Here is a 106749-nt window from a genome sequence, read left to right on the forward strand (position 1 = left end):
GTTGACTTTTGGCACGCTGTTGAGTTCTCAAGGAACGGACACTTCCTTCGGACCGCCTTCCAGCGGGCCCTCCGGGCGCTTCGTTCTTTCGTGTTCCCAGCTTACCAGATGTTTTCCGCTCCGTTTCCGGCGCTTCGTTCATCCAACTCGCTGGTGTCTTCTGCGGCTTGACGCCCCGTCCGACGTTTCAAACTCTAGCCGATCCCTACTCCGAAAAGCGAATCGACCGCAATCCAATAAAACGAACACGCCGAATAGGAACCAAGCCGCGACAAGACGCGACCCAGCCCGAACCGGGAAATGGTGTTTCAAAAGGATTGGCTGTCCCGGGACCGTCCGCGCGGAGATGCGTGTCCGGTGCTCCCAGCCAGGCAGCTCGAAGAACTCTACGCGTGATCGCGACCGGATGCAAACGGGGTGCAAAGGGCCGGCCGGACCCCGGGGAGAGGGGTCCGGCCGGCACGACGGCGGGGCGGGGGATCAGCTGTTGGTGGGGAAGCCGAGGTTGATACCGCCGTGCGAGGGGTCCAGCCAGCGCTGGGTCACGGCCTTGCCGCGGGTGAAGAACTGCACGCCGTCCGGACCGTACGCGTGGGCGTCGCCGAACAGGGAGGCCTTCCAGCCGCCGAAGGAGTAGTAGGCGACCGGGACCGGGATCGGCACGTTGATGCCGACCATGCCGACCTCCACCTCGAACTGGAAGCGCCGGGCCGCGCCGCCGTCGTTGGTGAAGAGGGCGGTGCCGTTGCCGTACGGGTTGGCGTTGATCAGTGCCAGGCCCTCGTCGTAGGAGGCGACGCGCACGACGGAGAGGATCGGGCCGAAGATCTCGTCGTTGTAGACGGACATGCCCGGCTTCACGTGGTCGAACAGGGTGGGGCCGAGCCAGAAGCCATCCGAGGTCGGGGCGCCGTTCTCGTCCTCGGCGGTGACCGGGTGCTTGCGGCCGTCCACGGCGAGCTCGGCGCCGTCGGCGACCCCGGACTCGACGTAGGAGGTGACCTTGTCGCGGTGCTGGCCGGTGACCAGCGGGCCCATCTCGGAGTCGCCGTTGCAGCCGGGGCCGACCTTCAGGGTGGCGATCCGCTGCTTGATCTTGTCGACCAGCTCGTCGCCGATCGGGTCGACCGCGACCAGGACGGACACGGCCATGCAGCGCTCGCCGGCCGCGCCGAAGCCCGCATTGACGGCGGCGTCGGCGGCCAGGTCGAGGTCGGCGTCGGGCAGGACCAGCATGTGGTTCTTGGCGCCGCCCAGGGCCTGCACGCGCTTGCCGTAGCGCGTACCGGTCTCGTAGACGTAGCGGGCGATCGGGGTGGAGCCGACGAAGCTGACGGACTTGACGTCCGGGTGCTCCAGCAGGCGGTCCACGGCGGCCTTGTCGCCGTGCACGACGTTGAAGACGCCGTCCGGCAGGCCGGCCTCCTTCCACAGCCCGGCGAGGAAGTTGGCGGCGGACGGGTCCTTCTCCGAGGGCTTCAGGACGACGGTGTTGCCGGCCGCGATGGCGAGCGGGAAGAACCACATCGGCACCATGGCCGGGAAGTTGAACGGCGAGATGATCGCGACCGGGCCGAGCGGCTGGCGGATCGAGTAGACGTCGACGCCGGTGGACGCCTGCTCGGTGAAGCCGCCCTTGACGAGCTGCGGGATGCCGCAGGCGTACTCGACGACCTCCAGGCCGCGGGCGATCTCGCCGAGCGCGTCGGAGTGGACCTTGCCGTGCTCGGACACGATGATCGCGGCCAGCTCGTCGCGGCGGGCGTTCAGCAGCTCGCGGAAGGCGAACAGCACGGTGGTGCGCTTGGCGACCGAGGCGGTGCGCCACTCGGCGAAGGCCGAGGCGGCGGCGGCCACGGCCTGGTCGACCTCGGCGATCCCGGCGAAGTCGACCTGGCCGGCGACCTGGCCGGTGGCCGGGTCGAAGATGTCACCGCGGCGGGGCGCCGCGCCGGCGGTGGCGACGGGCTCGCCGCCGATCCAGTGAGTGATGTGCTTGCTCAAGTCCGTCTGCCTCCGAAGTCCCGGGCGGCGTCCTGCCGCCGGTCCTGTCTGGCGCCGCCCGCGAGTGGGCCGGGCGACGGGATTCACGGGGCTACCGCGCTCGTCTCCAGTCTGGTGGCCGCCGCGCCAGGCCTCAACGAACAGGCTGACGGGGATCGCGGATTCAGCCTTACAGGTCGTCCGGTTGCTCGGCCGAACGCGTGAGAGAGCACGAACGTGTGAAGCCGGACCCGCAAGGACGAACGCGCGAGGACGAACACGCGAGGACGGACGCGCAGCAACGAACCCGCAAGACGAGCGCGCAAGGACGAAGCGCCGCCACCCCGCGTTCAGGACTCCTCGTCCTCCAGGTACGGGTCGTGCAGACCGTCGGCCGCCTCCTGGGTCTCCAGCAGGTCCAGCCGCAGGTCCTGGGCCCAGGCGAGCGCCCACCGCTTCAGCCCGCCGACCGCTCGTGCCGCGACACCCCGGGCCCGGAACCGGCCGTCCGCCGCCTCGGCCAGCGTCTCCAGCCGGTCGGCGAGCGCCGCGGGCTGGAAGTCTGCGTCCAATTCGGCTGCCAGTGCGAGGAGTTCGCCCTCCCGGTAGCAGTCGGTGAGGGCGTGCACATCGACCAGGTCCCGCGGCATGCCGCGGTCCACCAGCAGCGCGGTGGTGAGCGCGGCGGCGTCCTCCAGGGCGACGACCGGCAGGACCACCGGCAGGACGACTGGCAGCGCCACCGGCGGGACCGCCGACAGCGCCACCGCCGGCTCGCCGGGCGGGGGCGCGGCAAGGTCGAAGCGCACCGGCCGGTGGGCCAGCGGCTCCTTCCGCAGCTCCACCGAGTGCGACCGCCCGCCGAGCGCGAGCCGGACGGTGAGCTGCTCCAGTCGCGGCGTGCCCGGGCGTTCGGCGACCCCGCCGCCGGCCGCGCGGTAGGCCTCGCCCAGCGCGGCGGCCACCTCCGGCAGGTCGGCCCTGCCGGTCACCAGGGTGAGGCCGTCCTGCGGGCAGGCCGCGACGCCGTGGGCGCGCAGCGCGTGCCCGCCGGCCAGGGCGAGCCCGTACCGGTCGCAGACTGGGGCCGCCAGTGCGGCGAGGCGCAGCTGGGCCGGGCCCGGTCGAAGGGGCGCGTCGACGGCGTCCGGGGCGGTGGTCACGTTTCCAGTCTGACGCGACCGCCCGCCCCGCGCGCCACCGCCGGCCGGGGCCGGAGCCCGGACCGCGGGATCACCAGCCGCTGAGCCCGGCCGCGGCCTCGTGCAGGGCGAGTTCCAGCAGCACCGGGTCGTTGAGCCGTCCGGAGCCGTCGGGCGGGACCAGCCAGCGCACCCCGCGGCTGCGGCGCTCGGGGTGCGGGACGACGATCCAGGTGCCCTCCCCCGCGCTGCGCACGCCCGTGCCGATCCAGCGGGCGGCGGTGCCGACGGGGACCAGGAAGCTGACGTGCTCGTCCCCGAAGTCGGTGAGGACGGGGCCGCAGGAGCCGGTGTCCAGGATCTCCAGGGCCGGGCGCCCGAGCCGTCCGGGGACGGAGAGGACGTCCCAGCGGCGGCCGGCCGGTAGCAGCATCAGCCCCAGTCCGGTGCGCTCCCATTGCTCCCGGAAGGCCTCCGGGTCCGGTGCCACCTGGGCGAGCCAGTGCAGTCCGGTGCTCTCCATGTCTGTCCCCGCTTCTTGCCGCTGGTTCCGGTCGGGTCGTCCCGGTCGGGACGCGGCGGGGAGACCGAGACCCGCCGTCACCAAGGAGAGGCGGACGGCGGGTCTCTCTTACACGGATAACACGGATGACACGGATAACGCGGACAACGGGGTCAGCTGTCGAAGCCGAGCCCCATGCGGTCGAGCGTGCGCAGCCAGAGGTTGCGGTGGCCGCCGTTGCGGTCCGCGCGCTCCAGCGAGCGGGTGGTGATCTCGATCCCGGCCCAGCGCACCGGCTCGGGCGGGAACGGCAGCGGCTTGCTGCGCACCATGTCCAGCGAGGTGCGCTCGGTGCGCTCGCCGGACAGCAGGTCGAGCATCACCTCGGCGCCGAAGCGCGTCGCGCCGACGCCGAGCCCGGTGTACCCGGCCGCGTACGCGACCTTGCCCCGGTAGGCGGTGTCGAAGAACGCCGAGAACCGGCTGCAGGTGTCGATGGCGCCGCCCCAGGCGTGGGTGAACCGCAGGCCCTCCAGCTGCGGGAAGCAGCGGAAGAAGTGGTTCGCCAGCGTGCGGAAGGTCTCCGGCCGCTGGTCGTACTCGTGCCGGACGTGGCCGCCGTAGTGGTAGACGGCGTCGTAGCCGCCCCACAGGATCCGGTTGTCGGCGGAGAGCCGGAAGTAGTGGAACTTGTTGGCGCTGTCGCCGAGTCCCTGCCGGCCGCGCCAGCCGATCGCGGCGAGCTGTTCGTCGCTGAGCGGCTCGGTCATCAGCGCGTAGTCGTACACCGGCACGACGTACGGCCGGACCCTCTTGACCAGCGACGGGAACACGTTGGTACCGAGTGCGACGCGCCGGGCGAAGACCCGTCCGTACGGGGTGCGGACGGCCATGCCGCTGCCGTACTCCCGCAGGTCGGTGGCCCGGGTGTGCTCGAAGATCCGCACGCCCTGGCCGAGGCAGGCGTCCCGCAGGCCCCAGGCGAGCTTGGCGGGGTGGACCATCGCCACGCCCTCCTTGTCCCAGAGGCCGCCGAGGAAGGTCGGCGAGTCGACCTCGGCGCGCAACTCGTCGGCGTCCAGGACGGTGATGTCGAAGCCGTACCGGGCGACGGCCTCGGCGATCTCGTGGAGTTCCTCGACCTGGTGCGGCTGGGTGGCGACGTCGATCTCGCCGGTGCGCTCCCACTCGGCGTCGATGCCGTAGCGCTTGAGGGTGGCCTCGATGCCGTCCAGGTTGGCGGCACCGAGGCGTTCCAGCTGGGCGAGTTCGGCGGGCCAGCGTTGCAGGCCGTTGCCGAAGCCGTGGGTGAGGCTGGCCGCGCAGAATCCGCCGTTGCGCCCGGACGCGGCCCACCCGACCTCGTTGCCCTCAACCAGCACGACGTCCAGCGAGGGGTCGCGTTCCTTGGCGATGAGGGCGGTCCAGAGGCCGGAGTAGCCGCCGCCGACGACCAGCAGGTCGCAGGTGGTGTCGCCGACCAGGGCGGGCAGCGCCGCCGGCCGGCCCGGGTCCTCCAGCCAGAAGGGGGTGGGCCTGGCGTCACTGAGTGCGCGGGCGGAGTCCATGCATTATCAGCCACTTTCTGTACTTAGGCGATGATTTGTTCGGCCACCACACCCGACCGTACGTCAGGCGGTGGCCTTCCGGCGGTTGCCCAGCCACTGGCCGCCGACGGTCAGCGCGACGGCGGCGATGAACATCGCGGTGCCGATGACGTTCACCTGCACCGGGATGCCGCGCTGCGACGCGCCCCAGACGAACATCGGGAAGGTGACCGTGGTCGGGCCCGAGTTGAACTGGGTGATGATGAAGTCGTCGAAGGAGAGCGCGAAGCTGAGCAGCGCTCCCGCCGCGATGCCGGGGGAGGCCAGCGGCAGGGTGACCCGCAGGAAGGTCTGGGTGGGGGTCGCGTAGAGGTCCTGGGCGGCCTGTTCGAGCCTCGGGTCCATGCTCATCACGCGGGCCTTGACGGCCGTCACCACGAAGCTGAGGCAGAACATGATGTGCGCGATGAGGATGGTGGTGAAGCCGAACGGGATGCGCATGTTGAGGAACAGCGTCCCGAGCGAGGCGGCCATGACCACCTCGGGCATGGCCATCGGCAGGAAGATCATCGCGGTGGTGGCCGAGCGGCCGCGGAAGCGGTAGCGGGCCAGCGCGAAGGCGACCATGGTGCCGAGCACGGTGGCGCCGATGGTGGCGAGCACCGCGATCTGCAGGCTGAGCGAGAGCGACTGGCACATGTCGGCCACGCCGCAGGGGTTGGTCCAGGCGTCGGTGGAGAACTCGTTCCACTCGTAGTTGAACTTGCCGACCGGCTTGTTGAACGAGAAGGCGAGCACGACCAGGTTGGGCAGCACCAGGTAGGCGAGGGCCAGCAGGCCGGCCAGCACCACCAGGTGGGCGCGTATCCACTTGGTAATCCGGGACATCAGACCAGTTCCTCCGTCCCGGCCTTGCGCATGTAGACCGTCACCATGCCCAGGATCAGGGCCATCAGGATGAAGCTCAGTGCGGCAGCCGTGGGGTAGTCGAGCACGTTCAGGAACTGCTTCTGGATGCCGTTGCCGACCATCTGCTCGCTCGGCGAGCCCAGCAGCTGGGCGTTGATGTAGTCGCCGGAGGCCGGGATGAAGGTGAGCAGGGTGCCGGCGACCACCCCGGGCAGCGAGATCGGGAAGGTGACCTTGCGGAAGGTGGTGAACGGCCGGGCGTACAGGTCGCCGGCCGCCTCGTGCAGGCGGGGGTCGATCCGCTCCAGCGAGGTGTACAGCGGCAGGATCATGAACGGCAGGAAGTTGTAGGTGAGACCGCAGACCACGGCGAGCGGCGTGGCGAGCACCCGGTCGCCGGAGGTGAGGCCGAGCGCGTTGGTGACGTCCAGGACGTGCAGGGTGTTGAGCACCCCGACCACCGGCCCGCCGTCGGACAGGATGGTCTTCCAGGCCAGCGTGCGGATCAGGAAGCTGGTGAAGAACGGCGCGATGACCAGGATCAGGATGACGTTGCGCCAGCGCTTGCTGGCCTTGAAGGCGATCGTGTACGCGAGCGGGTAGCCGACGGCCAGGCAGAGCACGGTGGCGATGCCCGCGTAGGAGAACGAGCGGACGAAGTGCCACTTGTACTCGACCAGGGCGTCCCAGTAGGTCGCGAGGTGCCAGGTGACCTTGAAGCCCGCTTCGAGCGAGCCGGTCTGCAGCGAGGTGGACGCCTGGTAGACCATCGGGACGGCGAAGAAGACGACGAGCCAGGCGATGCCGGGCAGCAGCAGCCAGTACGCGGTGAGCTTGCGCTTCGGCTTCCGCGCCGGTTCCGCGAGCGGTATGACCTGTGACGGGGCGGCCGGGGTGGTGGTGGTCATGCGGCCTCCTCCGCGGTGCCCGCGTCGATCGCCTGCGCGGCGTCCAGGGCGAAGGAGTGCGCCGGGTTCCAGTGCAGCAGGACGGGCGCGCCGGGGACGATCCGGGCGTCGCGCTCCATGTTCTGCTCGAAGACGGTGACCTCCTGGCCGCCGTCGGTGCGCACCACGTACTGGGTGGAGACGCCGATGAAGCTGGAGTCGAGGACGGTGCCGGCCAGCCGGTTGCGGCCGTCGGCGACCTCGGCGGAGGCGTGCGCGATGGTGATCTTCTCCGGGCGCACGCCCAGGTGGACCTGCCTGGCCTCGGTGGCGCAGCGCGCCTTGGGCACGGCGAGGCGGACGCCGGCCGCGCTGAGCAGCAGGTCGCCGCCGTCGGTGCCGGTGACCTCGGCGGGCAGCAGGTTGGACTGGCCGAGGAAGTTGGCCACGAAGGTGGTGGCGGGGTTCTCGTACAGCTCGGCGGGGGCGCCCAGTTGCTCGACCCGGCCGCCGTTCATCACCGCGATGGTGTCGGCCATCGTCATGGCCTCCTCCTGGTCGTGGGTGACGTGCACGAAGGTGATGCCGACCTCGGTCTGGATCCGCTTGAGCTCCAGCTGCATCTGGCGACGCAGCTTGAGGTCGAGCGCGCCGAGCGGCTCGTCGAGGAGCAGCACCTGGGGGTGGTTGATCAGGGCGCGGGCGACGGCGACGCGCTGCTGCTGGCCGCCGGAGAGCTGGTGCGGCTTGCGCCGGGCGTACTGGCCGAGTTCGACCAGCTCCAGCATCTCCTCGACCTGCTTCTTGACGTCCTTGCGGCCGCGGCGGCGCAGGCCGAAGGCGACGTTCTCGAAGATGTCGAGGTGCGGGAAGAGCGCGTAGCTCTGGAAGACGGTGTTCACCGGCCGCTTGTACGGGGGCAGGGCGGTGACGTCCTGGCCGCCGATCAGGACGGTGCCGCTGGTGGGCTCCTCCAGGCCCGCGATCATGCGCAGGGTGGTGGTCTTGCCGCAGCCGGAGGCGCCGAGCAGGGCGAAGAAGGAGCCCTGCGGGACGGTGAGGTCGAGCGGGTGGACGGCGGTGAAGGCGCCGTAGGTCTTGCCGATGCCGGTGAGGCGGACGTCGCCGCCGGCGGCCGCGTCGCGCTGCTGGTCTGTCATGGGTGTCTTCCTGGGTTCTCTGCCGGGAGTGGGCCGCGCGTGGGGGTCAGGCGCCGATGAGCTTGGAGAACTTCTGCTCGAAGTCGCTCTCCTCGGTCTCGGTGAGGGTGCGGAACACGTGCGACTTGGCCGCCATCTCGGGGGTGGGTACGACCAGCGGGTTGGCCGCGCTGTCCGGGGCGAGGGTGGCGAGTTCGTCCTTCATCCCGGTCACGGCGGAGACGAAGCCGATGCCCGCGACCAGCTGCGCCGCGATCTTCGGCTGATAGTAGAAGTCGATGAGCTTTTCCGCGTTCGCCTTGTGCTGCGCCCGGGCCGGGATCAGCATGTTGTCCGTCGAGGAGACGTAGCCCTTCTCCGGGATGACGAACTCGATGTCCGGGTTGTCGGCGCGCAGTTGGATCAGGTCGCCGCCCCAGGCGACGCAGGCCGCGATGTCGCCGGAGGACAGCTCCTGGCCGTAGTCGTTGCCGGTGAAGCGGCGGATCTGCTTGCTGTCGACGCCCTTCTGCAGCCGGGCAACGGCGGCGTCGTAGTCGTCGGCGGTGAACTTCGCCGGGTCCTTGCCCAGGTCCAGCAGGGTGATCCCGATGCTGTCGCGCATCTCGGAGAGGAAGGTGACCCGGCCCTTGAGGTCGGGGTCGTCCAGCAGTTGGGAGACGCTGGTGACCTCCTTCCCCTTGGTCGCCTTCTTGTTGTAGGCGATGACGACCTGGATGCCGGCCCACGGGTAGGAGTACAGCCGGCCCGGGTCCCAGTCGGGGGCGCGGAAGCGGGAGTCGATGGTGGTGATCGCGGTGGTGACGTTCGCCGGGTTGAGCTTCTGCGCCCAGCCGAGCCGGATCAGCCGGGCGGCCATCCAGTCGGTGAGGACCATCAGGTCGCGTCCGGTGTCCTGGCCGGCCGCGAGCTGCGGCTTGACCTTGCCGAAGAACTCGACGTTGTCGTTGACGTCCTCGTTGTACCTGACCTTGACGCCGGTGGCCGCGGTGAAGGCGTCCAGGGTGCCGTGCTTCTGCTTGTCCTTCTCGTCGGTGTCGATGTACAGCGGCCAGTTGGAGAAGTTGACCACCTTCTCGCTGTCCGAGAGGTCCTTGGCGGCGTTGGCGGTCGAGTCGCCGCCGACGGTCCTGGCCGCCGGGATCCCGCAGGCGGCCAGCGTGCCCGCACCGGCGGTCAGCGCGGCGGCCCGCAGCAGGGTGCGGCGGCCGATCGCGGCCCGGCCGCTGGTCAGGCTGCGTTCCCAGGCCTTGCGGACCGGTTCGGGCAGACCGTCGGTGAACTCGTTGAACGCCATGGAACGGGCCTCCTGGGGGTAAGAGGTCGAATCGGGGCGCCCTGGGGGCGGCGCCCCTGGGCAGGGGTTATCTGTCTCCGAAGACGGTGCGGTGCCAGTCCTTGCGGGCGACCGCGGTGGTGTCGAACATGACGTGCTTGACCTGGGTGTACTCGTCCAGCGAGTACTGGGACATGTCCTTGCCGTAGCCGGACGCCTTGTAGCCGCCGTGCGGCATCTCGCTGATGATCGGGATGTGGTCGTTGACCCAGACGCACCCGGCCGCGATCTCCCGGGTGGCGCGCAGCGAGCGGTGCACGTTGCCCGTCCAGGCGGAGGCGGCCAGGCCGTAGGGGGTGTCGTTGGCCAGCCGCAGGCCCTCGTCGTCGGTGTCGAAGGGCAGCACGACCAGCACCGGGCCGAAGATCTCGCCCTGGACCACCTCGCTGTCCTGGGCGGCGCCGGTGATCAGGGTGGGCGCGTAGTACGCGCCGCGGGTGAGGTCGGTGCCGTCGTGGCCCTTCTCCGGCGCGCGGCCGCCGGTGACCACGGTGGCGTAGGAGCGGGCGCGTTCGACGAAGCCGGCCACCCGGTCCCGGTGGGTGTACGAGACCAGCGGGCCGAGGTCGGTGTGCGGGTTGAGCGGGTCGCCGATCCGGATCGCGGCGTACAGCTCGGCCACGCCGGCCACGAACGCGTCGTACAGCGGGCGCTGGACGTACGCGCGGGTGGCGGCGGTGCAGTCCTGGCCGCCGTTGATCAGCGAGGCGGCGACCGCGCCGTGCACGGCGGCGTCGAGGTCGGCGTCGTCGAAGACCACGAACGGGGCCTTGCCGCCGAGCTCCAGGTGGGTGCGCTTGACGCTCGCGGTGGCGAGTTCGGCGACCCTGCGGCCGACCGGGGTGGAGCCGGTGAAGGACACCATGGCGACGTCCGGGTGCGCGACCAAGTGCTCGCCGGTGGTGCGTCCGGCGCCGGTGACCACGTTGACCACGCCGTCCGGGATGCCCGCCTCGGTGCAGGCCCGGGCGAACATCAGCGAGGTGAGCGGGGTCAGCTCGGACGGCTTGAGCACGATGGTGTTGCCCGCCGCGATCGCCGGCAGGACCTTCCAGGCGGCCATCTGCAGCGGGTAGTTCCACGGCGAGATCGAGCCGACCACGCCGATCGCCTCGCGGCGCACGTAGGAGGTGTGGTCGCCGGAGTACTCGCCGGCCGCCTTGCCCTCCAGGTTGCGGGCGGCGCCGGCGAAGAACGCCACGTTGTCGATGGTGCCGGGGACGTCGAACTCGGTGGCCAGCTTGACCGGCTTGCCGGTCTGCGCGGTCTCCACCCGGGCGAGGTCGGCGCTCGCCGATGCCAGGACGGCGGCCAGTGCGGTCAGCGCCTCGGAGCGGGCACCGGGGGTGGCGCGGGACCAGCCGGGCAGGGCCGCCTTCGCGGCGGCCACGGCCGCGTCGACCTCGCCGGTGGTGGCCAGGGCGACCTGCTCGACCACGCTGCCGTCCGCGGGGTTGACGACCTGGAAGGGCTCGCCGCTCCCCCGGGTCTGACGGCCCGCGATGTACTGCGCGCCCGCGCCGAAGTCGGTCAGGTCCATCTGGTTCCTCCAAGTGCCGGTGGGTCGACTGCCACGGCGATTCTCACGGTTGTGCCGTGGGGGAATCCGACCGGCTGATCACCGGGGTTGCGCGATCCTGGCAGTCCGGCGGACTCCGAACAAGGGATTCCGCTGTTGCATTCCGGCAACGCGATGGATTCCGGCGTGAGGTCTGTTTTTCGCCACAGCCGACCCGCTGACCATGCCCGCTACCGCCCCGGCGTGACAAGGGTCACTGCGACAACCTCGGCGGGTAGGGCCTTACAGGGTGCAAGGGTTCACCGAGGGCGACAGGTCGTCGCCGCGATGGATGATTTTCCTGACACTCTGGTCCCTCAAGGCCCTGGAGGCCCGCGATGCTCCCCACCGTCGCCCGCGTGCTCGACCTGGAGGTGATGCGGCGCGGCCTGCCCCAGGTCGTCGCCGGCGCCGACCACCTGGAGCGGCCCGTCCGCTGGGTCCACGTGAGCGAACTGCCCGACGTCGCCGGGATGCTCCAGGGCGGCGAACTGGTGCTCACCACCGGCATCGCGCTGCCCGACGACCGCGAGGGCCTGGCCCGCTACGTCCGCGAACTGGACGAGGTGGGGGTCGCCGGCCTGGTCGTCGAGTACGGCCGGCGCTACTTCGACTCGCTGCCCCGCGCCCTGGTGCACGCCGCCGAACAGCGCGGCCTGCCGCTCATCACGCTCCGCCGCGAGCTGCGCTTCGTCGCCGTCACCGAGGCCGTGCACGCGCTGGTGGTCAACGCCCAGCTGGAGCAGCTGCGCGTCTCCGAGGCCGTCCACCAGGTGTTCAACGAGCTGGTGGTGGAGGGCGCCGAGCCGCCCGAGGTGATCCGCCAGGTGGCCCGGATGGCGGGCGCGCCGGTCGTCCTGGAGAACCTCGCGCACCAGGTGCTCGCCCACGACACCGCCGGCCGCCCGGAGGTCGAACTGCTGGAGGACTGGGAGCGCCGCTCCCGCGGGGTCCGCCCGCCCGGCCGCACCGGGCACGACCCGCGCAGCGGCTGGCTGGTGACCACGGTCGGCGCCCGCGGCCAGGACTGGGGCCGGCTGGTACTGGTGCAGGATCCGGGCCCGCTGCCCGAGAACGAGGCCCACCCGCACACCATGCTGCTGGAGCGCGGCGCCTCCGGGCTGGCACTCAACCGGCTGGTGGTGCGCGACCGGGAGAGCCTGGAACGGCAGACCCACCGCACCCTGCTGTCCGGCATCCTCACCCACGCGCTGACCGTCTCCGAGGTGGCCCTGCGCGCCCAGGCGCTCGGCGTCCCGCTGGAGGGCCGCCGGCTGGTCGGGGTGGTGCTGCGGCAGCGGCGCGGCCCGATCCCGGCCGCCCTGGAGGCGCAGGCCCGGCTGCGCGACTTCACCGAGCTCGCCGCAGGAGCCGTCCGGGCCTGCCGGCTCTCCGCCCTGGTCGGCGCGCTGGACGACGAGGGCGTCGGCGTGCTGATCACGCTCGGCACCCAGCAGGACGAGCACGCCGCCCTGGACGCCTTCTCGGCCACGCTGCGCCGGATGTCGGCCGAGGCCGGCCGGGACGACGCCGCCGCCGCACCGGCCCCGGTGGTCGCGGTCGGCTCCTCGGTCGGCTCCGTCCGGGACGCCCGGCGCACCCTGCTGGAGGCCACCCAGGTCGCCGACGCGGCCCTGCACGACGCGCCCGGCGGCCGGGCCGCCTCGTACTACCGGCTGCCGGACGTCCGGCTGCGCGGCCTGCTCCACCTGCTGCGCGACGACGCCCGGCTGCAGACCTACGTGGAGCGGGAGCTCGGCCCGCTGCTGGCCCACGACGCCGAGCACAACGGCCAGTTGGTGCAGATGCTGCGGATCTACCTGGAGCAGGGCCGGAACAAGTCGGCGGCGGCCGACGCCGCGCACCTGTCCCGGCCGTCCTTCTACGACCGCCTGCACAAGGTCGAGCGGATCCTCGGCGTCGACCTCGACCAGGTGGAGTCCTGCCTCTCCCTGCACGTGGCACTGCTCGCCCTGGACGCCGTCCGCCGCTGACCGCTGCACGCCGGTGGCCTACACGCCGGTGATGCGCCCCCAGACCTTGTGCAGTTCGGGCCGCTCCGCCGAGGTGACGTCGCGCATGGTGTGCAGCCGGGCGCGCATCTCGTCGGTCGGGAAGAGCAGCGGGTTCTCCGCCAGTTCGGCCTTGTCCTTGTCACCGCTGGCCGCCAGCACCTCGCGGGCGGCCGGCACCGGGCAGATGTACTGGACGAACGCGGCGAGTTCGGCGGCCACCTCGGGCTGGTAGTAGTGGTCGATCAGCAGCTCGGCGTTGCGCTTGTGCCGGGCCCGGTTGGGGATCATCAGGCTCTCCGCCCACAGCTCGCCGCCCTCCTGCGGCACCACGAACTCGATGTCCGGGTTCTGGGCGGTCAGTTGGACGGCGTCGCCGGAGTAGGCCTGGCAGGCGACGGCGGCGCCGGAGGCGAGGTCGCTGGTGTAGTCGTTGCCGGTGAAGCGGCGGATGTGGCCGGTGTCGACCATCTTCTGCACGGTGTCCATCGCCCGGTGCGCGTCGTCCTCACCGAACCGGGAGACGTCCGCGCCCTGGGCGAGCATCAGCAGCCCGAGCGCCTCGTCCAGCCCGGCGAACAGGGTGACCCGGCCCTTGAGGTCGGGCGCCCAGAGGTCCGCGGTCGACTTCAGCTCCCGGCCGAGCGCCTTGCGGTTGTACGCGATGCCGGTGATCCCGGACTGCCAGGGCACGCTGCGCCGGCGCCCGGGGTCGAAGGCCGGGTCGGCGAGCTGCGGGTCCAGGTTGGCGGTGACGTTGGGCAGGTTGGCCCGGTCCATGGCCTGCACCCAGCCGAGCGAGACGTACCGGCCGGCCATCCAGTCGCTGACCACCATGAGGTCCCGGCCGGGGTCGGCGCCCTGGGTGAGCACCGGGCTGATCTTGCCGAAGAACTCGTCGTTGTCGTTGATGTCCTCGGTGTAGGTGACCGCGATGCCGGTCCGCTCGGTGAAGGCGTCCAGGGTCGGCCGGTGCCCCTGGTCGTCGGTGTCGATGTACTGGGTCCAGTTGGAGAAGGCGAGCCGCTGCTCGCGGTCCGAACGGTCCTGGACCGAGCGGCGGTCCTCGGCGACGTACGCGGACGGGATGCCGCAGCCGGTCAGCGTGCCGACGCCGAGCAGCGCGGCCCCGCCGAGCACCGAACGCCGGCGGATCGTACGGGAGTTGTGGGGGCGGGTCGGGGTGGTGCTGCTGGGCATGGGGAAGGCCTCCGGAGCGTGGGACGGCCCCGGGCGTGCGCGACACCCGGGGCCGTCCGGTCGGTACGTCAGACGGTGTGCGCGTCGGCGAGCGACAGCACCTCGTCGAGCACCGCGAGACCGGTCTTGGCCTCTTCCTCGGTGACGGTGCACGGCGGGACGACGTGGAGGCGGTTCATGTTGACGAACGGCCAGAGCCCGCGCTGCTTGCAGGCGGCGGCCAGCTCGGCCATCGGCGCGTTGGCGGCGCCGGCCGCGTTGTACGGGACCAGCGGCTCGCGGGTCCCGCGGTCCTTCACCAGGTCGAGCGCCCAGAACACGCCGAGGCCGCGGACCTCGCCGATCGAGGGGTGCCGCTCGGCCAGCTCCCGCAGGCCGGGGCCGAGCACGGTCTCGCCGATGTGCTTGGCGTTCTCGACGATGCCCTCCTCCGCCATGGCGGTGATGGTGGCGACGGCCGAGGCGCAGGCCAGCGGGTGGCCGGAGTAGGTGAGCCCGCCCGGGAACGCCCGCTCGGCGAAGGTGGCGGCGATCTCGGCGCTGATCGCCACGCCGCCCAGCGGGACGTAGCCCGAGTTGACGCCCTTGGCGAAGGTCAGCAGGTCCGGGGTGACACCCCAGTGGTCGGCCGCGAACCACTCGCCGGTGCGGCCGAAGCCGGCCATCACCTCGTCGAGGATGAACACGATGCCGAAGCGGTCGCAGATCTCCCGGACCCCGGCCAGGTAGCCCGCCGGCGGGATCAGGATGCCCGCGGTGCCGACCACGGTCTCCAGGATGATCGCCGCGATCGTCCCGGGGCCCTCGAAGGCGATCACCTGCTCCAGGTGCTCCAGCGCGCGCTCGCACTCCTGTGCCTCGTTCTCGGCGTGGAAGTTGGAGCGGTAGGCGTACGGGCCCCAGAAGTGCACCACGCCGGAGACGCCGGTCTCGTTGGCCCAGCGGCGCGGGTCGCCGGTGAGGGCGATCGCGTTGGCGGTGGCGCCGTGGTACGAGCGGTAGGCGGACATGACCTTCTGCCGGCCGGTGTGCAGCCGGGCCAGCCGGACGGCGTTCTCGACCGCCTCGGCGCCGCCGTTGGTGAAGAAGATCTTGTCGAGGTCGCCGGGGGTGCGCTCGGCGATCAGCCGGGCGGCCTCGCTGCGCGCCTCGACCGCGAAACCGGGGGCGATGGTGCAGAGCTTCGCCGCCTGCTCCTGGATCGCGGCGACCACCTTCGGGTGCTGGTGACCGATGTTGGTGTTGACCAGCTGCGAGGAGAAGTCGAGGTAGCGGTTGCCGTCGTAGTCCCAGAAGTACGAGCCCTCGGCGCCGGCCACCGCGAGGGGGTCGATCAGCGCCTGGGCGGACCACGAGTGGAAGACGTGCGCGCGGTCGGCGGCCTTGACCGCCTGGCCGGCGGCTGAGTCAGCGGTGGGGATGCTCATGCCGGTAAGGCTAGGGAGTCGCGGCCCCGAAGTGCAGTTTCATCTTGTCAGCCGGTCACGCGAACGGCCGACAGGATGCAAAGACACCGGGCCCGGGTCGAAAGGACCCGGGCCCATTGTCCGTTCACACGATGGACGCGCGATCAGATCGCGGTCATACAGCGCCCGACCGTCACGACCCGCTGGATCGCGGTCATACAGCGCCGACCGTCACGACCCGCTAGATCGCGGTCATGACGTGCTTCACCCGGGTGTAGTCCTCGAAGCCGTACGCGGAGAGGTCCTTGCCGTAGCCGGACTTCTTGAAGCCGCCGTGCGGCATCTCGGCGACCAGCGGGATGTGGGTGTTGATCCAGACGCAGCCGAAGTCCAGCCGGCGCGACATCCGCATGGCGCGGGCGTGGTCCTTGGTCCACACCGAGGAGGCCAGCGCGAAGTCGACGCCGTTGGCGTAGTCGACGGCCTGGTCCTCGTCGGTGAACTTCTGCACGGTGATGACCGGGCCGAAGACCTCGTTCTGGATGATCTCGTCGTCCTGCCGCAGGCCGGAGACGACGGTCGGGGCGTAGAAGTAGCCCTTCTCGCCGACCTGGTGGCCACCGGCCTCGACCTTGGCGTGGGCGGGCAGCCGCTCGATGAAGCCGGCCACCTGCTTCAGCTGGTTGGCGTTGTTCAGCGGGCCGTACAGCACGTCCTCGTCGTCCACGCCGCCGGTCTTGGTCTCGGCCGCGGCCTTGGCCAGCGCCTCGACGAAGGCGTCGTGGATCGACTCGTGCACGAGCACGCGGGTGGCCGCGGTGCAGTCCTGGCCGGCGTTGAAGTAGCCCGCGACCGAGATGCCCTCGACGGCCTCGGCGATGTCGGCGTCCTCGAAGACCACGACCGGGGCCTTGCCGCCCAGCTCCAGGTGGACGCGCTTGACGTCCTTGGAGGCGGACTCGGCGACCTGGATGCCGGCCCGGACCGAACCGGTGATGGAGGCCATCGCCGGGGTCTTGTGCTCGACCATCAGCCGGCCGGTCTCGCGGTCGCCGCAGATCACGTTGAAGACGCCGGCCGGCAGCTCCAGGTCCTTGAGGACGCCGCCGATGATCTCGGCGAGCAGGACGGTGGAGGCCGGGGTGGTGTCCGAGGGCTTCAGGACGACGGTGTTGCCCGCGGCGATGGCCGGGGCGAACTTCCAGACGGCCATCATCATCGGGTAGTTCCACGGCGCGACCTGGGCACAGACGCCGACCGGCTCGCGGCGGACGATCGAGGTCATCCCGTCCATGTACTCCCCGGCGGCCTTGCCCTCCAGCATGCGGGCGGCACCGGCGAAGAAGCGGATCTGGTCCACCATCGGACCGATCTCCTCCGAGAGGGTCAGCCCGCGCGGCTTGCCCGTGTTGCGGACCTCCGCCTCGACGAGCTCGTCGGCCCGGGCCTCGACCGCGTCGGCGATCTTGAGCAGCAGCTTCTGGCGGGTGCTCGGGGTGGCGTCGCGCCAGACCGGGAAGGCGGCGGCGGCCGAGGCCATGGCGGCGTCCACATCGGAGGCACCGGACAGCGGGGACGTCGCGTAGACCTCACCGGTGGTGGGGTCGACGATGTCGAGCGTGCGGCCGTCCGCCGCGTCGACGAACTCACCGTTGATGTAGTTGCGCAGCGTGCGAAGGTCGCTCACGGGGTCTCTCCTCGGTCTGGGCCTGCGGCGTTGCAGTTTCCGGCGCCATGGTACGTCGGCGGGTCCGGCGCACGAAGGGTGTCGGGTGGCCGGGCCCTGGACGGCGCGGTCCACTGGTTTGGGGGAACGCGCGCTGCGCTGCGGGGCTGCGCGCGTACCGTGCCAGGGTAGCCGCATGACTGCTGGTATCGACAGGTGCAGTGCACGTAGGCGATGAAATCCGTACGCGGATTCCAAGATCACGACGAAATCAGCAGATTCCTCGCTTGCGAACAGGAGAACGATCAGGCACAGTGGCGGCGTGGCCAACCGCGACCGGAACGCGAGCGTTCCCCTCGATGCCGCCTCCAAGGCGATCATCGAGCAGCTCCAGGAGGACGGACGCCGCCCGTACGCCGCCATCGGCAAGGCCGTCGGCCTGTCCGAAGCGGCCGTGCGCCAGCGCGTCCAGAAGCTGCTCGACCAGGGCGTGATGCAGATCGTCGCCGTCACGGACCCGCTCACCGTCGGCTTCACCCGCCAGGCGATGGTCGGCATCCGGGTCGAGGGCGACATCGAGCCCGTCGCCGACGCGCTGGCCGCCCTCGACGAGGTCGACTACGTCGTCTGCACCGCAGGCTCGTTCGATCTCCTGGCCGAACTGGTCTGCGAGGACGACGAGCACCTGCTCGAACTGATCAACAAGCGCATCCGCGCGCTTCCCGGCGTGCGGAGCACCGAGAGCTTCGTCTACCTGAAGCTCCGGAAACAGACCTACACCTGGGGCACCCGATGACAGCCGACCCGGCGCAGAAGGACCTTTCCAAGACCGCCTACGACCACCTGTGGATGCACTTCACCCGCATGTCGTCGTACGAGAACTCCCCCGTGCCGACGATCGTCAAGGGCGAAGGCACCTACGTCTGGGACGACAAGGGACGCAAGTACCTCGACGGCCTCGCCGGCCTGTTCGTCGTCCAGGCCGGCCACGGCCGCGAGGAGCTGGCCGAGGCCGCCGCCAAGCAGGCCAAGGAGCTCGCCTTCTTCCCGGTGTGGAGCTACGCCCACCCGAAGGCCGTCGAGCTGGCCGAGCGCCTGGCCAACTACGCCCCGGGCGACCTGAACAAGGTCTTCTTCTCCACCGGTGGCGGCGAGGCCGTCGAGACCGCCTGGAAGCTCGCCAAGCAGTACTTCAAGCTGACCGGCAAGCCGACCAAGTACAAGGTCATCTCGCGCGCCGTCGCCTACCACGGCACCCCGCAGGGCGCCCTGTCGATCACCGGCCTGCCGGGCCTGAAGGCCCCGTTCGAGCCGCTGGTGCCGGGCACCCACAAGGCCCCGAACACCAACATCTACCGCGCCCCCGCCTTCCTCGAAGGCCCGGACGGCACGGTCGACCCCGAGGCCTACGGCCGCTGGTGCGCCGACGAGATCGAGGTGGCCATCCTCAACGAGGGCGCCGAGACCGTCGCCGCCGTCTTCGTCGAGCCGGTGCAGAACGCCGGTGGCTGCTTCCCGCCGCCGCCCGGGTACTTCCAGCGCCTGCGCGAGATCTGCGACCGCCACGACGTGCTGCTGGTCTCGGACGAGGTCATCTGCGCCTTCGGCCGCCTGGGCACCATGTTCGGCGCCGACAAGTTCGGCTACCAGCCCGACATGATCACCTGCGCCAAGGGCATGACCTCGGGCTACTCCCCGATCGGCGCCACGATCATCTCGGACCGCCTCGCCGAGCCGTTCTACAAGGGCGACAACACCTTCCTGCACGGCTACACCTTCGGCGGCCACCCGGTCTCCTCCGCGGTGGCGCTGGCCAACCTCGACATCTTCGAGCGCGAGGGCCTGAACCAGAACGTCCTCGACAACGAGGCCGCGTTCCTGGGCACCCTGAACAAGCTGCGCGACCTGCCGATCGTCGGCGACGTCCGCGGCAACGGGTACTTCTACGGCATCGAGCTCGTGAAGGACAAGGTCACCAAGGAGTCGTTCAACGACGACGAGGTCGAGCGCGTCCTCTACGGCTTCCTGTCGAAGGCCCTCTTCGACAACGGCCTGTACTGCCGCGCCGACGACCGTGGCGACCCGGTCATCCAGCTGGCCCCGCCGCTGATCTCCAACCAGTCGACCTTCGACGAGATCGAGCAGATCCTGCGGACCAGCCTCACCGACGCGTGGGCGAAGATCTGACCCCTGATCCTCCTTCCCCACCCTCCGCCGAAGGGCGGTCCCACTCCCCCGGGACCGCCCTTCGGCGTTTTCCGGCGCGGACAGCCGATCAAACATGCCTGATTGCGGGTGATTTGCCCGCGATGGACCAGAGCGCCGCAACCGCACCAGGCCCCAGTCGTTCTAATCTGACGACTGTCATATCCCTGCGGCCACCCAGGATGGAACCTCATGTCAGCGGCACCGCCTGACAACGACGTGCTGTGGGCCCGGGGGATCGTCAAGTCCCATCACGGCACCCCCGCCCTGCGGGGCATCTCGATCGGCGTCCGCGAGGGCGAAGTGCTCGCCGTCACCGGACCGCGCGGCTCCGGCAAGAGCACCCTCCTCGGCTGCCTCTCCGCCCTCCTCACCGTCGACGAGGGCGAGGTCTGGTTCAACAGCGCGCCCGTCCACACCCTCGGCCGGGCCGGGCGCGAACGGCTGCGCCGCGACCGCTTCGGCTTCGTCGGCTCCGAACCCCACCTGGTGCCCGAACTGACCGCCCGGGAGAACGTCGCCCTGCCGCTGCTGCTCGCCGGCGCCGGCAACAAGGCCGCCTACACCGCCGCCGACGAATGGCTGGAACGCCTCGACGTCGGCGAGGTCGCCCGGCAGCGCCCCGACCAGCTGCTCCAGAGCCAGCGCCAGCGGATCGCCGTCGCCCGCGCCCTCGCCCCGCTGCCGCCCGTCGTCTTCGCCGACGACCCCACCGCCCCGCTCCACCGCGAGGCCGCCGACCAGGTCCTGCGGATACTGACCAGCGCGGCCCGGTCGCACCAGCTCACCCTCGTCCTGGCCACTCACGACCCCGAGCTCGTCCGGTTCGCGGACCGCGCCGTCGCCCTCGTCGACGGACGGCTCACCGCCCCCGCCGCCCCCGTCCCGCGCGGCCCCGCCGTCCCGGGGGCGGCCGGCGCGTCCGCCGTCTCGGCCACCCGCCGCTGACGATGCCGAGCCGCTGAAAGAGTCGACGTGTTCTATCTCCGTCTGGCCCGGGGCTACCGGGTGCCCGACCTCGGCCGCTGGCTGCTCACCGTGCTGGCCGCCGCCGTGGTCTCCGCCTTCCTGCTGCGCTCCCTCGGCCGGGCGATGAGCGACCCGCTCGGCGGCGAGGACGCGCTGGTGCGACTGCTCTGGTGCCTGCCCCCGCTCGCCGCCGTCGCCTGGTTCGCGGCCGTCACCGCCCGCGCCGTACCCGCCCAGCGGCCCGAACGGATCACCGGCCTGCGCGCCGCCGGAGCCGGCACCGGCCGGATCCGCACCCTGATCGCCGGTGAGGTCGTGCTCGCCTGCACCCTCGGCAGCGTGCTCACCCTGCTGGTCTTCCTGGTCCTGCGCAACGACATCGCCGGGCCCGCGCTCGCCCCCGATCTCGGCATGGGCGTACCGCTGCCGGCCGTCGCGCCGGTCGCCCTGCTCGCCCTGGTCCCGCTCACCGCCGGGATCGCCGCCGCCTGCGCCGTCCCGCCCACCGAGTACCTGCCCGGCAGCCGCACCCACCGCGGCACCGGCTTCGGCGCGCTGCGGGTCGCCCTGCCGGTCGGGCTCGCCGTGATCGGCCTCGCCCTCGAACTCATCGCCCTGCGGCCCGGCGCCGCCGCCGACGGCCGGCCGATCCACCTGCCCGCCGGGCTCGGCAGCACCAGCACCGCCGCACTCGGCGGCTGGGCCGCCAGCGCGGTCGGACTCGCCCTGCTCACCGGCCCGTTGCTGTCCTGGACGGGACGGCTGCTCGCGCTCGGCCGGCCCACCCCGCTGCGGCTGCTGGCCGGCCGCGGACTCACCGCCCAGGCCCGCCGCCTCGGCCCTCCGCTGGCCGTGCTCACCCTCGCCCTCGCGCTGGTGCTCACCACCATCCGCTACTGGATCGGCACGCCCGACAGCGCCGACGTGCTGCCCGCCGTCGAGGCCTGCCTGGTGCTCGGCTGCGCGGCCGCCGCCGTGGCCGCCCGGCTGGCCGAGGTCCGCACCGACCGCCGGGACGTCACCGACGTGCTGCTGCGCCTCGGCACCTCGCCCCGGCTGCTGTTCGGCGCGGTCGCGCTGCGCACCCTGGCGGTGGGCACCACGCTGCTGGTGACCGGCGGGGCGACCGCCGCACTGGCAGCCGCCGGCCTGCGCTGACTTCCCAGCCTGCGGTGATTGCCCGGCCTGCGGTGACCCGCCGGCTCAGCCCGCCGGCTCAGCCCGCCGCGGCGAGCTGGCCGCAGGCGCCGTCGATCTCCTGGCCACGGGTGTCGCGGACGGTCGTCGGCACCCCGTGCGACTGGAGCCGGCGGACGAACTCGCGCTCGTCCTCGGGCCGGGAGGCGGTCCACTTGGAGCCCGGCGTCGGGTTCAGCGGGATCAGGTTGACGTGCACCCGGTGGTTCTTGATCAGCCGGCCGAGCAGGTCCGCCCGCCACGCCTGGTCGTTGATGTCCTTGATCAGCGCGTACTCGATGGAGATCCGCCGGCCGGACTTCTCCGCGTAGTTCCACGCGGCGTCCAGCACCTCGGCGACCTTCCAGCGGGTGTTCACCGGCACCAGCTCGTCGCGCAGCTCGTCGTCCGGGGCGTGCAGCGACAGCGCCAGGCGGCAGCTGAGGCCCTCGTCGGCCAGCCGGTTCATCGCCGGGACCAGGCCGACGGTGGAGACCGTGACACCACGCTGGGACAGGCCGAAACCGTCCGGCGCCGGGTCGGTCAGCCGGCGGATCGCGGCCAGCACCCGGTTGTAGTTGGCCAGCGGCTCGCCCATGCCCATGAAGACCACGTTCGACAGCCGCGCCTCGCCGCCGGGGATCTCGCCGGCCTTGAGCGCGCGCATCCCGGCGGCGATCTGCTCGACGATCTCGGCGGTGGACAGGTTGCGGGTCAGCCCGGCCTGGCCGGTCGCGCAGAAGGGGCAGTTCATGCCGCAGCCCGCCTGCGAGCTGATGCACATGGTGACCCGGTCCGGGTAGCGCATCAGCACCGACTCGACGAGCGTACCGTCGAAGAGCTTCCAGAGCGTCTTGCGGGTGCTGTCGTCGTCGCAGGACACGTGCCGCACGACCGACATCAGCTCCGGCAGCAGGCTCCCGGTGAGCTTCTCCCGGCTGGCGGCGGGGATGTCCGTCCAGCCCGCCGGGTCGTTCGACATCCGGCCGAAGTAGTGGTTGGAGAGCTGCTTGGCGCGGAACGGCTGCTCGCCCAGCTCGGCGACGGCCTCCTTGCGCTCGGCGGGGCTCAGGTCGGCGAGGTGTCGCGGGGGCTTGGCGCCGCGCGGCGCGACAAAGGTGAGTTCTCCGGGCTTAGGCATGGTTCATCCAGTGTCGCAGACGCCGGGAGCGGGCCGGGACGTGCGAGGGCCCCGGACGCGCAGACGTCCGGGGCCCTTCCGCCGCTCGGGCCGGAGGCCGGGGCGAGGACCTGTCCGAGGGCCGGACAGGCCCTAACTGCCGACGAAGGCCGCCAGCAGCAGCCAGACCACCGGGGCGGTCGGCAGGAGCGAGTCCAGCCGGTCCATGATGCCGCCGTGGCCGGGCAGCAGCGTGCCCATGTCCTTGATGCCGAGGTCGCGCTTGATCATCGACTCGCCCAGGTCGCCCAGGGTCGCGGTGACCGCCGCGCAGCCGCCCAGGATCAGGCCCTGCCACCAGCTGCCGCCGTCGATGATCAGCTCCATCAGCACGGCGCCCGCCAGCATCGACAGGCCGATGCCGCCGGCCAGGCCCTCACGGGTCTTGCCGGGGCTGATCGTCGGGGCGAGCTTGGTCTTGCCGAACTTGTAGCCCACCGCGTAGGCGCCCGTGTCGCTGCAGATCGTGACGATCAGGAACAGCACGATCCGCTGCGGGCCGTCGTCGGCCGCCAGCATCAACGCCACGAAGGTGGCCAGGAACGGCACGTAGAAGGCGGTGAACACCCCGGCCGTTATGTCCCGCAGGTAGTCCTCCGGCGGCTCGGCCATCCGCCAGACCATCACCGCCAGCCCGGTCAGCGCGAGCGAGGCCGCGGCCCACTGCACCCCGGCCCAGTAGCCGGTGGCGATCATGGCGATGCCGCCCGCGACCAGCGGCACCAGCGGCGCCTTGATCTGCTTGCGCTCGGCGAGCCGACTGGTCAGCTCCCAGACGCCGACCGACACCGCGGCCATCACGACGAACAGGAACAGCGCCTTCACCACGAACAGCGAGGCGATGATCACCGCACCGAGACCGATCCCCACGCCTATCGCGGCCTGGAGGTTACGGCCACCGCGCTGCTTGCGCGGCTGCGGCTGCGGGGCGGACTGGGCGGCCACGGGTGTCTCCTGCCCTGGATGGGACGACGGCACGAAGTGGGGCTGCCCGGCCGCCGGGTAACTCGACGGCGGCGCGGGAGGCACCGAGGCCCCGGGGCGCGGCGGGGCGCCGCGGCCGGGGGTGGCGTCATCGGTTATCGCGCGCAGCACGACCGTCTCCGTCACGCCCGGCGCCGCCGCCTCGGACCGGTCGTCCCGGAACAGTGGGCCGCTCAGCCGACCGGCCTCCCGGGACTGACCGGCGGCGGGGTCACCCGGCCGGCCGGAGCCCGCCGACGGGCCCTGGTCCGGCACGCCGGGGAACGGGCCGGGGCCCGCCGGTACGGGAGGCATGACCTGAGTCTCCTCCGCGTCGCCGCCCCAGTACACCGGAGGCTGCTGCGAGTGATCCGAACGGTGGCCGGGGTCACCCGGCGCGCCGCCCGGCGCACCCGGGTGGGCGGCCCCGCCGCCCGGGTGACCGGGGTAGCCCTGGGCCTGCGGCGGCGCCGGGTACTCGCCGTACCCCGGCGCCGGGTGCGCCTGCTGCAGAGGAGCCTGCGGCCGGGGCTGCGGCGCCGGGCGGTAGGGCTGGAACTGCTGGTCGGACGGGCCCCAGTAGCCAGGGGCGTCAGGGGCGTCGTTCATCAGACTTCGAGCAGCTCGGCTTCCTTGTGCTTCAGCAGCTCGTCGACGGCGGCCACGTACTTGGCCGTGGTGTCGTCGAGCTCCTTCTCGGCGCGGCGGCCGTCGTCCTCGCCGACCTCGCCGTCCTTGACCAGCTTGTCGATGGCGTCCTTGGCCTTGCGGCGCACCGCGCGGATCGAGACCTTCGCGTCCTCGCCCTTGCCCCGGGCCACCTTGATGAACTCCCGGCGGCGCTCCTCGGTCAGCTCGGGCAGCACCACCCGGATGAGGGAACCGTCGTTGGACGGGTTGACGCCCAGGTCGGAGTCGCGGATCGCCTGCTCGATCGCCTTCAGCGCGGTCTTGTCGAACGGCGAGACGACCGCCATCCGGGGCTCCGGCACCGAGAACGAGGCCAGCTGGTTGATCGGCGTCACGGTGCCGTAGTACTCGGCGACGATCTTGGCGAACATCGCCGGGTGGGCACGGCCGGTGCGGATGGCGGCGAAGTCGTCCTTGGCGACGGCGACGGCCTTCTCCATCTTCTCCTCGGCTTCGAGGAGGGTCTCTTCGATCACTGTGATCTCCCTGTCCGGTTCATCTGCGATTGTCCCGACCGGTGTCGGCGTCGAGGCCGGTCACGGCGACGGCGCCGTCCCGTACGGCTGATTGCTGCTCAGGCCCGGACAGAATCCTGGCTGATGAGTGTGCCGATCTTCTCACTCTTCACCGCGCGCGCGATATTGCCCTCCGCCAGCAGCTCGAAGACCAGCATCGGGAGGTTGTTGTCCTTGCACAGCGTGATCGCGGTGAGGTCGGCGACCTTGAGGTCGCGCGCGATGACCTCGGAGTACTCCAGCGCGTCGAACTTCACCGCGTCCGGGTTGGTCCGGGGGTCCGAGTCGTAGACGCCGTCCACGCCGTTCTTGCCCATCAGCAGGACGTCGGCGTGGATCTCCAGGGCCCGCTGGACGGCGGTGGTGTCGGTCGAGAAGTACGGCATGCCCATACCGGCGCCGAAGATCACCACACGGCCCTTCTCCAGGTGCCGGACGGCCCGCAGCGGCAGGTACGGCTCAGCGACCTGGCCCATGGTGATCGCGGTCTGGACCCGGGTCTCGATGCCTTCCTTGACCAGGAAGTCCTGCAGCGCCAGGCAGTTCATCACGGTGCCGAGCATGCCCATGTAGTCGGAGCGCGCCCGGTCCATGCCGCGGACCTGCAGCTCGGCGCCCCGGAAGAAGTTGCCGCCGCCGATGACCACCGCGACCTCGGTACCGGCACGGACGACGGTGGCGATCTCCCGGGCGATCGCGTGCACGACGTCCGGGTCGACGCCGAGTCCGCCACCACCGGCAAAGGCTTCACCGGACAGCTTGAGCAGCACCCGGCGGCGCGAGCCGGCCTTGGGGTCCTGCGCGGTCTCCTGCGTCTCCTGCATGGACTTCTCCTTTTTGCACCTACTGGCTCACAGGCGCGGGTGTGCGGATGCCCGGCCTGCGCGTACGCGAGAGGAGGCCACTGCCGCGGGAACCGGTTCGGTGTCCTGCACGGCAATGGCCTCCTCGTCGTTCATGGTGCCGACGCGGCCCGCCCATGGACGGTTGGCACTGGGTGAGCCCGTTCGGCGTTCCGCCCGCCCCGGTCAACGGGCGGGGGCGGTTCCCAGCGTAAGGGCGCCGGGGACCAGGTGGAACGTGGCTCAGGCGCCGACGCGGAAGCGGGCGAAGCGCTTGAGGGCGACGCCGTTCTCCTCGAGGACCTTGGCGACGGTCTTCTTGTTGTCCTTCGCGAAGGCCTGCTCCAGGACGGAGTTCTCCTTGACGAAGCCGGTGACGCGACCCTCGACGATCTTCGGCAGGGCGGCCTCGGGCTTGCCCTCCTCGCGCGCGGTGGCCTCGGCGACGCGACGCTCGTTCTCGAGGTCCTCGGCCGGGATCTCCGCGCGGGACAGGAACTTCGGCGCGAACGCGGCGATGTGCTGCGCGACGTCCTTCGCGACCTCGGCGTTCTCCTTGTCCAGCTCGACCAGGACGCCGACGGCCGGCGGCAGGTCGGGGCTGGTCTTGTGCAGGTAGACCGCGACGAAGCCGTCACCGTCGAACTGGGCGAAGCGACGGAAGACGATCTTCTCGCCCAGGGTCGCGTTGGCCTCGTCGACGAACTGCTGGACGGTCTTGCCGGCCTCGATCTCGGACGCCAGGGCGGCGTCCAGGTCGGCCGGGGCGGTCTTGGCCACGTGAGCGGCGATCGCGTCGGCGACCTTGACGAAGTTGTCACCCTTGGCGACGAAGTCGGTCTCGCAGTTCAGCTCGACCAGAACGCCGGACTTCTTGTCCTCGGCGATCAGCGCGGCGACGGCGCCGTTGGAGGCGTCACGGCCCTCGCGCTTGGCAACGCCCTTCTGGCCCTTGATGCGCAGGAACTCGACGGCCTTCTCGACGTTGCCCTCGGCCTCGTCCAGGGCCTTCTTGCAGTCCATCATGCCGGCGCCGGTGAGCTCACGGAGCTTCTTGACGTCCGCGGCGGTGAAGTTCGCCATGGTGTGAATCTCTTCTCGCGTCTCGCGTGTCTGCGTGGGGAGACGCCGGGACCGATGGTTCGGTCCCGGCGCGGGAGAGAGGGGCACCTACCGGTGTCGTACCGGCGGGTGCCCCTCACCCTTGGTACGTCAGGCCTGCTCGGCCGGCGCCTCGGTGGCCGCAGCCTCGGTGGCCGCTGCCTCGGTGGCGGGGGCCTCGACGGCGGGGGCCTCGACGGCCGAAGCCTCGGCGGCGGGGGCCTCAGCGGCCGGAGCCTCGGCGGCGGCGGGGGCCTCCTCGGCCTTCTTCTCGCCCTCGATGAGGTCCTTCTCCCAGTCGGCCAGCGGCTGGTCGGCGCCCGGCTCGGCCTTGACGTCGCCCTTGGCGACACCGGCGCGGGCCTTCAGACCCTCGGCCACGGCGTCGGCGATCACGCGGGTCAGCAGGGTGACGGAGCGGATCGCGTCGTCGTTGCCCGGGATCTTGTAGTCGACCTCGTCGGGGTCACAGTTGGTGTCGAGGATGGCGACGACCGGGATGTTGAGCTTCCGGGCCTCGCCGACCGCGATGTGCTCCTTCTTGGTGTCCACGATCCACACGGCGCTGGGAACGCGCTGCATGTCACGGATACCGCCGAGGGTCTTCTCCAGCTTGTCGTGCTCGCGCTGGAGGACCAGGAGCTCCTTCTTGGTGAGGCCGGAACCGGCCACGTCCGAGAAGTCCAGCTCGCCGAGCTCCTTCAGGCGCTGCAGGCGCTTGTAGACGGTCGAGAAGTTGGTCAGCATGCCGCCGAGCCAGCGCTGGTTCACGTAGGGCATGCCCACGCGGGTGGCCTGCTCGGCGATGGCCTCCTGGGCCTGCTTCTTCGTGCCGACGAAGAGGACGCTGCCGCCGTGGGCAACGGTCTCCTTGATGAACTCGAAGGCGCGGTCGATGTAGTTCAGCGACTGCAGGAGGTCGATGATGTAGATGCCGTTGCGCTCCGTGATGATGAAGCGCTTCATCTTCGGGTTCCAACGGCGGGTCTGGTGACCGAAGTGGACGCCGCTCTCCAGCAGCTCCCGCATCGTGACGACGGCCATAGCCGTGCTCCTCAGGTGTTACGGCCCGGCGGTCGCGCAACGGACGGCGGGTTCGCGCGGTGGCGCTCCCCGCTCGCGCGGTGCGTCCGGCCGGGTCAGGCTCGGTTTGTCCGTGGCAGCCAGGTGACAGCCACGCCTGACGCCCCGAACGTGCCGAGCCGCTTGAACCCACACGGTCCGGGGACCAGGCGGGCTCGGCGGACCGAGCGGCACTCGCACCTGGCGGGGGCAGCGGCCGGGCCGCGTCCGTCCACCGGTGGCGGGGCGTGCGAAGTCGACCCGGCGGACCGGGTCGCGTGTGAAGTGTACGGGAAGCGCTGCGGGGCGGGCGACTCCGCGACCGGCGGGGGCCCTGGGCGGGCGGATCAGCGCTGGCGGGAGCTGGGCGGAGGCGGGCCGGAGACGGACCGGAGGCGGGCCGGCCGGGCCCTGGGAGCGCCGCTGCTGCGGTGCTTGTACACCGGATGGCGGCATCCGTACACCCGCTGGAGGGACGGGATCCGGCCACGAGGGCGGTTTGTCCACAGGAGTCCGGAAGTGGGTGGCACCGGGGCGGCGGCGCAGCAAGCCTCGGGGCATGACTGCTCGCGCTGGGTACCCGGTTCTGTCCGCCGTCGGTCCGGCCCGCTTGGGGCCGGACCGGTTGGGGCCGCGCTCGTTTGGTGTGCTGCGGGGGGTGGTCGCCGTGCTGGTGACACTGGTGCTGCTGGTCTCGGGCGGCGCGGCGCGGGGCGCCGCTCTCAGTGGGGGTGTCGGCTCAGGTCCGGGCGGGGGTGCCGGAGGTGCTGGCGGGGGCGGCGAGACCGGCCGGACCGGTTCGGGCGGTGCGCGGGCCTGGCCGGTGGGCGGGCCCGGCGGGGTGCTCGGGCGATTCGAACCACCGGCCGCGCCGTGGGCCGCCGGACACCGGGGAGTGGACCTCGCCGCCGCACCCGGGGCGGAGGTACGGGCGGCTGCCGCCGGGGTGGTCACCTTCTCCGGGCTGGTGGCGGGGCGCCCGGTGGTGACCGTCACCCACCCCGGCTCGGGGTCACCCCCCTTGCGGACCACCTACCTGCCCGTCGCCGGCACCGCCCCGGTCGGCACCGAGGTACCCGCCGGACAGGTGATCGGGCGGCTCGCCCCCGACGGGCGGCACTGCCCAGCGCGGCACTGCCTGCACTGGGGGCTGCTGCGCGGCGGACGCTACCTCGACCCGCTGGCCCTGTTCGGCGCGGGAGCGGCGCGGCTGCTGCCGCTGGGCGGCGCTGGGCGCACCTGATGAATCAGCTGAACCGGATGAACCAGACGAACCGGGCCGAATGGCGGTTCAGGCCCGGTCGAGGCCGTGCAGGGCCATGGCCACCGCGGCGTCCGCGATCAGCTCGGGGCGCTCGGCCGCACACCCGGCGCGGCCCCCCGCCGACACTTGCTCGGCCCGGCGCACGGCCGCCTCCACGACCCCTTGGAGCAGCGCCGCAGCGAGCCGGGGCTGCGCGTGACCGAGATCCTCCAGGGCCCGGACGACCAGGCCGACCAGCTTGCCGTGCGCCGCCCGGATGCGCTCGCGCGCGGCCTCGTCGAGTTCGAGCGCGGAGATCGCCACCACCGCCCGGTGGCGCGGGTCCGCGGCCAACGCCAGCTGGCCGCGGACATACGCCTCGATCCGGTCGGCCGCGCTGTCACAGCTCTCCATCCCGGCCTCGATCTCGGCCGCCCAGAGCGGGAAGTCCACCTCGCAGAGCGCCTCGACCACGGCGGCCCGGGAGCGGAAGTACTCGTAGACCGAGGAGCGCGCCAGGGAGGTGCGCGCAGCGAGCGCGGGGAAGGTCAGCGCCTCCATGCCGCCCTCCGTGAGCAGGGTGCGGGCAGCGTCAAGGAGGGCTGCGCGCTGCAGCTGGCGATGCTCGGCCACCGTGGCCGCTCGGATCTTCGGCACGCTCCCACTGTACGGAGCCCTACCTTCGGCCGGTACGGCGCCGCGCATCTGGCCGGGGAGCGAGGGCGCGCAGGCGCGCGGCGAGGCGTGCGAGTGGGCGCGCAACCCGGGGTCCGGCCCGGAGTAACGGCCCAGGGTTCCGGCCAGGCAGGTGCGGACCGGGCACGCGGCCGGGCGGGTGCGGACCGGCGGCGTGGTCGGGGTCGCGACCCGGAGGTCGGCCGGGCCGGGACGGGCCCCGGCCCTCGCTACCGGATGTCCGACAGCTTGGCGCGCAGTTGGAGGACGGACTTGGTGTGGATCTGGCTCACCCTGCTCTCCGTCACCCCCAGCACCTGGCCGATCTCGGCGAGGGTGAGGCCCTCGTAGTAGTAGAGCGTCACCACGGTCTTCTCCCGCTCGGGGAGGGTGTTGACCGCATGGGCCAGCAGCCTGCGCAGCTCGCGGTCCTCGGCCACCTCGACCGGGTTGTCGGCACCGTGGTCCACCAGGGTGTCCATCAGGCTCAGCCGGTCGCCGCCCTCCCCCACCGGGTGCAGCAGTTCGTCCAAGGCCACCACGTTGGCCAGGGACAGCTGGCTGAAGATCGCGTGCAGATCCTCGATCGCGATGCCCATCTCGGCCGCGACCTCGGGCTCGTGCGGCGTACGGCGCAGCCGGGCCTCCAGCGTCGCGTACGTCCGCTCGACGGCCTTCGCCTTCTGCCGCACCGAGCGCGGGATCCAGTCCAGGGCACGCAGTTCGTCGATGATCGCGCCGCGGATCCGGCTGATCGCGTAGGTCTCGAACTTGATCGCGCGGTCGACGTCGAACTTCTCGATCGCGTCGATCAGCCCGAAGACCCCCGAGGAGACGAAGTCGGCCTGCTCGACGTTGGAGGGCAGGCCGACCCCGACCCGCCCCGCCACGTACTTGACGAGCGGTGAGTAGTGCAGGATCAGCTGCTCGCGCAGCCGCTGGTCGCCGGTCTCCTTGTAGGAGCGCCAGAGCTCTTCGAGCGCGGTGCGCCCCTGGGCTCCGGGGCCCTGACCGCTCGGCCCCTGCTCCGGGCCTGGCGGGGGGGTGCCGTCCGGTGGCAGGGCACCGGCAGCGATCGGGCGGGCTGCGCCGTCGCCGGTGGCGGCGGCGGCGACCGCGTCGGTGGGCTGGCCCGGCACCGCCGTCGGCCGGCCGCCCTGGCGCGACAGGCCCCCCATCGTCCCCGTCGCCTTGGGCGGGAACTCAGTCACGGGGCGCCGCTCGGTCCGCGGCCCTCCCGAGGACCGGGCGCCACCGGTCACTCTGTGTCCGGGAATGTGTGTGGGCATGCGTTGGTCTGCGCCGTTCTGCCGAGTCATGTGCTGATAGGGAAGGCATGTGGAGCGTAGCGTGACCGACTCGCTGCAATGCGCTACCGCCACTCGGTCGTCCCCCGATCCGGTGGCGTTCGCGCCACCGGATCCGGGCACGCGAACGGACGAACCGGAGCAGCAGGTCAGCCAGGCGATTCCGACACTCCCTCTCCACGGCACGGATGTGCGCTTCGTTCCGACCGTCACCTCCTCCGCACCAGGCGCCAGTGCGCGCCGTGCCGCTCGACGTAACCGAGCGAGCCCAACTCGTAGAGCCGCTGCAGTACTTCGTCCGGAGGGAGTCCGGACTGTCGGGCCAACCGCTCGATCGGCGCGCCCTCCGCCGTCGCCGGGACGGCCTCCAGCACCCGGGCCACCGCCGGCTCCAGCAGATCCCTGGGCAGGACCGGGCCGCTGCGCTGCGGCGCCAGGTCGTCCCCGATCGCCCCGATCAGTTCGGCGATCTCGGCGGAGTCGGTGACCAGCGTGGCGCCGCCGCTGCGGATCAGGGCGTGCACCCCGGCCGAGAGTTCCGAGGTCACCGGGCCGGCGACGCCCATGGTGTGGCGGTTGAGGTCCCGCGCCCGTCTGGCCGTGCTCAGCGCGCCGCTGCGCATCGCCGCCTCGACCACCACCGTGCCCCGGGTGAGCGCCGCGATGACCCGGTTGCGGAGCACGAAGCGGAAGCGGTTCGGGTGCTCCCCGGGCGGGAGTTCGCTGACCAGCAGCCCCTGGGCGCCGATCCGCCGGATCAGTTCGGCGTTCCCCTTCGGGTAGGCCACGTCGACCCCGCAGGCGAGCACCGCGATGGTCATCCCGCCGACGGAGAGCGCCCCTCGGTGGGCGGCCGCGTCGATCCCGTAGGCGGCTCCGGACACCACGACCCAACCTCGCTCGGCCAGTTGGGCCGACAGTTCCCCAGCGACGTGGGCGCCGTAGGCCGTGCAGGCCCGGGAGCCGACCATCGCCACCGAGCGGAGCGCGAGCAGCCGCAGCGAACCCGTGCCGGTCGTCCAGAGCCCGATCGGGCGCCCGTCGCCCAGATCGTCCAGTTGGCTGGGCCATTCCGTGTCCCCCGGAATGATGAAGCGTCCACCGACGGCTCGTACCCGTTCCAGGTCCTCGGCCGGGTCCAGACCGGGGAGCCTCGCCTGGTAGCCGGCCAGCCGGGGGCCGTCCAGTCCGGGGTGCGCGGGCACCGTCCCGTCGCGGATCGCCCGGACGACGTCGGCTGCGGAGAGCTGACCGAGCCACCGGCCGACCACCGCGTCCCCGGGCTCGCTCAGCCGGCTGAGTACGGCGCGGGCGAGGCGCTCCGGTTCGGGACCGGACTCGGGCTCTGCCCGACCGGGAGGCTGAAGGTGCGTCATCATCGGGTTCATGCCTCACCGCCCTCGTTCGCCGGATGCTGGTCGCGTTTCCCGGACCGCTTGGCGGAGCCGGACCGGATGGATCGGCCAGGGGCATCGGGGCGGTCCGACGGACCAGGACTCTCCGGGCCAGGGCAGTCGGGACGATCGGGCTTCTCGAACCGGCCCGACCGGCTCTGCCCTTCGGGCGGCTCGTCGACCGGCCCGCTGCGCTGGGCCGGGATGCCACCGAGTCGGCCGTAGACCCGCTCGCCCAGCGGCAGCCCCTGCTCGACGCCGGTACGCAGGACCAGTGCGGTGCGGACGTCCCGCTGGTCCGGCCGATCGCGACCGGCGAGGTCGGCGACCGTCCAGGCGACCCGGAGCACCCGGTCCAGGCCGCGGGCGGTCAGCACCCCTCGCTCCAACTGGCGGGCGACATCGTTCAGTGCGCCGGGGGCGAGCTGCCAGCGGGTCCGCAGTTCGTGGCCCGGGACTTCCGCGTTGGTCCGCCACGGGGTGGCCGCCAACCGGGCCGCCGCCCGTTCCCGCGCGGCCAGCACCCGGGCCGCGACGGTCTCGGTGTTCTCCGCCGTGGCGTCCCGTTCCATGAGTTCGATCCTCGTCACCGGGGCGACCTGAACCTGGAGGTCGACCCGGTCCAGCAGCGGCCCTGAGAGCCGCCCCTGGTAGCGGCTGACCATCGTAGGAGTGCACTCGCAGCCCTCACCCCGCCGTGAATGCCGACCGCACGGGCAGGGGTTGGCGGCCAGACAGAGGAGGAACCTGGCCGGGAGCCGGAGTGAGCCGGCCGAGCGGGCGATCACCACCTCGCCCGACTCCAGCGGCTGGCGCAGTGAGTCGAGCACCCGGACCGGAAACTCCGGCGCCTCGTCCAGGAACAGCACGCCCCGGTGGGCCAGCGAGACCGCCCCCGGTCTCGGCAGGCCGCTGCCGCCGCCGACGATCGCCGGCATCGTCGTGGAGTGGTGCGGGGCGCAGTACGGCGCCGTGTCGATGAGCGGGCGCCCTGCCGGGAGCAGCCCGGCCACCGAGTGCACGGCGGTGACCTCCAGAGCCTCCTTCTGGGTCAGTGGCGGGAGCAGCGAGGGCAGCCGCTCCGCCAGCATCGTCTTGCCCGCGCCCGGTGGGCCCTTGAGGTACAGGTGGTGACCTCCGGCGGCGGCGATCTCCAGGGCGCGCCGGGCCTCGTACTGTCCGGCCACGTCGGCCAGGTCGAGGCGCGCCGACTTGTCGTCGGACAGTCCCCGGACGCCGGCGCTGGGCAGCATCAGGCCGGCCATCAGCGGATCCGGCCGGCCGCCGATCGGGTCGGGCGGCTCCTCCGGCGCGGGCGCGCCGGTCAGGACGGCGATCAGCTGCCGCAGGCTGCGGACGCCGATCACGGTCACGCCCGGGACGAGCGAGGCCTCGGGCGCGGTCTGCTCCGCGACCACGACCCGCTGGTATCCCGCGTCGGCTGCGGCCAGCACAGACGGCAGCACCCCGCGGACCGGCCGCACCCGGCCGTCCAGCCCCAGTTCGCCGATGATCAGCAGCTCGGCGATGGAGGAAGGGTCGAGCCGCTCGGCCGCGGCCAGGACGGCACAGGCCACCGCGAGGTCGAAGCCACTGCCGCTCTTGGGCACCGAGGCCGGACTGAGCCCGACGGTCAGTTTGCGCTGCGGCCAGGCCTCACCGCTGTTGACCACGGCCGCGCGCACCCGGTCACGGGCCTCGGACAGCGCCTTGTCGGGCAGGCCGACCAGGGTGAACGCGGCCACCCCGGGCTCCAGGTCGGCCTGGACCTCGACGATCACTCCGTCGACGCCGACCAGCGCGACGGAACAGGTACGGGCGAAGGCCATCTCAGACCACCCCCCGCAGGTGGTCGACCAGGGCCGCACCCCGGGCCCGGTTGACCACGGCCACCAGGTCGATCCGCACGCCCCCGGGCGGAGCGGGCGGCCAGTGCGGGTCCGTGGGCCCGGGGTCGTACCCGGGACCGGCCAACCGCGCGAAGTGGCCCGGCCAGCGTTCGGCCATCCAGCGCTCCGCCAGGCGTTGCAACCGGGCGGCCTTGGCCTGGCCGATGGCCTCGCTGGGTTGTTGGAAGCCCCGCTCGGAGCGGGTCTTCACCTCGCAGACCGCCACGGTGTCGCCGTCGAGGGCGACGATGTCCAACTCACCCTCGACACAGCGCCAGTTGCGGTCCAGGATGCGGAGCCCGGCCTCCGTGAGACGGCGGGCGGCGACCCGCTCGCCGTAGCGGCCGAGCCCGTTGTTGGTACTGCGGCCCGGGCCCGGTCCGGTTCCGTCCCTCGTGTCGTCTTTCGTGCCGTCCCGCACGGCTGCGGCCGCTGCGGCCTGGTCCAGTACGGCCGCACCCGGTACGGCCTGGTCCTGCGTGATCGTGTTCTGCACGGTGACCACCTCCGCCGTGGAGGTTGCACCGTCGCGCACGGCGGGGCCGGGGATTTCCGGTTCCCTGTGGATAACTCGAGCCTGTGGATAACTTTTGTCACCCGCAGGAGTGAGACGCCCCGATCGCGCGAAATTCCGCTGGACAACGCCGGTCCGAGCAGTCCAACGTCAGTTCCCGAAGCCGGACTCGTCCGAGGGCAGCTCCAGATCGCTCTTCGCGAGTTCCTCGATGTTCACGTCCTTGAAGGTCAGCACCCGGACCTTACGGACGAACCGGGCCGGCCGGTACATGTCCCAGACCCACGCATCCGCCATCGACACCTCGAAGAAGACCTCGCCCTGCACCGAGTGCACCTGCAGCTCGTAGTCATTGGTGAGGTAGAACCGTCGCTCGGTCTCGATCACGTACTTGAACAGGCCGACGACGTCCCGGTACTCCCGGTAGAGCTTGAGCTCCATCTCGGTCTCGTACTTCTCGAGATCTTCGGCACTCATCCAGGCGTCCCCTCAACTTGTCACGTCCACCCATTGTGGACCACCGCACCCACGCTCAGAGCCGTACCGGGGCGACCGGCGGGCCCTCGGCCAGCAGTCGCTCCAGGAAGTCCGCCAATCCGGCCGGGTAGACCGTCTCGGCGGTCCCCCTCAGCTCCTCGACCGTCCACCAGCGCGCCGCGAGCAGTTGGGCGTGTTCCTCCTCGCCCATCCCCGAGTGGTCGAGCCCCGTCTCCGTGGTCCGGGCCAGATGGAACCACTGATCCTGCTCGTAACGCCGTCCCTGAAAGGAGAACGACACCGTGCCGTACGCCACCAAGGGCCCCAGGTCCACACCCCGCAGGCCGGTCTCCTCCGCGAGTTCCCGCGCGGCGGCCTCCCGCACGTCCTCCCCGGGCTCCAAGCCGCCGCCGGGCGTGAACCACCACGCCTCCCCCGGCGTCGCCGGGTCGGAGCCCAGGAAGAGAAGGATGCGGTCCTGCCCGTCCAGCAGCAGGATCCGCGCCGCCCTGCGCCGTTGTGCCGTCATGGCAGCGCTCCACGCTCCTTCCGTTCGCATCGGTGGCGCTACCGATCCTGCCACCCGGCGCCGCCGTCCGGGGCGATGTTCGGCAGAGCGGCCCGGGCCGCGACGACCGCGATCAGGAGCTGCGCCCCCGGCTGAGCCGGCGGGCCAGGCCCGCCACCCCGCCCACCGCCGAAGTCACGAGGATCAGCGCCGCGCCCGCAACGGTCGCGAAGGCGGCCGGTTGCAGCGGCCCGGGCGCACCGGCCTTCGGTCCGGGAAGCCCGTCGAAGGCCGCGGTCCGGCCGAGGTCGCCCACCCGGCCGAACGGCATCATGGTGGCCTCGACCCTGGCCTCCACCGCGCCGGCCGGGACGGTCCCGCCGTCGACCTCCAGGTGGGTGCGGGAGTCGAGCGAGCCCAACCGGTTGTCGCCGAGCAGGAACAGCCGCCCCGGCGGCACCGTGACGCTGAACGAGGAGCCCTGCGGGCCCTGCGCCGCGAGGTACGGCTCCTCCACCGTCTGTCCGTCGACCGTCAGCCGGTGGTCGTTGCCGGTGGCCGCGACGGTGTCCCCGCCGACCGCGACCACGCGCTTGACCATGAGCTCGCCACCCCAGTCCTGGTCCCGGAAGACCACGACGTCCCCCCGGCCGACGGCCCCGCCGTCGATCTTCCGGGCGAGCACGGTGTCCCCGATCCGAAGCGTGGGGGACATCGAGGCGGTCGGGATGCTGTACGGCCGGTAGTCGATCGCGATCAAGGCGAAGCCGCCGATCATCAGCACCAGCCCGAGCGCGATCGCGACGCCCTGCAGCACCGCCGCGGGCCGGCGGCCCGGACGGGCGGGCGAAGCCGGGTGGTCGGCCGTCTGATCAACGACACCGCTCATCGAATCCGTCCACCTCTGGCCGACCGGAGAACACCACTGGCACGCCGGGGGCACCGGCGGAAAAGCCGACGGGCCGTGGCACGTCCGAGCAGATTACTCGTCGGTACCACGGCCCGCGCAAGGGCTGGGGAGAACCCGGTGGAGCTCAGGAGTCCTTCCGGCCGTCCCTCCGCTCCCGCACCCGACGCACCAGCGGAAGCAGCGCGACCGCGCCCACCGCGCCGGCCACGGGAGGCGCCAGAGGCGCGGCCACCGCCAGACCCTTCTGGTCAAAGGTGTTCGGCACCGAGAGCGTCGACCAGTGGCCGACCGGCCAGGCCACGACGAAGGCCCGCCCGATCACGTTGCCCACCGGAACGGTGCCGCCACCCGGCTGGTCCATGTGGAAGCGGGAGTCCAGCGAGTCGGCGCGGTGGTCGCCCATCACCCAGATCCGGCCGTTGGGCACCTTCACCGGGTCGAACGGGTGGTCACCGCAGGGGGTGTTGCCCTGGTAGACGTACGGCTCGTTGAGCGCGACACCGTTGACCTTCACCGGCCCGGTGCCCTGGCACTCGACGGTGTCCCCGCCGACCGCGATGACCCGCTTGATCAGGTCCTTCTCGTTGGCCGACGGCATCAGACCGACGAAGCTGAGCACGTCCTGGACGCCCCGGACGAAGGAGTTGCTGCTCTGCGGGGTCGGCTCGTCGTTCAGCCAGCCGCCCGGGTCGTGGAACACCACGACCTCACCGCGCTCGGGCTCCGCTCCGAACCAGGGGGTCAGCTTGTCCACCAGGACACGGTCACCGACCTGCAACGTGTTCTGCATCGACTCCGACGGAATGGAGAAGGCCTGGACGAAGAAGGTCTTGATCACCAGCGCCAGGACCAGCGCGATGCCGACCAGGATCGGCAGTTCCTTCCAGAAGGAACGCTGCTTGCGCTGCTTGCCGGGGGCCTGCGACTCCGACTGGTCCGCCGACTCGGCGTCGGGCCGGTGGGACTCCGAAGAGCCCCCGGTGGGGCCCTCCGTCCCGTCGCCATGCTCGTCGGCGGTCTGGGCCGCCGCGTCCTCGACCGAGGCCGAGGACGCACCGGACTCGGCGGACCGGGCCGCTCGACCGCCAGAGCCCTCGGGCTCGCCGGCACCTGAGCGGGCGCCGATCACCACATCCCCCACAACGTCTCCTCCCTGCTGTGCGGACGCCCGCGCGCCCGCGCTCACAGTGCCGCACAGCGGGCACCACGCTCACCACGACCATGGACGCTTCGGGACTGCCCATCGCGGGCTCCCCTGACACCAGCACAGCCTCGACGCACGACCGGGACCTCCCGGCCGCACCTGCACTTCTCTATCACTCCAAGGCATCCGGCTCGCGGTCCCACGCGCGCGGCCCGGCCGCGAGACGCCCGGCCCGGCTCACTCGGGCGGCCGCCCTGGCCGGCGAACGACGGCCGGAAGGATGCCCAACACACCCATAACGAGCGGAGGTTCCATCGGAACCGGCCCAACGCCCACGGATTCCGGCGCAGTTCCGCGCGCCTGCGGAGCCCGGGCCAACGAGGAGAGTGAACTCGGCACGCCAAGTTGATGGAGGCGGTCCAGCGGCCAGGCGTTCATGAAGGCCCGGCCGACCACACCGCTCAGCGGGATGGTCCCCTGCCCCGGGTTCCCCATGTGGAAGCGGGAGTCGGCGGACACGTCCCGGTGGTCGCCCATGACCCAGAGCCGGCCCTGCGGCACCCGCACCTTGAAGGGCTGCCGGGACGGCGGGTTGGCGGGCGCGAGGTACGGCTCGTCCACCGGCGTGCCGTTGACGCTCAACCGGCCCTGCGTATCGCAGCACTCCACGGTGTCCCCGCCGACGCCGATGACCCGTTTGATCAAGTCCTGCTCGCTGTCCGACGGCAGCAGCCCGACGTAGGTGAGGACCTGCTTGGCCGCCCCCAGCACCGGACCGTCGCCGGACGGTTTGTGGTCGCCCTCCAACCAACCGCCCGGATCCTTGAACACCACCACGTCGCCGCGCTGCGGCTCGCTGCCGAACCAGGGGGTCAGCTTGTCCACCAGCACCCGGTCCCCGACCTGGATGGTCTGCTCCATCGAGCCGGAGGGAATCACGAACACCTGGAGCAGGAAGGTCTTCATCACCAGCGCGACCAGCAACGCCACCACGATGATCAGCGGGAACTCCCTCAGCAGCGACCGCTTGCGCCGCCGGGCCGCGCGTCGGGCGCTGCGGCGGCGATCGGCCCGGCCCCGGACCGGCAACACCACGGCTGGGCCCGCACCCCCGGGGGAGGCGTCTCCTGGTCCGGCACCGTCAGATCCGCCACTCGCGGGGTCGGCCTCCACACGCCCGGCATCCACACGCCCGGCATCCACACGCCCGGCATCCGCAGGTCCGGCACCTGCGGATCCGGCGCCGACCGGTCCGCCGGCGCCAGGCTCCGGGGCCGGGCGGTCCGCCACCCGGCCCCTGCCCCTGCTACCTCTGCTCCCCATGACCGCCCGTCCCCGCAGTCGCGGCGAAGGCTGCGGGCCGGTCCAGGCCGGTCAAGCGCGAGAACGGGTAGACCACCCAGTCCGCCCGGCCGATCACCCTGCTCTCGGGCACGAAGCCGCCGCCGGGCTCGCCGAGGTGGTCGCGGGAGTCACGGGAGGCGCTGCGGTGGTCCCCCATCACCCAGAGCTTGCCGGTCGGCACCACCACGTCGAAGGCCACGCTCGACGGCTGGTCCCCCGGGGCCAGGTAGGAGGACTCGTCGATCGGCACCCCGTTGACGGTGATCGGCCCGCCCGGGCCGGTGCTGGTCACCCGGTCCCCGCCGACGCCGATCACCCGTTTGACGTAGACCGTGTTCCCGGCCGGGGCCAGCCCGAGGTCCCGGCCGAGCGAGCTGAGCCCGTCCCAGAAGCCGGTCGGCCCGCCCGACCCCGGCAGGAAGGAGCCCGTCCCGTCGAAGACCACGACGTCGCCCCGCTGGGGGTGGCCGCCGAAGGCATAAGCGAGCTGGTTCGCGATCAACCGGTCGCCCGGTCGCAGGGTCTCCTCCATCGAACCGGACGGCACCGAGAACGGGCGCGCGACGAAGGCGTTCACCAGCAGCAGGGCCAGCAGGCAGATCCCCACGAGCAGCAACAGGTCCCGCGAGCGCGAGTGGCCCGGCTCCTCATCCCCCGGTGCACGCTCACCTTCCGGCACGCCCCCACCTTCCGGTGCACGCTCGCCTTCCGGCGCGTTCTCACCCTCTGGTGCGTCCTCGTCCTCGGAAGCGGCCTCGCCCTCCGGCGCACCCCCGGCGTCCGCCCGCGGGTCCCCACCGGGGCCGGATCCCTCCCCACCGGGCCCCGGGACGGCCCCCGAAACGACCGCGGACCGCGACAGCGAGTCCGCACCGGTGGGTGCGGGACTGCCGTCGCGGTCCGCGGGTGGTTCGTGCGTGCTCATCGGGGGCTGAGCTTACCGTGCGGCGGCCCGGCCCCTCAGAGCGATCCGATCCCCCGGCGAGGCCGGGGGACGGTGGATCAGCGGTCGCGCTTCTCCTTGATCTTCGCGGCCTTGCCGCGGAGGTCACGCAGGTAGTACAGCTTGGCGCGGCGAACCGCACCGCGGGTCACGACCTCGATCTTCTCGACGACCGGGGTGTGCACCGGGAAGGTGCGCTCCACGCCGACGTTGAAGCTGACCTTGCGAACGGTGAAGGTCTCACCGACGCCGGCGCCGTGGCGGCGGATGACGACGCCCTGGAAGACCTGGACGCGGGAGCGGTTGCCCTCGATGACCCGGACGTGGACCTTCAGGGTGTCACCGGCGCGGAAGGCCGGAATGTCGCTACGCAGCGAGGCCGCGTCGACAGCAGCGAGCTTGTTGCTCATGTTGCTCTCCATCGCAGGCGCCACGGGCCGCCCACGGAAGTTCGTCACAATGGGGTTTGCTGCGGGCCGCATCGGCTGACGACGATCCCCCCGTGGCGAGGGCGCCGGTCCACGTGGCCCCTACGAAGGGGGCCCAGCAACAGACAGCAGCGGCCTATTCTTCCACACCGACGGCCACGGACCGAAATCGGCCGAGCTCCTCGTCCCAGGCCAGGCCGAGGATGCTGAGCGCCTCCCGGTCCTTCTTGTCGAAGGCGCCGTAGCGCCAGCGCTCGACCAGGTCGGTGCGGTTCGCCAGGGTCCGGGCGAAGGCCTGTTCCCGCCGCCAGCGGGCGATCCGACCGTGGTTTCCGCTGAGCAGCACATCCGGCACGGTCCGGCCGCGCCATTCGGCGGGCTTGGTGTAGACCGGGCCCTCCAGCAGGTCGGCCATCGCACCGGGCGCGAAGGAGTCGTCCCGGTGGGACTCGGCGTTGCCGAGCACCCCGGGCAGCAGCCGGGCGATCGCCTCGACCATCACCAGCACGGCGACCTCGCCACCGGCCAGCACATAGTCGCCGATCGAGGCCTCGACCACCGGCATCCGGGTGGCCGCCTCCTCGATGACCCGCCGGTCGATGCCCTCGTACCGGGCGGGGGTGAACGCCAGCCAGGGGCGGCTCGCCAGTTCCTGGGCGAGTTCCTGCGTGAACGGCCGCCCGCTGGGGGTGGGCACGACGAGCGTCGGCAGCTGACCCTCGGGCCCGCCGGCGACCACCGCGTCCAGCGCCTCGCCCCACGGCTCGGGCTTCATCACCATGCCGGGGCCGCCGCCGTACGGGCTGTCGTCCACGGTCCGGTGCACGTCGTGGGTCCACTCGCGCAGGTCGTGGACGTGCACGTCCAGCTGGCCGCGGGAGCGGGCCTTGCCGACCAGCGAGATGTTCAACGGTTCCAGGTACTCGGGGAAGATCGAGACGACGTCGATCCGCATCCCGTCCTGGACCTGCGCGACGCCCTCCTCCACCGTCACTCCGACCCCTCCGCGCCCTTGGCGCCGGCCGCACCCTCGGCGCCCTCGACACCCTCAGCGTCCTCGACACCCTCAGCATCCTCGGCGTCCTCGCCCTCGGCGGAGGCACCACGGGCGACCTCGGCCTGCTCGGGTTCGATCAGGCCGACCGGCGGGGTGATCACGGCACGCTGGTTCTCCAGGTCGATGGTCGGCACGATCTGGCGGACGAAGGGCACCAGCACCTCCGTCCCGTCGGCCTTCTCCACCGTAAGCAGGTCCTGGTACGGCAGGTGGACGACCTCGGTCAGCTCGCCGACGAGGGTGCCGTCGAGCAGCACCACGTCCAGGCCGATCAGCTGGTGGTCGTAGTACTCCTCCGGGTCCTCGGGGCTCTCCTCCGGGTCGACCTCGGAGATGAGCAGCGTGCCCCGCAGCGCCTCCGCCGCGTTGCGGTCCTTGACGCCGGCGAAGCGCAGCAGCAGCCGGCCGCTGTGCACCTTGCCGGACTCGATGGTCAGCGGGCCCACCGACGCGGGGTCGGTGAACAGGACGGCACCGGGGCCGAGCCGGAGCTCCGGCTCGTCGGTACGGACCTCGACGCTGACGTCCCCCCTGATGCCGTGGGCGCGGCCGATCTTGCCGACGACGAGCTGCACGGTGATCGTTCTCCTGGAGTTCCTGAAGCGGGACGGAATGCGGGAAGCGCGAGAAACGCGAAAGGCCGACCGGGACGACATGCGTCCCGGCCGGCCTCACAAGCCCTGACGGCTGAACGAGCAGCTGCGTCAGCGAATGTTGTCCACGTCGACCAGGTCGACCCGGACGTTGCGACCGCCGAGGGCGCCGACCACGGTGCGCAGTGCGCGCGCCGTGCGGCCACCCCGGCCGATCACCTTGCCGAGGTCATCGGGGTGCACTCGCACCTCGATGGTGTTGCCCCGACGCAGGTTGCGCGAGCGCACCTGCACCTCGTCGGGGTGCTCGACGATGCCCTTCACCAAGTGGTCGAGGGCGTCCTCGATCACGCTCAGGCCTCGGCGGCGGCGTCGGCCTCAGCCTCGACCTTGTCCGACTTCTTGGCCTTCGGGGTGATGGCAACACCGGTGGTGGCGTCCTCGAAGCCGGCGACGGCCTTCGCGAACAGGTGCGAGAAGTCCTCGACCTTGGGCTCGGCGACCAGCAGCGGCGCCGGGGCCGGGAGGCCCTTGAACTTCTGCCAGTCGCCGGTCAGCTTGAGGATGGCGAGCACCGGCTCGGTCGGCTGGGCGCCGACGGACAGCCAGTACTGGGCCCGGTCGGTGTCGACCTCGATCTTCGAGGGGTTGTAGGTCGGCTGGTAGATGCCGATCTCCTCGATCGCGCGGCCGTCACGCTTGGTGCGCGAGTCGGCGACGACGATGCGGTAGTGCGGGGAGCGAATCTTGCCGAGACGCTTGAGCTTGATCTTGACTGCCACGGGAGTGGATTCTCCTGGTGTTGACGTGGGTGAGCGGCCGCGCCGTCGCGTGGGGTTGCGCCGTGGGCCGTTCAAGGGACACGCCAGCCGTAGGAGAGAGGGGTCCTGCTCGGCTGCCGAGTACTCAGCTGTCCATTCTGCCATACCGGCGCGAACCGCCTTCGCTCGGCCATCCGCAGGAGGCATCCCGGCTGCATCCCAGCCGTACCCCGGCCGCGCACCCAGCCGTGCCCCAGCGGCGCGCCCGGCCGTCCGCGGGCCGCGCACGACCCTCCGGAGGCCGCCCCCCGACCGCCTCCGCAGGCCCGTCCACAAGGCGCGACCGGGAGCCCTCGCTCCCGGTCCGCCCACGAACTCACCGATGTACCGCTCGCTCCGGCCGGATCCGCTGCCCGCACAGCCGTCCGCCGGCCTTCCCCGTCTTCTGGTGTTCCGGTCTAACGATCTCCCGGTCCGGTGGACCGATCGGTCACGAGATCTTGAACGGCTGCTGGCACGCGCCGCAGACGATGGACGCCTGGGCGAGCACCGACGGCACGACCCGGACGTTCCGTCCGCAGCCGCACACCGCCTTGACCCGGACGCCGCCCCCGGAGGAGCCGTGCCGGGCGGCCGGGCCGCGGAAGGCCCGCGTCGTACCGTCGCCGGCCACCGCCTCCTGGTGCGCGCCGAGGGCGCGGTCCAGTCGCTCGATGGTCTCCGCGTAGCGCTCCTGGGTCTCCTTGAGCATGGTCACCTGGGAGAAGCCGCTGCTCGCGTGCGGTTCGACCGGGTGCGCCAGTCCGAGCTCGGAGGCGAGCAGCAGGAAGCGCCGGTTGTGGTAGCGGCCGGCTCGCGAGGTGTCCCGGATGTCCCGGGCCGCGGCCAGACCGTGGGCAGCCTCGTGGAGGAGCCGCTCGAAACCGAGCCGGGTGCCACAGGCCGAGGAGGATTCGCCGATCAGGGCCTCGGGCGAGGCCAGGTCGGGGAGGTCCTGGTGGTGGGCCTGGATGTCACTCCAGGCGGCGGCCAGTTCGGCCGCGAGGACGAGGGGCTGTGTCGTGCTCACGCTAGACCAACGATGGAGTGCGAGCCGATGTTCCGCATGTTCTCGTTCTTCGGGAATTCCCAGGAAACTCCCAGGAATGCATGGTCGCGCGCGAATTGCGCGTTCCGGATCTGACGCAAGACCAACCCCCTGCCGGTTTCGGCTCGCCGCAGCTCGGCGGGCCTCGTGAATTCCGTCCGGGGGCGGGCTGTCGCCCCCTGGACGTACGGCCCGTGGACCCGTCGAGTTGACAGGGCCACGGGCCGTACACCGTACCGCTATTGCGTTAATACCGGCAGTTGACCGGCCAGTAGGGATGTCCGCGGTCGGGGCGCCCCTCGGACAGTTACCGGATTCTTACTCATCCGCATTCCGGGCAAATGTCGCCGGCAACGGTCATTACCTGCTGGTAACAGGCATCAGTACGCGCGGGCGACGATCGCGATATTGCCGTCCTGGTCGTCCGCCAGCGGCACCGAGCCGTCGGCCGCGACAATGCAGCGCACCGAAACGCCCTGCTCGGCCAGCTTGGCCTCGCCCTCCGGGCCGAGGTCGGCCCAGGAGATCCGGCCCCAACCGGTCGCGGCGGCCTCGGCGGCCTCCTCGATGGTCTTGACGTCGACGGTACGGGCCTCGCGGCGCTCGCGGGACTGGCGCAGCAGCAGCGCCTGGTCCTCCTCCAGGATGCCCGGGACCAGCGCGGCCAGGGAGTCGATGGAGACGGGCTCCTTGCCGCCGGGGATCCGGCGGGCCAGCATCGCGGTGCCGTTCTCGAGGTCGCGCGGGCCGACCTCGATGCGCAGCGGCACGCCCTTGAGCTCCCAGTCCACCGCGCGGCGGCCGAACGGGGTGTCGGTGCGGTCGTCGACGACCACCCGGACACCGGCGGCCTCCAGCGTGGCGCCGATCTCGCGCACCTTGGCGATGACCGCGTCGTCGCCCTTGATGGCGAGCACGACGGCCTGGACGGCGGCCAGTCGCGGGGGCACCCGCAGGCCGTTGTCGTCGCCGTGGGACATGATCAGGCCGCCGACCATGCGGGTCGAGACGCCCCACGAGGTCTGCCAGACGTGCTCGCGCTCGCCGCCCTGGAGCTGGTAGGTCGTGTTGAACGCCTTGGCGAAGTTCTGGCCCAGCTCGTGGCTGGTGCCCATCTGCAGCGCCTTGCCGTCGCCCATCATGCCCTCCAGGGTGAGGGTGTTGATGGCGCCGGCGAACCGCTCCTTGGCCGTCTTGCGACCGAGCACGACGTCGATGCCGAGCACGTTCGTCATGAAGTCGCCGTAGACCTGGGTGTGGATCATCGACGCGTACGCGCGGGCGTCCTCGTAGGTGGCGTGGGCGGTGTGGCCCTCCTGCCAGAGGAACTCGGTGGTGCGCAGGAAGACGCGCGGGCGCAGCTCCCAACGGACCACGTTGGCCCACTGGTTGATCAGCAGGGGCAGGTCGCGGTGGCTCTGCACCCACTTCGAGAAGTACTCGTTGATGATCGTCTCGGAGGTGGGCCGGACGACGACCGGCTCGTCGAGCTGCTTGCCGCCGCCGTGGGTGACCACCGCGAGCTCGGGGGCGAAGCCTTCGACGTGCTCGGCCTCCCTGGTCAGGTAGGACTGCGGGATGAACATCGGGAAGTAGGCGTTCTGCGCGCCGGCCTTCTTGATCCGCGCGTCCATCTCCTGCTGCATCCGCTCCCACAGGCCGTAGCCGTACGGTCGGATGACCATGGTGCCGCGCACCGGACCGTTGTCGGCCAGCTCGGCCTTGTTGATGAGGTCCTGGTACCAGCGCGGGAAGTCTTCCGCCTGAGGGGTGAGAACGGGTGCCTTAGCCATGGCCCGAATGGTACGGGGCGCGGCCCCCTGACTTCGAATCGATAACACGCCCGCGGCCGCCGGACGGACGACCGCCGCACCCGCCGGACGGGCGACCGCGCACCCGCCGGCGGCAGGAGGCGGCACCCGCCGACCGCAGGGGGCGCACGACCGCGACACGCGCGCACCACCCTGCACCCCTCTGGACGCCGGGCCCGACCCGCTGTTCGCTGGAGTGGGGCGGGACTTTGGGGGAGCCGTAGCAGCACACCGAAGGACCGGATGGGAGGCCGCGATGGCTTCAGCTCGGACGACCGGCACGACCGTACGACCGACAGGCGCACGACCGCACCACCCGCAGCCCGGGGCGGCGCGGCCCGCGCGGGCGCGCGACTGGGCGGAGATCCAGGAGCGCATGCTCGTGCCGCTCTACGAGGCGGTCCACGACCGGCTGGAGGTCGGCCCGGCGACCAGCGTGCTGGGCCTGGGCTGCCGGTCCGGACTGGCGCTGCTGCTCGCCGCCGGGCGCGGTGCCCAGGTCACCGGCCAGGAGCCGCGGGACGAGCTGCGCGAGCTGGCCCATGACCGTCGGCTGCGGGTGTGCGCGGGGGCCCGGCCGACCGCTGCCGTCCCCCGCTCGGCCCATTCGCTGGTGACGGTGTTCGAGCAGTTGCCCGGTTGCGCCGAGCCGGGTGCGGTGGTCGTCGAGGCCGCCCGGCTGACCCTCCCGGGCGGGCACGTGGTGCTGGCCGCCTGGGGCCCTCCGGAGCGCTGCCAGAGCGCCCCGGTGCTGGACGTGGCGCGTCGGCGGGCGGGCCGGACCACCGCGCGCGACCCGTTCGAGCTGAGCACGCCCGGCACGCTGGAGGACCTGCTCGCCCCGGCCGGCCTGCGCCCGGCCGGCAGCGGGCGGGTGAGCTGCCCGTTCGCCTACGCGGACCTGGACAGCGCGGTGCGCGGTCTGCTCTCCACCGGTCTGTTCGAGGCGGCCGAGGAGTTCTCCGGCGCGTCGCTGGTCGCCAAGGAGCTGGAGGAGGCGCTGCAGCCGTACCTGCGCGCGGACGGCTCGGTCCGGATGGAGAACGTCTTCCGCTACCTGATCGCCGAACGGCCCCGGTAGCGGCTGGCGGCGGCCGACCCCGACGGCGTTGGGAACGGGGCCCACGGCGACGCCCGGAACGAGACCCCGACGGCACTGGGAACGAGACCCCCGGCGGCGATCGGAACGGCCCCGGGCGACAACAGATCCGGCAACGACGAAACCGGGGGCGCCCGCCAGCGCGGCGAGCGCCCCCGGCCCGCCGGTTCACGCCTGGTCGAGCGACTTCTGGTCGGAGCCGGAGCCCTTCCGCGGCACCCCGGCCGCCCGGTACGCCTGCTCCTCGTCCAGCGTCTCCCCCTCCAGCAGCGCCGCCGCCAGCGCGTCCAGCCGGGCCCGCTGCTCGGTCAGCAGCCGCACCGCGTCCTCGTAGCACTCGGCGACGATCCGCCGGGCCTCCTCGTCCACCGCGTCGAGGGTGGTCGGCGCGGCGGAGAGCCCGTAGGCGCCCTGCGGGTCGGCGGGCACCGCGGTCAGCCGCCCGACCCGCTCGCTCATCCCCCACCGGCCGGCCATCCCGCGGGCGATGTTGGTGACCTGCTCCAGGTCGCTCTCCGCCCCGGTGGTGATCACCCCGTAGACCACCTGCTCGGCCGCCATCCCGCCGAGCGCGCCGATGATCCGGCCGCGCAGGTAGGGCTCGGTGTACGAGTAGCGGTCGTTCTCCGGAGTGGACAGGGTCACGCCGAGCGCCCGGCCGCGCGGCACGATGGTGATCTTGCGGACGGGGTCGGCGCCGGGCTGCAGCATGCCCAGCAGCGCGTGCCCGCTCTCGTGGTAGGCCGTGCGCTCGCGCTCCTCCTGCGGCATCACCAGCGGCCGGACGGCGCCGAGCTGGACCTTCTCCAGGGCGTCCGAGAGGTCCCGCTCGTTCACCGCGTCCTGCTTGCGCTTGACGGCCAGCAGGGCGGCCTCGTTGACCAGGTTGGCGAGTTCGGCGCCGGTCATCCCGGGGGTGACCTTGGCCAGCCGGGTGAGGTCGGCGTCGCCGGCCAGCGGGACGGTCCGGGTGTGGATGCGCAGGATGGCGGCGCGGCCGTCCCGGTCGGGCGGGCTGACGGTGATCCGCCGGTCGAACCGGCCGGGGCGCAGCAGCGCCGGGTCGAGCACGTCCGCGCGGTTGGTCGCGGCGATCACGATGACGCCCTCGGAGCCGGTGAAGCCGTCCATCTCGGTGAGGATCTGGTTGAGCGTCTGCTCGCGCTCGTCGTGCCCGCCCATGCCGCCGCCCGCGCCGCGCTGGCGGCCGATGGTGTCGATCTCGTCGATGAAGATGATCGCCGGGGCGACCTTGCGGGCCTCGGCGAACAGTTCACGGACCCGGCTGGCGCCGACGCCGACGATCATCTCGATGAACTCGGAGGCGGAGGCGGAGAAGAACGGCACGTCCGCCTCGCCGGCGACGGCCCTGGCGAGCAGGGTCTTGCCCGTCCCGGGCGGGCCGCTCAGCAGCACGCCGCGCGGCATCTTGGCGCCGAGCCTGCGGTACTGCTGCGGGTTCTTCAGGAAGTCGACCACCTCGGTGAGTTCGGCCTCGACCTCGTCGATGCCGGCCACGTCGGCGAAGGTGGTGCGCTTGCCCTGGTCGGCGGTGACCGGCTTGGGCGGGGCCTTGCGGCCGAGCGCGCCGGCGCCCAGCCCGCTGGCCATCCGGCGGGCGAGCAGCACCCAGATCAGGATCAGCAGCACCATGGGGGCCAGCGAGATCAGCAGGTTGGCGAGGAAGCTGCGCTGCTGGACCACCGGGGAGGTGGCGGTGACCTCGACGCCCTGCTGCTGCAGCGTGGTCCACAGGTTGTCGTTGGCGAAGGACGGCCGCTGGGTGGCGAAGTCGGTGTAGTCGCCCTTGCCGCCGTCCGGTTTGGGCTGGGCGCTCTTGAGGGTGCCCTCGATCGCGTCGCCCTTGGAGTAGATCTTGGTGATGTTGCCCTTGTTCAGCTGGTTGTTGAACTCGGTGTAGGAGATCGTGGTGGCGCCGGCGTTGCCGAAGAAGGACAGCAGCAGGTCGGAGATCAGGAACACCACGAGCGCGGTGAGGGCGAGTCCCATCCAGCCGCCGGGCATCCGGCGGCGGGGCGGCGGCGGGGGCGGGGCGCCCTCGGACCGCCAGGGCTGGTCGGGGGTCTGGCGCGGCGGCACGGGTTCGGTCACCCATCGGACGATACGGACGCGGGCTCGGGCGAGCCACCCGAAACGCCGCGCCGAGCATGCCCCTGACCAGCCGCGACGGGGCCCCGCCCGTGGCTACGCCTCCGCGCCCGGCCACTCCTCGGCGGTCAGCGCGAACCGCTCGTGGTCCCGCCAGTCGCCCTGGAGGAACAGCATCCGGGGGGTGAAGCCCTCGTGCCGGAAGCCCAGCCGCTTGGCCATCGCGACCGACCGCTCGTTGTCCGGCTGCACGTTGATCTCCAGCCGGTGCAGGCCCAGCCCGCCGGCCGACTGCGGGGCGAAGCAGCGGTCCAGGACCAGCCGCAGCCCCTCCGTCATCCGCCCGGTGCCGGCGAACGGCAGGTACGCGTCGTAGCCCAGCGCGCCGTTGCAGAACCGGCCCATCACGATGTTGGCGACGTTCACCTTGCCGACCAGCCCGCCGGTGTCCCGGTCGACGATCAGGAAGGTGCGCAGGCCCGGCCCCTGGCGGTCCAGCAGTTCGGCCAGGCCGTCCGGCTCGACCGGGTTCCACCGCCCGATGTGGTCGGCGGACCGTCGGACCGCCTCGGCGTACACGTCCTTGTCCTCGGCCCGCGGGGCCCTGATCGTCACTCGCACACCACCATCATCGGGCATGCGAGCGGCCCGCCGCCCGGAAGGTCCCGGACGGCGGGCCGCTCGAACGACGGACCGGTCTACAGCAGGTCCTTGAACTCCTTGGGCAGCTCGAAGTCGGCCGGGCCCTTGCCCGCACCGAGGCCGAACGCGCCGCCGCCGGCCGGGTCCTGGTCGCCGCCCGGGCCGAGCGCGCGGCGCTGGGCGGCCGCGGCCTCCTCCTGCGCCCGCTTGAGCGGGTTGCCGCTCTTGCGCTTGCCCTTGGCCTGCGGGGCCTTCTTGCCGGACTTCTTGGCGCCGCCGCCCATGCCCGGGATCCCCGGCATGCCGGGCACGCCCTTGCCGGAGGCCATCGCGGACATCATCTTGCGGGCGTCGAAGAACCGCTCGACCAGGTTCTTCACCTCGCCGACCTGGACACCCGAGCCCTTGGCGATGCGGGCCCGGCGGGAGCCGTTGATCAGCTCCGGCTCGGCGCGCTCGGCCGGGGTCATCGACTTGATGATCGCGCCGACCCGGTTGACGTCCTTGTCGTCGATGTTGTTGATCTGGTCGCGGATCTGGCCCATCCCGGGCAGCATCCCCAGCAGCTTGGAGATCGAGCCCATCTTCTGGACCTGCTCCAGCTGCGACAGGAAGTCGTCCAGGGTGAACGCCTTCGGACCGCCGCGCAGCTTGGCGGCGATCTTCTCGGCCTCCTCCTGCGAGAAGGTCTGCTCGGCCTTCTCGATCAGCGAGAGGACGTCACCCATGCCGAGGATGCGCGAGGCCATCCGGTCGGGGTGGAAGGCGTCGAAGTCGTCGACCTTCTCGCCGTTGGAGGCGAACATGATCTGCTGGCCGGTGACGTGGGCGACCGACAGGGCGGCACCGCCGCGGGCGTCGCCGTCGAGCTTGGAGAGCACGACACCGGTGAAGTCGACGCCGTCGAGGAAGGCCTGCGCGGTGGTGACCGCGTCCTGGCCGATCATCGCGTCGACGACGAACAGGACCTCGTCCGGGTTGACCGCGGCGCGGATGTCCGCGGCCTGCTGCATCAGCTCGGCGTCGATGCCCAGGCGTCCGGCGGTGTCGACGACGACGACGTCGTACTGCTTCTGCTTGGCGTACTCGATCGAGTCCTTGGCCACCTGCACCGGGTCGCCGACGCCGTTGCCCGGCTGCGGGCCGTAGAAGGCCACGCCGGCGCGGTCGGCGACCACCTGGAGCTGGTTGACGGCGTTGGGCCGCTGGAGGTCGCAGGCGACCAGCAGCGGGGTGTGCTTCTGGCTCTTCAGCCAGTGGCCGAGCTTGCCCGCGAGGGTGGTCTTACCGGCACCCTGCAGACCGGCGAGCATGATCACCGTCGGGCCGTTCTTGGCGAACCGGACCCGGCGGGTCTCGCCACCGAGGATCGCGATGAGCTCCTCGTTGACGATCTTGATGATCTGCTGCGCGGGGTTGAGCGCGCCCGAGACCTCGGCGCCGGCCGCCCGCTCCTTGACCTGCTTGATGAAGGCCCGCACGACCGGCAGCGCGACGTCCGCCTCCAGCAGCGCGATGCGGATCTCGCGGGCGGTGGCGTCGATGTCCGCCTCGCTCAGGCGGCCCTTGCCCCGGAGGTTCTTGAACGTCGCTGCGAGGCGATCGGAAAGAGTGTCGAACACGTCGTCGCGGGTCCTCTGCGGCATCGGTATCGGTACGGTCGTCGCCCCCCAGGGTATCCGGCCGCCCCGGGTACGGTCTCCACCCGGGTTGCCACGACCTCGGAACGGACCTCGGCAGGCGCCGGCGGGCCCCGGCGGAACCCGGCGGAACCGCACCCCGGCGAGCCCCGAAGGCCCCCGGTACGGCTCAGCCCAGCGCCGCCCGAACCGCCGCCGCCACCTCCCCGGCCCGCCCGGCGGAGAGCGACCGCCCCTCCCCGTCGGTCAGGTAGAAGGAGTCGACGGCCTCCGCGCCCAGCGTCGAGACGTGCGCCGTCCGCACCCGCACGCCCGCCCCGTCCAGCGCCCGGCCGATCCGGTGCAGCAGCCCCGGCGCGTCGTGCGCGCGGACCTCCAGGACGGTCGCGGTCGCCGAGGCCACCGCAGGCGCCACCGCGACCACCGGCGGCGGGGTGGGGATGCCCCGGCGGCGCGGGGCGGCGGCGTCCCGCTCGGCCAGCCGGCGCGCGACGTCCAGCGAGCCGTCCAGCGCCCGGCGCAGGTCGGCCCGCAGCCGGGCGGCCTCCGGCAGCTCGCCGAACTCGGCGGCCACCCGCCAGGACAGCAGCAGCACCGGGCCGGCGCCGATCGGGTCCAGCTCGCGCAGACCGGCCGAGCGGACGGCCAGCCGGTGCAGCGCGAGCACCCCGGCGACGGTGCCGAGCAGTCCGGGCCGGTCCGGGACGGCCAGGGTCAGCTCGACGCCCATCGGCTCGGCGCCCGGCTCCGCCCCCTCGGACCGCGCCAGCAGCGACAGGGCGGGTCCGCCGGTCCGGGCGGCCTCCACCGCGAGCCGTTCCTGCGCGGCGGTCGGCGCGGTCTCCACGGGCGCGGCGTAGGCGCCGGCCAGCCGGGCGGCGACCCGGGCCGCCAGGCCGTCCACCAGCGAGGCCCGCCAGCCGCTCCACGCGGCCGGGCCGGTGGCCAGCGCGTCCGCCTCGGTGAGCACGTGCAGCAGCTCCAGCTGGGCCGCGGTGCCGACCACCTTGGTGATCGCCTCGACGGTGGCCGGGTCGTCCGGGTCCCGTCGGGTCGCGGTGTCGACCAGGGTCAGGTGGTGGCGGACCAGCACCGCCAGGGTCTCGGTGTCCTCGGGGCCGAAGCCCATCCGGGCGGCGACGTCCCGGACGATGACCTCGCCGGCCTCGCTGTGGTCGCCGGGCCAGCCCTTGCCGATGTCGTGCAGCAGCGCGGCGACCAGCAGGAGGTCCGGCCGGGCCACCCGGCGGGTCATCGCCGCGGCCCGCACCGCCGTCTCCACCAGGTGCCGGTCCACCGTCCAGCGGTGCACGGCGTTGCGCTGCGGACGGCAGCGCACCCGCTCCCAGTCCGGCAGCAGCCGGGTGACCAGTCCCTCCGCCTCCAGCGCCTCCCACACCGGGACGGCCGCCTCGCCCGCGCCCAGCAGGGTGACCAGTTGCTCGCGCGCCTCGTCCGGCCAGGGCACCGGCAGCGGGCGGCACTCGGCAGCCAGCCGGCGCACCGTCGCGTACGAGACGGTGAGCCCGTTCTGCGCGGCGGCGGCCGCGGCGCGCAGCGGCAGCACCGGGTCGGCGGCCGGGCGGGCACCCTGGGCGAGCACCGCCTCGCCGTCCTGCTCGACCACGCCCTCGGCGAGCGGCCGGCGCGCGACCGCGCCCCGGGCCACCGCGCCCGCGCCGCGCCCGGCGCCGGTGAACGGGAAGGCCAGCCGGGCGGCCCGGCGGCCCCGGCCGGACCGGGCGGCGAGCACCCGCTCCACCGCCCGCCAGGTGACGTCACTCGCGTAGGCGACGGTGCGGGCGGCCTCGTAGACCTGGCGCAGCAGGGTGTCGGCGTCCAGCACGCCGAGCCGTTCGGCGACCTGGTCCTGGTCCTGGAGGCCGAGCCGCTCGGTGGCCCGGCCGGTGGCCAGGTGCAGCGCGTCGCGGACGTCGGCGAGCCGCAGCGCGGCGGCGTCCAGGCCGTCCCGGGGGGCGTCGGCGAGCCAGGTGGCGGCGACGGCCTTGAGCGCGACGGCGTCGCGCAGGCCGCCGCGGGCCTCCTTGAGGTCGGGCTCCAGCAGGAACGACAGCTCGCCGTGCCGCTCGGCCCGCTCCCGCCCGAGGTCGCGCAGTTCCGGCAGGCGCGCGGGGGCGCTCGCGCGCCAGTCGGTGAGCACGGCGGAGCGCAGGGCGGCGGTGAGCTCCTGGTCCCCGGCAAGGTGGCGGGCGTCCAGCAGGCCGAGCTGGGCCTTGAGGTCTGCGGCGGCGACGGACCGGGCCTCGGCGACGGTGCGCACCGAGTGGTCGAGCGCGGCGCCCGCGTCCCAGACCGGGTACCAGATCCGCTCGGGCAGGTCGGGGTCGAGCCGGCCGTCGTGCAGCAGCAGGACGTCGAGGTCGCTGCGCGGGGACAGCTCGCCGCGCCCGTAGCCGCCGACCGCGACCAGCGCGACGCCGGGCGGGCCGCCGGCGGCCGCGAGCAGACCGGCCAGCCAGTCGTCGGTGAGCCGGGCGAGAGCCGCGCGGCGGGGCCGCCCGGCCGGGCCGGGGCCGGCGAGCAGCGCGGCCCGGGCGGCGCCGTAGTCGGGAGGGCTGGTCTCGGTGGTCATGGCGTTTTGGTCCCGTCCGTCGTGCGGTTGAGCGGGCGGCGCCGGACGGCCTGCGGGCGGCCGATGGGAGATCTGCGGACGGCCCGGGCGGCCTGGCGCCGATGCGCCGTCGGCGGACCCGCGACCCCTCGGGGACGGCGGGCCCGCCTGCGGCGCGTCCTACGGTTCAGGGCCCTCGACGAAGGGCCCTCGGCGAAGAGCCCTCAGAGGGCGTCCGGCCCGCGCTCTCCGGTCCGGACCCGGACGGCGGTGTCGACCGGGACGCTCCAGACCTTGCCGTCGCCGATCTTGCCGGTCCGGGCGGCCTTCACCAGGACCTCGATCAGCTCGTCGGCGTCCTCGTCCTCGACCAGCACCTCGATTCTGACCTTGGGGACCAGGTCCACGGTGTACTCGGCGCCCCGGTAGACCTCGGTGTGGCCGCGCTGGCGGCCGTAGCCGCTGGCCTCGGTGACGGTCAGCCCGTGCACCCCGAAGGCCTGTAGGGCGGCCTTCACCTCGTCCAGGCGGTACGGCTTGATCACGGCGGTGATGAGCTTCATCGGGCGTCGACCTCGGTCTTCTCGGTGGGCTCGGCGGTGGTCGTGTCGGCGGCCTTCCCGGCGGCCGTGGCGGCTGGCTCGACGGAGGGCTCGGCGGCGGCCTTCCCGGCGGCGGCCCTCTCCGCGGACCTCGCGGCCGCCGCGGCGCCGACCAGGCCCGGCAGGGCCCGCGCCAGGCCCGCGCCCACCGCGCTGAAATCGTAGGCGGACTCGGCGTGTTCGGCCTGGTCGATGCCGCCCACCTCGATCTCCTCGGCGACCCGGAAGCCGACCGTCCTGTCGATCGCCTTCGCCAGCAGCCAGGAGAGGACGAAGGAGTACGCGGCGACCACGGCCACGCCCATCGCCTGCTTGCCGAGCTGCGCCGGCCCGCCGCCGTAGAACAGGCCCTTGGCGGTCTGGCCGACCCCGCCGGTGGCGAACAGGCCGATCAGCAGCGAGCCGATCGCGCCGCCCACCGCGTGCACGCCGACCACGTCGAGCGAGTCGTCGAAGCCGAGGCGGTACTTGAGGCTGACCGCGGCGGCGCAGACCGCGCCGGCGATCAGGCCGATCGCCACCGCGCCCAGCGGGCTGACCGAGCCGCAGGCCGGGGTGATCGCGACCAGGCCGGACACCGCGCCGGAGGCGGCGCCCAGCGTGGTGAACGCGCCGTGCCTGAGCTTCTCGTAGACCAGCCAGCCGACCAGCGCCGCACCGGTGGCGACCTGGGTGTTGACCATCGCCATCGCGGCGACGCCGTTGGCGGCCAGCGCCGAGCCCGCGTTGAAGCCGAACCAGCCGAACCACAGCAGCCCGGAGCCGAGCATCACCAGCGGCAGGCTGTGCGGGCGCATCGGGTCCTTCTTGAAGCCGACCCGCTTGCCCAGCACCAGGCAGAGCGCGAGGCCGGCCACGCCCGCGTTGATGTGCACGGCCGTGCCGCCGGCGAAGTCGATCACGCCGTTGCGGTCGCCCAGCCAGCCGCCGTGGCCGCCGTCGAAGAAGAACACCCAGTGCGCGACCGGGAAGTAGACGACGGTCACCCAGAGTGCGATGAACAGGCCCCAGGCGCCGAACTTGGCCCGGTCCGCGATCGCGCCGCTGATCAGCGCCGGGGTGATGATCGCGAACATCAGCTGGAAGGTGGCGAACGCGGTGACCGGGATGGTCCCGGTGAGGTCGTTCAGGCCGATGCCGCGCATCCCGAGGAAGTCCAGGTTGCCGATGAGGCCGGCGAAGGAGTCGGGTCCGAAGCTGAGCGAGTACCCGTAGAGGACCCAGAGCACGCTGACTATGCCGAGCGAGAGGAAGCTCATCGCCAGCATGTTCAGGGTGCTCTTGGCCCTGACCATGCCCCCGTAGAAGAAGGCCAGGCCCGGGGTCATCACCATGACCAGGGCCGCACTGATGAGCACGAAGGCGGTGTCGCCCGCGCTGAAGCCGTCCGGCATCGGCGTCTCCTCTGCGTGGAAGCCGATCCAAACCCGGATTACCCGTCCCGTGCCACCCGGGGTGTCGGCGATGAAGAGGAGAGTGCCGAAGGCTGGTTTCGGCCAGTGCGGCCCGTTGTTTCGCGGCCGTGACGCGTACGACGCGCGGGTTACACCTTCGTGAACGACGGCCGTGCCACAGGGCCGAACGGGTTACCGTGCCGCCGAACGGGACGGCCGGTGGCACGACGGCCACCGACCGTGGCGGCGGCGGCCGTCACGGTCGGCGGGGTCCTCGGGCCGGATCCGCGGCCCACGGGCTCGGGGTGCTCAGACCACCGAGACGTACTCGGGGATGTCCTGGACGACGCGCTCCTTGAGCCGGCTCACCGCGTCCACGCCCTTGAACCGGGCGGCCGCGGCCTCGGTGGTCTTGCGGACCCGGGAGTTCAGCCGCTCCGAGCGCACCTTGGTGGCGATGTCCACCGCCTGCTCGGCCATCACCGCGGCCTGCTCGGCCTCCCGCTGCAACAGGTGGACGCTGGCCATGCCGATCAGGTTGAAGGCGTACGAGCGCACGTGGTCGCCGTCCTGGCGGAACAGGTCGACCGCGCGCTCCATCACCGGCGCGGACATCGAGGCGTACAGCTGGGCGTTGTCGGAGTGGTACGCGAGGTCGCGGAAGGAGTGCGCGTTCTCGGCGTTCAGCTCGGCCGGCGAGAAGAACTTCAGCCAGTCCGGCTCCTCCTCCCCCTCGCGGATGTCGGTGAAGGTGTCCTCGGCCAGCCGGACGGCCCGGGCGCAGCGGTTCACCTCGCCGATGGTGGCGTAGGCGCGCGCCTCCATCGCGTACAGCAGGGACTGCTGGCGCGCGCTGGCGGTGTCCCGGCTGCCGTACTGCGCCAGGTGGATCAGCTCCAGGGCGTCCTCGCCCCGGTTGAGGTGGATCATCTGGCGGCTCATGTCGGTGAGGATGAGTGCGCCGAACGGGCGGTCCCCGGCCTCCTTGGCGGCGTGCAGGGCCAGCACGTAGTACTTCTGCGCGCTCGGGTGCATCCCGACGTCGTACGACATCCACCCGGCCAGGTGGGCGAGCTCGGCGGTGAGCCGGAACAGCCGCCGGGTGGTGTTCTCGTTGTACGTCTCCTGGAGCAGGTCGGTGACCTCGTGGAGCTGGCCGACGACGGCCTTGCGGCGCAGCCCGCCGCCGTTCTGCGCGTCCCACTGCCGGAACATGACCGTGGTCTGCTCCAGCAGTTCGAGCTCGGGCTCGGACAGCCGGCCGGTGAACGGATCTCCGCCGTTGGCCGCGGCGAGGATCGGGGTGGGGGCGCCGGTCGGGCCGGGGGTGAGCCAGCGCTGCATCGGCTCGATCAGCGCGGCGCCGGCGGTCAGCGCGAGCGAGGTGCCGAGGAAGCCCCGGCGGTTGAGCATCAGGTCGCTGCGGGAGTAGTCGCTGATCAGCTGGACGGTCTGCGGCGCGCTCCACGGCAGGTCGACGCCGCCGCCCACGGTGGAGACCGGGATCGCGGCGCGCAGGCCGAGGTCCTCGATCGAGACCACCGAGCCGAAGCGCTCGGAGAAGAGCTCCGACATGATCTTGGGAATCGGCTCGCGGGGCTGTTCGCCGTCGAGCCATCGGCGCACCCGCGAGGTGTCGGTGGACACGTGGTGGGCACCGATCTGCCGGGCCCGTCGGTTGACCTGACGGGCCAACTCGCCCTTGGACCAGCCGCTGCGGGCGAACCAGGTGGTCAGCTTCTCGTTGGGTTGCTTCTCTGCCATGGGAACGTCCCCATCCCGCCCGGCCCCCTCGGGGCCCCGATCGTGACGCCCGACGGTTTCGGGCCCTTGCCAGACGTACCGTGCCTGAGGTGTCGCCGTACCACGCTCTCGCACTGGTGTGCCATCGTTACGGACGGACCGTCAGATTCCCAACTCCCGCGCCCTGGCGGACCGGAGTCGATTCCACGATGACGTCCGTGTGCTGAACGTAATGCCCCGCGCGGCGCCCACGGGAGCGGCCCTGGCGAAACGCCACCTTTCGCCACCCCCACGAGTGAACCGAAGCCACGGCCCACGCGCTTCACTAGGAAGTCCGACGGCCCGGCATATGCGGGCCGCCAAGGCCTCCGGCGAAACCCGGCAGCCCCGGCAACCCACCGCAGTCACAGGCGAGTTCGACGCCCACCCTGATCGGCGGCCGCCTCGCCCACCCCACGATCCGGCATCGGTGCCGCCAGCCACAAGGCGGCGCCCGAGGCGCACCACCACGACAGGCGCACACCGGGCGCTGCACGCCGCCACCGCACAACGCACCACGCAACGGACAATCAACACACAGTCACCATCCCGTAACCATCGGCGACGGGAACCTGTTGGGGGAGGCATGGACAACCTGTTCGGCGAACTTCGACTGGGACACCTGCGGTTGACGCCGCTGGGCGCGCGCCGCCGCACCAAGGTCACCGCGTCCCAAGCCGCCGCGGAGTACACCGGCCGCTGGGGCTGGACGGTCGCCACCGGCGCCCCGGCCGGCTCCGCCACCGCCCCGACCCGCTGTCCCTGCGGCTCCGACCGCTGCGCCGCGCCCGGCCTGCATCCCGTACCGGGCGGCGAGGACCGGTCCCGGGAAGCGGGCGCCGGGGGCTCGGTGCTGTTCCCCACCGGCCGCGCCTTCGACGTCCTGGACGTCCCCGAGCAGGCCGGACTACAGGCGCTGGTCCGGCTGGAGCGGATGGGCACCCAGGTCGGCCCGGTGCTCGCCCCGCCCACCGGCCGGCTGCAGTTCCTGGTCGCCGTCGGCGCCGCCCGCCGACTGCCCGACCTGCTCTACCGGATGGGCTGGGACGACGCCGCGCTCGACCTCACCTGCCACGGCGAGGGCAGCTACGTCGCCGCCCCGCCCACCGTGCTCGGCGCGCTCGGCCCGGTCCGCTGGCTGCGCCGCCCCACCCGCGACAACGCCGGCTGCCCGCCCGAGGCCCGGCTGCTGCTCGGCACCCTCGCCTACGCCTGCCACCGCGGCCGCGAGCGCACCGCCGAACCTGCCTGGCTCGCCTCGTAGGCCTCCGCGCGCCCCGCACGTCTCGGCGTGCGCCCCTCCAGCTCGGCGCGCTCCTCCGCCTCGGCACGCTCCTCCGGTCCCGGGCACCCCGCCGGCCCCCGGGCGGCAACGCGAAAGGGCCCGCCCCTCGCGGAGCGGACCCTTCGTGCGTACGGGGCCTCAGTCCCCGATCAGCGCGTCCACGAACGCGCCCGGCTCGAACGGCGCCAGGTCGTCCGCACCCTCGCCCAGGCCGACCAGCTTGACCGGCACGCCCAGGTCGCGCTGGACCGCGACCACGATGCCGCCCTTGGCGGTGCCGTCCAGCTTGGTCAGCACGATGCCGGTGATGTCGACCACCTCGGCGAACACCCGGGCCTGGATCAGGCCGTTCTGGCCGGTGGTGGCGTCCAGCACCAGCAGCACCTCGTCCACCGGGCCGTGCTTCTCGACGACCCGCTTGACCTTGCCCAGCTCGTCCATCAGGCCGGTCTTGGTGTGCAGCCGGCCGGCGGTGTCCACCAGCACGGTGTCGGCGCCCTCGGCGATGCCCTCCTTGACCGCGTCGAACGCGATCGAGGCCGGGTCACCGCCCTCCGGGCCGCGCACGGTGCGCGCACCGACCCGCTCGCCCCAGGTCTGCAGCTGGTCGGCGGCGGCGGCCCGGAAGGTGTCGGCGGCGCCGAGCACCACCTTGCGGCCGTCGGCGACCAGGACGCGGGCGAGCTTGCCGGTGGTGGTGGTCTTGCCGACGCCGTTGACGCCGACCACCAGGACCACGGCCGGCCCCTCCGCGTGCTTGGTGGAGCGGACGGTGCGGTCGGAGTCCTTGCCGATCAGCTCGACGAGCTCCTCGCGCAGCAGCGCGCGCAGTTCGTCGGGCGTGCGGGTGCCGAGCACCTTCACCCGGGTGCGCAGCCGCTCGACCAGCTCCTGGGTGGGGGCCACGCCGACGTCGGCGGTCAGCAGGGTCTCCTCGATCTCCTCCCAGGTGTCCTCGTCCAGGTGCTCGCGGGAGAGCAGCGAGAGCAGGCCCTTGCCGAGCGAGTTCTGCGAGCGGGAGAGCCGGGAGCGCAGCCGGACCAGTCGGCCCGCGGTGGGCTCGGGGACCTCGACGGCGGGTGCCGTCTCGGCCTCGGCGGCCTCGACCTCGACCTCGGTCGGGGCCGTCGCCGGGGCTCCGGTCGAGGCTTCGGTCGGAGCCTCGGTCTCGGGGAGCTGCACCTCCTCGACGGTGCGGCGGGGCTCCTCGGTCGGCGGCGCGGCCTCCTCGCCGACCTGGGGCTCCTGCGGGGTGGTCGGCGGCGCCGTGATGACCGGCGACTGCGACTTCGGGGGCAGTTGCTGGCGTCGTCTGCCGGAAACGACGAGGCCGGCGATCGCGCCGATGGCGACCACGGCGATGACTACGGCAAGGATCACGTATTCCACATAAATCTCCTTCTCGGGATCCCACGACAGAGTGATCCTTCGGTCACCGACGCACGGAGCGTCGCCGCCTCCCTTACGCTGACCGCTGTGCCGTGCGGCACCGGTCAGGGCTTGGCCGTCATGAGGTCGTCAAACGGCTGAACGAGAAGCCCCCTCGCGAGCGAGGGGGAGGAGTCACAACCGCTCCAGTATCCGTGATCGGAGCGTCCGGGAGCATCTGCCCGGGCCAGGCCGGTGGATCAGTCTGTCGACCCGGAGACAACAGCCTCGTCGCGCCGCCGAGGAGGCATCGGGCGCGCCCTTCGCTCCCGGCGCCCCTCGCGCAGCCGCTGGCTGATCACCTGCGAGATGCCGTCGCCCTTCATGGTCACGCCGTAGAGGGCGTCCGCGGACTCCATGGTCAGCTTCTGGTGGGTGATCACGATCAGCTGGGAGCTCTCCCGCAGCTCCTCCATGATCCCGACCAGCCGGCGCAGGTTGGTCTCGTCGAGCGCCGCCTCCACCTCGTCCATCACGTAGAACGGACTGGGCCTGGCCTTGAAGATCGCCACCAGCAGTGCCACCGCGGTCAGCGAGCGCTCGCCGCCGGACAGCAGCGACAGCCGCTTGACCTTCTTGCCCGGCGGGCGGGCCTCCACCTCGACGCCGGTGGTGAGCATGTGGTCGGGGTCGGTCAGCACCAGCCGCCCCTCGCCGCCGGGGAACAGCCGGGCGAAGACGCCCTCGAACTGGGCGGCGGTGTCGTGGTACGCCGAGGCGAACAGCTGCTCGACCCGCTCGTCCACCTCCCGGACGATGTCCAGCAGGTCGCGCCGGCTGCGCTTGAGGTCGTCCAGTTGCTCCCCGAGGAACTGGTGGCGCTCCTCCAGCGCCGCGAACTCCTCCAGCGCCAGCGGGTTGACCTTGCCCAGTTGCTGGTACGCCTTCTCGGCCGCCCTGAGCCGCTTCTCCTGCTCGGCCCGGTCGTACGGGCGCGGCTCGCCCGGCTCCCGTCCTTCTTCCGGGGTCGACGGCGGGACGGGCTGGTCCGGCCCGTAGGTGGCGAGCAGTTCGCCGCCGTCGATGCCGAACTCCTCCAGCGCCCGGGCCTCCAGCTGCTCGATCCGCAGCCGCTTCTCGGCCCGCAGCACCTCGTCCCGGTGGCCGGCGTCGACCAGTTTGTCCAGTTCCTCCTTGAGACCGCGGCCGTGCTCGCGGTGCGCCCGCAGTTCGGTCTCGCGCTCGGCGCGCGCCTGCTCGACCGCCGCCCGCCCGGCGTCCGCGCGGGACAGCGACACCTCCAGGCAGGCCAGCAGCTGTCGGGCGCCCGCCGCGACGGCGTTCGCCACCCCGGCGTCGTGCTCGGCGCGTCGGCGGCGCTCGGCGGCCCGGGCACGCGCCTCGCGCTCGGCGCGGGCGGCCCGGTCCAGCTGGTCCGCCCGGCCGGCGAGCGCGCGGACCCGCTCCTCGTGGGTGCGCACCGCGAGCCTGGCCTCCAGCTCGGCCTGCCGGGAGCCGGTGGCGGCCTCGGCCAGCCGCTGCTGCTCGGCGGTGTCCGGCTCGTCCTCTCCGGAGTCCTGCGAGTCCTCGGCCGCGGCCAGGCGTTCGGCCAACTCCTCCGCGGTGGCGAGGAGTTCCGCCAGGCCCTGGTCGGCCCGCGCGGCGGCGGCGGACAGCCGATCGGCCTCGCCGGCGGCGGCCCTGGCCTGCCCGCCGAGGCGGCCGAGCGTGCCCGCCACCTGGGCGCGCTCCTTCTCCTGCCGCCGCCGCTGCTCGGCGAGTTGCTCCACGGCGGCGTCCGACTCCCGCCGCTGCTCGGCGAGTTCGGCCAGGCGTGCGGCCGACTCGGTGCAACGGAGGGCGAGTTCGGCGATCGCCCGGGCGGTCTCCTCGACCGCCGCCCGGATCTCCAGCAGGCTCGGCACACCGTCGGAGCCGCCCTGCGCGAAGTCGGCGCCGAGCCGGTCCCCGGCGGCGGTGACGGCGGTCAGCCCGGGGTGGTCGGCGACCAGCCGCAGCGCCTCGTCGAGGGTGCCGACGACCGCCACCCGGGCCAGCAGGCCCCGCACGGCACCGACCAACCCGGCCGGCCCGTCGACGAGTTCGGCGGCCCAGCGGGCTCCTTCCGGCAACTCTCCGACGCCGGCGAGCGGTTCACCGGCACCCCCGATCGGCAGCGCGGCCCGGCCGGCACCCTCGATCAGCAGCGCGGCCCGGCCGGCGTCCTCGGCACGCAGCAGCCGCAGCGCCTCGGCGGCGGTGCCGGGCGAGTCGACGGCGATCGCGTCGGCGGCCGCGCCGAGCGCCGCCGCCACCGGCACCTCGTACCCGGGGGCGATCCGCAGCAGCGCGGCCGCGGGGCCCCGCAGTCCGCTCAGCCGCTCCCCCGCGTCGAGCAGGGCGCCGGTGCCGTCCTTGCGGCGCAGTCCGAGGGAGAGCGCCTCGTGCCGCGCGGTGAGCCCGGCCCGTTCGCGCTCGGCGGCGCCGGCCGACTCCCGGGCGGCGGCGAGGTCGCGTTCGACGGCGGCGAGCCGCTCCCGGGCCTCCTGGTGGGCGGCCTCGGCCCGCTCGTCGTCCCCGGCGGGGCCGCCGACCTGCCGCTGGAGCTCCTCGTACTCGGCCTGCGCGGCCTCGGCCCGCAGCAGTGCCTCGCCGCCGGCCTCGGTCAGCCGGCCGATCTCGGCTTCGGCGGAGGCCGCCTTGGAGCGGGCGGCGGCGGCCTGCCCCTGCAACCGGGCCAGGCCCTCCCGGCGGTCCGCGATGGCCCGGGCGGCGTCCCGCAGCCGACGTTCCTCGGTGGCCAGCCCGCGCTCCAGTCCACTCCTGCGTTCGACCGCCTCGGCCAGCGCGTACTGCGCCTCCTCCAGCGCCTCGGCCAGCGCGGCCTCGTCCTCGCGGACCCGCGCGGCCTCCCGCTCCAGTTCCTCGGGATCGCGGCCGCGCCGCTCCTCGGCCTGCCCGCCCGCGGCGGCGTGCCGGGCGCGGGCCTCGGCCAGCCCGATGGTGCCGCGGGTGCGCTCGGCGAGCGCGGAGAGCCGGTACCAGGTCTGCCGGGCGGCCTCCAGGCTCGGGCCGAGCTGCTGGACCTGCGCCTCCAGCACGGCCTCGCGCTGGACGACACCGGCCAGCTCCTGCTCGACGGTGGTGCGGCGCAGCCGCAGTGCCAGCTCGTCGGCGATCTCGGCCTCGACGGCCTGCCGGAGGGCCAGCAGGTCGTCGGCGAGCAGCCGCAGCCGGGCGTCGCGCAGGTCGGCCTGGATGCCGGCGGCGCGGCGGGCGATCCTGGCCTGCCGGCCGAGCGGTCCCAGCTGGCGGCGCAGTTCGGCCACCAGGTCCTGGACGCGGTTGAGATTGACCTGCATCGCGTCCAGTTTCCGCAACGCCTTCTCCTTGCGCTTGCGGTGCTTGAGGACGCCGGCCGCCTCCTCGATGAAGGCGCGGCGGCCCATCGGGTCGGCGTGCAGGACGGAATCCAGCTGGCCCTGGCCGACGATGACGTGCATCTCGCGGCCGATGCCGGAGTCGGAGAGGAGCTCCTGGATGTCCAGCAGGCGGCAGGTCTCGCCGTTGAGCGCGTACTCGCTGCCGCCGTTGCGGAACATGGTCCGAGTGATGGTCACCTCGGAGTAGTCGATCGGCAGGGCGCCGTCGGCGTTGTCGATGGTGAGGCTGACCTCGGCCCGGCCGAGCGGGGCGCGCCCGCTGGTCCCGGCGAAGATGACGTCCTCCATCTTGCCGCCGCGCAGCGACTTGGCGCCCTGCTCCCCCATCACCCAGGACAGCGCGTCGACGACGTTCGACTTGCCGGAGCCGTTCGGGCCGACCACGCAGGTGATGCCGGGCTCGAAGCGCAGGGTGGTGCTGGAGGCGAAGGACTTGAACCCGCGCAGCGTCAGACTCTTCAGGTGCACGCGGCCGGTCTCCTCGTCGCTCGCCAGGGCCCAGGGCCTGTCGTCAACGGCGACTGTATCCCCGGCGGGCCGCGAGCCCCGGGCCCGGACACGACGAAGGGACGCCACAACCGGGCGTCCCTTGCAAGCTGCGTCCCTTTCGGAGCGGCTCAGTGCACAGCGGCGTCGATCTGCGAGGACCGGGCGGGACTCAGGTGAGAGCCGGCTCCCGCTGATCCAGATCGATGCTGTTGAGCAGCGAGTGCCCGTCAGCGACAGCGGCGAGCGCGTCGTTCTCGGCCTGCATCCGAAGGAGCTCGGATTCAAGGTCCTGGACGCGCTGCTGAAGCCGTCGCATCTCGGAGAGCATTCGCGGGTCGGGGCCGCCGACGTACCCGAGAAGCGCCTTTGCCATGATGAATGGTCCTCCACGCTGAGTGACCGAACCGGAACGGTACAGGTCTAGGGGGAAGGGGGACGCACGCGCGGCGCGTCACCGGTAGTGCTGGCTGGGCACTTACGGCACAACCATCGTGAGCTGGGCTCACGAGGGCAGGCGCCTGCCGGGAAAACGCGGTCGTGTGCGCGGGTTTCCAGCGTCTCACCAAAGACGGAAAGGGTCAACACGATCACCGCACGCTACCGCGACCCTGTCACCTGCCTGGCGGTGTCGTCACGCCTGGGGGCCTCGGGCCGGGTCCACCAGCTGCTCGTGGATCATCGTTCGATGCGGAGTCAACCACGAGTCTGCCCGAATGGCAACCGCATGACACCGGCAGTTGCGGATCAGTTCCGGCCCGCGCGGGTGTGGCCGGGCTCAGCGGATCTCGAAGCCCTCGTAGCCGGGGCCCACGGCCGTCCAGATCTCGGTGACGCCGCTGACCTCGCCCGGGGTGTCCGGGCCGCGCAGCAGGTCCAGCAGCAGTTCGCAGTCGGCGGCCAGGCCCTCGGCGACCACCTGCACCCGGCCGTCCCCGAGGTTGCTCGCGTAGCCGGTCAGGCCGGTCTCCAGCGCCCGTGCCCTGGTCCACCAGCGGAACCCGACCTGCTGGACCTTCCCCCGGACCCAGGCGGTCACCCGGACCGGTTCCTCACTGTGGGCGTCGCGACCGTGCATGCCCCGAGCCTAACCAACGCGACGGACGGTCACAGGTCCACGGGGCCGTCGACCACGCGGAGCGGCCCCGCCGGAGGAGGTCCGGCGGGGCCGCAGGGGTGTCGCGGTGGGGCTCAGCGGGTCACCAGTCGCCGCCGCCGAAGTCGCCGCCGCCACCGAAGTCCCCGCCACCGAATCCGCCGCCGTCGCCGAAGCCGCCGCTGAAGTCGGAGGAGTTGAAGTCGGCGCCGGTGAAGTCGCCGCCCTCGTGCTGGTCCTGGTAGCCCTGGTCCATCATCGGCGCCGCGGCGTAGGCCGGGCTGCTGATCATCGAGCCGAGCATGGTGCCGACCAGCAGGCCCGGCAGCAGGCCGCCGCCGAATCCGCCGAAGTAGCCGCCCGCCCAGGGGGCGTAGGCCGGGCCGGCGTTCCAGTACGGCTGCGGGCCGTGCTCGGTCTCGACGGTACGGATGGCCGGGTCGAGGCCGGAGGCCAGCCGGTCCGCGTCGGACCGGCAGACCGGGACGGTGCGGGCGGCGCCGTCGGCCGGGGCCCAGTCGACGTCCTTGACCGACGGGCCGTGGCGCGGGTCGAAGAAGCACGGGGGACGGCGCTCGGGCACCGGGCGCTTCTCCCGCCGGGCGGCCAGGGTGGCCAGCGCGAACCGGCCGTCCTCCAGCGCCTCGGTGACCGGCTTGACGTCGTCCGGCCGCTTGGCCTCGTCCATCAGCCGCTTGGCCTTCTCGTACGAGTCCAGGGCGTGGGTGTAGTCGGTGCGCTGGGTGTCGTCGGCGCCGGTCGCGGCCGGGTTGAAGTCGAGCCGGTCCAGTTCCTCGCCGAAGGCGGTGATGTCCTCGTCGACCACCCGGCGCAGTTGCTCCAGCTCGGCCCGGGCCTGCTCCTCCTTGCGCGTCTTGGCGCGGCGGAAGAGGAGGAAGACGCCGGCGCCGGCCAGCGCGAGCAGCACGACCGGGATGACCACCCAGGCGATCGAGGTGCTGTGGTTCACCCCGGTGCCCTTGGCCTGCGGGGCGGCGCTGTCGACGAACTCGTTCAGGGTGGCGTCGATGTCGCCGTTGTGGGAGCGGAAGGCGGCGCCGGCGATCCGCTCGGCACTGCCCTGCGACATCGCGCCGCGGTCTGCCTTGGCCGCGAACTGGTCACCGCGCCAGATCGCGTAGGCACCGTCGATGCCGACCTTGGTGCGCAGGTCGTTGAAGACGGTCCGCTCGCCGTAGGGGGCGCTGGCCGGGACGACCGCGACGAAGATCGGCTTGTCGGCCTTCTTGATCTTCTCGGTCAGGGCGTCGGCCTGGCTCTGGCTGAATCGGCTGGTCATCGCCGGGTCGACGTAGACCCGACCCTGCTTCAGGGTGGAGGCCGCGTCGTCCAGCCCGCCCGCGGCCGAGGCCGTCGGTGCGAGCAGGAGCAGCAGCCCCAGCAGCGCCGCCACCAGGGCAAGCGGCCCGGCGCCCCGGGAACGTCGTGCAAGGGTTCTCATGCCCTCGACGCTACCCCGACGGGCGTCAAGGCACGGCATACCCTTCGCATACTGGTAGTGACAAGATTCCCCGCCGACCGCCGGGGCCGCACCCCTCCTCGGGGATGATGTTTCCCCCACTCGCCCCTGACGCGGGTGGTGCGCGGGAACCGCGGCCGGCGCCCGGACGTACGTCCCGGCGGGCCCAGGGTGTTCCGGGCGGTGCGCCGACCGTACCGCGCGGACGGGCATAGTGGTCCCGGACCACTGGTCCCATTACCTGTTCTTGACCCATCTCCCGATCGGAGCACCCGGTGATCATCGGCCTCGTCACCGCCGTGGCGGCATCCGCCTGCTACGGCACCGGCTCAGTCCTCCAGGCCGTCGGATCCCGCCGTTCCGCGCGCGAGGAGGCCGCCAAGGGCGCCGCCGGCGCCACCACCGAGCACGGCGGGCCGAGCCTGTCCTCCACCGCGAAGGCTGCCGTCACCTGGGAGTTCATCGTCGGCACGGTGCTCGACCTGATCGGCTTCGGGCTGGGCGCGCTGGCCGCGCGGCTGCTGCCGCTGTTCCTCTCGCAGACCATCATCAGCGCCAACCTGGTGATCACCGCGGTGCTGAGCATCAAGCTGCTCGGCATCCGGCTCAAGCAACTGGAGTGGGCCTCGATCGGCGTGCTCTGCTCGGCGCTGGTGCTGCTGGCCGTCTCGGCCGGCCCGGAGGGCGGCCACCACGCGTCGATGTCCTTCCACTGGGGCCTGCTGCTGGTCACCACCGTGCTGCTGGTCGGCGGCGGCCTGCTGGTGCGGCGGATGGGCTCCAAGGGCGCGATCGTCGCCGGCCTGCTCTCCGGCCTGGGCTTCGGCGCGCTGGGCGTCGGCGTGCGCATCCTGAACGGCATCGACCCGTTCGACGTCGCCAAGCTGCTCTCCGACCCGGCGCTGTACGCGATCCTGGTCGGCGGCCTCGGCGGCATGTACGTGCACACCGTGGCGCTGCAGATCGGCTCGGTGAACGGCGCGACGGCGGCGCTGGTGGTCGGCGAGACGGTGCTGCCCGGCGCGATCGGCGTGCTCTGGCTCGGCGACTCCTCCAAGTCCGGCCTGGGCTGGCTCGGCGTGGTCGGCTTCCTGCTCGCGGTGGTGTCCGCGGTCGGGGTCGCCTACTTCGGCCAGGACACCCACGGCTCCCCCGGCGAGGCGGCCGCCGACCAGCCGGAACTCGCCAAGCACTGAGCTCCCCGGCCCCCGCTTCCAGCCCTCGCTGTCAGCCCCCGCTGCGGGCCCGCGGCACCCGCTGGCAGCGGGGGCAGAAGTAGCTGGAGCGGTTCATCCAGGCGGCCCGCCGGATCGGGGTGCCGCAGCGGCGGCAGGGCTCGTGCTCGCGGCCGTACGCGTCGAGGTCGCGGGAGAAGTAGCCGCTCTCGCCGTTCACGTTGACGTACAGGCTGTCGAAGCTGGTGCCGCCGACGGCGAGCGCCGCCGTCATCACCTCGCGGGCGTTCGCCAGCAGTTCGGCGGCCTGCGGGCGGGTGAGCGTCGCGGTCGGGCGGTCGTAGTGCAGCCGGGAGCGCCAGAGCGCCTCGTCGGCGTAGATGTTGCCGACCCCGCTGATCAGCGTCTGGTCGAGCAGCGCCCGCTTCACGGTGGTGCGCTTGGCCCGCAGCGCGGCCGCGAAGGCGGTGTCGTCGAAGCGCGGGTCGAGCGGGTCGCGGGCGATGTGCGCGATGGAGAGCGGCGTGCCCTCCGGGTCGCCGTCCTCGGCCTCCTCGACCGCGAGGCCGCCGAAGGTCCGCTGGTCGACGAAGCGCAGTTCGCGCCCGCCGTCGGTGAACCGCAGCCGCACCCGCAGGTGCGTCTCGTCGGGTACGGACGGGTCCTGGACGAGGAGTTGGCCGCTCATGCCGAGGTGGCCGATCAGCGAGAAGCCCGCGCCGGACCCCGCCAGCGGCACCCACAGGTACTTGCCGCGCCGCTGCGCGGTGCCGAGGGTGGTGCCGGTCAGCCGGGCGGCGAAGTCGGCGGCGCCGGCGGGCTGGCGGCGCACCGCGCGCGGGTGCAGCACCTGGACGTCGGCGACGGTCCGCCCGGCGACCCAGTTCGCCAGACCGCGGCGGACGACCTCGACCTCGGGAAGTTCGGGCACGGGAACAGGCCTCCTGCGGAAGGGATCAGCAGGAGGAAGGCTACTGCTCCCTCACGCCCCGGCGGGCAGCCGGTCGGCGTACTTCTCCTTGATCGCCCGCCAGGCGCTCTCGGCGGCCTTCTGCTCGGCCTCCTTCTTCGAGCGGCCGACGCCGCTGCCGAAGTCCTCGCCGGCCACCCGGGCCGCCGCGGTGAAGGTCTTCTCGTGGTCCGGACCGGATTCCATGACCACGTACTCGGGCACCCCGATGCCCACCGAGGCGGTGAGCTCCTGGAGGCTGGTCTTCCAGTCCAGGCCGGCGCCCAGCTGGGAGGACTCCTCGATCAGCGGGTCGAACAGCCGGTGGACGAACTCGGTGGCCGCGTCCAGACCCTGGTCCAGGTAGACGGCCCCGATCACGGCCTCGACCGTGTCGGCGAGGATCGACGACTTGTCGCGGCCGCCGGTGCCCTCCTCGCCCTTGCCGAGCCGGATGAACGTGCCGAGTTCCAGGCCCCGGCCGACGTCCGCGAGCGCGCGGGAGTTCACCACCGCGGCGCGCAGCTTGGCGAGCGTGCCCTCCGGCACGTCCGGGTGGACGCGGTAGAGGGTGTCGGTCACCACGAGGCCCAGCACCGAGTCGCCGAGGAACTCCAGGCGCTCGTTGGTGGGCAGACCCCCGTTCTCGTACGCGTACGAGCGGTGGGTCAGGGCACGCACCAGAAGGGCGCGCTCGAGCGTGTACCCGAGGCGCCCTTCCAGGACGTCGTATTCGGTCGAAGCCGGCCCACCGGCCTTGCCACCGCCCGAAGAGGAACCCTTCGGGGCGGAGGACGCCTTGCGGGTGGAGTTACCGTCCGACATCGATCCGTGCACCCCGCCGATCAGACCGAGAGGACCTGGCGACGGTTGTACGTGCCGCAGCTCGGGCACGCGATGTGACCCAGCTTCGGCTCGTGGCAGCGGTCGCACGCCACGAGGGCCGGAACAACGGCCTTCCAGTTGGACCGACGGTGGCGCGTGTTGCTGCGCGACATCTTCCGCTTCGGAACAGCCACGGCTACTTCTCCTGGTTCTCGGCGAGACCCTCACGGGTGTCGCTGTTCTTGATCCCGTCACCCTCGTCGCCGGGGGCGGCGGAGAGTCCCTGCAGAGCCGCCCACCGGGGGTCGGCGGCGTCGTGGTGGTGCGTCGGGTCGTCGCTCAGGCGCGCTCCGCACTCGGAGCACAGACCCAGGCAGTCTTCCTGGCACACCGGCTGCAGCGGCAGTGCGAGCACCACCGCGTCACGCAGCACCGGCTGGAGGTCGAAGAAGTCGCCCTCCAGGCGGTAAGTATCTTCTTCCGAGTCCTCGTCGAGGTCCTCGGCCCCGGCGGTCCGGGCGCGGTGACGCTCGTCGGACTCCGGGTAGTAGTACAGCTCCTGGAAGTCGACGTCGAGGTCGTCCTCGACGGGCTCCAGGCACCGGGCGCACTCGCCCTCGACCTGGGCCTCGGCGGTGCCGGTGACCAGCACGCCCTCGACCACGGACTCCAGGCGGAGCTCCAGCCGGAGCTCGCTCTTCTCGGGGACGCCGATCACGTCGATAATCCCCAGGCCCGCGGGGGCCTCCAGAGTGCGGGACACCTTGCGCAGCGAGCCCGGGCGACGTCCCAGCTCGTGCGTGTCGAACACGAGGGGGTCGCGGTGGTCGAGGCGGTTCAAGGTGTCCTGACTTCCATGGGGAATCTTCGATCGCGGTGCCACCGCACCAACGGTGCGCGGGCAAGCCGACAGTCCGACACGAAAAGGCCGGAGTGGTCAGCCTACCGGAGTCTCCCGCCAGGCCCAACTTCGCTCCCGTCAGGAGCTTCCGCCGGGCCCGCGCAGGGCCGGCTCAGCGACCGCCCAGCTCCCGGAGCCGGGTCATGTCGATCATGCTGGTGTCGAAGAAGCTGGTCTCGTCCAGACCCGGCTGCTGCTGCTGTTGCGGCACCGCCGGCGGGGCGGCGGGCTGCTGCGGGTAGGTGTAGGCGTCGTACTGCTGCGCGCCGTAACCCGGCTGCTGCTGTTGCGGATAGCCGTAGTCCCCGTGCTGCTGCTGGGCCGCGTAGTCCGGGTGCTGCTGCTGTGGGTAGCCGTCCGCGGCGCCCTGCTGCTGGTGCCCCCACTGGGCACCGTACGGGTCGCCCTGGCCGGCCGGGTCGTAGCCGCCGGCATACACCTCGGCGTACTGCCCCTGCTGCTGCCCGCCCTGCTGCTGGGCGGCCGCGTACTGGTCGACGCCGGGGGCCTGCCAGCCCGCCGCGGCCGGAGTCTGCTCCGGCCAGGTCTGCTGCTGCGGGACGTCCTCGCGGTACCAGGCGATGTCGTCGCCGTTGGCTTCGGCGTCGGTGGCGAAGCCGGCGGCCACCGCCTCGGCGCGCTCCTTGGCCTGCTGCGCCTCGTCGGCGGCGGCCAGGTAGGCGCCCAGCTCGTCGATCGGCCGCTTGCCGAGCAGCTTGTCGCGGCCCTTGCCGACGGCCTCCAGGGTGGCGCTGAGGACGTTCTCCAGCGTGGCGAGCTTCACATCGACGTACTCGTCGACCTCGGGGCTGGGGGTGATCCGCTGCGGCTGGAACTCCTCGCCGTCCGTCTCGCCGTCGAACTCGGTCTCGAAGACGCTGGAGTCACCGCGCAGCTTGGTCCGGCCGCGGCCGACGGCGCCGAGCGTCTTGGTCAGCACGACCTCGAAGTTGGCGAGCTTGCTGTCCACGTAGTCGTCGGCCTCGGCACGCTTGGCCTCGGTCTCGCCACGGGCCTCGGCGAGGATCCGGTCGGCCTCGGCCTGGGCCCGGCGGACCACCTCGGTGTCCGAGATCAGCGAGCCGCGCTCGGCGTGCGCACCCTGGATGATCCGGTCGGCCTCGGCCTGGGCCCCGGCCACCACCTGCTCGTGGTCGGCCATCATCGACTGGGCCTGGGCGAGTTCGGCGGGCAGCTCCGCCTTGAGGGCGTTGAGCAGGCCGATCAGTTCGGCCCGGTTCACCACGCAGGAGGCCGACATCGGCATCGAGCGGGCGTTCTCGACCGCCGCGACGATCTCGTCGACCTTGTTCTGCACGTCCACGGGGCTTCGTCTTTCCGTGTGCCGCCGACGGTCCGGCGGAGGCAGGCCCGACGCGGTGAACCTCACCGCAGGGGCAGGAATACAGACTGTACGGCCACCGCGCGGCGTGGTCACAACGCCCGAGCCGAACCGGTCGACCGGGCATCGGACAAGTCATGACGAACCAGCAGAAACGGACGCCCGCCCCGCGATGCCGACGCTCCCGCCTACTGCTGGGCCCTGCGCTCCGCGATCCGCTCGACCAGCCGCCGGTGCACCGTCTCCGGCAGCAGGTGGGAGACGTCCCCGCCGTACGAGGCGACCTCCTTGACCAGCGTCGAGGAGAGGAAGCTGTACGTCGGGGAGGTCGGCACGAACAGCGTCTCCACCCCGGACAGGCCGTGGTTCATCTGGGCCATCTGCAACTCGTAGTCGAAGTCGCTGACCGCGCGCAGGCCCTTGATGATCGCGGGGATCCCGCGCTCCCGGCAGAAGTCCACCAGCAGGCCGTGGTACGACTCGACCACCACGTTCCCGAAGTCCGCGGTGACCTCCTCGATCAGGCCCATCCGCTCCTCGACGCTGAACATGCCCTGCTTGTTGCGGTTGATCAGGACCGTGACATGCACGACGTCGTACAGCTTCGAGGCCCGCCCGATGATGTCGAGATGACCGTTGGTGATCGGGTCGAACGAACCGGGACAGACGGCGCGGCGCATGGCGTGGGTGCTCCCTCGTGGGGTGACGGCTGCTGCGGGCCTCGGCCCGCTACTCGTGCTGACTGGTCTCGGCGGCGGCGCGACCGTACCAGAGCGTGCCCTCGCCGTAGCGGCGCGAGCGCAGCACCTCGAAGCCCTCGGGCCAGCCGAAGTCGCCGCCACGGGTGCTGCGCTCCACGGTGACGAGTGCGTCCTCCGCGAGCCAGCCCCCGGCCAGGAGTGTGATCAGCATCTCGCGCAGCTCGTCGTCCGTCACGGCGTACGGCGGGTCGAGGAAGACCAGGTCGTACGGGGTCTGCGGGGGCGGGCCCGCGATCACCTGCTCGGCCCTGGCGGCCTTCACCTCCACGCCCGGCAGGCCGATCGTGCGGACGTTCTCCCGGATCACCCGGGCCGCCTGGCCGTCCGCCTCGACCAGCAGGACGTGCTCGGCGCCGCGCGACAGCGCTTCCAGGCCGACCGCGCCCGATCCACCGAACAGGTCGAGCATCCGGATCCCGTGCAGGGTGCCGCGCAGCGCCTCCAGGGTGGAGAACATCGCCTCACGGGCCTTGTCGGAGGTCGGGCGGGTGCCCCGGCCTGGCGGTACGGCCAGCCGGCGGCCGCCGGCCAGCCCGGCGATCACGCGGGTCATGGTGGGGGAAGGTCCTTTCGTCGCTGCCCGACCACGCTATACGGGTCGAGGCCCCACCGACGGATCGGTGGGGCCCCCGGGTCACGGCTCAGCCCGCCCCGGAGCCCGCCTCAGCCGGCCCCGGGGCGCGTCTCAGCTCGCCTCGGAGCCCGCCGGCGGGGTCGGGACGGCCGCGCCGAGCAGCGCCGGCGAGGCGTAGCGGGACCAGGACAGGCAGCCGTCGGGCGGGCAGAACTCGGGGCGACGCGGGTCGTGCCCGAGCTCGCGCAGCTTGGTGCGGACGGAGTCGGGGGTGCGGCCGAAGCGGGCGGCGATCCGGGCGACGGTCTCGCCGTCGTGGAAGCGCCGGACCAGCTCCTCCTCGTGCTGCGGGACCCAGGGGGCGCCGTGGCCGGGGTACAGCTCGCGCAGCACGTCACGGTCGGGGATGGGCTCGGAGACGTCGGCGACGATCGCCAGCGCCCGCAGCGCGCGGTTGAGCGCGATCCGCAGCGAGGCGACGTCCTCGACCGGCAGGCGGAGCTTGCCCGAGGCGAGCGGCTGGGCGGCCGCCCCCTCGCGCCAGCCGGTCAGGGTGAGGGTGACCTCGCGGTCGTCGTCGCTGGCGAGTTCGATCCGGAAGACCTTGTCGCCCAGCGGGAGCTCGTTGAGATGACGGAATGCCATGGCAGGACCCCCAAATGTCGTGCCAGGTACGCACCTTGGGGGTGCGCCCTGAACACCTTCATTCTCTCGCGGGGGTCTGACAATTCCGGGGCCGGCGGCGGCCGCTCAGCCCTTCTCCATGTAGGCCGCGCGGTCCTCGTCGAGCAGGCTCTCCAGCGCGGTGCGCAGCTCCGGGTGGGCGGTCAGCTCGCGGTCCTCGGCGACCAGCCGGGTGGCCTCCGTCCTGGCGGTGAGGATGACCTCCTCGTCCTCCAGCACCGAGAGCACCTTGAGCGAGGACTTCACCCCGGACTGCGCCTGGCCCAGCACGTCGCCCTCGCGGCGCTGTTCGAGGTCGATCCGGGACAGCTCGAAGCCGTCCAGGGTGCCGGCCACCGCGTCCAGCCGGGCCCGGGCGGCGCTGCCCGCGGGCATGTCGCTGACCAGCAGGCACAGGCCCGCGGCGCTGCCGCGGCCGACCCGGCCGCGCAGCTGGTGGAGCTGGGAGACACCGAAGCGGTCGGCGTCCATGATGACCATCGCGGTGGAGTTGGGGACGTTGACGCCGACCTCGATGACGGTGGTGGCGACCAGCACGTCCACCTCGCCGGCCGTGAAGCGGCGCATCACCTCGTCCTTGGCCTCCGGGGCCAGCCGGCCGTGCAGGATCTCCACCCGCAGGCCCTGCAACGGCCCCCCGACCAGCTTCCCGGCGGTCTCCACCACCGAGAGCGGGGGCCGCCGTTCGTCGCTCCCGGCACCGGCGTCGGCGACGTCCTCCAGGTCCTCCTCGGCCGCCTTCCGCTTCTTCTTCGGCTCGGCGGCGGGCTCCTCGTCCCCGATCCGGGGGCAGACCACGTACGCCTGGTGGCCCTTGGCGACCTCCTCGCGCACGCGCTCCCAGGCCCGGGCGAGGAAGTTGGGCTTCTCCAGCGCGGGGACGACGTGGGTGGAGATCGGCGAGCGGCCGGCCGGAAGCTGGTCGAGGACGGAGGTCTCCAAGTCCCCGAAGACGGTCATCGCGACGGTGCGCGGGATCGGGGTGGCGGTCATCACCAGCAGGTGCGGCGGCTGTTCGCCCTTGGCGCGTAGGGCGTCCCGCTGTTCGACGCCGAAGCGGTGCTGCTCGTCGACCACGACCAGGCCGAGGTCCTGGAACTGGACCTTGTCCTCGATCAGCGCGTGGGTGCCGATGGCGATGCCCGCGTCGCCGCAGGCCATGTCGAGCAGCGCCTGGCGGCGGGCCGGGACGCCCATGGAGCCGGTCAGCAGCACCACCCGGGTGCCGAGGTCGGAGCCGCCGAGCATGCCGCCCTCCGCCAGGTCTCCCATCATCTCGACGATCGAGCGGTGGTGCTGCTGGGCCAGCACCTCGGTGGGCGCGAGCAGCACGGCCTGGCCACCCGCGTCGACCACGGCGAGCATGGCGCGCAGCGCGACCAGGGTCTTGCCGGAGCCGACCTCGCCCTGGAGCAGCCGGTGCATCGGATGCTCGCTCGCGAGATCGGCGGCGATCTCGGCGGACACCTTCTGCTGGCCCTCGGTGAGGGTGAACGGCAGCCGGGCGTCGAAGGCGTCCAGCAGGCCGCCCGCGCGGGCCCTGCGCGGGACGGCGGGCAGCGCGGACTCGGCGGCCCGGCGCTGGGCCAGGGCGACCTGGAGGACGAAGGCCTCGTCCCAGCGCAACCGGCTCTGGGCGAGCTCGCGGTCGGCCTGGCCGCGCGGGCGGTGGATCAGCTCCAGCGCCTCGGGCAGCGGGATCAGCCCGTGCCGCTCGCGCAGTTCGGCGGGCAGTGGCTCGCCGACGTCGCCCAGGTGCTTGGTGAGGGCCGTCTCGACGCAGATCGACAGCTTCCAGCTGGGCATCTGCGCGCTGGCGCCGTAGACCGGGATCAGCCGGCCGGCGAACTGCCGGGCGGCGTCCGACCCGGCCTCCTCGTCGAGCAGCTGGTAGTCCGGCGAGACCAGCTGGCGGCTGCGGTTGAAGACCCCGACCTTGCCCGCGAACAGGCCCTGGGCGCCGGACTTGAGCTCCTTCTGCCGCCAGCCCTGGTTGAAGAAGACCAGCGAGAGCCGGCTGCGGCCGTCGGTGACGACGACCTCCAGCCGGTCGCCCTTGCGGCCGCGGAACGGGATCAGGGTGACCTTCTCGATCCGGGCCAGCACGGTGACGTGCTCGTCGATCTCCAGCTCGTCCAGGCTGGTGAGCTGGCCGCGCTCGACGTAGCGGCGCGGATAGTGGTGCAGCAGGTCCCCGACCGTGCGCAGCTTGAGGCTGTCGGCGAGCACCTTCGCGGTGCGGTCGCCGACGAGTTTGGTCAGTGGTTCATCGAGAGCGCCCATCAGGCCCCTGTTTACACCACGGGGCCGACATTCCGGGCTCCGCGGCGTGCCCTACTCCACCCCGATGAGCAGCGGCGCGGACTCCTGGCCGCCGTGGAAGACCACCGCGTCGACCTCGGGCCGCCGGTGCCGGGCGTGTGCCACCAGGCGGTCGGCGAGCGCCTCGTCGGCGCCCTCGCCGAGGACCAGGGTGACGAGTTCGCCGCCTGCGCCGAGCATCCGGTCCAGCACGCTCGCCCCGACCTCGGCCAGCCCGGTGCCGATCACCGCGACGTCGCCGTCGATCAGGCCGAGCACGTCCCCGGCCTGGCAGACCCCGGCCATCGTCCAGGACTCCCCCTCGGCCACGGCGAGTTCGGCGTACCGGGTGGCACCTGCCGCGGAGGTCATGGCGACCACGTCCTCGTCGAAGCGGCGCCCGCCCTCGTGCACCGCGAGCGCCGCCAGGCCCTGCACCGGCGAGCGGGTCGGCAGCACGGCGATCCGCACGCCCTCCTCGCGCAGCTGGTCGGCGGCGGCCCCGGCGGCGGCGCGCAGTTCGGGGTCGTTGAGCAGCAGGACGACCTCGCGGGCGGCCGAGCGGCGCACGGCGGCGGCGAGTTCGGCACTGGCCGGCGGGCGGTCCGGGTCGGCGTGCAGGGCGACGGCGCCGGCCTGCTCGCACAACTCGGCCAGTCCCCCGCCGGACACCACGCAGAGCACCGCGCGGGCCCGGTCCCGGCGTTCGCCGCGCTCGGCGGCGCTGCCGGCCCGGGCGGCGGCCTCGGCGAAGTGCGTGATCCGGATCTGGTGCGGCCGCCCGGCCTCGACCCCGGCCTCGACGGCGGCGCCCGCGTCGTCCACGTGGACGTGCACGTTCCACAGGCCGTCGCCGCCGCCGACCACCAGGGAGTCGCCGAGCGCGCCGAGCCGCTCGCGCAGCGCGGGCAGGGCCTCGTCGGGCGCGTCGAGCAGGTAGATCACCTCGAACGCGGGGTGGCCGGGGCCCGGCGGCCTCAGGTGCACCGCGCAGCTGTCGACCTCCCGGACGTCCCCGCGCAGCGCGACCGGGCCCATCGGCTGCTGCCCGGCGACGGCGTCGGCGAGCGCGCCGAGCACGGCGACCAGGCCGCGTCCGCCGGCGTCCACGACCCCGTTCTCGGCCAGCACGGCGAGCTGTTCGGGGGTGTGCCGCAGCGCGTCCCGGGCGGCCCGGTAGGCGGTGTCGGCGACCTGCGCGAGCCCGTCCCCGGCCCGGACGGCCTCCCGGGCGGCGACCCGGGCGACGGTCAGCAGGGTGCCCTCGACGGGCTCCGCGACGGCCTGGTAGGCGGAGTCGGCGGCCCGTTGCAGGGCGGCCCGCAGCTGGTCGGCGCCGCCGCCCTCGGCGAGCGTCTCGGCGGTGCCGCGCAGCCACTGGGCGAGGATCACCCCGGAATTGCCGCGGGCGCCGACCAGCGCGCCGCGGGCCATCGCCCGTGCGGTGTCGGCCAGGCCGGGGGCCGGGTCGGCGGCGGGGTCGGCGAAGCGGCTCTCCACCTCGGCGGCGGCGGACTCGACGGTCAGGTAGAGGTTGGTGCCGGTGTCACCGTCCGGGACGGGATAGACGTTGAGCGCGTCGATCTCCTCGCGGGCCTGGCCGAGCGCACGCAGGGCGAGCTGGCACCAGGTGCGCACGGCCGGGGCGTCGAGCGTGTGCAGCACCAGGTCTCCTCCGGGTGGGACGCCGCGACGGCCTGCGGGGCAGCAGCACGGCCAAGGCCGCGGCGAGGGGTGATACCGGCAGGTTATCGGGGGCCGGGGAGGGTCGCCCGGACCGGCGACCGGAGCGATCACCCTGCCGGACATGGTAGTTTCGTTGAACCGGAACAGGCGTTGTATGCTCTTCCGGTTGCCTGGAACAATCCAGGCTCACCCCTCGGTCCGGTCAGGTTCACGCGAGTGCTCCGCTGGTCCAGCGGGGTTGTCGAACGTAAATGATCTGAAGTCTTGGAGTGACTCCTGTGGCTGCCAACTGCGACGTCTGCGGCAAGGGGCCGGGCTTCGGCAACAGCATCTCCCACTCGCACCGCCGTACCCCCCGTCGTTGGAACCCCAACATTCAGACGGTGCGCGCTGTGATTGGGCGGACGCCGAAGCGGCTCAACGTCTGCACCTCGTGCATCAAGGCCGGTAAGGTCTCGCGCTGACGCGCAGACCGGCATGCCGGTCCTCCAGTGAAGCCGGTTCATCCTCGGATGAACCGGCTTCACTGTTTTTCCGCCGCGCTTTCCGGCCGCTGATTTCCCGCCGGCTTCCCGCCGCACCCGTGTTCCCCGCCACATCCGTGGTGGTGGGCGGGCCCCCGGGCCCGCCCACCGGCCGGGTCAGCGCCAGCGCCAGGCGTGGTCGACCGGGCCGATCCCGGCACCGAGCGCGAAGCCGCCGGCGATCGCGCCGGTGATGTAGGCCTTGGCCGAGCCGACCGCCTCCGGCAGCGACTCGCCCTTGGCCAGCCCGGCCGCGATCGCGCTGGCCAGGGTGCAACCGGTGCCGTGGGTGTGCCGGTTGTCGTAGCGCGGCGCCCGGTACCAGTGCACCTCGCCGGGCCCGCCGTAGAGCAGGTCCGCGGCCTCACCCTCCAGGTGGCCGCCCTTGACCAGCGCCCAGCCCGGCCCGAGGTCGAGCAACGCCTTGGCGGCGTCCAGCATCTGCCCCTCGTCCTCGACCGTCCGGCCGGTGAGCTGGGTCACTTCGTGCAGGTTGGGGGTGGCCAGGGTGGCGACCGGCAGCAGCCGTTCGCGGACGGTGGCGACGGCCTCGGCGGCCAGCAGGGCGTCCCCGTGCTTGGAGACGCCGACCGGGTCGACGACCACCGGGGCGTCCACCCCGGCCAGCAGTTCGGAGACGGTCTCGACCAGTTCGATCGAGGCGAGCATGCCGGTCTTCACGGCCTGCACCCCGATGTCGTCGACCACGCTGCGGAACTGCGCCCGGACGGCCTCGGCGGGCAGCTCCCAGTAGCCCTGGACGCCGAGCGAGTTCTGCGCGGTGACGGCGGTGATCACGCTCATGCCGTGGACGCCGAGAGCGAGCATCGCCTTGAGGTCGGCCTGGATGCCGGCGCCACCGCCGGAGTCGGAGCCGGCGACGGTGAGCACGCGGGGAGGGGCGGTGGAGGGGCCGCGCGCAGCGCGTCGGCCAGGGGCGGGGGTGGGAGACGGGTGGGCCATGAGGTCAACCTACCTGCGCGCGTTCGGAGCGCGGCACCCTACCTGCGCGCGACCAGAGCACGGCCTCAGAGCACGGCCTCGGACTCCACCCAGCGGTCCTCCGGCACCGTCTTCAGCCTGGTCACCGCGTCGGCGATCGGCACCAGCTCGATCCCGGTCCGGCGCAGCGCGGTGAAGTGGCCGAACGCGCCCTGGTGGACGGCCTCGACGGCGTGCCAGCCGAAGCGGGTGGCGAGCACGCGGTCCCGGGCGGTCGGGGTGCCGCCGCGCTGGGTGTGCCCGAGGATGACCGGGCGGGCCTCCTTGCCGAGCAGGTTCTCCAGTTCGTGGGCGAGCCGGTTGCCGATCCCGCCGAAGGTCCGGTGGCCGTACTGGTCGACCTCGCCGTGGTCGAAGCGCATGGTGCCGGGCAGCGGGGCGGCGCCCTCCGCGACGGCGATGATGGCGAACTTCTTGCCGCGGTCGAAGCGGTCGTCGACCATCCGGGCCACCGCCTCGATGTCGAAGGGCTTCTCCGGGATGAGGATGCCGTGCGCACCGCCGGCCATGCCCGCGGTGAGGGTGATCCAGCCGGTGTGACGGCCCATCAACTCGACGACCATGACGCGCTGGTGGGATTCCGCGGTGGTCTTGAGCCGGTCGATCGCCTCGGTCGCGACGTGCACCGCGGTGTCGAAGCCGAAGGTGGCGTCGGTGGCGTTGATGTCGTTGTCGATGGTCTTGGGCACCCCGACGACCGGCAGTCCGGCGTCGCTGAACAGCCTGGCGGCGGTCAGCGTGCCCTCGCCGCCGATCGCGATGAGCGCGTCGATGCCGATGTCCCGGGCCAGCGTCCTCGCGTTCTCCACCGCCCAGGAGATCCGCTCGCGCTGCACCCGGGCGGAGCCCAGGACGGTGCCGCCGAGGGTGAGCAGGCCGGTGACGTCGTCGTGCGAGACCGGCCGGGTGCGGCCTTCGATCAGGCCGAGGAAGCCGTCCAGGATGCCGACGATCTCGTCGCCGTGCACGTCCGTGCCCCGGTGCACGACGGAGCGGATCACCGCGTTGAGGCCGGGGCAGTCGCCGCCGCTGGTCAGTACACCGATACGCATGACTGGGTGCGCTCCCGCTCGCAGTGGTTCAGACCACCCACACCAGACGGCGGGCGGGCTCGGTTGTCGCCAGCCTACGCAAAACGGACCCGCGAAGCCCGTGCGCCGCGAGTCCGGGGGTCACGCGCCGCCCGCCGCGCGCCGGTGTCCGGGGGTCACCCGCCGTGTGCCGTACGACAATCGGCGCGGCCGCCCGTCACTCGGCGAAGTGGTCCCAGCCGCCGACCCGGTCCCAGGGCGCGCCGTCCACCGTCACCCGGCCGCTGCGGCTGCCCCGGGGGCGGCCGGTCACCTCGCCCACCACCCGCCAGCGGGCCGGGAGTTGGACCCCGCGCGGGAAGGTCGCCACGATCGCGTGGTCCTCGCCGCCGGACAGCACCCAGACGAGCGGGTCCACCCCGACCGCCTGTCCGATGTCGGCCATCTGCGCCGGGACGTCGAAGTCGGCGGCCTTCAGGTCGATGTCCACCGCGCTGGCCCGGGCCACGTGGCCGAGGTCGGCGACCAGTCCGTCGCTCACGTCGATCATCGAGGTCGCGCCCAACTCGGCGCCGCCCGGGCCCGCGTGGTACGGCGGCTCGGGCCGGCGGTGCGCCTCGACGAAGGCGCGCGGGGAGCGGAAGCCGCGTTGCAGCACGGTGAGTCCGGCGGCCGACCAGCCGAGCCAGCCGGTCACCGCGACCACGTCGCCGACCTGCGCGCCGGCGCGCGTCACCGGCGCGCGCCCCTGGAGGTCCCCGAGCGCCGTGATGGCCAGCGTGACGGTGTCGCCGCGCACCACGTCGCCGCCGACCACCGTCGCCCCGGCCACCTGGCACTCGTCGCGCAGCCCGTCCATCAGCTCGGTGGCCCAGGTGGTGGGCAGGTCGGCGGGGGCGACCAGGCCGAGCAGTATCGCGGTGGGCACCGCTCCCATGGCGGCCACGTCGGCGAGGTTCTGGGCGGCGGCCTTGCGGCCCACGTCGTAGGCGGTGGACCAGTCCCGGCGGAAGTGCCGGTTCTCGATCAGGACGTCCGTGGTGGCCACCACCCGGCCGTCCGGGGCCTTCACCACCGCGGCGTCGTCACCGGGGCCGAGGTCCACCGCGTCGGTGAGCGGCACCCGGGCGGTCAGCTCCCTGATGAGACCGAACTCGCCGAGCTCGCCCACGGTCCCCTGCATCTGCCGTCCTCTCGCATGTCCATCTGAACTCGTCCCCGTCGCGCCCCCGCGCGCAGCGTACGCCCTTCCGGGGTGTCGGGGTCTCCCCTCCCCGGCCCACCGCGCGGTAGCGTGGTGATCAGACTGCCGGTGAGCCCGTTCCCACCCCGACGACCGTCCGGGCGATCACGGCGGCGATCCCCGTAACCGGCCGCCGGAGGTCCCCGTGGTACAGGCATACATCCTGATCCAGACCGAGGTCGGCAAGGCCACCGCCGTGGCCCAGTCGATCTCCGAGATTCCCGGCGTCCTCCAGGCCGAGGACGTCACCGGCCCGTACGACGTCATCGTCCGGGCCGAGGCCGACACCGTGGACGACCTGGGCCGCCTGGTGGTGGCCAAGGTCCAGCAGGTCGAGGGCATCACCCGCACCCTCACCTGTCCGGTGGTGCACCTGTAAGACCCGGCTACCATCGGCGGGTGGCCAGAGAACTCCGAATCCCCCGGGCGCTGACGGCACTGCCGGCGCCCGTCCGCTGGCTGGCCCTGCCGCTCGCCCTGACCTGCACGGTCGTCGTGCTGCTCGGCAGTTGGGGCTCCGCCGACGAATCGGTGGCGGCCCCCCGGCCGGGCGGCAAGGCGGCCGAGTACTGCCGCGCGCTGGCCGCGGCCCTGCCGCAGGAGCTGCTCGGCCACGCCCGCAAGGACCCGTCGCCCGCCTCGCCGTACGTGGCCGCGTGGGCCAGCTCGCCCCGCACGGTGCTGCGTTGCGGCATCGACCGTCCGGAGGAACTGGACGGCGAGCACGCCAAGGACTGGTCGCCGACCGTGGACGACGTCACCTGGTGGTCGCAGAAGCTCACCGACGGCGGCTACCGCTTCGTGACGACCATGCGCGCCGCCTACGTCGAGGTGACCGTCCCGGCCGGTGCCGCGGCCAACCCCTTCGACCCGGCCGCCGCCCTCACCGGCGCGGTGAAGGCCACCGTCCCGGGCTGAGCCCGCGAGCGCGCCGAGGAGGGCGGGCCGGGAGCTTCCCGGCCCGCCCTCCGTCGTTCGCGCGCGGCTACCGCAGGCCGGTCGAGCGGCGCAGCGCCGCCTGGAGCAGCCGGTCGATCAGCTCCGGGTAGGACAGCCCGGTGGCCTCCCACATCTTCGGGTAGGCCGAGATCGGGGTGAAGCCGGGCATGGTGTTGATCTCGTTGACCATCCAGGTGCCGTCCTCCAGCAGGAAGAAGTCCACCCGGGCCAGGCCCTCGCAGCCGAGCGCGTCGAACGCGGCCACCGCCTGGCGGCGGATCTCGGCGGTCTGCTCGTCGTCGAGCTTCGCCGGGATCTGCACCTCGGACGAGTCGATGTACTTGGCCTCGAAGTCGTAGAAGTCGAAGCCGTCGCCGACCAGCACCTCGGCCGGGAGGCTGGCCTTCGGGCCGTCCTCGGTCTCCAGCACGCCGCACTCGATCTCGCGGCCGCTCACGCCGGCCTCGATGATCAGCTTGGGGTCGTGCCGGCGGGCCTCCTCGATCGCGGCGTCGAGGTCGGCGAGGTCCTTGACCTTGGTGATGCCCATGCTGGAGCCGGCCCGGCAGGGCTTCACGAACAGCGGCAGGCCGAGCTCGGCGGCCCGCTCGCGCACCGCGGCGCGGCCGGCCTCGCTCTCCCAGTCGCGCGGCCGCACGATGGTGTACCGGCCGACGCCCAGGCCGTGCGAGGCCAGGATCCGCTTGGTGAACTCCTTGTCCATGCCGACCGCGCTGGACAGCACGCCGTTGCCGACGTAGGGCACGCCGGACAGCTCCAGCAGGCCTTGCAGGGTGCCGTCCTCTCCCCAGGGGCCGTGCAGCAGCGGGAACACCACGTCGACCTCGCCGAGGGCCTTGGGGGTGCTCCCCGGCTCGCTCAGGACGACCTCCCGGTCGCCCGGGGCGATCGGCAGCGCGACCTGCCCGTCCACGGACTCGGCGACGCCCGGGACGTCCGGCATCCGGCCGTCGGTGATCGCCATCCGGGCGGGCTCGTCGCTGACCAGCGCCCAGCGGCCCTCGGGGGTGATCCCGATCGGGAGCACCTCGTACTTCTCGCGGTCGATCGCCTTGAGCACGCTGCCGGCGGTGACCACCGAGACGCCGTGCTCGGAGCTGCGTCCGCCGAAGACCAGCGCGACGCGCGGCTTCGCAGCGGACGGGTTCGGGGAGGACTGTTCGATGCTCATATCGGGTTTGAGACTACCGTGCGAAGGGTTTCCGGGGCGTCAGCCGCCCCCGACCACCGCCCCGGACCACCGCCTCGCCGTCAGCGCCGCTCAGCACCGCTCGGCACCGCTCAGCGCCGCTCGGCCTTCGCCGAACGGGACATCAGGGCCTGGAGCGCCTCCTGGGTGGGCCGCCCGTTGTGCACGACATCCACCACCGCCTCGACGATCGGCATGTCGACGCCGTTGCGCCGGGCCAGGTCGAGCACCGACTCGCAGGACTTGACGCCCTCCGCGGTCTGCCGGGTCGCCGCGATGGTCTCCGCGAGCGACATGCCCCGGCCCAGGTTCATGCCGAAGGTGTTGTTGCGCGACAGCGGCGAGGAGCAGGTGGCGACCAGGTCGCCCATCCCGGCGAGCCCGGCGAAGGTGTGCGGGTCGGCGCCGAGCACCTCGCCGAGCCGGGTGGTCTCGGCCAGCCCGCGGGTGATCAGCGTCGCCTTGGTGTTGTCGCCGAGCCCCATGCCGGCCGCCATGCCGACCGCCAGGCCGATCACGTTCTTGACCGCTCCGCCGAGCTCGCAGCCCAGCACGTCGGTGTTGGTGTACGGGCGGAAGTACGGCGTGTGGCAGGCCGCCTGGAGCCGCTTGGCGACCGCCTCGTCCGCGCAGGCGACGACGCTGGCGGCGGGCTGCCGGTTGGCGATCTCCCGGGCCAGGTTGGGCCCGCTGACCACCGCGACGCGCTCCGGGCCGACCTTGGTGACCTCGTCGATCACCTCGCTCATCCGCTTGGCCGTGCCGAGTTCGATGCCCTTCATCAGGCTCACCAGCACGGTCTGCGGCTCGATCAGCGGCGTCCAGGCGGCCAGGTTGTCGCGCAGCGTCTGCGAGGGCACCACCAGGACGGCGAAGTCGGCGCCGGCCAGCGCCTCGGCGGCGTCGGTGGTGGCCCGGACGGAGCCCGGCAGCGGCACGCCCGGCAGGTAGTCCGGGTTCTCGTGCGTGGTGTTGATGGCGTCGACGAGTTCCTGGCGGCGGGCCCACAGGACGACGTCGCTGCCCGCGTCGGCCAGCACCATCGCGAAGGCGGTGCCCCAGGAGCCCGTCCCCATCACTGCGCAGCGGGTCACCGGCCGCCCTCCTCGTCGTCGTTGCCGCCCTTGGCGCGCCGGCGTTCGGCGGCGGCCGCGGCGGCGCGGTTCCGGGCGGCCTTGCGCATGTCGTAGCGCTCGGCCGGCGGCTCCTCGCCGCGGACGTCGGCCAGCACGGCGGTGATCGCCGTCATGATGTCCTCGGTGGCGTCGTTGAGCACCTGGGCGGTGAGCTCCTGGCCCCGGTACTTGCTCAGGTCCACCGCGGGCCCCGCCGCCACGGTGACCCGGTGGCGCGGGAAGAGGTTGAACTTGCCCTTCCCGAAGCCCGGACGGCCGTACGGCGGGATGATCTCGTGCGCTCCCCAGTGTGCGACCGGGATGACCGGCGCGCCGGTCATCAGCGCGACCCGGGCGACGCCGCTCTTGCCGGTCATCGGCCACAGGTCCGGGTCCCGGGTGAGTGTGCCCTCCGGGTAGAACTGCACGCACTGGCCGCCGTTGACGGCGTCGATAGCGGCCCGGAAAGCCTGCGCGGCATCGGTGGACTCGCGGAACACCGGAATCTGGCCGGTCTTGCGCAGCATGAATCCGATGAAGGGAATCGAGAACAGCGAGGACTTGCCGAGAATGCGCGGCGGACGACCGCTGTTGTACTGCCAGTGCGCGTAGATCACCGGGTCGATGATCGAATTGTGGTTCACCGCGGCGATGAAGCCGCCTTCCTTCGGAAGGTGCTCCCAGCCCCGCCAGTCGGGCTTCACCAGCGCGGTCGTCACCGGCTTCACCAGCACGGCCGCGAAGCGGTACCAGATGCCGTAGTCGGCGTTGCCGAACTTGGCGTACGAGCGGCGGGCCACCCCAGGTCCTCCTCATCCGAAGCGGCACGTGGGGTGCCGCGGTCATAACCTCCCGGTGCCGCGCACCGGTACGGGACCGGTGCCCGGGTGACGGGCGCGGAACAGTCTCGCCCGGCTGCTCACCGGCTGTCGAGCGACCGCACCAACCCGCCCGGCAGGCGTGATCAAACGCACGTCCGCACAGATCGGACGGCCTGGCGAGGGCTCCGGGACCGGCGTCACAATGACGCCGATGACCCAGGACACCGTACGCCCCAACGGGCCCGTCGCGCCCCCCGCACCCGCCACCGACTGGTCGCTGGTGCTGCCGCTCAAGCCGCTCGCCCTCGCGAAGAGCCGACTGGCCCCGTACGCCGGGCCGCACCGGGCGGACCTCGCGCTGTCCTTCGCGCTCGACACCGCCACCGCCGCACTGGCCACCCCGGGCGTCGCCCGGGTCCTGGTGGTCACCCGGGACGCGGCGGCCGGCGCCCGGCTGGCGGCACTGGGCGCGGTGGTGGTCGCCGACGAACCCGGCGAGGGCCTCAACGAGGCGCTGGTGCACGGCACGGCGGCCGCCCTGGCGCTCGCCCCGCGCTCGCCGCTGGCCGCCCTCTCGGCGGACCTGCCGGCCCTGCGCCCGGTCGAACTGGCCCGGGTGCTGGGCGCGGTGCCGCCGGACGGCCGGGCCTTCCTGCCGGACTCCCCAGGCCTCGGCACCACGCTGCTCGCCTGTACCCCCGGCCGCCCGCTCTCGCCCGCCTTCGGGGACGGCTCGCGGGCCCGGCACGCGGCCGGCGGAGCACTCGAACTTCGCCTGGCGGACGTGGAGTCGGTGCGCCGGGACGTCGACACCGGCGCGGACCTCGGCGAGGCCGCGGCGCTCGGCCTCGGCCCGTACACCAGCGTCCTGTTCGCCCGGCTGGCGCGGGCCTGACCGGCGCCCCGCGGGACGCCGCCCGGTCGGCCGGGGCCGCTCGCTATGCTGCTGCCATGCAGGCCACCGCGTTCACCTTCGACCCCGCCACCCGGGCCGGCTCCGTGCTGCTCGACGACGGGACCCCGGTGCCGTTCGACGCGGCCGCCTTCGACGCCGGCGGTCTGCGGCTGCTGCGACCGGGCCAGCGGGTGCGGATCCGCACCGAGGGCGCCGGCGAGGCCCGCCGGGTGGTCTTCGTGACGCTGCAGACCTTCCCCGACCCGGCCGCGGGCTGACCGTCCTCCGCTGACCGTCCCCCCGCTGGTCCTCCCCCGCCGTCCGGCACGCCCGCCGCCGCGTTCCGTGCCTGGTCACCGTCGGTCGCAGAATCCTGACTAAGCGCCCGGAAATCGAAAGAGCCGCGGCGACCCGGTCTCCGCAATTCACGGAGGGGGGGTGCCGCGGCTCTCTGCCGAAGGCCGTCCGAGGACCGCTGCGCGGGACTACTTGGCAGAGGTCTTGCGCGCGGTGGTCTTGCGGGTGGCGGTCTTCTTCGCCGGAGCCGTCTTCTTGGCCGTCGCGGTCGCCTTCTTGGCGGTCGCGGTGGTCTTCTTGGCGGCGGCGGTGGTGGTCGCCTTCTTGGCGGCGGCGGCCGTCTTCTTGGTCGCGGTCGCGGTGGTCTTCTTCGCGGCGGCGGTGGTGGTCGCCTTCTTGGTGGCGGTCGCCTTCTTCGCGGCGGCGGTGGTGGTCGCCTTCTTGGCCGCGGCCGTGGTCGCCGTCTTCTTGGCGGCGGCCTTCTTGGCCGGAGCGGCGGCGGCGGCCGTGGCGGCACGCTTGGTGGCGGCGCGCTTGGCGGCCGGGGTGGCGGCGACGCCGCTCTTGCCCGGGGTGAGGGAGCCCTTGGGGGCCTTCTTCACCGAGGGGCCTTCCTTCGGCAGCTTCTTGCTGCCGCTGACCAGGTCCTTGAAGCCCTGGCCGGGACGGAAGCGGGGCACCGAGGTCTTCTTGACCTTGACCTTCTCGCCGGTCTGCGGGTTGCGGGCGAAGCGCGCGGAGCGCTCCACCTTCTCGAAGGTGCCGAAACCAGTGACCGAAACCCGGTCACCGGCCACAACGGCACGGACCATGGTGTCGAGCACTGCGTCGACGGCCTCTGCGGCAGCCTTGCGACCGCCCAGCTGCTCGGCCACCGCTTCGACAAGCTGAGCCTTGTTCACGTCTTCCCCTTCGGAAACGGGCGCCGGATGATTCCATCCGTTCTTTTCGCACGTTAGGTATGTATCTGCGGACTTTCAATTACCAAACGCGCGAATCACCCTAGTGTCGCAATGGATTTGCGCGTCGGCGACCTCAGGCGACGGGCGGGCGCCCCTCGTCGAGGTCATGTACAAAGCGACTCAACCGCCTTGCCGCCTCCGGAAGATCGCGCTTGGCGGTCTCGGTGACGATGAGGAGTTGACGGGAGAGAGCGGTCTTTGCATCGGCAGACACGTTCAGCGCATGCACGCGGGCGTGAGCTTGCTTCAACCGCTCGGCCACAAGCGCGTAGAGCGCTGCGACTTCCTGGTCGTCCGGCCCCTCAGCTGGTGCGGAGGCGACGTCCGGCCGATCGTCAATTCGGCGTTCGGATCCCCGGCCCACGGACTCCGGAGCCGCGGGTTCGCCGCCCGCGTACGGAGGTTCATGGTGCCGGTGCATGTACTGATTGTGCCATCTACCCGCAGTTGTACTTGCGCGGGGCCCTCTCCGGCAAAGCCAAATGGGCAATCCGGGGTGGGCCGCGGCGCTAACTCGTGCTCCGGAACGGCGGATGGCCCGCCCCCCCGAAGGGGAGGCGGGCCATCCGGTGGATCGCCAGAATGCTTGTTCTGAGGGGATCTCAGGCAACCGGCAGAGTACGGGGCTTGAAGGTCGGACGGGTCGCTTCGAAGGCCGCGATGTCGGCCTCGTTCCGCAGGGTGATGCTGATGTCGTCCAGCCCGTTGAGCAGCCGCCACCGGACGTTGTCGTCCAGTTCGAAAGACGCGGTGACGCCCTCGGCCCGGACTTCGCGGGCTTCCAGATCAACGGTGATCTCGGCCGAAGGGTTACTCTCGGTGAGCGCCCAGAGCTGTTCCACGGTCTCTTGCGGCAGGACGACCGTCAGCAGTCCGTTCTTCAGGGAATTCCCACGGAAGATGTCCGCGAAGCGCGACGAGATGACCGCGTGGAAGCCGTAGTTCTGCAGCGCCCAGACGGCGTGCTCACGGGAGGAGCCGGTGCCGAACTCCGGGCCGGCCACCAGGACCGTGGCGCCCTGCCGCTCGGGCTGGTTGAGGATGAACGACTCGTCCTTGCGCCAGGCCTCGAAAAGGCCGCCCTCGAAACCGGAACGGGTGACCTTCTTGAGCCAGTGGGCCGGGATGATCTGGTCGGTGTCCACGTTCGAGCGCCGCAGCGGAACGGCCCGGCCGGTGTGGGTGGTGAACTTCTCCATGGTTCTCAGGCCTCCACAGCCACGTTGGTGTCCGCCAGGTCGGAGGGCAGATCGGACGGTGCGGCCAGACGGCCCAGGACGGCGGTCGCGGCGGCGACCTGCGGGGACACCAGGTGGGTCCGGCCACCCTTGCCCTGCCGGCCCTCGAAGTTGCGGTTCGAGGTGGAGGCGCAGCGCTCCCCGGGGGCGAGCTGGTCGGGGTTCATGCCCAGGCACATCGAGCAGCCCGCGTGGCGCCACTCGGCGCCGGCCGCGGTGAACACCTTGTCCAGGCCCTCCTCCACGGCTTGCAGGGCGACCCGGACGGAGCCGGGGACGACGAGCATCCGTACGCCGTCGGCGATCCGGCGGCCCTCCACGACGGCGGCGGCGGCGCGCAGGTCCTCGATCCGGCCGTTGGTGCAGGAGCCGACGAAGACGGCGTCGACGGTGACCTCGCGCAGCGGGGTGCCGGCCTCCAGGCCCATGTAGGCGAGGGCGTTCTCGGCGGCCGCGCGCTCCTGCGGGTCGGCGAAGGAGGCCGGGTCCGGCACGTCAGAGCCCAGCGGGGCGCCCTGGCCGGGGTTGGTGCCCCAGGTGACGAACGGGGTCAGCGCGGCCGCGTCGACGAAGATCTCGTGGTCGAAGACCGCGTCCTCGTCGGTGCCCAGGGTCGACCAGTACGCGACGGCGGCGTCCCAGTCCTCGCCCTGCGGGGCGTGCGGACGGCCCTTGAGGTAGCCGAAGGTGGTCTCGTCCGGGGCGATCATGCCCGCCCGGGCGCCGGCCTCGATGGACATGTTGCAGATGGTCATCCGGGCCTCCATGGACAGGCCCCGGATCGCCGAACCGCGGTACTCCAGGACGTATCCCTGGCCGCCGCCGGTGCCGATCTTGGCAATCACGGCCAGGATCAGGTCCTTGGCGGTGACGCCCTCGGGCAGCTCGCCCTCGACCGTGACGGCCATGGTCCGGAACGGCGCCAGCGGCAGCGTCTGGGTGGCCAGCACGTGCTCGACCTGGCTGGTGCCGATGCCGAACGCCAGTGCGCCGAACGCGCCGTGGGTCGAGGTGTGGGAGTCGCCGCAGACCACGGTCATGCCGGGCTGGGTCAGGCCCAGCTGCGGGCCGACCACGTGCACGACGCCCTGCTCGATGTCGCCGAGCGAGTGGATCCGGACACCGAACTCGGCGGCGTTGCGGCGCAGCGTCTCCAGCTGCACCTTGGACACCGGGTCGGCGATCGGCTTGTCGATGTCCACGGTGGGGGTGTTGTGATCCTCGGTGGCGATCGTCAGATCGGTGCGGCGGACCGTCCGGCCGGCCAGCCGCAGCCCGTCGAAGGCCTGCGGGCTGGTCACCTCGTGGAGCAGGTGGAGGTCGATGAAGAGCAGGTCGGGCTCTCCCTCCGCGCGCCGCACGACGTGGTCGTCCCAGACCTTCTCTGCGAGTGTCCGTCCCATCGGATTCCCTCCAGCCGGCCGCGTTGCCGGCCTTCTCGTGTCGTCGAGGTCGGAGCTCCCGCCGCCCTGTGGCGGGCGCGTTCTCGCGACCTGCACGCCGGATCGCTGTCCACGATGCGGACACTCTGGTGAGGTCGCATCCTGGATGCCTCCCGGGCTGCTGCATCCAGAGTGGCGCTTTTCCCGGAAGATTGAACTTGCGTCTCGCGGAATGAGACTGCAGTCTTAGCGCATGGACAACTCTAGCGGCGTCGGCGTTCTCGACAAGGCCGCTCTGGTGCTGAGCGCACTGGAGTCGGGCCCCGCCACGTTGGCGGGGCTGGTCGCCGCCACCGGTCTGGCGCGCCCCACGGCCCACCGGCTCGCCGTCGCACTCGAACACCACCGTCTGGTCACCAGGGACATGCAGGGGCGATTCATCCTCGGCCCCCGCCTGTCCGAACTCTCCGCCGCAGCGGGCGAGGACCGGCTGCTCGCCACCGCGGGCCCGGTTCTGACCCACCTGCGCGACGTCACCGGCGAGAGCGCACAGCTCTACCGCCGCCAGGGCGAGATGCGGATCTGCGTAGCCGCCGCCGAGCGGCTCTCCGGTCTGCGGGACACCGTCCCGGTCGGCAGCACCCTGCCGATGAAGGCCGGCTCGGCCGCCCAGGTCCTGCTGGCCTGGGAGGAGCCCGAGCGGCTGCACCGCGGCCTCCAGGGCGCCCGCTTCACCGCCACCGCGCTCAGCGGCGTCCGCCGCCGCGGCTGGGCCCAGTCGATCGGCGAGCGCGAGCCGGGCGTCGCGTCCGTCTCCGCTCCCGTGCGCGGCCCCTCCAACCGCGTGGTGGCCTCCGTCTCCGTCTCCGGCCCGATCGAGCGGCTGACCCGCCACCCGGGCCGCCTGCACGCCCAGGCCATCATCGAGGCCGCGAACCGGCTCACCGAGGCCCTCCGCCGCGGCTGACCGCCGCACCCGGAAAGGGCCCCGCGCAGCACCACCGCGCGGGGCCCTTCGGAATGCTCCGGGAAATGCAAAAAAGACCCCGGAAACCGGGGCCTTCCAATTTCTGGCTGGGGTACCAGGACTCGAACCTAGACTAAATGAACCAGAATCACTCGTGCTGCCAATTACACCATACCCCAACACAAAGCAAGCGCCGATGGGATAACCCACCGGCTTAATGCTCTGGAGTACCCCCGACCGGATTCGAACCGGCGCTACTGCCGTGAGAGGGCAGCGTGCTAGGCCGCTACACAACGGGGGCTTCCTGGCGATCCCTTGCGGGATCAGTACCCCCGACCGGATTCGAACCGGCGCTACTGCCGTGAGAGGGCAGCGTGCTAGGCCGCTACACAACGGGGGCTTTCCAGGTGATCCCTTGCGGGATCAGTACCCCCGACCGGATTCGAACCGGCGCTACTGCCGTGAGAGGGCAGCGTGCTAGGCCGCTACACAACGGGGGCTTGTTCTTCACTTGTACTGCTGGACTTGCGTACTGCGCTGGGGTACCAGGACTCGAACCTAGACTAAATGAACCAGAATCACTCGTGCTGCCAATTACACCATACCCCACCAGAGTTGAACCCCTGTCGGGGCCTTCTCAGGCGTTGCGCCTCTCGTTCGGGGCCGGGTGGAGGGTTTCGCTCCCTCGTCCGTTCCCTCCCGGGCGGCGCAGAAAGAACATTACCCGACGCCGGCCCCGGCTCCAAAATCGATAACCCCAGGCAGCGGCCGGGCGTCCTGGCAGTGACGTCCGGGCGGTGACGTCCGGGCAGGCCGCGGGCCCGGCACGAGGCCGGGCCCGCGGCCTGCTCAGCGGCCCGCTCAGGCGGCCGGCAGGGCCTCCAGGGCGGAGTTCAGCCGGCGCAGCGTCTCGGGGCGACCGAGCAGCTCCATCGACTCGAACAGCGGCGGCGAGACCCGGCGGCCGGTGACGGCGACCCGCAGCGGCGTGAACGCGAACTTGGGCTTGATGCCCAGCCCGTCCACCAGCGCCTCGCGCAGCGCGGCCTGGATCGGCTCCGGGCTGAAGTCCGCGAGCGCCTCCAGCGCCTTGACGCTGGCCTCCAGCACCGGGCGGGCGTCGGCGGTCAGCGCCTTGGCGGCGTCGTCCGGGTCGACGGCGAAGTCGGCCGGGTCGACGAACAGGAAGCCGGCCATGTTCACGATCTCGCTCAGCACGACCATCCGCTCCTGGGTGAGCGGCGCGATCCTGGCGAGCAGGTCCAGCTGCTCGGCGGTCGGCTCGGCCGGCAGCAGCCCGGGTGCCTGGAGGTACGGCACCAGGCGGCGGACGAAGTCCTCCGGGGCCAGCTTGCGGACGTGCTCGGCGTTGATCGCCTCGCACTTCTTCAGGTCGAAGCGGGCCGGGTTGGCGTTCACCTTGGCGATGTCGAAGGCGGCGACCATCTCGTCGATGCCGAACAGGTCGCGGTCGTCGGCCAGCGACCAGCCCAGCAGGGAGAGGTAGTTGAGCAGGCCCTCGGGGATGAAGCCGCGCTCGCGGTACAGGTTGAGCGAGGCCTGCGGGTCGCGCTTGGAGAGCTTCTTGTTGCCCTCGCCCATCACGTACGGCAGGTGGCCGAAGCGCGGGGTGGTGCCGTCGCCGACGCCGATCTCGGCGAGCGCGGCGTACAGCGCGATCTGCCGCGGGGTGGAGGAGAGCAGGTCCTCGCCGCGCAGCACGTGGGTGATGCCCATCAGGGCGTCGTCCACCGGGTTGACCAAGGTGTACAGCGGGGCGCCGTTGGCCCGGACGATGCCGTAGTCCGGCACGTTCTCCGGCTCGAAGGTGAGCGTGCCGCGCACCAGGTCGTCGAAGCTGAGGGTGCGGTCGGGCATCCGGAAACGCAGGATCGGCTCGCGCTTCTCCAGCTTGTAGACGGCGACCTGCTCGTCCGTCAGCTCGCGGCAGTGGCCGTCGTAGCCGGAGGGCTTGCCGGCGGCGCGGGCGGCCTCGCGGCGGGCGTCCAGCTCCTCGGTGCTGCAGTAGCAGTGGTAGGCGTGGCCGGCCTCGTGCAGGCGGCGGGCGACGTCGGCGTAGATGTCCATCCGCTGGGACTGGCGGTACGGCTCGTGCGGGCCGCCGACCTCCGGGCCCTCGTCCCAGTCGAAGCCGAGCCAGCGCATCGCGTCGAGCAGCTGGTCGTACGACTCCTCGGAGTCGCGGGCCGAGTCGGTGTCCTCGATCCGGAAGACCAGCGTGCCGCCGTTGTGGCGGGCGTAGGCCCAGTTGAAGAGGGCCGTGCGGACCAGGCCCACGTGCGGGTTCCCGGTCGGGGACGGACAGAAACGAACCCGGACGGCCGGGTTGCCCGCGGCGGAGCCGCTGAGCTTTTCACTAGCCACGCTTGATCACCTTGTTGGTGAGAGTGCCGATGCCTTCGATGGAGACGGCGACCTCGTCGCCGACGTTGAGCGGGCCCACCCCTGCGGGCGTGCCGGTGAGGATGACGTCGCCGGGCAGCAGCGTCATGGCCTCGGAGATGTGGACGATCAGCTCGGCGACCGAGCGGACCATCTGGGAGGTGCGGCCGGCCTGCCGGAGCTCGCCGTTGACCGTGCAGGTGACGGCGAGGTCGGCCGGGTCCAGATCGGTCTCGATCCACGGGCCCAGCGGGCAGGAGGTGTCGAAGCCCTTGGCCCGGGCCCACTGGCCCTCGCGCTTCTGCACGTCCCGGGCGGTGACGTCGTTGGCGCAGGTGTAGCCGAGGATCACCTCGGGCACCCGGTCCAGCGGCACCTCGCGGCACATCCGGCCGATCACCACGGCGAGTTCGGCCTCGTGCTGGACGTCCGAGGAGAACGGCGGGTAGGCGATGTTCTCGGTCGGGCCGATCACCGAGGTGGACGGCTTGAAGAAGGTGAGCGGCACGTCCGGGACGTCGTTGCCCAGCTCGGCGGCGTGCGCCGCGAAGTTGCGGCCGACCGCCACGATCTTGTTGGGGAGCATCGGGCTGAGCAGCCGGACGTCCTGGAAGCGGTAACTCTCGCCGGTCGGCTGGGGCTGGCCGAACGGGTGGCCGGCCAGCGCGTGGACGACCAGCGAGTCGGGCTGGGAAGGGTCGCCCTCCACCACGCCGAAGGAGACGCTGCCGGCGGCAGGGCTCCCCTCCCGGACGGAAAACCTGGCAATGCGCACGGCTGGGATACCCCTCGCTTCGTCGACCGCCCGGGGCGCGCCCGGGCGCTGGTGGGCGCCTCGCCCACGGTGGGCGCGGCCCCGTCAATCGTCGTCCAGGCTATCGCGTGGGGCCCCGGCTGACCGCTTTGCCCCTGTTCAGCGCGGTTGGGCCGCGAGCCCCGGCAACCGCCCGGGAACGCCGCAGGGCGCCGCGACCGCCCTCGGTGGCACGGCCGCGACGCCCGGTCGGAGCGGGGGTCGGGTCAGTCCTGCACGACGACGGGCGCCGGGGCGACCATCAGCTGGGTGCGGCGCGGGTTGGCGGTGCTGGCCGGCAGCTCGGTGCCGTAGGTGACGGCGTCCTCGGGCTTGCGGGCACCCGGGATCGTGCTGAAGTCCGCGACCGAGGCCAGCGTCGTCCGGCGCGGGTTCGCCGTGGAGCGGCAGGGCAGCGTGGACTTGGTGGCCTTCTTCGCCTGGGACATCGAGAGCACCTCGTGGTCGCGGCCGGGCGGATCGCGGCGGATCGTCACCGGCCTGAGTGATTCCGAATGATTCGGAGGGGTTCTGGGCAGGCTGATCGGGGCCGTGCTCCGGAGACAGCCAGGTTACGAGATCTCATTCCACAGGGGCCGTGACCAAAGCTACACATTAGACTGTGATTTTGCTCACAAATTCATGAGCGAATTGCAGATATCCGACATATCGCCGCAACGGGATTTTCCGGCATATCTCCGATAACGGTCATTCCGGAAGGTCCGCGACTCTTTTCGATCTCGGGCCGGGTTGGCATGTATCCGGCGAGTGTCCGAAAAATGCGGTATTCCGGTCCTGTTACGGCACAGTCAGTGAAGTCACGCACGCGTTCGGTAGCGCCGCGCGGCGTGTCCTGGCGGCCCTTGTTGGGATTCCCCGGCTGTGCTGGAATGCCACGGACCGTGGGTAGGGAGAAGTCCACCCCGGCGACGCGCTCACCCGGACCAGCCGGGGAGCGGAAGGAAACTCGACACCGTCCGGTCCGCGGCGACGCGGCGGGACGCCCGGTCCAGAGGTTGCGACGCCAGTGCAGGGACGTTTCAAAAGGGGTAGCGGCGGCGCGGGTAACCCGGAGTCGCACGAGCCCGTGGCAGCCCCCCAGCAGGCGGCGGCCCCCGGCGGCCCGCCCGAGCCGGTGATCCCCGAGGCCCCCGGCCACCCGGAGGACGACGGCCAGGAACGGAAGTCCGCCCGGGACAAGCTCCGGACCACCCTGACCAGGCGGCGGGCCACCGGTCTGAGCCGGCTCGCGATGCGCAACTGGCGCATCCGGACCCGACTGATCGCCCTGCTCGCCCTGCCCGTCCTGGTCTCCCTGGTCCTCGGTGGCCTGCGGATCCAGGCCTCGATGCAGAACTCGCAGCAGCTCTCCCAGATGGCCAACCTGTCCGACCTGGCCAAGAAGGCGACCAACCTCGCGGACGCCCTGCAGACCGAGCGCGACATCAGCGCCGGCTACATCACCGCACGCCCCAACGACCCGCTCGACGACGACATCGCCACCGCCCGCAGGGCCACCGACGACCTGAGCCGCACCTTCACCGCGTCCTCGGACAAGTTCGAGAACCTCGAGCTCTCGGGCGGGAAGGCGCTGCTGTTCCAGATCCGCAGGGACCTGAACTCGATCTCGGACGCGCGCAACACGCCGTACCAGAACAACCAGAACATCCAGTCGACGATCACCGCCTACGACGTGATCATCCGCGACCTGCTGGCCATCACCCAGGACATCGCGCTCGCGTCGAACAACAAGGACCTGCTCGTCGCGACCCGCTCGCTGCAGCAGTTCTCGCTGGCCAAGAACGCCACCTCGCAGCAGCGCGCCCTGATCGGCGCCGCACTCGCCAACCCCAAGGGCCCCGACCTCAGCCCCAGCGACGAGTCCTTCGGCATCCGCCTGCGCACCTCGTACGACAACTCGCTCACCAGCTTCAACAACATCTACACCGCGCACGACCTGGACAACCTGCGCGGCCAGCTCAGCTACAACTCGGTGATCGCCGACGCCGACCGGTACGCGCGCTCGATCCTCCAGCCGAGCGGCATCCACCAGACCGACCCGGTGACCTACAAGGACTGGTACGAGAAGGCCAGCGCCAAGATCACCGCCGAGCGCCGGATCGAGTCCAAGCTCATCGAGGACCTCGACGGCAAGGCCCAGGACCTCCAGTCCCAGGCCGACACCGAGGCCATCATCATCGGTGCCGCCATCGCCCTGGTGCTGCTCGTCGCCCTCGGTGGCGCCGGTCTGATCGCCCGCTCGATGGTGCGCTCGCTGACCCGTCTGCAGGCCGCGGCCGAGGACGTCGCCGAGCGCCGCCTGCCCGAGCTGGTCAAGACCCTCTCCGAGAGCGACCCGCACGACGTCGACACGACGGTCGAACCGGTGGCCGTCGACTCCACCGACGAGATCGGCCACGTGGCGCACGCCTTCGACATGGTGCACAGCGAGGCCGTCCGCCTCGCCGCCGAGCAGGCCCTCCTGCGCGGCAACATCAACGCGATGTTCACCAACCTCTCGCGCCGCAGCCAGGGCCTCATCCAGCGCCAGCTGTCGCTCATCTCCGAACTGGAGAGCCGCGAGGCCGACCCGGACCAGCTGGCCAACCTCTTCAAGCTGGACCACCTCGCGACCCGCATGCGCCGCAACGGCGAGAACCTCCTCGTCCTCGCCGGTGAGGACCCGGGCCGCCGCTGGACCAGGCCCGTCCCGCTGGTCGACGTGCTCCGCGCCGCCGCCTCCGAGGTGGAGCAGTACGAGCGCATCGAACTCGCCGCCGTGCCGTCGGCCGAGGTCGCCGGCCGCGTCGTCAACGACCTCGTCCACCTGCTCGCCGAGCTGCTGGAGAACGCCACCTCGTTCTCCAGCCCGCAGACCCGCGTCCGGGTCACCGGCCACGCGCTGCCCGACGGCCGCGTCCTGGTCGAGATCCACGACACCGGCATCGGCCTGAGCCCCGACGACCTCGCCGACATCAACGAGCGCCTCGCCAACCCGCCGACGGTGGACGTCTCGGTCTCCCGCCGCATGGGCCTCTTCGTGGTCGGCCGCCTGTCCCTGCGACACGGCATCCGCATCCAGCTGCGCCCCAGCGACTCCGGCGGCACCACCGCGCTGGTCATGCTCCCGGTGGACGTCACCAACTCCGCCGACCGCCGCGGCGCCGGCCGGCCCGGCCCGGCCCAGGCCAAGCAGCAGCGCGGAGTCGCCCCGACGCCGCGCCAGCAGCGCCAGGTGCCGCCCGGCCAGGGCGGCCCGGCCGCGCTCGGCCAGGGCCCGGCCGGCGGTGCCCCGCAGGGCGGCCGCCCGCAGCTCGGCCAGGGCGGCCCGACCGCTCCGACCGGCCCCGGTGCTCCGACCGGACCGAACGCTCCGGGTGCTCCGGGTGCTCCGGGTGCTCCGGGTGCTCCGACCGGACCGGGTGCGCCTGCCGCGTCCGGCGGCCGGGCCGGAGGCCTGCCGACCCGCCAGGTCGGCCAGTCGCTGCGCGAGAACCCCGGCCAGCCGGGCCAGCCAGGCCCGGGCCAGCAGCCCCAGGGACCCCAGGGACCGGGCCGGCAAGCCCCGCAGCCCCAGGGCCAGAAGCCGGCCCCGCAGGCCCCGCAGGCCCCGCAGTCCCAGCAGTCCCCGCAGGGCGGCCTGCCGCAGCGCGGCCCGAACCGGCCGGGCCCGGCGCAGGGCGGCCTCGGCGGCCTGCCCCGCCGCGGCCAGCAGCAGCCCGCCCAGGGCCGCCCCGGTCAGCAGCAGCCCGCTCAGGGCCGCCCCGGCCAGGAACGGCCGCGCCCGGGTGGCGAGTTCGACGGCGGTCCGGGCCCCCGGACCGGCGAGCAGCCGCAGCACGGTCGGCCGGGCCGGCCGGGCGGCGCTCCGCAGCAGCAGGGCGGCGCCCGCCCGGGCAACCGCCCGCAGGAGGGCCTGCCCCAGCGCCGGCCGGCCCCGCAGGGCCAGGGCGGCCCCGGTCAGGGCGGCCCGCAGGGCCAGCCCGGTCCGCAGGGCCAGCGCCGTCCGCAGCGCCCCGGCCCGGACGCGCCGCAGCGCGACCGCCAGCCGCAACTGCCGCCGCAGCAGCAGGCCCAGCCGCTGCCGTCGGCCGAGCCGGCACCGGTGGAGAGCACCCAGCAGTTCGCCCGGCCGCGCTTCGAGGCCAGTCAGATCGACCCGCGTGACCCGCTGGGCCTCGGTCTGGTGGAGCCGGTGCTGCCGAGCGTGCCGAACCCGGCGCGTCCGGAGCCGGTCCGTCAGGAGCAGGCCCGGCCCGAGCCGGTGCGCCAGGAGCAGGCCCGGCCGGAGCCGATGGCGCTGCCGACCGGCCCGTCCGGGGGTGCGGCCGAGCAGCCGTGGTACCCGCAGGAGGGCGGGCAGGAGGCGCGGCCGCGGACGTACCAGCCGCGCCGGCCCGGCACCTCGGCGCCGGAGTTCCAGCCGTCCGACCCGCAGGGCCGACAGGGCCGGCCGGCCCAGGCCCCGCAGCCCCAGGCTCCGCAGCAGGCCGCGCAGGCTCAGGCCCCCCAGGCCCCGCAGCCCCAGGCCCCGCAGCAGGGTCAGCAGCAGGGCCAGCAGCAGGGCCAGCAGCCGCAGCCCGGCACCGGGGACGCCCCGTGGCGCCCGTCCGCGAACGACGAGCGCTGGCGCCGCGCCGAGCAGGTCCGCGAGCCCTCGACCAGCGGCGTCACGATGTCCGGTCTCCCCCGGCGGACCCCGCAGGCCAACCTGGTCTCCGGCACCGCCGAGGCCTCGCCGCTGACCGGTCCGCAGGTCTCCCGGGCCCCCGAAGAGGTCCGCGGCCGGCTGACCAACCTGCGCCGCGGCATCCAGCAGGGCCGCCGGGCCGGAGCCGAACAGGCCAACCAGCCGGGCTCCCAGCATGGTGCCCAGCAGCCCGGATTCGATAGTTTCGGTGGCCGGACCGACGGCAACGGCGCAGATCACCAGGAGCGTTGAGTTGAATCAGATGAGCCAGGCCGCACAGAACCTGAACTGGCTGATCACCAATTTCGTGGACAACACCCCCGGGGTGTCCCACACCGTGGTGGTCTCCGCCGACGGCCTCCTGCTGTGCATGTCCGAGGGCTTCCCCCGCGACCGCGCCGACCAGCTCGCAGCCGTCGCCTCCGGCCTCACCTCCCTCACCTCCGGCGCCAGCCGGATCTTCGAAGGAGGCGAGGTCAACCAGACCGTCGTCGAGATGGAACGAGGCTTCCTCTTCCTCATGGCCGTCAGCGACGGCTCCGCCCTCGCCGTACTCGCCTCCCCCGACTCCGACATCGGCCTCGTCGGCTACGAGATGGCCCTCCTCGTCGACCGTGCCGGCGCCGTCCTCACCCCCGCACTCCGCGCGGAACTCCAGGGCAGTCTCCTGCACTGACCGGAGTCCGAGCGGGATACGTCCACCGTCCCACCTCCCCCGCCGGGTCCGACCCGACCGGCCCCGGCGTCTCACCCTCAGCTACCCTCAGGCAGCTGATCCCGCCTCAGCTGGCACCGCCCCAGCTGGAACCGGCTGCCCAAGGCTGCAGCACAAGGAGGACCCATGACCCCGCCCTCGACACCCGCCGGCTCATACGGCAACGGGTACGGCAGCGGCTACGGCGGGCAGCAGTCCGACGGCTACGAGCAGCAGCCGCTGGTCCGCCCGTACGCGATGACCGGTGGCCGCACCCGGCCCCGGTACCAGCTCGCCATCGAGGCCCTGATCTCGACCACCGGCAACGCCGAACGGACCGGCGGCCTGCTGCCCGAGCACGCCCGGATCGTGAACCTCTGCCGTGAGGTCAAGTCCATCGCGGAGATCTCCGCACTGGCCGGCGTCCCGCTCGGTGTGGCCCGCATCCTCGTGGCCGACCTGGCCGAGGCCGGCCTCGTCGCCATCCACCAGCCCGCCGCCGCGGGCGAGTCGGGCGGAACGCCCGATGTCACGCTGCTCGAAAGGGTCCTCAGTGGACTTCGCAAGCTCTAACGCGGCCGCTCCCTCCCGCGCCACCACCTCCGCGAAGATCGTCGTCGCGGGCGGCTTCGGCGTCGGCAAGACCACGCTCGTCGGCGCCGTCTCCGAGATCAACCCCCTGCGCACCGAAGCCGTCATGACCTCGGCCTCCGCCGGCATCGACGACCTCAGCCACGTCTCCGGCAAGACCACCACCACCGTCGCCATGGACTTCGGCCGCATCACCCTCGACGAAGACCTCATCCTCTACCTCTTCGGCACCCCCGGACAGGACCGCTTCTGGTTCATGTGGGACGACCTCGTCCGCGGCGCCATCGGCGCCGTCGTCCTCGTCGACACCCGCCGCCTCGCCGACTGCTTCCCCGCCCTCGACTACTTCGAGAACAGCGGACTCCCCTTCGTCGTCGCCCTCAACGGCTTCGACGGACACCAGCCCCACACCGCCGACGAGGTCCGCGAAGCACTCCAGCTCAGCGCCGAGACCCCCGTCATCACGCTCGACGCCCGCCGCCGCGACAGTGCCAAGAGCGCCCTCATCACCCTCGTCGAGCACGCCCTCCTCGCCCGACTCCGATGACGGGCCGGACATCCGGACCCCGGGGGCCGTCGGCGTGACGGGCCCCGGGGCGGAGCCGCTACCGGCCGATGTCCTCCAGGGGCATCGCGCAAGACCCGCTGTATAAGCAGCGGATAACAGTTCGGTAGGCATTTTGTGATCAACAGTGACTCTGCGTGGTGAACTAGCGTCACTCAGCGCCAGAAGACCACGGTTTTGCTCCGTCATGTCGGTGAATGTCCCTATTGCGCCGACGCGGGGGCCATCCTGCGGCTGTTTGTCCCCCATCCCTGCACGTGCTGAAATTCCAGCTACCCCTGAAACCCTCGCGCCGGCCCACCGGTGACGGGCCAGGGCCCGGGGGTAGCGCTGGATTGATCCATGGCCGACAGTCGGCCGAGAGGTAGTTGTCGAGTGAGGCGTAAGCAGCAACCCGCCCCGCAGCGGCGCTCCGAGCCCCGCCGGAGCGAGCCGAACGGTACCGCAGCGGACCCGGCCGGATTCTCCGCTTTCACCCCCACCGAGGAGCGCTCCCAGGCCTCCCCGGCCCCGCAGCCCCCGGCCGCGTCCACGGAACCCCGCAGCGGCGGTCCGGACGGCGACGCCTCCAAGCGGTACGACTTCCTCCGCCCGCGCAACTGGCGCGTGCCGACCCGTCTGATCGCGATCCTGCTGATCCCCGTGATCATCAGCCTCGTCTTCGGCGGCCTCCGCGTGAACACCTCGGTCGACGGCTACATCAAGGCCTCCCGCGCCGAGAAGACCGCCGAACTCGCCAAGGCGGCCACCGAGCTCGCCGAAGCGCTGGAGATCGAGCGCGACACCACGCTGATACCCCTGCTCACCAAGCAGGACCCGGACGGCAAGGTCGCCAAGATCCGCGCCAACACGGACGCCGCGCTGAAGGCGTACGAGGCGGCCTACGCGGCCTCCGACAAGTCCGGCGAACTGCCGCGCCGCCACGAGGGCTTCCAGGCCCTGGTGGTCGACCTGCCGCACCTGCGGGCCACCGCGTACGGATCCGAGCTGTTCGCCGGCGCCACCGTCAACGCCTACTCGGTGATGTTCGCCCCGCTGCTGTCCTACGACAACTCGGTCGGCCTCGGCTCCAGCAACGCCGCCAGCAAGGGCCGCGCGATCTACGCGATGTCCCTCGCCAAGGCCTCCGCCTCGACCCAGCGCGCGCTCATGCTGCACCTGCTGGTCGGCATCTCCCAGAACGCCACCACCCGGTTCGAGAACGCCGACGTGATCCAGCAGATCCTGGTGGCGGAGCGGCTGGAGCAGGTCTCGCTGACCGAGTTCAACACCGGCAGCGCCCCCGAGGACGCCCGCAAGTACGCCAACGCGCAGGTCACCCAGGCCGCCGCGCAGGAGCGCTCGGCCTACAAGATGCCGAACGGCACCGCGCCCTCCATGCAGACCCTGCTCTCCCTCGGCGCCGCCTACAGCCAGGCCGCCGCCGAGGGCCAGAGCAAGGGCAAGGCCGCCGCCGACCAGGCCTACAAGGAGGCCAAGGACTCCGGTCTCACCCCGGAGAACTGGAACCAGGCCGCCAACACCCACATCCAGGCCCTGCGCGACACCGAGGTCCAGCTGCTGGACGACGTCCTCACGGACTCCCGCGGCCTCAAGGACAACGCGCTCTACGACGCCATCCTCAACACGATCATCGTCGTCGCGGCGCTCATCCTGGCCGGTCTGCTCACCGGCTACGTCGCCCGCTCGATGATCCTCGGCATGCGCACCCTGCGCAGCGCCGCCCTGGAGATCGCCGACCACCGCCTGCCGGACCTGGTCGAGAAGCTCTCCAAGACCGACCCCGACCGGGTCGACACCTCCGTCACCCCGATCCCGCTGCACGGCAAGGACGAGATCGGCGAGGTCGCCCGGGCGTTCGACCAGGTCCACCAGCAGGCCGTGGCGCTCGCCGCCGAGCAGGCCCTGCTGCGAGGGAACGTCAACGCGATCTTCACCAACCTGTCGCGCCGCAGCCAGGGCCTGATCCAGCGCCAGCTGGCGCTGATCACCGACCTGGAGAACAACGAGGCCGACCCGGACCAGCTGGAGAACCTCTTCAAGCTGGACCACCTCGCCACCCGTATGCGCCGCAACGGTGAGAACCTGCTCGTCCTCGCGGGCGAGGAGGCCGGCCGCCGCTGGAACACCCCGGTCCCGCTGGTCGACGTGCTCCGCGCCGCCTCCTCCGAGGTGGAGCAGTACGAGCGCGTCGAGCTGTCCGGCATCCCGGAGGTCGAGGTCGTCGGCGCCGCCGTGACCGACCTCGTCCACCTGCTCGCCGAACTGCTGGAGAACGCCACCTCGTTCTCCAGCCCGCAGACCCGGGTCCTGGTCAACGCGACCCGCCTGCCGGACGGCCGGGTGCTGGTCGAGATCCACGACAAGGGCATCGGCCTCACCGCCGACGACTTCGCCGAGATCAACGAGAAGCTGGCCGAGCCGCCCACCGTCGACGCCACCATCTCCCGCCGCATGGGCCTGTTCGTGGTCGGCCGGCTGTCCCAGCGGCACGACGTCCGCGTCCAGCTCCGCCCCTCCGGCGAGTCCGCCGGCACCACCTCGCTGGTCATGATCCCGCCGTTCATCACCCGGTCGGGCGCCGCGCCGGAGCCCGAGGAGCAGTTCACCGTCTCCCGGATCTTCGCCGAGCAGGAGCCGACCTCCCAGTGGGCGCCCAACGGCCAGCCGCGCAGCGCCGCCGAGCTGGGCTTCGACGACCACCTCACCGGCGCCGGCAACGCCGGATCCAGCGGCTTCAGCCCGGCCCTGGAGTCCGTCCAGCGCTCGCAGCGCCTCGACCAGGTCCGCCGCGCGGCCCTGGAGAGCGGCCCGCACGACGGCGAGCCGCCGGTGCTGGACGCCGAGGTCGAGGAGGACTACCAGCAGGGCTACGACCAGTACGCCCCCCAGGGCTACGAGCAGCAGTCCGGCTACGCCGACGACCAGTACGGCTACCAGCAGGACGAGTACGGCCAGGACCAGTATGGCCAGTACCCGCAGCAGGGCTACGAGCAGCAGTCCGGCTACGCCGACGACCAGTACGGCCGCCAGGACTACCAGGGCGACGGTTACCAGGGCTACCAGGACGGCTACGCCGACCAGTACGGCCAGCAGGCCGAGGAGGCCCCGGCCGGCCACCCGTACGCCCCGGAGCCGCCCGCGCTGCCCGCCGCCGAACCCACCGCCACCCTGCCGTCCGGGCTGCCGCAGCGCCGCCCCGGCCAGCAGCTGGCGGGTGGCGGCTTCGGCGCCCCGACCGCTCCGGCGGACGGCGGCTCCGGCGGCGAGGCCCCGAACTGGTTCGCCGGCGCCAAGGACACCTCGGCGGTCGACGAGCCGCGCGGCCACGACGTGTCGGCGCTGGGCGGCTACGGCCCGACCGGCCCGACCAACTCGCCCTGGCAGTCGCCCAACGACGGCGCCTGGCAGCAGGCCGAGCAGACCCGTGAGCCCGCCTCCGGCGGCACCACCGGGGCAGGCCTGCCGCGGCGCGTGCCCAAGCAGAACCTGGTGGCCGGGAACGCCAAGCCCACTCCGCAGGAAGGGCCGCAGGTCTCCCGCAGCCCCGAGGAGGTCCGCGGCCGGCTCACCAACCTGCGCCGCGGCGTGGAGCAGGGCCGCAGTGCCGGTAACACCGGAAGCTTCCGGATCGACCCCGATCAGGTAGACCCGTCCGGCAACGGACAGAACCGAAGCACCGATCTCTTCGGCGGCTCGAACCACCAGGAGCGTTGAGTTGACTCAGATGAGCCAGGCCGCACAGAACCTGAACTGGCTGATCACCAATTTCGTGGACAACACCCCCGGGGTGTCCCACACCGTGGTGGTCTCCGCCGACGGCCTCCTGCTGTGCATGTCCGAGGGCTTCCCCCGCGACCGCGCCGACCAGCTCGCAGCCGTCGCCTCCGGCCTCACCTCCCTCACCTCCGGCGCCAGCCGGATCTTCGAAGGAGGCGAGGTCAACCAGACCGTCGTCGAGATGGAACGAGGCTTCCTCTTCCTCATGGCCGTCAGCGACGGCTCCGCCCTCGCCGTACTCGCCTCCCCCGACTCCGACATCGGCCTCGTCGGCTACGAGATGGCCCTCCTCGTCGACCGCGCCGGCGCCGTCCTCACCCCCGCACTCCGCGCGGAACTCCAGGGCAGTCTCCTGCACTGACGGTCCGTCGGATACCGTCCAGGTATTCGAAGTACCTCCGCGTCCTTCCCGGGCCCGCTTCGGCGGGCTCGGGTTCGGACGTTGTACGGCCTTCGCACCACCGGCTCCGGACCTGCGCCGAAGCTCGCACCGCACCGCCGCACCTTGTGAGGAGAGGAACCGTGACACCGCCCGACGACCGCAGCGGCCAGTACGGCGTTCCGTACCCTGGCACAGGCCATGACGCCTTCGGAGCACCCGGCGTCGGCCACGGTCAGCAGTACGGCCAGCCTCAGCACGGCCAGCAGCACGGACAGCAGTACGGCCAGCACCAGTACGGGCAGCCCCAGCACCCGTACGGGCAGCCGCGGCAGGAGCAGTACGACCAGCAGGGCCGGTCCGGCCGGTACCGACAGCCGCAGCCCGCCTTCGACACGCCGCCGCCCGGCTACCCGGCGCCCGCCCCCGACTACCGGCCGGCCCACGAGCCCGGGCACGTCGAGGAGTTCGAGGACGAGCCCGACTCCGGCCCGCTGATCCGGCCGTTCGCGATGACCGGTGGACGCACCCGGCCGCGCTACGAGCTCGCGCTGGAGGCCCTCGTCTCCGCCGACGTCGACCCGCAGCGCCTGGCCACCCTGCTCCCCGAGCACCAGCGGATCTGCACCCTGTGCAGGGAGGTCAAATCCGTCGCGGAGGTGTCGGCGCTGCTCTCCCTTCCCCTGGGAGTGGCCCGCATCCTCGTGGCCGACCTGGCCGAGGCCGGCCTCGTCGCCATCCACCAGCCCGCTTCCGGCGGCGAATCCGGAAACCAGCCCGACGTCACGCTGCTCGAAAGGGTCCTCAGTGGACTTCGCAAGCTCTAACGCGGCCGCCCCCACCCGCGCCACCACCTCCGCGAAGATCGTCGTCGCGGGCGGCTTCGGCGTCGGCAAGACCACGCTCGTCGGCGCCGTCTCCGAGATCAACCCCCTG

General features: G+C 72.4%; 93 protein-coding genes, 5 tRNA genes and 1 pseudogene. 23 read left to right on the forward strand and 76 right to left on the reverse strand.

Annotated elements, in window-relative coordinates:
• Nucleotides 1–480: 480 nt before the first annotated feature.
• The 9 genes from ACIP37_RS29380 to ACIP37_RS29420 form a co-directional block, all read right to left on the reverse strand.
• Entirely contained in the window at nucleotides 481–2004 is a 1524-nt protein-coding gene (locus ACIP37_RS29380) for a CoA-acylating methylmalonate-semialdehyde dehydrogenase (RefSeq protein WP_350882849.1), read from the reverse strand.
• 329 nt (nucleotides 2005–2333) lie between these two features.
• Entirely contained in the window at nucleotides 2334–3146 is an 813-nt protein-coding gene (locus ACIP37_RS29385) for a nucleotidyl transferase AbiEii/AbiGii toxin family protein (RefSeq protein ID WP_363631463.1), read from the reverse strand.
• Nucleotides 3147–3216: 70 nt separating this feature from the next.
• On the reverse strand, nucleotides 3217–3648 hold the full coding sequence (locus ACIP37_RS29390) for a hypothetical protein (protein ID WP_363585759.1): 432 nt from the start codon (nucleotides 3646–3648) through the stop codon (nucleotides 3217–3219).
• A gap of 152 nt (nucleotides 3649–3800) precedes the next feature.
• Complete coding sequence (locus ACIP37_RS29395) at nucleotides 3801–5195, reverse strand: FAD-dependent oxidoreductase (RefSeq protein WP_363585758.1); 1395 nt, start codon at nucleotides 5193–5195, stop codon at nucleotides 3801–3803.
• Nucleotides 5196–5258: 63 nt separating this feature from the next.
• Nucleotides 5259–6062 carry an ABC transporter permease gene (locus ACIP37_RS29400; protein WP_363585757.1) on the reverse strand — a complete coding sequence of 268 codons (804 nt, stop codon included), beginning with the start codon at nucleotides 6060–6062 and terminating at the stop codon, nucleotides 5259–5261.
• Complete coding sequence (locus ACIP37_RS29405; RefSeq protein WP_350882859.1) at nucleotides 6062–6991, reverse strand: ABC transporter permease; 930 nt, start codon at nucleotides 6989–6991, stop codon at nucleotides 6062–6064. Before ACIP37_RS29405 ends, ACIP37_RS29400 begins: the two co-directional genes overlap by 1 nt.
• Nucleotides 6988–8130 (reverse strand): ABC transporter ATP-binding protein, encoded by a 1143-nt coding sequence (locus tag ACIP37_RS29410; protein ID WP_363585756.1) that lies wholly within the window; start codon nucleotides 8128–8130, stop codon nucleotides 6988–6990. The genes ACIP37_RS29405 and ACIP37_RS29410 overlap by 4 nt, the downstream gene beginning before the upstream one ends.
• A 46-nt stretch (nucleotides 8131–8176) precedes the next feature.
• The gene (locus ACIP37_RS29415; RefSeq protein WP_363585755.1) at nucleotides 8177–9427 is read right to left on the reverse strand and encodes a spermidine/putrescine ABC transporter substrate-binding protein; all 1251 of its coding nucleotides are present in this window, start codon (nucleotides 9425–9427) and stop codon (nucleotides 8177–8179) included.
• A gap of 67 nt (nucleotides 9428–9494) precedes the next feature.
• Nucleotides 9495–11006, reverse strand: a complete 1512-nt coding sequence (locus ACIP37_RS29420) for a gamma-aminobutyraldehyde dehydrogenase (RefSeq protein WP_363585754.1) — start codon at nucleotides 11004–11006, stop codon at nucleotides 9495–9497.
• A gap of 356 nt (nucleotides 11007–11362) precedes the next feature.
• On the opposite strand from ACIP37_RS29420, the gene ACIP37_RS29425 reads away from it, so the two are divergent.
• Nucleotides 11363–13018, forward strand: coding sequence for a PucR family transcriptional regulator (locus ACIP37_RS29425; RefSeq protein ID WP_400844743.1), 1656 nt, complete (start codon nucleotides 11363–11365; stop codon nucleotides 13016–13018).
• Between the two features lie 18 nt (nucleotides 13019–13036).
• Here the strand turns inward: ACIP37_RS29425 and ACIP37_RS29430 are convergent, their stop codons facing one another.
• From ACIP37_RS29430 to ACIP37_RS29440, 3 genes are all read right to left on the reverse strand, one after another.
• Nucleotides 13037–14236 (reverse strand): spermidine/putrescine ABC transporter substrate-binding protein, encoded by a 1200-nt coding sequence (locus tag ACIP37_RS29430; RefSeq protein WP_400806179.1) that lies wholly within the window; start codon nucleotides 14234–14236, stop codon nucleotides 13037–13039.
• A gap of 68 nt (nucleotides 14237–14304) precedes the next feature.
• Nucleotides 14305–15663, reverse strand: coding sequence for an aspartate aminotransferase family protein (locus tag ACIP37_RS29435; protein ID WP_363585753.1), 1359 nt, complete (start codon nucleotides 15661–15663; stop codon nucleotides 14305–14307).
• A gap of 220 nt (nucleotides 15664–15883) precedes the next feature.
• Complete coding sequence (locus ACIP37_RS29440; protein WP_363585752.1) at nucleotides 15884–17329, reverse strand: gamma-aminobutyraldehyde dehydrogenase; 1446 nt, start codon at nucleotides 17327–17329, stop codon at nucleotides 15884–15886.
• Nucleotides 17330–17630: 301 nt separating this feature from the next.
• Between ACIP37_RS29440 and ACIP37_RS29445 the strand changes: the two genes are divergently transcribed.
• The 4 genes from ACIP37_RS29445 (at nucleotide 17631) to ACIP37_RS29460 (ending at nucleotide 21640) form a co-directional block, all read left to right on the forward strand.
• A complete protein-coding gene (locus ACIP37_RS29445) occupies nucleotides 17631–18104 on the forward strand; it encodes an Lrp/AsnC family transcriptional regulator (RefSeq protein ID WP_030243538.1) in 474 nt (157 codons plus the stop codon).
• Nucleotides 18101–19495 carry an aspartate aminotransferase family protein gene (locus tag ACIP37_RS29450; RefSeq protein ID WP_350882875.1) on the forward strand — a complete coding sequence of 465 codons (1395 nt, stop codon included), beginning with the start codon at nucleotides 18101–18103 and terminating at the stop codon, nucleotides 19493–19495. Before ACIP37_RS29445 ends, ACIP37_RS29450 begins: the two co-directional genes overlap by 4 nt.
• Before the next feature lie 210 nt (nucleotides 19496–19705).
• Nucleotides 19706–20461, forward strand: a complete 756-nt coding sequence (locus tag ACIP37_RS29455; protein WP_363585751.1) for an ABC transporter ATP-binding protein — start codon at nucleotides 19706–19708, stop codon at nucleotides 20459–20461.
• Between the two features lie 27 nt (nucleotides 20462–20488).
• Nucleotides 20489–21640, forward strand: a complete 1152-nt coding sequence (locus tag ACIP37_RS29460; RefSeq protein ID WP_363585750.1) for a hypothetical protein — start codon at nucleotides 20489–20491, stop codon at nucleotides 21638–21640.
• 58 nt (nucleotides 21641–21698) lie between these two features.
• Here the strand turns inward: ACIP37_RS29460 and rlmN are convergent, their stop codons facing one another.
• The 6 genes from rlmN to rpsB form a co-directional block, all read right to left on the reverse strand.
• A complete protein-coding gene (gene rlmN, locus ACIP37_RS29465; RefSeq protein WP_363585749.1) occupies nucleotides 21699–22799 on the reverse strand; it encodes a 23S rRNA (adenine(2503)-C(2))-methyltransferase RlmN in 1101 nt (366 codons plus the stop codon).
• A 132-nt stretch (nucleotides 22800–22931) separates the two neighbouring features.
• Complete coding sequence (locus ACIP37_RS29470; RefSeq protein WP_400844748.1) at nucleotides 22932–24410, reverse strand: phosphatidate cytidylyltransferase; 1479 nt, start codon at nucleotides 24408–24410, stop codon at nucleotides 22932–22934.
• On the reverse strand, nucleotides 24410–24967 hold the full coding sequence (frr, locus tag ACIP37_RS29475) for a ribosome recycling factor (RefSeq protein WP_063347665.1): 558 nt from the start codon (nucleotides 24965–24967) through the stop codon (nucleotides 24410–24412). The genes ACIP37_RS29470 and frr overlap by 1 nt, the downstream gene beginning before the upstream one ends.
• A gap of 98 nt (nucleotides 24968–25065) precedes the next feature.
• Complete coding sequence (gene pyrH / locus ACIP37_RS29480; protein WP_030056790.1) at nucleotides 25066–25830, reverse strand: UMP kinase; 765 nt, start codon at nucleotides 25828–25830, stop codon at nucleotides 25066–25068.
• Between the two features lie 261 nt (nucleotides 25831–26091).
• Nucleotides 26092–26931 (reverse strand): translation elongation factor Ts, encoded by an 840-nt coding sequence (gene tsf, locus ACIP37_RS29485; protein ID WP_363585748.1) that lies wholly within the window; start codon nucleotides 26929–26931, stop codon nucleotides 26092–26094.
• Nucleotides 26932–27060: 129 nt separating this feature from the next.
• A complete protein-coding gene (gene rpsB / locus ACIP37_RS29490) occupies nucleotides 27061–27993 on the reverse strand; it encodes a 30S ribosomal protein S2 (protein WP_400844751.1) in 933 nt (310 codons plus the stop codon).
• Between the two features lie 685 nt (nucleotides 27994–28678).
• On the opposite strand from rpsB, the gene ACIP37_RS29495 reads away from it, so the two are divergent.
• A complete protein-coding gene (locus ACIP37_RS29495; protein WP_363585746.1) occupies nucleotides 28679–29254 on the forward strand; it encodes a M23 family metallopeptidase in 576 nt (191 codons plus the stop codon).
• A 48-nt stretch (nucleotides 29255–29302) separates the two neighbouring features.
• Here the strand turns inward: ACIP37_RS29495 and ACIP37_RS29500 are convergent, their stop codons facing one another.
• The 18 genes from ACIP37_RS29500 to proS all read right to left on the reverse strand — a co-directional run bounded on the left by ACIP37_RS29500 (nucleotide 29303) and on the right by proS (nucleotide 46078).
• Nucleotides 29303–29887: a helix-turn-helix domain-containing protein gene (locus tag ACIP37_RS29500; RefSeq protein WP_363585763.1), complete on the reverse strand. Its 585-nt coding sequence runs from the start codon at nucleotides 29885–29887 to the stop codon at nucleotides 29303–29305.
• A 272-nt stretch (nucleotides 29888–30159) separates the two neighbouring features.
• Nucleotides 30160–31107 carry an RNA polymerase sigma factor WhiG gene (gene whiG, locus ACIP37_RS29505; RefSeq protein WP_400844782.1) on the reverse strand — a complete coding sequence of 316 codons (948 nt, stop codon included), beginning with the start codon at nucleotides 31105–31107 and terminating at the stop codon, nucleotides 30160–30162.
• 338 nt (nucleotides 31108–31445) lie between these two features.
• Nucleotides 31446–32612, reverse strand: coding sequence for a DNA-processing protein DprA (dprA, locus tag ACIP37_RS29510; protein WP_363585744.1), 1167 nt, complete (start codon nucleotides 32610–32612; stop codon nucleotides 31446–31448).
• Between the two features lie 8 nt (nucleotides 32613–32620).
• Nucleotides 32621–34459: a YifB family Mg chelatase-like AAA ATPase gene (locus tag ACIP37_RS29515; protein WP_400844755.1), complete on the reverse strand. Its 1839-nt coding sequence runs from the start codon at nucleotides 34457–34459 to the stop codon at nucleotides 32621–32623.
• A gap of 1 nt (nucleotide 34460) precedes the next feature.
• On the reverse strand, nucleotides 34461–35015 hold the full coding sequence (locus ACIP37_RS29520) for a YraN family protein (protein WP_400844758.1): 555 nt from the start codon (nucleotides 35013–35015) through the stop codon (nucleotides 34461–34463).
• 168 nt (nucleotides 35016–35183) lie between these two features.
• Entirely contained in the window at nucleotides 35184–35510 is a 327-nt protein-coding gene (locus tag ACIP37_RS29525; RefSeq protein ID WP_030056781.1) for a DUF2469 domain-containing protein, read from the reverse strand.
• Nucleotides 35511–35565: 55 nt separating this feature from the next.
• The gene (locus ACIP37_RS29530; protein ID WP_363585743.1) at nucleotides 35566–36039 is read right to left on the reverse strand and encodes an NUDIX domain-containing protein; all 474 of its coding nucleotides are present in this window, start codon (nucleotides 36037–36039) and stop codon (nucleotides 35566–35568) included.
• A gap of 112 nt (nucleotides 36040–36151) precedes the next feature.
• Entirely contained in the window at nucleotides 36152–36907 is a 756-nt protein-coding gene (gene lepB / locus ACIP37_RS29535) for a signal peptidase I (protein WP_363585742.1), read from the reverse strand.
• 145 nt (nucleotides 36908–37052) lie between these two features.
• On the reverse strand, nucleotides 37053–38069 hold the full coding sequence (lepB, locus tag ACIP37_RS29540) for a signal peptidase I (RefSeq protein ID WP_363631478.1): 1017 nt from the start codon (nucleotides 38067–38069) through the stop codon (nucleotides 37053–37055).
• 240 nt (nucleotides 38070–38309) lie between these two features.
• Nucleotides 38310–39167, reverse strand: coding sequence for a signal peptidase I (lepB, locus tag ACIP37_RS29545; protein WP_363585740.1), 858 nt, complete (start codon nucleotides 39165–39167; stop codon nucleotides 38310–38312).
• Nucleotides 39168–39378: 211 nt separating this feature from the next.
• The gene (gene lepB / locus ACIP37_RS29550) at nucleotides 39379–40095 is read right to left on the reverse strand and encodes a signal peptidase I (protein ID WP_363585739.1); all 717 of its coding nucleotides are present in this window, start codon (nucleotides 40093–40095) and stop codon (nucleotides 39379–39381) included.
• A 323-nt stretch (nucleotides 40096–40418) separates the two neighbouring features.
• Nucleotides 40419–40769: a 50S ribosomal protein L19 gene (gene rplS / locus ACIP37_RS29555; protein WP_063347674.1), complete on the reverse strand. Its 351-nt coding sequence runs from the start codon at nucleotides 40767–40769 to the stop codon at nucleotides 40419–40421.
• Nucleotides 40770–40923: 154 nt separating this feature from the next.
• Nucleotides 40924–41742 carry a tRNA (guanosine(37)-N1)-methyltransferase TrmD gene (trmD, locus tag ACIP37_RS29560; protein ID WP_063351119.1) on the reverse strand — a complete coding sequence of 273 codons (819 nt, stop codon included), beginning with the start codon at nucleotides 41740–41742 and terminating at the stop codon, nucleotides 40924–40926.
• Between the two features lie 35 nt (nucleotides 41743–41777).
• Nucleotides 41778–42419 (reverse strand): ribosome maturation factor RimM, encoded by a 642-nt coding sequence (gene rimM, locus ACIP37_RS29565; protein WP_363631482.1) that lies wholly within the window; start codon nucleotides 42417–42419, stop codon nucleotides 41778–41780.
• A gap of 129 nt (nucleotides 42420–42548) precedes the next feature.
• Nucleotides 42549–42788, reverse strand: a complete 240-nt coding sequence (locus ACIP37_RS29570; protein ID WP_030056773.1) for an RNA-binding protein — start codon at nucleotides 42786–42788, stop codon at nucleotides 42549–42551.
• A 2-nt stretch (nucleotides 42789–42790) separates the two neighbouring features.
• Complete coding sequence (gene rpsP, locus ACIP37_RS29575; protein WP_063347676.1) at nucleotides 42791–43219, reverse strand: 30S ribosomal protein S16; 429 nt, start codon at nucleotides 43217–43219, stop codon at nucleotides 42791–42793.
• Nucleotides 43220–43688: 469 nt separating this feature from the next.
• Complete coding sequence (locus tag ACIP37_RS29580; RefSeq protein WP_063347677.1) at nucleotides 43689–44267, reverse strand: hypothetical protein; 579 nt, start codon at nucleotides 44265–44267, stop codon at nucleotides 43689–43691.
• Between the two features lie 398 nt (nucleotides 44268–44665).
• A complete protein-coding gene (gene proS / locus ACIP37_RS29585) occupies nucleotides 44666–46078 on the reverse strand; it encodes a proline--tRNA ligase (RefSeq protein WP_363585737.1) in 1413 nt (470 codons plus the stop codon).
• Nucleotides 46079–46352: 274 nt separating this feature from the next.
• Here proS and ACIP37_RS29590 point away from each other — a divergent pair, with 274 nt between their 5' ends.
• On the forward strand, nucleotides 46353–47177 hold the full coding sequence (locus tag ACIP37_RS29590; RefSeq protein ID WP_400806205.1) for a class I SAM-dependent methyltransferase: 825 nt from the start codon (nucleotides 46353–46355) through the stop codon (nucleotides 47175–47177).
• Nucleotides 47178–47363: 186 nt separating this feature from the next.
• On the opposite strand, the gene ftsH is transcribed toward ACIP37_RS29590, so the two are convergent.
• From ftsH to ACIP37_RS29625, 7 genes are all read right to left on the reverse strand, one after another.
• Nucleotides 47364–49307, reverse strand: coding sequence for an ATP-dependent zinc metalloprotease FtsH (gene ftsH, locus ACIP37_RS29595; protein WP_400844764.1), 1944 nt, complete (start codon nucleotides 49305–49307; stop codon nucleotides 47364–47366).
• A gap of 93 nt (nucleotides 49308–49400) precedes the next feature.
• On the reverse strand, nucleotides 49401–49943 hold the full coding sequence (locus tag ACIP37_RS29600; protein WP_363375916.1) for a GNAT family protein: 543 nt from the start codon (nucleotides 49941–49943) through the stop codon (nucleotides 49401–49403).
• A 59-nt stretch (nucleotides 49944–50002) separates the two neighbouring features.
• Nucleotides 50003–51568: a signal recognition particle protein gene (ffh, locus tag ACIP37_RS29605; RefSeq protein ID WP_400806480.1), complete on the reverse strand. Its 1566-nt coding sequence runs from the start codon at nucleotides 51566–51568 to the stop codon at nucleotides 50003–50005.
• A 187-nt stretch (nucleotides 51569–51755) separates the two neighbouring features.
• Nucleotides 51756–54179: a [protein-PII] uridylyltransferase gene (locus tag ACIP37_RS29610; protein ID WP_400806211.1), complete on the reverse strand. Its 2424-nt coding sequence runs from the start codon at nucleotides 54177–54179 to the stop codon at nucleotides 51756–51758.
• Nucleotides 54180–54382: 203 nt separating this feature from the next.
• The gene (locus tag ACIP37_RS29615) at nucleotides 54383–54721 is read right to left on the reverse strand and encodes a P-II family nitrogen regulator (RefSeq protein WP_063347683.1); all 339 of its coding nucleotides are present in this window, start codon (nucleotides 54719–54721) and stop codon (nucleotides 54383–54385) included.
• Nucleotides 54718–56154 carry an ammonium transporter gene (locus ACIP37_RS29620; RefSeq protein WP_400806215.1) on the reverse strand — a complete coding sequence of 479 codons (1437 nt, stop codon included), beginning with the start codon at nucleotides 56152–56154 and terminating at the stop codon, nucleotides 54718–54720. The genes ACIP37_RS29615 and ACIP37_RS29620 overlap by 4 nt, the downstream gene beginning before the upstream one ends.
• Nucleotides 56155–56463: 309 nt before the next feature.
• Complete coding sequence (locus tag ACIP37_RS29625) at nucleotides 56464–57918, reverse strand: hypothetical protein (protein WP_350882914.1); 1455 nt, start codon at nucleotides 57916–57918, stop codon at nucleotides 56464–56466.
• Nucleotides 57919–58522: 604 nt separating this feature from the next.
• Between ACIP37_RS29625 and ACIP37_RS29630 the strand changes: the two genes are divergently transcribed.
• A complete protein-coding gene (locus ACIP37_RS29630) occupies nucleotides 58523–59200 on the forward strand; it encodes a bifunctional DNA primase/polymerase (protein ID WP_400806218.1) in 678 nt (225 codons plus the stop codon).
• A gap of 159 nt (nucleotides 59201–59359) precedes the next feature.
• Here ACIP37_RS29630 and ftsY read toward each other — a convergent pair whose 3' ends face one another.
• From ftsY to ACIP37_RS29655, 5 genes are all read right to left on the reverse strand, one after another.
• Nucleotides 59360–60610 (reverse strand): signal recognition particle-docking protein FtsY, encoded by a 1251-nt coding sequence (gene ftsY / locus ACIP37_RS29635; RefSeq protein WP_363585731.1) that lies wholly within the window; start codon nucleotides 60608–60610, stop codon nucleotides 59360–59362.
• Between the two features lie 239 nt (nucleotides 60611–60849).
• Complete coding sequence (gene smc, locus ACIP37_RS29640) at nucleotides 60850–64500, reverse strand: chromosome segregation protein SMC (protein WP_363585730.1); 3651 nt, start codon at nucleotides 64498–64500, stop codon at nucleotides 60850–60852.
• A 190-nt stretch (nucleotides 64501–64690) separates the two neighbouring features.
• A complete protein-coding gene (locus tag ACIP37_RS29645; protein ID WP_063347689.1) occupies nucleotides 64691–64894 on the reverse strand; it encodes a hypothetical protein in 204 nt (67 codons plus the stop codon).
• Nucleotides 64895–65296: 402 nt separating this feature from the next.
• On the reverse strand, nucleotides 65297–65596 hold the full coding sequence (locus ACIP37_RS29650) for an acylphosphatase (protein ID WP_350882923.1): 300 nt from the start codon (nucleotides 65594–65596) through the stop codon (nucleotides 65297–65299).
• Nucleotides 65597–65717: 121 nt separating this feature from the next.
• Complete coding sequence (locus ACIP37_RS29655; protein WP_400806224.1) at nucleotides 65718–67076, reverse strand: hypothetical protein; 1359 nt, start codon at nucleotides 67074–67076, stop codon at nucleotides 65718–65720.
• Nucleotides 67077–67369: 293 nt separating this feature from the next.
• On the opposite strand from ACIP37_RS29655, the gene ACIP37_RS29660 reads away from it, so the two are divergent.
• Nucleotides 67370–68290 carry a hypothetical protein gene (locus tag ACIP37_RS29660; RefSeq protein WP_363585728.1) on the forward strand — a complete coding sequence of 307 codons (921 nt, stop codon included), beginning with the start codon at nucleotides 67370–67372 and terminating at the stop codon, nucleotides 68288–68290.
• A 31-nt stretch (nucleotides 68291–68321) separates the two neighbouring features.
• On the opposite strand, the gene mutM is transcribed toward ACIP37_RS29660, so the two are convergent.
• From mutM to ACIP37_RS29710, 10 genes are all read right to left on the reverse strand, one after another.
• Entirely contained in the window at nucleotides 68322–69200 is an 879-nt protein-coding gene (gene mutM / locus ACIP37_RS29665; protein ID WP_363631492.1) for a bifunctional DNA-formamidopyrimidine glycosylase/DNA-(apurinic or apyrimidinic site) lyase, read from the reverse strand.
• A 51-nt stretch (nucleotides 69201–69251) separates the two neighbouring features.
• The gene (gene rnc / locus ACIP37_RS29670; protein ID WP_350882931.1) at nucleotides 69252–70043 is read right to left on the reverse strand and encodes a ribonuclease III; all 792 of its coding nucleotides are present in this window, start codon (nucleotides 70041–70043) and stop codon (nucleotides 69252–69254) included.
• A 20-nt stretch (nucleotides 70044–70063) separates the two neighbouring features.
• The gene (gene rpmF, locus ACIP37_RS29675; RefSeq protein ID WP_030056747.1) at nucleotides 70064–70237 is read right to left on the reverse strand and encodes a 50S ribosomal protein L32; all 174 of its coding nucleotides are present in this window, start codon (nucleotides 70235–70237) and stop codon (nucleotides 70064–70066) included.
• Between the two features lie 2 nt (nucleotides 70238–70239).
• Nucleotides 70240–70884: a DUF177 domain-containing protein gene (locus tag ACIP37_RS29680; protein ID WP_063347695.1), complete on the reverse strand. Its 645-nt coding sequence runs from the start codon at nucleotides 70882–70884 to the stop codon at nucleotides 70240–70242.
• A 172-nt stretch (nucleotides 70885–71056) separates the two neighbouring features.
• The gene (locus ACIP37_RS29685) at nucleotides 71057–72268 is read right to left on the reverse strand and encodes a cell division initiation protein (RefSeq protein WP_363585726.1); all 1212 of its coding nucleotides are present in this window, start codon (nucleotides 72266–72268) and stop codon (nucleotides 71057–71059) included.
• Between the two features lie 206 nt (nucleotides 72269–72474).
• Nucleotides 72475–72966, reverse strand: coding sequence for a pantetheine-phosphate adenylyltransferase (gene coaD, locus ACIP37_RS29690; protein WP_363585725.1), 492 nt, complete (start codon nucleotides 72964–72966; stop codon nucleotides 72475–72477).
• Nucleotides 72967–73015: 49 nt separating this feature from the next.
• A complete protein-coding gene (gene rsmD, locus ACIP37_RS29695; protein WP_363585724.1) occupies nucleotides 73016–73600 on the reverse strand; it encodes a 16S rRNA (guanine(966)-N(2))-methyltransferase RsmD in 585 nt (194 codons plus the stop codon).
• 132 nt (nucleotides 73601–73732) lie between these two features.
• Nucleotides 73733–74266, reverse strand: a complete 534-nt coding sequence (locus ACIP37_RS29700; protein WP_363585723.1) for a hypothetical protein — start codon at nucleotides 74264–74266, stop codon at nucleotides 73733–73735.
• 105 nt (nucleotides 74267–74371) lie between these two features.
• Nucleotides 74372–76588 carry an ATP-dependent DNA helicase RecG gene (recG, locus tag ACIP37_RS29705; protein ID WP_363585722.1) on the reverse strand — a complete coding sequence of 739 codons (2217 nt, stop codon included), beginning with the start codon at nucleotides 76586–76588 and terminating at the stop codon, nucleotides 74372–74374.
• 51 nt (nucleotides 76589–76639) lie between these two features.
• On the reverse strand, nucleotides 76640–78271 hold the full coding sequence (locus ACIP37_RS29710; RefSeq protein ID WP_363624916.1) for a DAK2 domain-containing protein: 1632 nt from the start codon (nucleotides 78269–78271) through the stop codon (nucleotides 76640–76642).
• A gap of 299 nt (nucleotides 78272–78570) precedes the next feature.
• Between ACIP37_RS29710 and rpmB the strand changes: the two genes are divergently transcribed.
• Entirely contained in the window at nucleotides 78571–78756 is a 186-nt protein-coding gene (gene rpmB / locus ACIP37_RS29715; protein ID WP_014138233.1) for a 50S ribosomal protein L28, read from the forward strand.
• 177 nt (nucleotides 78757–78933) lie between these two features.
• Here rpmB and thiD read toward each other — a convergent pair whose 3' ends face one another.
• The 3 genes from thiD to ACIP37_RS29730 all read right to left on the reverse strand — a co-directional run bounded on the left by thiD (nucleotide 78934) and on the right by ACIP37_RS29730 (nucleotide 82032).
• The gene (gene thiD / locus ACIP37_RS29720; protein WP_400806236.1) at nucleotides 78934–79779 is read right to left on the reverse strand and encodes a bifunctional hydroxymethylpyrimidine kinase/phosphomethylpyrimidine kinase; all 846 of its coding nucleotides are present in this window, start codon (nucleotides 79777–79779) and stop codon (nucleotides 78934–78936) included.
• 65 nt (nucleotides 79780–79844) lie between these two features.
• On the reverse strand, nucleotides 79845–80870 hold the full coding sequence (locus tag ACIP37_RS29725; RefSeq protein ID WP_363585719.1) for an ATP-dependent 6-phosphofructokinase: 1026 nt from the start codon (nucleotides 80868–80870) through the stop codon (nucleotides 79845–79847).
• A gap of 196 nt (nucleotides 80871–81066) precedes the next feature.
• Entirely contained in the window at nucleotides 81067–82032 is a 966-nt protein-coding gene (locus ACIP37_RS29730; RefSeq protein ID WP_363585718.1) for a thiamine-phosphate kinase, read from the reverse strand.
• A 205-nt stretch (nucleotides 82033–82237) separates the two neighbouring features.
• On the opposite strand from ACIP37_RS29730, the gene ACIP37_RS29735 reads away from it, so the two are divergent.
• Together ACIP37_RS29735 and ACIP37_RS29740 are read left to right on the forward strand one after the other, a co-directional pair.
• Nucleotides 82238–82471, forward strand: a complete 234-nt coding sequence (locus tag ACIP37_RS29735; RefSeq protein ID WP_363375953.1) for an Lrp/AsnC ligand binding domain-containing protein — start codon at nucleotides 82238–82240, stop codon at nucleotides 82469–82471.
• A gap of 20 nt (nucleotides 82472–82491) precedes the next feature.
• The gene (locus ACIP37_RS29740) at nucleotides 82492–83010 is read left to right on the forward strand and encodes a DUF3515 domain-containing protein (RefSeq protein ID WP_363375955.1); all 519 of its coding nucleotides are present in this window, start codon (nucleotides 82492–82494) and stop codon (nucleotides 83008–83010) included.
• Between the two features lie 67 nt (nucleotides 83011–83077).
• On the opposite strand, the gene ACIP37_RS29745 is transcribed toward ACIP37_RS29740, so the two are convergent.
• The 3 genes from ACIP37_RS29745 to ACIP37_RS29755 all read right to left on the reverse strand — a co-directional run bounded on the left by ACIP37_RS29745 (nucleotide 83078) and on the right by ACIP37_RS29755 (nucleotide 86156).
• A complete protein-coding gene (locus tag ACIP37_RS29745; RefSeq protein WP_350882957.1) occupies nucleotides 83078–84223 on the reverse strand; it encodes a D-alanine--D-alanine ligase family protein in 1146 nt (381 codons plus the stop codon).
• A gap of 110 nt (nucleotides 84224–84333) precedes the next feature.
• Nucleotides 84334–85317 carry an NAD(P)H-dependent glycerol-3-phosphate dehydrogenase gene (locus tag ACIP37_RS29750; protein WP_079135606.1) on the reverse strand — a complete coding sequence of 328 codons (984 nt, stop codon included), beginning with the start codon at nucleotides 85315–85317 and terminating at the stop codon, nucleotides 84334–84336.
• A gap of 14 nt (nucleotides 85318–85331) precedes the next feature.
• Entirely contained in the window at nucleotides 85332–86156 is an 825-nt protein-coding gene (locus ACIP37_RS29755) for a lysophospholipid acyltransferase family protein (RefSeq protein ID WP_350882958.1), read from the reverse strand.
• Between the two features lie 232 nt (nucleotides 86157–86388).
• On the opposite strand from ACIP37_RS29755, the gene cofC reads away from it, so the two are divergent.
• Both cofC and ACIP37_RS29765 read left to right on the forward strand, forming a co-directional pair.
• Complete coding sequence (gene cofC, locus ACIP37_RS29760) at nucleotides 86389–87072, forward strand: 2-phospho-L-lactate guanylyltransferase (RefSeq protein ID WP_363585717.1); 684 nt, start codon at nucleotides 86389–86391, stop codon at nucleotides 87070–87072.
• A gap of 56 nt (nucleotides 87073–87128) precedes the next feature.
• The gene (locus ACIP37_RS29765) at nucleotides 87129–87350 is read left to right on the forward strand and encodes a hypothetical protein (RefSeq protein WP_063347710.1); all 222 of its coding nucleotides are present in this window, start codon (nucleotides 87129–87131) and stop codon (nucleotides 87348–87350) included.
• A gap of 207 nt (nucleotides 87351–87557) precedes the next feature.
• Here the strand turns inward: ACIP37_RS29765 and ACIP37_RS29770 are convergent, their stop codons facing one another.
• From ACIP37_RS29770 to leuC, 4 genes are all read right to left on the reverse strand, one after another.
• On the reverse strand, nucleotides 87558–88271 hold the full coding sequence (locus ACIP37_RS29770) for an HU family DNA-binding protein (protein WP_350882962.1): 714 nt from the start codon (nucleotides 88269–88271) through the stop codon (nucleotides 87558–87560).
• A gap of 133 nt (nucleotides 88272–88404) precedes the next feature.
• Nucleotides 88405–88752 carry a hypothetical protein gene (locus tag ACIP37_RS29775; protein ID WP_371517045.1) on the reverse strand — a complete coding sequence of 116 codons (348 nt, stop codon included), beginning with the start codon at nucleotides 88750–88752 and terminating at the stop codon, nucleotides 88405–88407.
• 181 nt (nucleotides 88753–88933) lie between these two features.
• A complete protein-coding gene (gene leuD, locus ACIP37_RS29780; RefSeq protein WP_363585716.1) occupies nucleotides 88934–89530 on the reverse strand; it encodes a 3-isopropylmalate dehydratase small subunit in 597 nt (198 codons plus the stop codon).
• A 5-nt stretch (nucleotides 89531–89535) separates the two neighbouring features.
• Complete coding sequence (gene leuC / locus ACIP37_RS29785; protein WP_363585715.1) at nucleotides 89536–90972, reverse strand: 3-isopropylmalate dehydratase large subunit; 1437 nt, start codon at nucleotides 90970–90972, stop codon at nucleotides 89536–89538.
• Nucleotides 90973–91204: 232 nt separating this feature from the next.
• On the opposite strand from leuC, the gene ACIP37_RS29790 reads away from it, so the two are divergent.
• On the forward strand, nucleotides 91205–91918 hold the full coding sequence (locus ACIP37_RS29790; protein ID WP_063347714.1) for an IclR family transcriptional regulator: 714 nt from the start codon (nucleotides 91205–91207) through the stop codon (nucleotides 91916–91918).
• 104 nt (nucleotides 91919–92022) lie between these two features.
• Here ACIP37_RS29790 and ACIP37_RS29795 read toward each other — a convergent pair.
• The 8 genes from ACIP37_RS29795 to ACIP37_RS29830 form a co-directional block, all read right to left on the reverse strand.
• Nucleotides 92023–92097 (reverse strand) — tRNA-Gln (locus ACIP37_RS29795).
• Between the two features lie 49 nt (nucleotides 92098–92146).
• Nucleotides 92147–92219 (reverse strand) — tRNA-Glu (locus tag ACIP37_RS29800).
• Between the two features lie 26 nt (nucleotides 92220–92245).
• Nucleotides 92246–92318: transfer RNA gene (locus ACIP37_RS29805), tRNA-Glu, on the reverse strand.
• Nucleotides 92319–92345: 27 nt separating this feature from the next.
• Nucleotides 92346–92418: transfer RNA gene (locus tag ACIP37_RS29810), tRNA-Glu, on the reverse strand.
• A 37-nt stretch (nucleotides 92419–92455) separates the two neighbouring features.
• Nucleotides 92456–92527: transfer RNA gene (locus tag ACIP37_RS29815), tRNA-Gln, on the reverse strand.
• A gap of 252 nt (nucleotides 92528–92779) precedes the next feature.
• On the reverse strand, nucleotides 92780–94303 hold the full coding sequence (gltX, locus tag ACIP37_RS29820) for a glutamate--tRNA ligase (protein ID WP_363585714.1): 1524 nt from the start codon (nucleotides 94301–94303) through the stop codon (nucleotides 92780–92782).
• Nucleotides 94296–95096, reverse strand: coding sequence for a fumarylacetoacetate hydrolase family protein (locus tag ACIP37_RS29825; protein ID WP_063347716.1), 801 nt, complete (start codon nucleotides 95094–95096; stop codon nucleotides 94296–94298). Before ACIP37_RS29825 ends, gltX begins: the two co-directional genes overlap by 8 nt.
• A 245-nt stretch (nucleotides 95097–95341) precedes the next feature.
• Nucleotides 95342–95611 carry a hypothetical protein gene (locus ACIP37_RS29830; protein ID WP_363585713.1) on the reverse strand — a complete coding sequence of 90 codons (270 nt, stop codon included), beginning with the start codon at nucleotides 95609–95611 and terminating at the stop codon, nucleotides 95342–95344.
• A 590-nt stretch (nucleotides 95612–96201) separates the two neighbouring features.
• Between ACIP37_RS29830 and ACIP37_RS29835 the strand changes: the two genes are divergently transcribed.
• The 8 genes and pseudogenes from ACIP37_RS29835 to ACIP37_RS29870 form a co-directional block, all read left to right on the forward strand.
• Nucleotides 96202–100056 carry a nitrate- and nitrite sensing domain-containing protein gene (locus tag ACIP37_RS29835; RefSeq protein ID WP_400844769.1) on the forward strand — a complete coding sequence of 1285 codons (3855 nt, stop codon included), beginning with the start codon at nucleotides 96202–96204 and terminating at the stop codon, nucleotides 100054–100056.
• Nucleotides 100057–100066: 10 nt separating this feature from the next.
• A complete protein-coding gene (locus ACIP37_RS29840; protein ID WP_030057391.1) occupies nucleotides 100067–100480 on the forward strand; it encodes a roadblock/LC7 domain-containing protein in 414 nt (137 codons plus the stop codon).
• Nucleotides 100481–100645: 165 nt separating this feature from the next.
• The gene (locus ACIP37_RS29845; protein ID WP_063347718.1) at nucleotides 100646–101071 is read left to right on the forward strand and encodes a DUF742 domain-containing protein; all 426 of its coding nucleotides are present in this window, start codon (nucleotides 100646–100648) and stop codon (nucleotides 101069–101071) included.
• Complete coding sequence (locus ACIP37_RS29850; RefSeq protein ID WP_400844772.1) at nucleotides 101052–101636, forward strand: GTP-binding protein; 585 nt, start codon at nucleotides 101052–101054, stop codon at nucleotides 101634–101636. The genes ACIP37_RS29845 and ACIP37_RS29850 overlap by 20 nt, the downstream gene beginning before the upstream one ends.
• A 393-nt stretch (nucleotides 101637–102029) precedes the next feature.
• The gene (locus tag ACIP37_RS29855) at nucleotides 102030–105371 is read left to right on the forward strand and encodes a nitrate- and nitrite sensing domain-containing protein (protein ID WP_400844775.1); all 3342 of its coding nucleotides are present in this window, start codon (nucleotides 102030–102032) and stop codon (nucleotides 105369–105371) included.
• Between the two features lie 10 nt (nucleotides 105372–105381).
• On the forward strand, nucleotides 105382–105795 hold the full coding sequence (locus ACIP37_RS29860; protein ID WP_030057391.1) for a roadblock/LC7 domain-containing protein: 414 nt from the start codon (nucleotides 105382–105384) through the stop codon (nucleotides 105793–105795).
• Between the two features lie 161 nt (nucleotides 105796–105956).
• The gene (locus tag ACIP37_RS29865; protein WP_400844778.1) at nucleotides 105957–106640 is read left to right on the forward strand and encodes a DUF742 domain-containing protein; all 684 of its coding nucleotides are present in this window, start codon (nucleotides 105957–105959) and stop codon (nucleotides 106638–106640) included.
• Nucleotides 106621–106749, forward strand: a pseudogene (locus tag ACIP37_RS29870) (ATP-binding protein); the annotation flags it as partial. The gene ACIP37_RS29865 and the pseudogene ACIP37_RS29870, both read left to right, overlap by 20 nt.

This window comes from Kitasatospora sp. NPDC088861 (genome assembly GCF_044750105.1).
Classification (GTDB): domain Bacteria; phylum Actinomycetota; class Actinomycetes; order Streptomycetales; family Streptomycetaceae; genus Kitasatospora.

Bases quoted from the DNA above. Each gene is read 5' to 3' on its own strand.
- ACIP37_RS29390 (WP_363585759.1), bottom strand. From the start codon at position 3,648: ATGGAGAGCACCGGACTGCACTGGCTCGCCCAGGTGGCACCGGACCCG.
- ACIP37_RS29395 (WP_363585758.1), bottom strand. From the start codon at position 5,195: ATGGACTCCGCCCGCGCACTCAGTGACGCCAGGCCCACCCCCTTCTGG.
- ACIP37_RS29400 (WP_363585757.1), bottom strand. From the start codon at position 6,062: ATGTCCCGGATTACCAAGTGGATACGCGCCCACCTGGTGGTGCTGGCC.
- ACIP37_RS29405 (WP_350882859.1), bottom strand. From the start codon at position 6,991: ATGACCACCACCACCCCGGCCGCCCCGTCACAGGTCATACCGCTCGCG.
- ACIP37_RS29410 (WP_363585756.1), bottom strand. From the start codon at position 8,130: ATGACAGACCAGCAGCGCGACGCGGCCGCCGGCGGCGACGTCCGCCTC.
- ACIP37_RS29415 (WP_363585755.1), bottom strand. From the start codon at position 9,427: ATGGCGTTCAACGAGTTCACCGACGGTCTGCCCGAACCGGTCCGCAAG.
- ACIP37_RS29420 (WP_363585754.1), bottom strand. From the start codon at position 11,006: ATGGACCTGACCGACTTCGGCGCGGGCGCGCAGTACATCGCGGGCCGT.
- ACIP37_RS29425 (WP_400844743.1), top strand. From the start codon at position 11,363: ATGCTCCCCACCGTCGCCCGCGTGCTCGACCTGGAGGTGATGCGGCGC.
- ACIP37_RS29430 (WP_400806179.1), bottom strand. From the start codon at position 14,236: ATGCCCAGCAGCACCACCCCGACCCGCCCCCACAACTCCCGTACGATC.
- ACIP37_RS29435 (WP_363585753.1), bottom strand. From the start codon at position 15,663: ATGAGCATCCCCACCGCTGACTCAGCCGCCGGCCAGGCGGTCAAGGCC.
- ACIP37_RS29450 (WP_350882875.1), top strand. From the start codon at position 18,101: ATGACAGCCGACCCGGCGCAGAAGGACCTTTCCAAGACCGCCTACGAC.
- ACIP37_RS29455 (WP_363585751.1), top strand. From the start codon at position 19,706: ATGTCAGCGGCACCGCCTGACAACGACGTGCTGTGGGCCCGGGGGATC.
- rlmN (WP_363585749.1), bottom strand. From the start codon at position 22,799: ATGCCTAAGCCCGGAGAACTCACCTTTGTCGCGCCGCGCGGCGCCAAG.
- ACIP37_RS29470 (WP_400844748.1), bottom strand. From the start codon at position 24,410: ATGAACGACGCCCCTGACGCCCCTGGCTACTGGGGCCCGTCCGACCAG.
- pyrH (WP_030056790.1), bottom strand. From the start codon at position 25,830: ATGCAGGAGACGCAGGAGACCGCGCAGGACCCCAAGGCCGGCTCGCGC.
- tsf (WP_363585748.1), bottom strand. From the start codon at position 26,931: ATGGCGAACTTCACCGCCGCGGACGTCAAGAAGCTCCGTGAGCTCACC.
- rpsB (WP_400844751.1), bottom strand. From the start codon at position 27,993: ATGGCCGTCGTCACGATGCGGGAGCTGCTGGAGAGCGGCGTCCACTTC.
- whiG (WP_400844782.1), bottom strand. From the start codon at position 31,107: ATGGGGGGCCTGTCGCGCCAGGGCGGCCGGCCGACGGCGGTGCCGGGC.
- dprA (WP_363585744.1), bottom strand. From the start codon at position 32,612: ATGACGCACCTTCAGCCTCCCGGTCGGGCAGAGCCCGAGTCCGGTCCC.
- ACIP37_RS29515 (WP_400844755.1), bottom strand. From the start codon at position 34,459: ATGGCCTTCGCCCGTACCTGTTCCGTCGCGCTGGTCGGCGTCGACGGA.
- ACIP37_RS29525 (WP_030056781.1), bottom strand. From the start codon at position 35,510: ATGAGTGCCGAAGATCTCGAGAAGTACGAGACCGAGATGGAGCTCAAG.
- ACIP37_RS29530 (WP_363585743.1), bottom strand. From the start codon at position 36,039: ATGACGGCACAACGGCGCAGGGCGGCGCGGATCCTGCTGCTGGACGGG.
- lepB (WP_363585742.1), bottom strand. From the start codon at position 36,907: ATGAGCGGTGTCGTTGATCAGACGGCCGACCACCCGGCTTCGCCCGCC.
- rplS (WP_063347674.1), bottom strand. From the start codon at position 40,769: ATGAGCAACAAGCTCGCTGCTGTCGACGCGGCCTCGCTGCGTAGCGAC.
- trmD (WP_063351119.1), bottom strand. From the start codon at position 41,742: ATGCGGATCGACGTCGTCTCGATCTTCCCCGAGTACCTGGAACCGTTG.
- proS (WP_363585737.1), bottom strand. From the start codon at position 46,078: ATGGCTAAGGCACCCGTTCTCACCCCTCAGGCGGAAGACTTCCCGCGC.
- ACIP37_RS29590 (WP_400806205.1), top strand. From the start codon at position 46,353: ATGGCTTCAGCTCGGACGACCGGCACGACCGTACGACCGACAGGCGCA.
- ACIP37_RS29600 (WP_363375916.1), bottom strand. From the start codon at position 49,943: ATGCCCGATGATGGTGGTGTGCGAGTGACGATCAGGGCCCCGCGGGCC.
- ACIP37_RS29610 (WP_400806211.1), bottom strand. From the start codon at position 54,179: ATGACCACCGAGACCAGCCCTCCCGACTACGGCGCCGCCCGGGCCGCG.
- ACIP37_RS29615 (WP_063347683.1), bottom strand. From the start codon at position 54,721: ATGAAGCTCATCACCGCCGTGATCAAGCCGTACCGCCTGGACGAGGTG.
- ACIP37_RS29620 (WP_400806215.1), bottom strand. From the start codon at position 56,154: ATGCCGGACGGCTTCAGCGCGGGCGACACCGCCTTCGTGCTCATCAGT.
- ACIP37_RS29625 (WP_350882914.1), bottom strand. From the start codon at position 57,918: ATGGCAGAGAAGCAACCCAACGAGAAGCTGACCACCTGGTTCGCCCGC.
- ACIP37_RS29630 (WP_400806218.1), top strand. From the start codon at position 58,523: ATGGACAACCTGTTCGGCGAACTTCGACTGGGACACCTGCGGTTGACG.
- ACIP37_RS29645 (WP_063347689.1), bottom strand. From the start codon at position 64,894: ATGGCAAAGGCGCTTCTCGGGTACGTCGGCGGCCCCGACCCGCGAATG.
- ACIP37_RS29650 (WP_350882923.1), bottom strand. From the start codon at position 65,596: ATGCACGGTCGCGACGCCCACAGTGAGGAACCGGTCCGGGTGACCGCC.
- ACIP37_RS29655 (WP_400806224.1), bottom strand. From the start codon at position 67,076: ATGAGAACCCTTGCACGACGTTCCCGGGGCGCCGGGCCGCTTGCCCTG.
- rnc (WP_350882931.1), bottom strand. From the start codon at position 70,043: ATGTCGGACGGTAACTCCACCCGCAAGGCGTCCTCCGCCCCGAAGGGT.
- coaD (WP_363585725.1), bottom strand. From the start codon at position 72,966: ATGCGCCGCGCCGTCTGTCCCGGTTCGTTCGACCCGATCACCAACGGT.
- rsmD (WP_363585724.1), bottom strand. From the start codon at position 73,600: ATGACCCGCGTGATCGCCGGGCTGGCCGGCGGCCGCCGGCTGGCCGTA.
- ACIP37_RS29700 (WP_363585723.1), bottom strand. From the start codon at position 74,266: ATGGCATTCCGTCATCTCAACGAGCTCCCGCTGGGCGACAAGGTCTTC.
- recG (WP_363585722.1), bottom strand. From the start codon at position 76,588: ATGGGCGCTCTCGATGAACCACTGACCAAACTCGTCGGCGACCGCACC.
- thiD (WP_400806236.1), bottom strand. From the start codon at position 79,779: ATGGCCCACCCGTCTCCCACCCCCGCCCCTGGCCGACGCGCTGCGCGC.
- ACIP37_RS29725 (WP_363585719.1), bottom strand. From the start codon at position 80,870: ATGCGTATCGGTGTACTGACCAGCGGCGGCGACTGCCCCGGCCTCAAC.
- ACIP37_RS29730 (WP_363585718.1), bottom strand. From the start codon at position 82,032: ATGCAGGGGACCGTGGGCGAGCTCGGCGAGTTCGGTCTCATCAGGGAG.
- ACIP37_RS29745 (WP_350882957.1), bottom strand. From the start codon at position 84,223: ATGAGCATCGAACAGTCCTCCCCGAACCCGTCCGCTGCGAAGCCGCGC.
- ACIP37_RS29750 (WP_079135606.1), bottom strand. From the start codon at position 85,317: ATGGGGACGGGCTCCTGGGGCACCGCCTTCGCGATGGTGCTGGCCGAC.
- cofC (WP_363585717.1), top strand. From the start codon at position 86,389: ATGACCCAGGACACCGTACGCCCCAACGGGCCCGTCGCGCCCCCCGCA.
- ACIP37_RS29765 (WP_063347710.1), top strand. From the start codon at position 87,129: ATGCAGGCCACCGCGTTCACCTTCGACCCCGCCACCCGGGCCGGCTCC.
- ACIP37_RS29775 (WP_371517045.1), bottom strand. From the start codon at position 88,752: ATGCACCGGCACCATGAACCTCCGTACGCGGGCGGCGAACCCGCGGCT.
- leuD (WP_363585716.1), bottom strand. From the start codon at position 89,530: ATGGAGAAGTTCACCACCCACACCGGCCGGGCCGTTCCGCTGCGGCGC.
- leuC (WP_363585715.1), bottom strand. From the start codon at position 90,972: ATGGGACGGACACTCGCAGAGAAGGTCTGGGACGACCACGTCGTGCGG.
- ACIP37_RS29790 (WP_063347714.1), top strand. From the start codon at position 91,205: ATGGACAACTCTAGCGGCGTCGGCGTTCTCGACAAGGCCGCTCTGGTG.
- ACIP37_RS29840 (WP_030057391.1), top strand. From the start codon at position 100,067: ATGAGCCAGGCCGCACAGAACCTGAACTGGCTGATCACCAATTTCGTG.
- ACIP37_RS29845 (WP_063347718.1), top strand. From the start codon at position 100,646: ATGACCCCGCCCTCGACACCCGCCGGCTCATACGGCAACGGGTACGGC.
- ACIP37_RS29860 (WP_030057391.1), top strand. From the start codon at position 105,382: ATGAGCCAGGCCGCACAGAACCTGAACTGGCTGATCACCAATTTCGTG.